The organism is Francisella sciaenopsi, from assembly GCF_045862875.1.
Taxonomy (GTDB): Bacteria; Pseudomonadota; Gammaproteobacteria; order Francisellales; family Francisellaceae; genus Francisella; species Francisella sciaenopsi.
In genome coordinates, this window is the sequence record NZ_BTHG01000001.1 from 403700 (window position 1) to 519042 (window position 115343).

The window sequence follows — 115343 nt, forward strand, 5'->3', positions numbered from 1 at the left end:
ATTCTACCTATTTATAACAATATTTTTACTGGTATTTTTCCTAAAAAATAGTTACAAACTTAACACTTCTTTAACAAATCAAACAGAGCGAATTGATATTAGCTTTTATGGGGTATTATTAATTTTCTTTATTTTTTCATTTATATTATTTTATTTGCTACAAAATCTTAATGTCTTTAGTAGCCTAAACTTGGTTATCTTACCAATATCTTTGATTTATCTGCATATTCTCACTATTTCAAATAATAAAGAAAGTGGTATAAATCTTCTAAAATATGTATATTTCAGTTTAGGTCTTCTTGCAGTGAATAAAATCTTTTATCTTAGTTTCCTTAGATATGAAAATGTCGTGAATCCAAAATATCTTAATTCACCTTTAAGCACATCATTATTTCTACTAGCTGGATATTTTATATGTATAATCATATATTTTGGATGGAGATTTAAACTAATAACTCTACGTATAGAATCAATTACAAAATCTCATCTTATAAAAACTATGTTATACATAGAAACTTTTAGAGTTTTTATTTTAATGATAGCTATTTTTACCAATAATACTCTTTTTTGCAATTTAGCTTTGATTATTGCCACAATATTAGCTTTAGTTTTAAATATTTTTATTGTCCCTATATATTTTTCACTAGGTAAAATACTTGCTGGTGGTAAAAATGAAGTTATCACAACTAGTCTACTATATCTAATATTTTCTTCTTTGATATTTGTGTCTTTCCTATATGATATTTCTATTACTTTATAAATAATTTTCTTGTAATTTTAGCTTCGCACCCCATATTTAAGAATATACAATTATGCTATAATCGTAGCTGATTAAATTTTATTCATATATAAAACATTTAAAAAAGGAGAAAAAATGAATAACTTTGAAAACAATACTCGTGTAATAGACTCCCTATCACAAGAGTCTGTACTAAGAGCTAACAGAGTTCTTAGAAATACATACTGGTTACTATCAATGACTCTACTATTTAGTGCTTTGATGGCTTTCGTTGCTATGAGTTCAGGTGCTGCGGTATTAAACCCTATACTGATGCTTGTAGTTTATATTGGTCTATTGTTTGGTATCAATGCCACTAAAAACTCTCCTATGGGAATAGTTTTAACATTTGCACTAACTGGACTATTAGGATACTCACTAGGCCCAATTCTAAATTTATATATTCATCAGTTCTCAAATGGTGCTGAGCTTATAATGATGGCTTTTGGTACTACAGGTCTAATTTTCTTAGGTCTATCTGCGGTTGCTATGAGCCCTGCTAGAAACTTTAATAGAGTAGGATCATTCTGCGCTATAGGTGCTATTGTTGCAATAGTTGCTTTAGTGCTTAATATCTTCTTACAGATACCTGCTTTAGGGTTTGTGATTTCATTAGTGTTTGCATTTATCTCTGGTGGATTTATCTTATGGCAAACAAATGCTATCGTAAGAGGTGAAGAAACTAACTATATCTTAGCAACTGTTAACATATATGTTTCTCTATTTAATATCTTCGTAACTCTATTACAAATCTTTGGTGCTGTAGCTGGCGATAGAGACTAATTTATATTATTATTTATTCTAATAATTTCTAATCTACTAAGTTTCAATGCTCAACAATCAAATATCTGCAAAAGATACTATTGTGTCTAATGCTTATGGTTCTTCTTTTAGTATCCTGTTTAACGAATATCTTAAACAAAATCGCGACTTTAATCTAATAGTTGCTGAAGACTCTCAACAAGCACATAGAGTTTATGATGAATTAAAGTATTTAAATAAAGACTCAAAAATAGAAGTATTCTATTTTCCTAACTTAGAAATACTACCTTATGATAGATTTTCTGCAGCAATAGACATTATCTCAAGAAGACAAGAAATATTGCATAAACTTACACAGAATCCTAAAAACACTCTAGTAATAACAAGTATTTCAAATACATTAAGAAAACTTCCACCTGCCAAGTTTATCAAAGAACATAGTTTCATACTTAAGACAGGCGATAGCTTAGATATAACTAAACAAAAAATATTACTAACAGAAACTGGATATACCTTAGTAAATAATGTTTTTGAAAAAGGTGAATTTAGTATTCGTGGTAGTATTATTGATATTTTCCCAGTTGGATCAAAAGTAGCTTTTAGAATTGATCTTTTTGATGATGAGGTTGATACAATCAAAGAGTTAGATACAGAAACTCAACGTTCTGGCAAAGAAATAAAATCTATAAATATTATGCCTTCACATGAGCTGATTTATAATTCACAAAATACTTCTTTAGCACTACAAAATCTTAAAACATTGTGTGGCGAGCAAGCTCAAAAGTCAACTATTGCAACATATATAAAAAATAATGAATACTTTAGTGGTATAGAGTTCTATTTACCATTATTTTATCCTGAACTTGTTAGTATATTTGACTACTTACCAAAGTCCGCAAATATCCACCTTATTGACAATATTAGCAACTCAATTGAAGCATTCTCAGAAGAAGTTAAATATAGATATAACGAGTTAAAGCATGATATTGATAGACCTGTTTTACCATATCAAGAACTTTTTTATTCACAAAAAGAAGTCAAAGATCTGTATGAAAAACATCAACATATCAAATGGTTCCAACAACCAAAATCTAAGTCTAAAACTCTAAATATAAATCATCTAGAAAAAATCTCAGCAAACTATAAATTAGCTAATCCTTTTAGGGATTTACAAAAATTAATAGATAGCTCTAATTTTGATAAAGTTATATTTTCAACTGATTCCAATGGACGTGGTGAAATACTTTTAGAGCATTTGAATAAGTTACAGTTAAATATAAGAATTGCAAAAAGTTTTGACGATGCTCTTAAAATCAAAGATAAATTTTGCTTAATTATCTCTCCATTTCAAGAAGGTGTAATAATTGATAAGAGAGTCATATTAATCACTGAATCAGACCTTTTTCCTGAGCATATTCAAAATTCTTCTAAGATATCAGAACATGATCATCACCCTACTGTTGACCTTAAAGATCTGACAGATCTAAAACCAGGAATGCATGTAGTCCATATTGATCATGGTATTGGCAGATACGAAGGCTTAGAAAGTATTGAATTAAATGGAAAAAAAGATGAGTTTATACTTCTAAGATATGCAAATGATGCAAAAATTTATGTGCCAATCACTTCATTAAATCTAATTTCTATTTATAACTCTTCTATTACTGAAAAAATAGCATTAAATAAACTTGGTTCAGATAAATGGAAAAAGCAAAAAGAAAAGACTATCAAAAAGATTATTGATGTTGCTGCTAATCTCTTAGAAATATATGCAAAAAGAGAAATGCGACAAGGATTCAGTAACTCTTTAGATGAAGAAGAATATCTACGATTCTGTGCGGACTTTCCATATGAAGAGACTCCTGATCAACTCTTAGCGATAAATGATGTCTTCAAAGACATGATATCAGCTAAGCCTATGGACAGGCTTATTTGTGGCGATGTTGGTTTTGGTAAAACAGAAATCGCCATGCGAGCAGCATTTCTAGCAACTCAAAATCAAAAGCAGGTAGCAATTCTAGTACCTACAACTATTTTAGCTCAACAACACTATAATAGTTTTAAAGACAGATTCGCTAATACTGCTGTAAATATCGAAGTTATCACTCGTTCAAAAACAGCAAAAGCACAAGAAGAGCTTTTTGATAACCTCAAAAAAGGTACTGTTGATATAATAATTGGCACACATAAGCTTATATCCTCAAAAATTGACTTTAATAACTTGGGCTTATTGATTATTGATGAAGAGCATCGTTTCGGTGTCGCGCAAAAAGAAAAATTAAAAGCCCTTAAAGCTGAAATAGATATTCTGACAATGTCAGCAACTCCTATTCCACGTAGTTTAAGCATGGCATTCTCAGCACTTCGTGATCTATCAATTATTGCATCTCCCCCTGCTAAACGTTTATCTGTAAAAACATTTGTTAAGGAATATGATAATAATATAATCCGTGAAGCTGTAAGTCGTGAAACCATTCGTGGTGGGCAAATTTTCTATCTTTATAATAAAGTTGATACTATTCAAAAGAAAAAAGAAATTCTCCAAGAACTATTCCCTCGTTTGAGAATAGCTATTGCTCATGGTCAGATGAGTGAAAAAGAAATTCAAAAGATAATGTTTGACTTTAAACATAATAAATATCATATACTACTTTGTACTACAATTATTGAAACTGGTATTGATATTCCAAATGCTAATACTTTAATTATTGAAGATGCTAATAATCTAGGTTTAGCACAACTACATCAATTAAGAGGTAGAGTTGGACGCTCCCACCATCAAGCTTACGCATATATGCTAGTTCCTAGTGAAAGTAGTATTACAAAAGATGCTACAAAAAGATTAGAGGCTATTGGTAGCACTGATTCACTTGGAGGTGGCTTTACACTAGCAAACCATGATTTAGAAATTCGTGGAGCTGGAGAGATTCTTGGACAAGAACAAAGTGGTAATATTGATGGTATAGGTCTAAATCTATATATGGATCTCTTAGATAAAACGATTGCTAATCTTAAAGCTGGCAAGGAGCTAAATATTGAAGATGTCATTAACTCAACAGTTTGTGAAGTTGAACTTAATATTCCAACACTAATTCCTGATTACTATATTAGTGATGTAAATACTAGGTTAAACATTTATAAACGAATTTCAAAAGCCGATCATAAGGAACTAGTAAATATAAAAATTGAACTTATTGATCGTTTTGGTAGGCTACCTGTTGAAGTGTTATATCTTCTAAAAGTTGCTCACATCAAAATTGATGCTATAAGTCTAGGCATTGGACAAATAAAAATGTTTGCCACATCTGGTAAGATTAATTTTGCTAACACTACTAAATTTGAGCCCCAAAAGCTGATAAAACTGATTCAAGCTCAGCCTGCTGATTTTAGAATCACGAAAGAGCAAGATCTACTCATCACAAAAAACACTAAAACTGCTGAACAAAGAATAGAGTTTATAGAGAATTTTTTGAAGAATATAGCCTAATCAAAGGATATATCTATTATAATTCCAAGTAAATTTATAAATTTTTATAGATAAATATTAGAGATGATAGTTTTATGATTTAATTACTTATTAGGACGAAGAGATCTAACTGTTTTACCAGCTTGCCATACTTCTTTTTGACTAAGTTCTTCAAGTTCTTTCTCAAGATCTTTACGGTAGTTAGCATGACTGTTTTTATCAATAGTACGTTGTGCTTCATTACCATTTTTTACTTCATTATATAACTCAGCAAACACATCTTTAGTAGCATCTCTAAATTTAGGAGCCCAATCTAAAGCACCTCTTTGAGCTGTAGTAGAACAGTTTGCAAACATCCAGTCCATACCATTTTCAGCAACTAAAGGTACTAAGCTTTGTGTTAACTCTTCAACCGTCTCATTGAAAGCTTCACTTGGAGAGTGTCCATTTGCACGTAAAACTTCATATTGAGCTTCAATAATTCCAGCAAGAGCACCCATAAGAACACCTCTCTCACCAGTTAAATCACTATAAACTTCTTTTTCAAAAGTAGTTTCAAATAAATAACCAGAACCTACACCTATACCATAAGCTAAAGTTCTTTTTTCAGCATTACCTGTAGCATCTTGATAGATTGCGTAGCTTGAGTTGATACCTTTCTTAGCTAAGAATAATCTTCTAACACTAGTACCAGAACCTTTTGGTGCTACTAAAGCAACATCAATATCTGCTGGTGGAATAATGCTAGTTTTCTCATTATAAGTCACGCCAAAACCATGAGAGAACATTAATAAATCACCTGACTTAAGGTTCTCTTTAATAGTATTCCAAGAAGCAATCTGACCAGCATCTGATAATAAGTTAACAACAATTGTACCTTTAGCAGTAGCTTCAGCAATGTTAAATAGAGATTTACCAGCAACCCAACCATCTTCGATAGCTTTGTCCCATGATTTAGAGTTTTCTCTTTGCCCGATTATTACATTAAAACCATTATCTCTTAAATTAAGAGCTTGTGCTGGTCCTTGCACTCCATAACCAATAATTGCGATAGTCTCGTCTTTTAGAGTTTCTAAAGCTTTCTCTAAAGTAAATTCTTGTTGTGTTACAACTGTCTCTTCTACACCACCAAATTTCATTTTTGCCATTTATTAATTTCTCCTAGATTTTTAAATTAAGCTGCTTTTTTTTGACTAACTGTTTTAACATTTTGAGGAATGTCACTTACGACAGCTCCTTGCATTGGTAAACAATTTGTAATATTAATATCTATTACTTCAATCACATTTGCTAGTTTTTTTACAATTTTTTCTATTTTTTCTTGTGTACCATGTACCACAAGGTTGAAATGAGAAATACCTTTATTTGCTGTTTCAAACACTGTTAACTGTTCTATATTTACACGATTACGTGAAAGAACAGAGGAAATTCTTTGTAACACACAAAGAGTATTTTCAGTATTCATTGTTATAAAATATATATTTTCACTCATAGCTCTACTCCTCTATACCTAGCTTTGTGTTACTAATCGACTCTCCGGCTGGAACCATAGGAAAAACATTTTCCTGATTTTCTACCATTACCTCAAGCAAATATGAACTGTCAGAATTAAGAAATCTTAACAGAGCATCTTTTAGATCTTTTCTTTCTCTTACTCTTTCAGATTGTATCCCATAAGCTTCTGCAACTTTCACAAAATCCGGTGATGATATTTTTGTATAAGAGTATCTACTCTCAAAAAATAATTCCTGCCATTGACGAACCATACCTAAGAATGAATTATTTAATATTAGAATTTTTACATTAATTCCTTCTTGATTAAGCACTGCTAGTTCTTGGATATTCATCTGAAAACCGCCATCACCTATTACAGCAACGACAGTCCTGTTATCTTTAACACCCATTTTTGCACCAATTGCAGCAGGCAAGGCAAATCCCATAGTTCCCAAACCACCTGAACTAATATGAGAATTAGTTTCTAGAAATTGATAATATCTTGCTGTAATCATCTGATGTTGTCCAACATCTGACACCACTATAGCACGACCATTAGTAGCTTTAGATAAAAGACTTATTACCTCTGCCATTTTAATTTCACCATCTATAGGCATAGTCTCATTATTTATAATAGCCTTTACTTCTTTATCATGCTCTGACGCAAATTCTTCATGCCACTCTTTATGCGAATTATTAGCTATGTATGGTAACAAACAATTTAGTGCTTCTTTTGCATCTGCATTAATACCAATATCCGCTTTAACATTTTTATTAATTTCAGAAGGATCAATTTCTATATGGATAATCTTTGCATTTGGCAAATAGTGATTCAAATCACCTGTTACTCTATCATCAAATCTCATACCCACAGCAATTACCACATCAGCTTCATTACAAAGAACATTTGCTGCGTAATTACCATGCATACCTAACATACCTTTGTATAACTCATGATTATAAGGAAATGCTGACAAACCTAGTAAAGTACTCACAACAGGTATATTTGCCTTCTCAGCTAACTTCAGTACCGCTTCCTCCGCGCCAGAGAGCATAACTCCATGACCTGTAATTAAAATAGGCTTTTTAGCAGTGTTGATATATTCTGATGCTTTTAGAATATCATCCATATTTATTGTTGGCTTATGTAGCCATTTTCCTAGCTTATTACCAACAGCTTCTTTGTACTCCATCATACCGACTTGAGCATCTTTTGTAATATCAATAAGCACAGCGCCTGGTCTACCATTTGATGCTATTTCAAATGCTTTTTTGAATATCTCTGGTATTTCATTAGGATCAGTTATTTGATAGTTCCATTTTGTTGCTGCTACAGACATACCAATAATATCCGCTTCTTGGAATGCATCTGTACCCAATAATGGACTAAAAACTTGACCTGTAATACAGACAAGAGGAACAGAATCAATCTGAGCATCAGCGATCCCTGTGATAAGATTTGTTGCACCCGGACCTGAAGTTGCTATTGCCACACCTACTTTTTCAGTAGCCCTAGCATAGCCTACAGCGGCATGCACAGCACCTTGTTCATGTCTAACTAAAACGTGATGAACTTTATCCCTTGACTCATACAAAGCATCGTATGTAGGCATAATAGCACCACCAGGATACCCAAATACACAATCAACACCCTGAGCTTCCAATGATTTCACGATGGCTTGAGAGCCTGTTATTTTCATACTTAAGCACTCTCCTTTATTCAATATTTTTAACACTTAACATCATTTAGAAATACTATTAATCTCCCAAATGTTAAATCATTATAGACATGGACTTGAAATTTTTAAATAGAAAAAGTATATTTAGTAGTTTTTTTTACAAATTTTTAATCTAAATCTGTAACACAACCAGTTGAAGCTGATGAAACAGTTTTTATATACTTCTTAAGAGTTCCTCTAGTTGCCTTTTGCTGAGGTGCTTGCCACTTAGCTTTTCTTTGAGTAATTTCTTGATCTGACAAGTCTACATTTATAACATTATTAATTGCATCGATAATGATTTTATCACCATTTTCTAATAATGCTAACATACCACCCTCATATGCTTCTGGAGCAATATGCCCGACAATAAAACCATGAGAACCACCAGAAAAACGTCCATCTGTAATTAAAGCAACATCTTGGCCTAAACCTGCACCCATTATAAGTGATGTTGGTTTAAGCATCTCTGGCATACCAGGACCACCCTTAGGACCTTCATAACGAATAACTATTACATCACCCTTTTTAACTTTTCCTTCTTCTACTGCAACAACCATTTCTTCTTCTGAATCAAAAACATTTGCAACTCCTTCAAAGACTTCCCCTTCTTTACCTGTAATCTTAGCTACAGATCCTTCAGGTGCGACATTACCTTTTAAAATTTGTAAATGGCCAGTTTTTTTAATAGGATTATCTAGCTTATGTATGATTGTATTATCTTCTGGAAGATCGGCAACATTCTCGAGATTTTCTGCTAGAGTCTTACCAGTTACTGTCAAACAATCACCATGCAACATACCAGCTTTTAATAGCATTTTCATCACTGCCGGAGTCCCACCTATAGCATGCAAATCAGCCATTACGTATTTACCACTGGGTTTAAAATCTGCTAGAACTGGTGTTTTATTAGCTATCTCTTGGAAATCATCAATGTTTAAATCAACATCTACTGAACTTGCCATAGCCAACAGATGAAGCACTGCATTAGTAGAACCTCCCATAACTGTGATAAGCACCATAGCATTTTCAAAAGCTTTGCGAGTCATAATATCTCTTGGCTTAATATCAAGCTCTAATAAGTTTCTAATTGTCTCTCCAGCTTTGTCACACTCTTGTACTTTCTCAACAGAAGTTGCTGGCGTTGATGAACTAAATGGCAAACTCATACCTAAAGCTTCTATAGCGCATGCCATAGTATTTGCAGTATACATACCACCACATGCTCCAGCTCCTGGACATGCTTTTTTGATAGTTTCCTGACGCTCCTGTTCTGTGATTTGCCCAGATATACAAGCACCATAACTCTGAAATGCTGTAACGATATCAATTGGCTTACCACGCATAACGCCTGCTTGGATAGTACCTCCGTAGATCACAAATCCTGTTCTATTAAGTCTACCTAAAGCCATCATACATCCTGGCATATTCTTATCACAACCAGGTATAGATACCAATCCATCATACCAGTGTGCAGACATTACAGTTTCAATTGAATCTGCAATAAGGTCTCTAGATTGTAGAGAGTAACTCATACCATCCGTACCCATAGAAATACCATCACTAACCCCGATAGTATTAAATCTCATACCTTTAAGATTTTCTTTTTCAACACTATTTTTAACAAACTGTGCAAGCTGGTTTAGATGCATATTACAAGTATTTCCCTCATACCATACACTAGCAATCCCTATTTGAGATTTATGCATATCATTATCGCTCATACCCGTGCCATACAACATTGCTTGTGATGCACCTTGAGATTTATCTTCTGTTAGTCTTTTACTATATTTATTTAATATTTTTGTCATAATTTTCACCTTTCAAAAAAATCTTATGCATACGCTATATTATACGCGTCTATAAATGCCTCAACAGAAGCTTGAATTATATCTGGAGAAACTGCTTTACCAATACTTTTAATACCTTCTTTTTCCAAGCTCATCTCTACATAAACAACAGCATCTGCACCTTGTCCACGTATTTTCACTTTATAGTCAGTTAGCTTATAGCTAATATCACTAGGACATGCCCTACATAAAGCATTTAAAACAGCATCAACAGGCCCAACACCTGAACTTGATGCAAAATATAATTGGTCTGCGACTTTGACAGTAACTTCAGCTACAGATTTTTGATCTAGTTCTACATTTACTTTAAATGACTTAACATCTAATATATCTTTACTGATAGCATCTGCCATCTCAGTAGCATCTTGGATAATATCTTGTATATCTGATACATTAATTGATTTACCCTTAACTAAGAACCTCTCAATTAGCTCTCTGACCTTAGCTAAGAAGTTCTCATCATAATTTGCTCCAAATAATTTACCAAGAGTTTTCTTAACTTCTTCAAGAGTTGGTACTTCATCAAATATCACTTCATTTTGCTCTATGAATAACATTGTCTTATTATCAAAGAAATGACTATTATAAAGTCTGTCAAAATCAGCCTCTGCTGGATATATAATTGGTGGCTGAATAGCAGATTTTAGCACTACTGCAGGATCTTTTAGACCTTCTCCAGATAGTACACATACTACTGTGCTTCCTTTTTGAAGCTTACCTTCTTCATATTTTTTGAGTAAATGTGCAATAGTTGACGCTGATGCTAACTCCACAAATAATCCTTCTTTAGTCGACAATAGATATTGTGCTTCTAACATCTTCATATCTGTGACCGCGGTAGATTCTCCACCTGTGCTATATATAGCATCTATAGCTTTATCACCATCAATAGGATACGGCACAGCTATTGCTGTTGCTATTGTATTAGCTGTTTTTAGAGGTTCGATTCTATTTTGATTCTTTTGATATGCTCTAGCTAAGGTATCTGCCTCAGTAGATTGAACACCAGTAAGCTTAGGCAAAGAATTAATAAATCCTAACTCTTTATACTCACAAAAACCTTTATAATAAGCAGTCATGTTTGTACCACAACCTATAGGTATTATAACCTCATCTGGCACTTGGAATAATAACTGATCAATAAGTTCAAATGCTGCTGTCTTTTGACCTTCGACTCTAAATGCATAATCTCCAGCCAAGAAGAAATCTTTTGATTTTGCAATATCATAAGCTAATTTTGCAGCCTCATTATAACTACCTTTAACTTGAACTATTTTACCACCATAAGACATAACCTGAGCTAATTTAGAAGCTGCTACACCTTCTGGCACAATAATAAAACAAGGCATCTTTGCAGCTGCCGCATAGCACGCACATGAAGCAGCCATATTACCTGTAGATGCTAGCACTATCCCTTTAGCACCAAGTTCTTTTGCAACTGTTATATCAACTGCAGATCCTCTATCTTTAAATGAACCTGTAGGGTTTTTACCTTCAACTTTAAAATATAGGTTAATTCCTAACTCTTTACCTATAATTTTACTCTTAAGCAATGGTGTAGCTGCCTCTCTTAAAGATACAAAGCTTGATGGATCTTTTATTGGCATAAATGGTATATATTTAGATAAACATGGTGATGCTTGAGTAAAATAATCTTTGTTGATTTTCTTACTAATTTCATCAATATTCATCTGGATTTCCCAAGGCTCATTCTCCCCAGCAAACACAAAACTATCTGTAGAAACTTCTTCTTTGGTGTAAAAGTTTAATATTTTATACATTCTTTAGAATTACCTCATATATTTATAAAAGATTTTAAATCTACTTTATACTAAAGTATTTTAACTTAGAATTGAATATTCTATATAGGCTATTTTAATTAATTATGTAACTATTGATAAACTATGTATGATACGAATATTTTGAATATTACTGATACCATACATCAAGCCTTTCTTTTAACTTATCTAAGCCCATTTTACTTAGTGAAGAAAATAACTGATATGAAATTTTATCTGTACGGATAAAAGTTTTTAAAAAACTTTCTATCATTTTATTTGCTTGCGCTCTTTCTTTATTATTAAGCTTATCTGCTTTTGTTAAAAGAATATGTAAATTTAAATCAAAAGATATCGCCATTTCAATCATCAAAGAATCAAACTCTTTTAGCTCATGTCGAGAATCTACTAAAAGCACAATTCCTTCTAGACATTTACGAGATGTCAAATAGTTCTCCATCTCACTTTGCCATTGTTTTTTGATGGCTTCAGAAACTTTTGCATAACCATAACCAGGTAAATCAACTAATCTCTTATTGTCCCCTAAATCAAATAAGTTAATTAATTGAGTTCTACCAGGAGTTTTACTTACCCTAGCAAGACCTTTTTGGTCTGTAAGAGTATTAAGCGCGCTCGATTTACCCGCATTTGAACGTCCAGCAAAGGCAACTTCTACTCCTATATCTTCAGGAAGTTGAGAAACTTTTGCTGCACCCATTATATATTTTGCTTTAGTGTAGTTCATAATTTGTACTCTAATTTTATTTTTTCGAAAAGACCATGACATGCTGTATCTATTATCAAAAAGACCTTTTCAAAATTACTTTCATAATATGGATCTGGTACATCAGTTAGTTCGATCGTAGGAGCATACTGCAACATCCTTGATACTTTTGAAAAGTTTGCCTTTGGAAACATTTCTCTCATTGTATCAATATTTTCTTGATCCATCGCAATAATATAATCATATTCTACAAAATTAGACTCTTCTAACTGCTGAGAAACTTGATCCGAAAGATCACAATCATATTTTTTAGCCATTTCTAAAGAGCGCAAATCAGCCCCATGCCCCTCATGTCCCCACATACGTGAACTTGTACCACAAGATGCAACATGGATATAATTTTCTAAGCCATTTTGTTTGACAATATCTCTAAAAACTCCATGAGCTGTTGGTGATCTACAAATATTACCTTTGCATACAAAAAGCACTTTCACTTTAGTCATTTTTATTTTGCTTCCTTCATATCTTCAGCAAGCTTACTATCTGGTTCTAATTTAAAACCTTGGAAAAACTTACTATCTGGTTTTAGCATAAATACAACTTCATTTTTACCATTAAAGCTTTCTTTATAAGAGTTCATACTCTTTAAGAATTCATATAATGGAACAGATTTTGAGTAAGCTTCTGTGAAAATTTTGGCAGCTTTCGCATCAGCTTCAGCTCTTATAATCTTAGATTCTTTCTCAGCTTCCGCCATTGTTACAGTAACTTTAGCATCTGCTGCTGCATTAATTTTTTCAGCTAACTGTTTACCTTCTGCTCTAATTGATGCAGCGACTTTCTGACGTGAAGATCTCATTCTTTGATAAATAGAGTCTGTAACAGTATCTGGTAGATCAATCTGCTTAACTCTTACATCTATGACATCAACACCAATTTGTTTAGCTTGCTTTTGTACACTATTTGTCAAAGCAATCATTAACTTATCACGATTATTATTAATTAAGCTTTGAATATCATTATTACCAACCTCAGCTCTTAAAGAAGATTCTAAAAATTGTTTCAACAGAGTTTCCGCTCGTTCTACACTTCCACTTGTACTAGTATAGAATGTTGAAATATTGTTATTACTTATCTTCCAAACCACATACGCATTAATCAAAACATCTTTCTGCTCTTTAGTCACAACACGAGCTGAATCTGCTTCTAATACTCTATTACGCATATCATAAGTTTTAACTGTATCAATAAATGGAATCTTAACATGTAAGCCAGGTTCATACTCAACTGCTTTACCATTTTTATCTTTTACTAGTTCACCTAGTCTTAAAATAACTGCTTCTGATCCTTGCTTAACAATAAATTTAGTACTTAACACTACAACAGATATAACTATTATAAGTACTAAGAATATTTTTAAAAATTTACTCATCCTAGTTACCTCCTTGAGTGTTTGGTAATAATGCTTGCTTTTGAGCATTATCTAAACCATAAAAAATATTTTTCGCGCCATCTCCATCTATTAAGAAGATCTTATTGTGCTGTAGCACATTAGAGATAGTATTAAAATACATTTGGTTCATAACTATATCAGGAGATTTTTTATATATTGGTAATAACTGTTCAAACTGAGCAACTTCACCTTGTGCTTCTAAAACAACTTTTTGCTTATAAGCATTTGCTTGATCAACAATTCTTTGGGCTTTACCTTGAGCAACTGGTACAACTCTGTTAGCATAAGCTTCGGCTTCATTTTGCTCCCTTTCACGATCTTCACGAGCTTTGATTACATCATCAAATGCACTCTTAACAGCTTCTGGAGCCTGAGCTGGCTGCATAATCACTTCACTAATATATATACCAGTATTATAAGACTGTAATAGCGCTTCCATCTCTTTACGAACTTGTTGAGTAATCACAGCTCTATTAGTAGTTAATATCTGTTCTAGTTTATTTTCACCAACAACCTGTCTAACTGCACTTTCTAGAGCTTGTTGTAATAACTGTGTTGTATTAACATTTGCAAATAAGTATTTTTCTAGATCTACGATACGGTATTGAACTGTAAAAGAGATATGAACAATATTTTCTTCTGATGTAAGCATATCACGCTTTAATGATGTAGTTTTAAGCTCTTGGACATTTTCCTTATATACCTTATCAATACCAATAGGATGCCAATGTAGACCAGGCTCTACCATTTTAGAGAATTTACCCAATCGAAGTACAGCAGCTTGTTCAGCTGGTTGCACTACATAAAAACCAAAACCAACCCAAGCTACAATCAATAGCGCTATAACTATAGATGTAATTTTAGCCACAGGAGGTTTATCAAACATTGGTTTATTTTTATTAGCATTTTTTGAATAAATACTCTCATTATCATCATCGTTCTTTTTTGACTTTTTGCCAAAGAACTTTTTAATCATTTCTTCTAAATCTGGTGGTCCTTGCTCAGAGTTTTTACTCCAAAACCACTTCTGTTTTAGCCTTTTTATCATAAGTAATTATTCCTATAATTTTTAATTCAAAATAATGTTAAATATTTTTTACCATAACTATTATATATAAATTTTCCTATATTTTTTGCACTATCTACAAATAAATGCTAAATGCATAGTAAAGCTGTATTGAATAACTATCAATATAACTCTAAAATCTATATTAGAGACACATTTCCTAGGAATATGAAAATGAAAAAAATTGCAATAAATGGTACTGGTATAGCAGGTACGACCTTAGCATGGTGGCTAAGAGAATATGGATTTCAGCCTACTCTTTTTGAAAAAGCTCCAGAATTTAGAACTGGCGGATATTTAGTAGACTTTTGGGGTCCAGCTTGTGAAATAATGAAAAAAATGGGACTTCTTGAGCAACTTAAAGCAAAGTCATATCAAATTAAAAATATTCACTGTTTTGATGAAAATGGTAGAAGATCTTCTAAAATAAACGTTTCTTCATTAATCACTGATAATTATGATGACTTCCTAAGTATCAAGCGTGGAGATATCGCAGAAACCATTTATAAAGCATGTAAAGGTATAGACGTTAGATTTGGTACATCTATCGAAAAAATAGAAGAAAAAGATAAAGTTATAACTGCTCATCTTAGTGATGGAGCTAAAGAAAATTTTGATTTAGTTATAGGTGCTGATGGCTTAAATTCTCATATACGTAGCATCGCTTTTGATAAATCAGAATATCAAGAATATGACTTAGATAAATATGTCGCGGCTCTTTCTCTCAAAGATTACAATCATTATGAGAAATATACCTATGCTCTAAGTGTGGGTGAAAAACAACAAGTAGCTAGAGTGTGTCTAGACCAAGATGAAACTTTAATTATGTTTACATTAGATGCTGACCTTGTAAAACAATTCCCAGTAACTTTAGAACAAAAAAAAGAGTTACTACAAAAATCTTTCAGTGATTTTGGCTGGGAAACTCCCGATATTCTTAATAAGTTAGATAGTGTAGAAGAGATTTATTTTGATAAAGTCAGTCAAATACGCATGGATACTTGGCATAAAGGAAGAGTCGCTCTTGTTGGAGACTCAGCTGCTTGCCCATCTATATTAATGGGGCTAGGAAGTATATTTGCAATTGTTGAAGCTTATGTCCTAGCTGGTGAACTTCATAAAGCAAAAGGTGATCATAATATCGCTTTTGATAAGTGGCAACATAGACTAAAAGATATAATAGCTAGAAAACAAAAAGTCGGGCTTACCAACTTATCTGTGGCTGCCTCAGATGAGATAGTCAAAAAATATTTATCTACTATTACGGTTAAAATATCATCAACTCCTGTTATCTCTAAATTTATTGGTGCTGGAATATTTAAGGATCCAATTGAAGTTCCTGAGTATAAATAAGATTGAAACTATTTAACAAAGAACTCTTCTAAATCTAAATCAAATTCTCTTTTAAATCTTTCAAAATCATCTTCTGAAATTTTTATTTTAAGCAGATAGTTGCCGTCTTCAGAAATATCCTCAGCATCAACAGCTCCAAGCTCATACATCATAGCTCTAACTTTTGAATATTTAGGTGGTAATTCTAAAGTTTCACTAACCCATGACTTATTAAAAAATGTAGCCAACGCATGATAAAACTCTTCAATACCATCCCCAGTCTGAGCAGACAGATACACTCTGCCAACCACACTTGAGTCTGAATCATCCATAGGAACGAATCCAGCATAAGCATTCTCAATTTTATCGATTTTATTATATACACAGATCATCTCTTTATCTGCAATACCTATTTCTTTTAGAACTTTTTCTACTTGCTCAATATAACTTTTATAATCCTCATCTGCATAATCTATCACATGAACTAGAAGGTCTGACTCTATAGCTTCTTCTAAAGTTGCATGGAATGCTTCTACTAAATCATGAGGTAAGTTCTTAATAAATCCTACTGTATCTGAAAAAATAACTTCACCTAGTTTAGGTACAATTACTTTACGCAAAGTAGGATCAAGTGTTGCAAAGAGCTGATCTTTAGCTAAAACATCTGCATTTGTTATTTTGTTAAATAGCGTTGATTTGCCAGCATTGGTATAACCAACAAATGATATTGTCGGAATATTATTTTTCTTTCGTGACGATCTACTTAAATCACGATGATGTTTTACTTTTTCCAACTTTTGGGTAATTTGTTTAATTCTTTGCCTAATTAAACGTCTATCGATCTCAAGCTGTGTTTCACCTGGTCCACCACGTACACCAATACCACCCTTTTGTCTTTCTAAATGCGTCCAACCTTTGACTAGACGTGTTGACTGATAGTTTAGTTGCGCTAGTTCAACTTGAAGTTTACCTTCATGAGTTTTTGCTCGAAGTGAGAATATTTCAAGAATTAGTCTCGTTCTATCCATAATCTTACACTCAAGAAATTTCTCAATATTTCTCTCTTGAGATGGGCTTAATGGATGATTAAACACAACGAGATCAGCTTCTAACTCATCACGTTTATTTTTGATCATCTCCATTTTACCCATACCACAAAAATATTTGATATCAGGTTCAGGGTGATTGAAATCTAAACTTTCCAACACAACTTTATCTGCTGCTAAAACTAAACCTTCAAGTTCAGTTAAATCAGCATTTAGTTCACGGCGATATTTAAAATTTATATTTACAAGCAAGCATTTACTACCTGCTTCATAAGATTCGAAAAATTCCATTTACATTACTCCGAATGGAATTATTAAAGAAAAAAGAATAGAGATTATTATTCGTTTATGTTTTCTTGATTTTCTTGAACTTCAAGCTCATCAGAATGAATATCATCTACATTCTCATCTTGATCATCGTTTGTATTTTGATGATATGGGTTAAAAGAGCTATAAACCATTCTAACACTCTTAGCTGGTACTATAGTAGAAATTGCGTGCTTATAAACCATTTGGTTTACAGTATTTCTAAGTACGATACAGAATTGGTCAAAAGCTTCTACTTGACCTTGTAGTTTGATCCCGTTTACTAGATATACAGATACGCTAACTTTTTCTTTTCTTAAAGCATTTAAGAACGGGTCTTGTAAAGATGATATTCTTGACATTGTCTCACTTCCTTTTAATTATTTTGTTATAGTTATTATTTTATCAAGTTTAACAATTAAACTTCGCGGTATATTCTAACAATATTTAGAGTTATCAGCAAATTTTATTTAATGATTACGCCCATCATCACATGCAGTACCCATACTAGCACATTCAAGAGGACTTATCTCTAGTGTAGATTCTTTAAATTCTGGAATACCCCCAATTGTAATAGTTTTATCTGAATCTAGTGCAACTAGTGTTGATATTTCTAAATTTGAAACTCCACCATCCCTGCTAGAGCTAATGCCGGAAACTTTAAAAAAATTATCTGTAATAAGTGAATTAAATAACACTTCACCTTTAAGATTACCTAAATCAACTATTGATAGGTTTTTGTAAACTAATGAATAAGCATTTTTAAAATCCTTACTAGGCTCTAAAGAGGTATAAATATACGTAGTATTAAGTTTTGGATTTTTTAATAAATCATCAACTAGCTTCTGACTTAATTGGTTAAATCTAAGCCTATAATCATGTGATCCTTTTTTAACTACTATATTCTCACTAGCATAATATTTATTTGAATTAGTTTTTTTATTAATGATCTCAATATTAAAATTATTACCATTATAGTTATCGACTTCTAAAATATTTTTCTTATAATCTATTTTTATTGTTGTTATATCTGATGTTGATTTTGACAAAATACTACAGCTTGAGATTATTAAAGACACTAAAATTACTGCTATTATCTTTTTCATTTATTTAACTTCTCTTACAATCAAAATATTCTAGAATCTGTTGTTCTTTACTCTGGCTTTCAGCCTCAACTAAATTAATCTCACCCTTCCAATTACGAATCCATGTAAGTTGGCGCTTAGCAAGTTGGCGAGTGGCTACGATTCCTTTTTTAACAAACTCCTCATAACTAATGTCTCCATCTAAATATTCCCATGCCTGACGATATCCAACACTTCTGACGGCTGTAGTTTCTTTAGTAAGCTTAGGATTTTTGCGTAAGCTTTGAACTTCATCTAGAAATCCTCGATCAAGCATCTGTTTAAATCTTAATTCAATATTATTATGCAGAATTGATCTGTCATTAGGTACCAAAGCACATAGTTTAAATTGCTCCTCTAACCCACCAACTTTAGATGTTTTAACAAGTTCAGAATATTTTTTACCAGTTATCATAATTACTTCTAAAGCACGAAATATTCTTTGCTGATCATTGGGATTAATTTTCTTAGCAGATTCTTGATCCATTTTATTTAGCTGCTGATGAAGATATTGTAAACCTTTTGCTTTTCTTTCTAATTCTAAAGTTTGTCTTATCTCTGGTTGAGATTCAGGCAAAGATGATAAACCTTCTATCAAACCTTTGAAATAAAGCATCGTTCCGCCTACGAGCAAAACCTCTTTTCCTCTACTCCAAATCTCTTTTTTAATCTTATTAACATTTGTTATAAAATCAGCAACCGAGAAACTTTCTGTCGGCTCAATTATATCTATTAAATGATGTTTAATACCACCTTGCTCATCCAAAGTTGGCTTAGCTGTACCAATATTCATGCCTTTATAGACAAGTGATGAATCAACACTAATTATTTCAGCATTAATTTTATTTGCAATAGATATTGATAGAGAAGTTTTACCAGATGCTGTTGGTCCCGCAAGACCATAGATTAGTTTATTCATTTAGATATTTTTGTAATTAACTTTAACCGGAACTTCTTGCTTAACTACTTGTAAATAGAAGTTTAACTCTTCTTCCTTAGCTGCATTTAATACCTGACCAGGTAACTTGGCATTTTTACTATTAAGAGGTTCAACCTTAATAACTTTATATATGTATATATCACCATTATCTGCTTGATAGCTATGATACTGGTTATTAGTATTAAACATTACATAACCATTAAATTCTTTACTAAATGACTTCGAGTTACTATCAACAGTTGCTTGTTTGAAACTGATACTTACTTTTTTATCACTAACCAAGTCATCAAGTAATTTTTGCGATTTTTCTATAGCTAATTGTTGAGATTTTTGTGCAACAAAAGCTTTAGATACTTTATCTTTAACATCTGCTAGTTTTTGTTGACTTGCTTGCTGAGATTTATCTACTTGATATACTAGAAGCTTATCGTCAGCTACTAGAATACTTCCATACTTATCAGTATTTACAAAAAACTGAGCATTAGTAAGCGCAGATATTGTTGATTCATCATTATTTACAATACTAGCTGTTTTAGCCTTACCTAAAGTCTTTTCTAATTCGGCAAATTTCACGCTGTCAATATTTTGAGTATAGCTATTAAACTGCTCTAAAGCTCTTCTATTTTGAATTATTTTTTGAATCGATGCTTTGGTATTATCATCAAAATCTTTGAATAATTCTCTGTGAGTTTCATAATACTCTTGTAACTCATCATTATTGATATTATTTTTACTTATAAAGTCTTCTTTATTAATTATGAAATAACTAATATTTTTCTGAGCCGGATTTATATAATCATTTTTATGAGCATTATAATAACTTTCTAGGTCTTGCTGACTTGGCTTTATTTGAGATTGAAAATCTACTGGAGATATTTTCAAATATTCTATTTTCTTATTAACCAAATAAATACTTGCTAACAGCTTCTTCTCATAGTCTGTTGTGATTACTGTGTCAGCTATAGCTTTAGGAATCATTGTTGCTTGAATATTTTGACTTAGAATCTGCTCTAGTCTATTCATACCTCCAATATATTCAACAACCTGCTTTAGTTTATCTGCAGAAAATTTACCATCTTTATCAAAGAACATTGGATTTGTAAATATAGCAGATTGTAAAGCCAACTTAGACACAACAATATTATGACGTTGTGCATCTGCAAGAATCAAATACTGATTTATCATCTGATCTAAAACAGCTCTCTTTTGTGATTCTGTTGTAGCATTTTGAGCATACTGCTGAAACTGTTGCAGACCTATCTCATTATCGCCTACTTTAGCTACATAAGATCTACTTGAGCCAACATTCGTGAAAAAAAATGTCATACCAGATATGACAAATATAAAACTTATAGAAATAATGATAATCCATGTGAATGGACCTTTGAGCCTATCATTGAAAGACTGTAACATTTTATCAACCTTAAATAATTACTGCTTTATTAAACTATAGATATTATAGATAAAAAAAAGGCATACTGTTAAGCATGCCTTTCAAAAAATTACTTTTTTTGCAATTTTTTATTATTTTACAGCGTCTTTAAGACCTTTACCTGCTTTAAAGCTTGGAACTTTAGAAGCTTCGATTTTGATCGTCTCACCAGTTTTAGGGTTTCTACCTTCTCTAGCACTTCTTTCTTTTACTTGAAAAGTTCCAAAACCTACTAGAGTAACGCTATCACCATTTTTTAAAGCTTTAGTTACAGCAGCAATAGTAGCATCTAGAGTGTTGCTAGCAACTTCTTTAGTAACATCTGCTTCTTTAGCTATAGCACTTACTAATTCACTCTTATTCATGTCTTAAACTCCTTTATTTATACATAATCGACAAGTGTCATTTAAGTTTATAACACTAAAAATGTAGTGTTTCAATGCTTTAACATCAAAAAACTCTCTCTAAAACCTCTTTTATGTTGTTTACAGGTGTAATTTCGAGTTTTTCTAGTATTTCTTTATCAACATCAGCTAAGTTTTTTACATTCTGTTTAGGAATCAAAACCTCTTTAATTCCCCCTCTTAATGCAGCTAAAAGCTTCTCTTTAAGACCTCCTATTGCTAAGACATCTCCACGTAAAGTAACCTCTCCAGTCATCGCAATATCATTTCTAACAGGCTTGTTTGTATATACAGAGACCAAAGCTGTAGTCATTGCTATACCAGCACTTGGACCATCCTTTGGTGTAGCACCCTCAGGAACGTGTATGTGTATATCTTTTTTCTCATAGAAATCATCTTCTAACTTATAGTCTTTTGATATCGAACGTACAACACTAAAAGCAGCATCAATAGATTCTTTCATAACATCACCAAGACTACCGGTATATTTGACTTTACCTTTACCAGGCATTGCCAGAGCTTCTATAGTTAATAGCTCCCCACCAACAGATGTCCATGCTAAACCCGTGACTTGACCAACCTTAGGTTTAGCATTTTTGATACCATAATCAAACTGATACACACCAAGATAATCCTCAAGATTTTTCTGAGTAATCGAGACTTTACCATGCTCAGGATCTTTGAGTAGATTTTTAACAGCCTTACGACACACTCCGTCTATTTTTTGCTGTAAATTTCTTACACCAGCTTCTCTTGTATAGTATCGAATAATATCAAGCGTTGCTTTAGGTGTGAAATTAATCTCATTTTTTGTTAAGCCATTATTTTCTAATGCTTTTGGTACTAGATATTGTTTAGCAATCGCTTGCTTTTCAATTTCCGTGTAGCCTGATAAATGGATAATTTCTAATCTATCGCGTAATGCAGGATCTATATCAAGCGAGTTTGCTGTAGCAACAAACATTACTTTAGATAAATCATAATCAATTTCTAAATAGTGATCATTAAATGTACTATTTTGTTCTGGATCAAGTACTTCTAATAACGCTGCTGATGGATCCCCTCTAAAATCTGAAGAAATCTTATCTATCTCATCAAGTAAGAAAAGAGGATTCTCAGTTTTGGATTTGATTATCTTTTGGATAATTTGACCAGGCATAGAACCGATATACGTACGACGATGACCTCTAATCTCTGATTCATCACGTACACCACCTAAAGCCATACGCACATACTCACGCCCTGTTGCTCTAGCAATAGACTGCCCGATAGATGTTTTACCAACTCCCGGAGGTCCTACTAAACAAAGAATAGGCGCTTTTGCATTAGTATCTCTTTTGATCTGAACAGCTAGATGCTCAAGTATTCTTTCTTTAACTTTCTTGATGCCATAATGATCTTTCTCTAGAACTTTTTCAGCTAAATTAATATCTTTTTTAACCTTTGCTCTTTTACCCCATGGTAATGAAAGTATAGTCTCAATATAGTTTCTAGATACAGCAGATTCAGATGAAGAAGGAGGCATTGATTTAAGCTTTTTAAGCTCTTTTAAGCACTTCTCTTTAGCTTCTTTTGACATCTTAGTAGCTTCTATTCTACTCTTAAGAGCCGTTACTTCTGACTCTTCATCAGCTTCGCCAAGTTCTTTGTAAATAGCTTTTACCTGTTCATTTAGATAATATTCACGTTGATTTTTATCTACTTGAGACTTAACTCTATCTTTAATCTTAGCCTCTAATTCAAGAATTTCTAACTCTTCATACAAACAAGATAAAAGTAATAGAGCTTTATTTTTGATATCTGTAGCTTCTAGAATCTTTTGTTTTTTGGCAATCTCAGTATTTAGAATAGTTGAGATCTCGTATATAAACTTATGAGGCTCTTCTGTATTTATAAGCGTAGCTAAAGACTCTTTTGATACTTTGCCACTGATATCAACAAATTTTTTAAGTGAATCAGTTATTGATAACAAAATCGCTTTTAGCTCTTTATCAATCTGACTTGGATCATAACTATCATCAATATGAAGACTATCTAAATTTGCATAGATACAACCATCAATACTTTCATACTTAGCTACTAACCTCTTAGCTATACCTTCAACTATGATTTTCAAACTACCATCAGGAAGTTTCATAATTTGAACAACTTTAGCTAAAGTACCAATATCATAGATATTATCTACAACATCACCAGAGCTAGAACCATTCTTTTGCGTAGCTAATAAAATATAATTATTATAACTATTAGATGCCTGCTTAACAGCTTCTATGGACTTCTTACGACCTACGTTTAGAGGCAGAGTCATCGAAGGATATATAACCACATCTCTTAAAGGAATAACAGGAACGACATTTAGGACTTCTGACATAAACTTACATTCTCCTGTAGATTTTTTAGATTATCTCTTTTAATTGTTTTTGCTGTTGTGCTTTTGTTACAAGAATTGGCTCTTCTTGCTCTAATATGACTTTATCATTGATGATTACTTTATCAATATCATCCGATGATGGCACATGGAACATCACTTCAAGAAGCACGTTTTCAAGAATTGTTCTTAAACCTCTAGCACCTGTCTTTTTAGCTATTGCTTTTTTAGCTATCTGAATAAGAGATTCATCACTAAATTCAATAGCTACATCATCAAACTTAAACAGCTTCACATATTGTTTGATTAAAGCATTTTTAGGTTCTGTAAGAATTTTGACCAAATCTTCTTCTTTAAGCTCATTAAGAACTGTAACAATCGGCAAACGTCCAATAAGCTCAGGAATAAGACCGAATCTAGTCAAATCTTCACTCTCTACTTTCTGCATTAATTTTTCAGTATCTAAACTATTCTTTTGCTGAATAACATCAGCATTAAATCCAATACTAACTTTATCCATTCTATGTTTGACAACTTTTTCGATACCAGCAAAAGCCCCACCACAAATAAATAATATATCTGAAGTATCAACCTGAATCATATCTTGATTAGGATGTTTTCTACCACCTTTAGGAGGCACAGATGACACTGTACCTTCTATAAGCTTTAGAAGTGCTTGTTGAACACCTTCACCTGATACATCACGAGTTATCGATGCACTTTCGGATTTACGTGCGATCTTATCTATCTCATCAATATAGATAATACCTTTTTGAGCTTTAGCAACATCAAAATCAGCATTTTGTAACAAGCGAACAATGATATTTTCAACATCATCACCAACATAACCAGCTTCTGTAAGAGTAGTCGCATCTGCTATAGCAAAAGGAACATTCAAAAGCTTTGCCAATGTTTGAGCAAATAATGTTTTACCAGAACCTGTAGGACCTATTAACAATACATTACTTTTCTTAAGCTCTGTATCATCATCCTTTGTAGTATTTGAAGTAATTCTTTTATAATGATTATATACAGCGACTGATAGTACTTTTTTAGCATTATCTTGACCAATAATATAATCATCTAGATATTTTTTGATTTCAATTGGCTTAGGTAACTTCTCAAATGATACATCTTCTGCAGAAGTCCCAGTCGCACTATGGATTTTATCTGCACATTTACTTACACACTCATTGCAGATATTACCGTCTCTACCAGAAATAATATTTTTGACTTCTTGTTGTGATTTACCACAAAAAGAACAGTATAGAATTTTAGCCATCTTATTAAATTAGACTTCCTTTAATTATTTAATAATTGCTTCACGAGACTCAATTACATGATCAATAAGACCATATTCTTTTGCTTCATCAGCCATCATAAAATTATCTCTATCAGTATCTCTCACGATAGTTTCTAAATCCTGCCCAGTATGATGCGCTAGGACTTTATTTAATCTATCTTTGATACGCAGAATATTTTTTGCATGAATTTCTATATCAGAAGCTTGACCTCTGAAACCACCTAGTGGCTGGTGAATCATGATTTGCGAACTTGGTAAGCTATATCTTTTACCTTTTGCGCCTCCTGCTAATAGAAGTGATCCCATACTTGCAGCCAAACCGATACAAATAGTATTCACATCTGGTTTGATAAACTGCATAGTATCGTACACACCCATACCAGCTGTAACCATACCACCTGGAGAATTGATATAGAAATATATATCTTTATCAGGATCCTCTGACTCTAAAAAAAGCAGCTGTGCAATCACTAAGTTAGCTGAATGATCATTTACCTCACCATTTAAAAAAACTATACGCTCTTTTAATAGTCTTGAATAAATATCAAAAGCTCTCTCACCACCAGCTGTTTTCTCAACGACAGTAGGAACTAAGTTATTAGTTATCATTTATAACCTCTCTTTATAAGCTAGTTTAGAAACCAGCTTGTTGAGCTTGCATATTTTCTTTAATAACTTCGAAGAAATCTTCTTGTTTTTCAGTTACTTGAGCTTGAGACAATACCCAATCAGTTAACTTATTTTCTATAACTAAAGCTTTTAAGTTAGAGATCTCTTTTTCGTTCTTTTTGATTTGCTCTTTAGTTTTTTCTGGCTCTTCATAAGCTTGAACCAACTCATCTAATAAACTCTCAACTTCAGCATCTTCAGCCTTGAATTCTTGAGACTTCATTACGCTATCAAGAACTAAACTAGTGTCAACTTTTTGCTTAGCATTAGCCTCAAATAAGTTATCAGGTAATTGGTTAACATCAAAGTTTTGACCACCACCCATTTGTCTAACTAAGTTTTGCTTAGCAGCATCAATTTCTCTTTTGATTAGAGCTTTTGGAGTTTCAAACTCAGCGATTTCTCTTAAACCTTTGAATACTTGGTCTTTTACTTTTCTTTGTAAGATGAACTTAAGCTCGCGCTGCATATTTTCTTTGATTTCATCTTCAAAAGTATCTACACCACCTTTAACACCAAACTTCTTAACAAACTCATCATCAACTTCTGGTAATTGAGCTTCTTGAATCTTCTTAACAGTGATATCAAAAGTAGCTTCTTTGCCTGCTAGATCTTTGTTTTGATACTCTTCTGGGAAAGTAACAGTGATAGTCTTTTGCTCATCCTTGTTCATACCGATGATACCATCTTCAAAACCTGGGATCATTTGACCAGAACCAATCACTAATTCTTGATCATTTGCTGAACCACCTTCGAACACTTCGCCATCTCTCTTACCAACAAAGTCAATCACTACTTTATCATCTTTTTGAACAGCTCTTTCCACTTCTGCGAATGTAGCTAACTGTTTTCTAAGATTTTCGATCATTTGCTTAACTTCTTTGTCAGTCAGCTCAACAACAGGCTTTTGAACTTCAATTTTTTCAAAACCAGTTACTTCAAACTCTGGGAAAAGTTCAAGATTAGCAACAAACTTAAGAGGCTCACCTTTTTTGTTTTCTTTTAATTCTACTTCGATACCAGCAACAGCTAATTTCTCATCTTGAATAGCTTTTGAGTATTTTTGAGGAATCAAGTCAGAGATTACTTCCATACGGATTTGCTCACCATACTTCTTCTCAACCATACCTGCAGGTACTTTACCAGGTCTGAAACCATCCATCTTGATAGTTTTTGCTGTTTTGTTAATTTCTTTTGTAACGATACTATCAACTTCATTAGCTGGTACTTCGATCAATAGTGAACAATGGATACCTTCTTTCTTCTCTACAGTAACTTGCATTATTAAGTTTTCCTTTTATTTATTTAACGATTTTCTAGTAGCAAATTTTAACTATCATCTATTAGATTGTCTATATGTTTATTATTAAATATATGACAAGCCAAAGCATTTGTTGTAAAATCTAGCTATTTTCTACAAATTTAAGCGACTTATGGTAACTGTAATTATAAGTATTTGTTTATTAATATCACCTTTTATAATAGCGTTTTTACACTCTAGTATTATATATGGTAAGCATCATGCAAATATCTATGCTAACTACTTTATTGTTTTCAATATAAGTCTATATGCTTGTATCAACAGTTTTACATATTTAGTAGATGGGGATAGTATTAGTAAATTTCAAGGATGGATTTATACTCCTGCTGTTTTTCAGATAGGAATTTTTGAATTAGCCATCTTTTTATTCTCAATTTTAGCACTATTTAAAAATAGAGAATTCAAAGCAGCTTGTTTAATATTCTTTGCTATTTATACATTATTAGATGCTCTTACGCTATTTAGTGGTCAGATTTATAGCCAATACGTTGAAGCTGTGTTCTTTATCAATATTACAACAGCTTTAATAGCCTATATTTTGTATAAAATATTAAATAGAAAAATAATATCTCTATAAAATACTTTCAATCTCATTTATTAGTTTATCTATCTCAGCAGTATTTTGTTTGATTTCATTGACTAATTCTAACGGTGATTTATGCTCAATAGCTTCAATTTTGTTAGGATTTTTAGCTGATATATCATAGTCTTTGATATCTTCTACTTTAACTATCCAGCTATTTTCTGTAAGCTTGCGAGATTGCCAAATTTCTAAAAACTCTGCAAAATGCTCAAACTGAATCGGTTTATTTTTAGTTAGTTTGTACGGTGGTGTAATTTCATAGTAGAAAATATCTGTAGTGCTACCCTCTCTATCAAAGAAAATCACATTTGTCTTAACTCCGCTATATGGTAAAAATACCCCAGCAGGTAATGAAACTATAGTATGGACATTATAGTTTTCAAGTAATTCTTTTTTGACATTTTTAAAAGCATTATTCGTCTGGAAAAGTACTCCCTCTGGCACTACCACACCACATCTACCACCAAGCTTAAGACTTTTGTAAATATGCTGTAAAAATAGTAGCTCTGTAGCATTTGATTTGATGGGAAAGTTAGTTTGAATAGTTGCTTTTTCTTTACCGCCAAATGGTGGATTAGCGAGGATAATATCATAGCGATCTTTCTCCTCAAGACTACGGATATCTTTAACAAGTGTATTAGCCTTAGTAATATTTGGTGATGTAATTCCATGTAGAATCATATTCATCATACCCATGACATACGATAAAGGCGTTTTTTCTTTACCAAAGAAAGTCTCTTCATTAAGAAACTCTAGCTGTGTCGTTGATAGCTCTTTACTATACATATGCTCATAAGCATCTATCAAAAAGCCACAAGTCCCAGCTGCTGGATCATATACTGTTTGCTCAGCTTGAGGATTAACTACATCTACGATAGCCTTAACTAATGGTCTTGGAGTATAGAACTCACCACTATTACCACCATCAGAACCCATCTCTTTAAGTAGATTTTCATAGATCTGTGATAGTTGGTATAGGTCTTCTTTTTTATTGAAGTTTAACTCATCAATTTCATTAATAACATCACGCAAAGTATGACCACTAGCTACACGGTTATCTATATACTCAAATACTGCACCTATTTTATATTTAAGAGTTTTGACATTTTCATCAATAGATTTAAAAGATTTCAGATATGGAAAAAGCTCTTTGTTGACAAACTCTAATAAGTCATCGCCTGTATCAGCATTAATAACATCAAGCTTACCATCTGCACCTTTTGGAGCTGCCCAAGTATTCCAGCGATATTTTTCATCTAAGACAAATATATAATCTTCACCTGTTAGTTCTGCCTCTAGAGATTTTTCATTCTCATAGTCATTCAAGAATTTCAAAAAAAGAATCCAGCTGACTTGCTCAGTATAGTGCATCGCTCCACTAATTCCGTCATCTCGTCTTAGTATGTCTGTTATTCTACTTATCTTTGATTGCATTTTTTGTTCTCTCTTTTTTTAAGACTACCTACTACTTAAATAAAATATATACAAAACCGTCATCCTGAACTTGTTTCAGGATCTCACTATAGACTATCATATAGATCATCTAAATCAGGGTTACTCTGTTTAATCAAATTAATTTTCCAATCTTTATGCCATCGTTTGAGCTGTTTTTCTCTTAATATAGCAAACTCAATATTTTCTGCTATTTCATAATATACTAACTTATGAGTACGGTATTTCTTAGAAAAACCTTCTACTAGCATATTTTTATGCTGATAGATTCTTTGTTTGAGGTTTGATGTAACACCTATATACAAAACTGTTTGATTTTGATTTGTTAGTATATAAACAAAACCTCTTTTATTCATTAGTACTTTACTTCCTAGATATCGATAGTCTAAATCAAATTATTTCAGCATATTACCATTTTCTCAATCCTAATGAGATCCTGAAACAAGTTCAGGATGACTATAAGGAATAAGTGCGTCATTCTATCGGCTTGTCCATGGAATCTCAGAAGTAACCTTTTAAGGTTATTTCTGCAAGCACTTATATACTTATCATATATTTTTTATTGTCATGCTGAATTTAGTTCAGTATCTCACCATATTCTCAACCCTAATGAGATCCTTAAATAAGTTCAGGATAACTGTAAGCTTGTTCTACAACTCCCCACGAAATGCCTTATCTAAAATACTGGCTTTTAATGCCTTTAAATTCTCTAATTTCTGCTCATTTAATTGCTTAATCTTATCGACCTTTGTAGCAATACTATCCAAATACTCTACGGTTTGTTGTTGGACTGGTAGAGAAATATCAGGAACTTGAAAATTTTCTATCATACTTTTTGTAATAGCTTCTCTAGTTGCTCCACCAGATGAACTAAACAATAACTCAGTTTTTTTCATAGGCGATATTAGATAGTAATATAGGAATTTAGATATAAAACTATCATGCAACCTGATTATTGATACATGCTGATTAACTCTAGCAGGTAAAACACTTTCACAGACAACACAACATCTTGCTACAGATGCTCCTGTAATATTTAGCAAGACATCACCCTTTTCAACAATTACATTTTTTAATTTATCAGCTTGACTATCATCTATAAACACTAAGCCTTTTTTAGTAAAACCCATATCATGGACATTCATACTTCTAATTAAGCTGATACCTTCTTGCTTATATGCTTTTTGTCCACCTTTAGGGGTAGCACCGCTACCTATCTTAATTGTTATATCTTTTAAGTTTTTATATGAATACTCACCCTCCAACTTTTTAAAAGTCTTATCAAGCGTGCTAGCCATTAGAGTATTAGCATTTGTGATATTTTGTTGGTGTAGCTCTATCGCCTTATCAATCTTCTCAAAAAGGTTATCTAGCTTGGCAACTATTCGCTTTTGTTCTGCTAGTGGTGGGAGGGGGATTTGAAAACTCTTAAAACTAGACTTACTAACTTCCTTAAAGGTTGTTGAGTTTGAAAGAGAAACTATATCATTTGTAAAATTACTCAAGCAATATGCTAAATAATAGTTATATAAGTCATCATTACAAATAAAGTTTGTAAACCCTTGATTTGTAGAAACTTCGATTTCATTTATTGCTATTTTTCCTATAGTAGCTCTGCTACTATAGGAAACAGTGCCTATAGGTAGTAGTTTTGCTGAACTTTTATCTAACCCTAATTTAGTTATCATATCTTTAGATGATGATACTTCTGATATTTCACCGATATTTCCTAGATCGGTAGGAGAAAGCCAAACTATATTTCCATTTTCCCAATACTCTCGTATGTTTCTTTTTGGTGTTCCACCACCAACAATAGATGAAATAGAGTCTAGTGTTTTCCACCCCCACCCTACTGGTAATTTATATAATTCGCTCATTTTTTTGATGACCATGTTTTTGTAAACAAAGTATTATTTTTATCTAATTCAATAATTTTTTTCTTTTCTAAAGTATTTTTTATAGATGTATACTTAGATGTTTCATCTAAAGCTATGAATATTTGTTTCTCGTAAGAATTATATTCTTTTATAATTTTCTCAATTCTTTCAATCTGTATATTTTTAAATATAGGTAAATCATGTACTAAAATAGGTAAATTTGTTAAATTTAAAATTGCTAAATCAAATGTTATTAAATCAACATAAGCTGTACCAGTTCCTTTATCCCAGCTTTTTTCAAAAGAATACTTATCTTCATTAATTGCAAAATTAGGACTATTATCTTTTCCATAAATTCTTTTACTAATTTCTTGCATTTGTTCATTTATGGAATCTTGAATTTTAGGACATATTTTATTTCTTTCTGCAATTAACTTTGATTTGAGATTATCAAGCTCGTCTTTTAACTCATTATCTTTGTTAAAAGTTTCATTTTGTTTTTCAAGTAAATCTTTTTCTTTTATTTTTTCTGCTAACTTTAAAAATAATGGATTATCAGCATTATCTATATCTTTTATTTTATCGTCAACATCTATGATACTTTTCTCAATGTCTAATAAAACTTGAGAAGAAGCATTAATATCTTCTTTTATATTTTTTCTTAATATTTTTGCTAGTTTTTTATGAAATGTGTCTACTCTAGCTAATTTAGACTTATTTACAGTAGGAAAATACTCTTCAATATTATCATAGGTTTTCTTACTTAATTTAAAGTCATTCGATATATTAAAATTTAATCTTTCAATATTTCTTTCTAGCTGAAATTTTTGGTTTTTTAATTTATTAAGCTCCGATATTAATAACAAATTTTCTTCACTCAACTTTTCATGTTCATTTCGTGTACTAATGCTTTGCTGAATTTCCTTGATTTGCTTCTCTAAAAGATCTATATTTTTTAAGTTTTTCTCATAACTTTTTTTCGTTAATTTCTGTGCAAAAGAAAAATTATACATATTTTTTATTGTGTCTTTTTCTGATTTTGTATTTTTTTCTTTTTCACTTAAGTGAAGTATATCTCCATATTTATCAAAAAGTTTTATGACCCTATCTACAGAGGCTTTATTAGTTTCTTTTGCGCTAGCTCTAAGTGGCTCTTTTGTATTATCTTCAGATTTGCCCCATATTCTTATAAAACACGAAACTAGATCTCTAAACGTGCTGCCTTTATATGCCATATGATATTTTTCTTGCAAAAATTTACAAAAATCATCAAGACTTATAGTTTCTTGATGCTCATACGATTCATTACATTTAGAGATTTTTTTGGAATCTAAAGTACCTCTTTTAAAAAAATACTTTTTATCAAAATAAAATGAGAAATAAAATTCATGCTCTCCTAAATTTTTAATAACATCTTTACTATGAGAAATATAGCTACTACCTCCAAAAATAAAATCTATTATTAAAAGAAGATTAGTTTTTCCAATAGAGTTAGTTGCTTGGTTATCTCCTAATACAACATTTAAGCCTTTGTGAAATTCAATCGCTTTATCCCTAAAAATATTACTTTTAATTTCTAGTAACATATTTTATATCTCCGTTATCTCCTAAATCGATCAGTTCTAAAACATACAATAAATCTAATGTAAAAATAAATTCCTCAACATTATCAAAATATTTCTTTAATTTTGTATAGAGATCAGAGACTTCTACTATTCCATTATTTTTTTCTAAAATAATTATCATTTTTGAGAAAATAGACTTCTCAATTTCAACAAATTTATTTGGAAACAGCATCAAAAACCTCACAATTTTGAATAAAAAAAGCAATAACTATTCTAATAGCTACTTCACTTTGATTAGGATTTAATGATTTTAAATGCTCCAATACTATTTGATAAATTTTTGCTTTATCATCATAATATTTTTTAGTCTTTATATATAAGATTTTGATCTGTGAAGCTATGACTGTTCCACTATCCTCAAAATCTTCCAGTACCTTTCTTACTAAATTAAAATATTGACTTACATAATTTTTAATCTCATTAATAAAAATAACTTTTTCACCCTTTAATTTACTTTCAACTTCAGAAACATCATAATTCAACTCTAGGTCATCAAGATTATTAATATTTTCAATAGTCCTCAATATCTCTCGTAGTTCATCCTCAATATTACAAGTATATAAATCTTTTACCAGCTCATGCTTTTTTATTAATTCCTTTTTTAAAGATACTAATTCCCTATACTGTTCTAATGTTTTAGGATTATCATATTTATGATGACAATTTTTACATAAATAAATCAAATTCTTCTCATCGTTTAAATTATCTGGAGATAATTTTTCTTCATTTAGTAATAGCTTTTTTTCAGTCGCAGTAGAATTAAGAGGATATATATGAGCAATATCAGCAGCTGTTCTTTTATGTTTACCATCAACTTTATCTATAAGAGGCATTCCACAAGAAGGACATTTTAAATTAACTTCATTTAATAAACTCAACTTCATATTTTCAGGAAAAGATTTTCTTTTATCACTCACCTATAAATCTCCCTTTGCAACTGCAAATAATTTTCTTGCATTTGCAAGACCCCACCAAAATAATCCTTAATCTCTGACATAGTTCCAAGCCCACTTAATTCAACTAATGATGGTAGTTTTTTTAGTTCTAACTCACCCACGCCATCTTTTTTATACTTATCCAGGACAAAAAGTAGAAACTCCCTCGCTTTAGCATTTTGTAACCTCTGTATAAACTCTGATGATTCTGCAGCAACTGCCCTTTGCTCGCGTGTTAAGATATCTTTACTAAAGACTAGATGATTTAGCACATCATAGATATCACTATCTTTGGCTTTAAATATCGCTTTGATATTGTCGATATTTTGCCCAAAGCTTAACATCTCTTCGAGCTTGTTTAGTAGTGTTTGTCGATATTGTGGATTTGCCCAAGCATTTTTAAGAGTTTGTTCATCATTTTGACAATATTTACCTAGTACACCGATTAGTTGCTCAAGATATTCTTGTGTTGCAATTGGTCGCCCATCAACTCCGACATAACTAGTCTCTATATCTAGTACTTTGAGCTTACGCCCTTTGATTGTGATATTGATTGGCTCGTGTTTTTTAGGCTCATCATCTTTTTCTTTAAGATTCTCTATCGGATCTATTTCTTTAACTTCTTTTACATCATCTTTAGATTTGCCATCAGCTTTGACATCTGTAACTACATCAGCGACACCATCCCAATCTTTATCATAGAATTTATCACTAGCTTTGACAAAATCTAGAATTGTAAAGAAATCTTTACCCTCAAAAGTTCGTGTACCTCTACCGATTATCTGTTTAAACTCAATCATTGACTCTATCGGAGCTGTTATAACGATATTGCGGACATTTTTAGCATCTACACCGGTAGTTAGCATTTTTGAAGATGTTAAAATCACAGGGATATCTTTATCATTATCTTGGAACTGCTCGAGATAATCACGCCCAATTTGTCCTTCATCAGAAGTCACCCGCACACAATAGTCAGGGTTTTTGACCTTTTTAAATCTATCTATAGCTAGCTTTAGCTCGAGAGCATGTGGCTGATTTTTACAAAATACAATAGTCTTATCCATCTTATTAATATTATCTAACACAGTTTTTGCAATTAGCTCATGGCGTTGTTGACTAGTGATAGTCTTCTCCCAATCGCTAATACCATAGACTTTATTTGGCAAATCTCCATCTACACTATCATGAGTATTAGGTCGATATTCATCAATATTTGTCGTGATACGTTTGACCTTATATGGAGTCAAGAAACCATCATTAATACCATCTTTAAGCGAGTATTCATAAATAGGCTCACCAAAATAATCATAAGTATCACCATTGACATCACGCTTAGGTGTAGCTGTCAGCCCTAGATGTACTGCACTTGAGAAATACTCAATAATCTCACGCCAAGAGCTATCATCATTGGCACTACCACGATGACACTCATCGATAATTATCAGATCAAAGAAATCTGCTGGATATTGTTTATAGTATGCTGTTAGGCTGTCATCTTCGCTATCTGTAACTAAATACTGACGATTTTTATTCTCGGCTACTGCTTGATAGATCGCAAAGAAGATATTACCACTTAATGGCACTTTACCACCATTTTTCTTGATTAGTTTACCTTGGATTCTTTTGCAATCATTCTCTATAGGGTTAAATTCATTTATCGCCTGATCGATAAGAATATTTCTATCTGCTAGGTATAAGATTCGTGGTTTTTTATTACCTATATCATTCTTTCGCCATCTTGATTCAAGCACTCTATATGCTATCTGAAACGCTATATATGTCTTACCAGTCCCTGTTGCTAATGTTAGTAAGATTCTATCGTGCCCACTACTAAGAGCATCTATAGTTTTTTGTACTGCTATCTTTTGATAATAGCGAGGTGTCTTTGTACCATCTGAGAAAAACTCTTGTGTAACTACATTTTGTCTAATTTTGTTGATATTTGGATATTTACGCTCAAAGAGTTCTCTAGGAGTTGGAAACTCATCTATATCTTGGCTTTGACCTGTTGGGATATGATATTCGAGGATATTATGTCCATTTGTAGAGTAGACATATTCAACATCTAACGCTCTACCATAAGCTATAACTTGTTGTAGACCCTGCTTATAGTTTACATCTTCTTTTTTTGCCTCAACTATGGCTAGGTTTATATCTTGATAACGTAATAAATAATCTACAAACTTTTTCTCACCTCTAGCCCCACCAGCTTGTTTACGCCCATCTGTAAAATAATATTTCTCTCTAGTAATATATCTCTCATCCCAACCACTATCACGTAGTTTTGGAGTTATAAGCTTAGCTTTGGTATCTGCTTCTGAATATGACATTTAGGAGATTTTTAATCACATATATTTTATATAATATGATTAATAATAAGATTTTTCTATAAGAAAGAAGAATTACAATGAACAAGATTGAGTTTGACAATATCTAGACTTAATGGCTTCAATAGCTTCAGCATAAGTAGCATCCATCTCTTCTCTAGAGCCTACACCACCACCAATTTCAAATAATTTACCATCACTTACACCATAGATAGCTGCATGAATAGTGAATTTCAAACCTTTTGCCCAAGCATTCTTAACAACTGTAGTTTTACAAAGATTTAAAGCTTGGTGAATTGCGTTTAACTCACACATCATATCAACTTTTTTCTTCATATATTCTTCTTCATTACCTTTATAGCAAGCTAGAGCTTCTTCAATAAATTCTTTATTCTGTTCTTTAACTTCATGGATAGATGTTAACCAGTTATCAATCAAACCATAGCTCTTATCTTTGACAACAGTCTCAACACCACCACAAGCATAGTGACCACATACTATGATTTTTTTGACTTTTAGAACCTCAACCGCGTACTGCAATACAGATAAACAATTTAAATCCGTAAGTGAAACAACATTTGCAACATTACGATGTACAAAAACATCACCAGAAACCAAACCACAAACTTGGTTAGCAGGTACACGACTATCAGAACAACCTATCCAAAAATATTCTGGAGATTGACCTTTTGATAGAGTTTCAAAAAACTCAGGATTAGTTTTTTTGATTTGCTCAGCCCATGCTCTGTTGCCTTTTATTAATTCAGAAATATTGCTCATTATTAGTCCCCTTATTTATAAGTGAATTTTTTTTCATGTATTAATATACTATATTAACATTATGAAATAAACAAGTTTTTATGAACGCTATAACAATGTTACTTCGCCATGCAAAGAAGTATCAAAAACTCTCTTGATCTCTTGTAGAGAAATATTAGACTGACCTAACAAATAAAAAAGCTTAGCAAACGCCGCTTCATCAGTCATATCATGACCTGAAATCACACCAACGTCAATCAATCCTCTTGCGACTTTGTATGTAGCCATTTTGACACTACCATACAAGCATTGCGTACAGTTAACTATGACAACACCCCTATCACTAGCCTTCTTGAGAGTCGTATAAATTTCTGGATCATTCATCATATTGCCCGAGCCATAAGTCTTGAGAATTAATCCCTGTAATGGTTGCTCAACAATAGCAGATAGCATATCACTATTCATACCAGGATAAACTTGTAATATTGCAACTTTAGGGATTGTAAATGTATCTAAATTTGGTATATTAAATGACTTTTGTCTTTGCCATAATCTTTTCTGTTTGACTACAATATCTATACCAACTTTTGCTAGAGTAGGATAATTCGGGGATCCAAAAGCATCAAAATCTGTCGCTGATATTTTCGTAGTTCTATTACCACGCATTAACTTTTGATTAAAATAGACACAAACTTCTTTGATATCATCATTACATGCAAAAATTAGACTATTAAGGATATTTGATATAGCATCTGACCTGATTTTAGATATTGGTATTTGCGAGCCTGTAACAATAACTGGCTTATTAATTTCACTCAACATAAAAGACAACACCGATGCCGTATAAGCAAGAGTGTCTGTACCATGCAAAATCACAAAACCATCATAATTAGCATAATTACTCAATATATCTTGTGCTAACGAAATCCATCTTTTTGGATCAATGTTTGATGAATCGATAAGATCGCCATACTCTTTAATCTCAAACTCTGGCATATCATAATGATAAAAATCTCTAATTCCAGCGATGGTTTTTGTTAGATAGCCCGGTTCAACATCATAGCCTTGCTCAGTACTAATCATCCCGATAGTACCACCAGTATATAAAACTAGAATTTTTTTATTAGAGTAATTATTCATATCTATTTTCCTGTCAATTCAGCGATTGCTTTATTTGCCAACTCATCAGCCTTTTCATTACCTTGATTACCACTATGACCCTTTACCCAGCTCCAAGTCACATTGTGCTTGATTGTCAAACTATCTAACTCTTGCCAAAGATCTTTATTTTTGACTTCTTTTTTAGCTGCTGTCTTCCAACCATTAGCCTTCCAATTTGCTAACCATTGATTAATGCCATTTTGGAGATATTTAGAATCTGTATAGATCGTTATATCGCATTTTCTTTTTAGCGCTTGTAGAGTTTTGATTGCTGCCATTAGCTCCATTCGATTATTCGTTGTATCTTTTTCGGCACCATAAATCTCTTTATCAACACCGTTATAACTCAAGATAGCTCCCCATCCACCTATACCTGGATTGCCCTTACATGCTCCATCTGTATAAGCAATTACATTATTTTTCTTTGTGAAAATTCCCATATACTTCCTTAGCACAACCACCACTGTATATTTTAGCCACTTCTGACTTTGCAGGTTCTTTGATTAGCTCTCCGACACTAAGCGGATCAACAGAGAAATAATTATCCTTTTTAAAAACCACTACAAAATATTTACTAAAAATTCTTTTGAACATATTTACTATAAAGTTACTAGTATAGTTTATTAATCTAACTCTCTTGCTAATAAAACCATTTGAGATAAATCTAGATAATAAACCATATAGGCTAATATTGCCTGAACAAGCGACAATAACCTCACCATCATCTGCTAGACAGAAATGAAGCTGATTGAATATTGCTTTCATTAAAGCAGGACAATTTATAAAACTCTCATCTAATATGATAAGATCAAAAAACTTATGCTCAAAAGGCCAAGCCTCTACATCAAATACACACCCTAGCGGAGGTTCATTTTTTAGATAGCCCGAACAAGCAACGAGCTTTAGAACATTTATCTTATAAAAATAGTTTTGCTCCTTAGGTGTGATAATAAGAGCCTTCTTATACCATCTTTGACTTAAGTATCTGGTGATAATACGCTCTTTATCTGTCATCACGAACCTACTAAGCTTCTCATTCTATCAAAATAGTCAGGGCATGTTTTGCTAACCGCCCCTGCATTATTTATCACAACACCATCATATCTTAATCCTAACAATGCTAACGACATAGCGATACGATGATCATTATGACTATCAACTTCAGCTGGTTTAAATTTGCTTCTTACCGGAGATATTAAGATACTATCTTGAGCTGTCTCAACATAGATGCCAAGTTTTGTAAGTCCTTCTGCTATAGCATCAACACGATCTGACTCCTGTCCTCTAGTATGACTAAGTCCTGAAATATGAGTATCAGAATTTGCGAAGCATGCAATGGCAGCAAGTGTCATAAAGGTATCAGAAAAATTACGCATATTAACTTCTATACCACTTAAACTATCTGTACCTACAACTTCTATACCATCATCAAAGTAATTAACCTGACATCCTATTTTCTCTAGCACTTCTAAAAATTTAATATCGCCTTGCTTAGATTTTTGGGTTACATTCATAACCTTAATAGCTGAACCTGTAATAGCAGCAAACGCCCAAAAATACGATGCAGTCGAAACATCAGGCTCAACAACATATTTATCTGGAGATACATAACTAGAGTTATTTACACTATAAATACATTCATCAATATTTACATTTATACCAAACTCAGCCATTACTTTAGCTGTCATCTCTAAATATGGTTGCTTATGATCTGTGACAGAGTTTAGTTGCAAGCCATTAGTCATAAATGGAGCTGCCATAAGCAAACCTGATGCAAACTGAGAACTCTTAGCACCATCTACTTCGATATTACCACCATTTAATGACTTCGCCTCAATTGTAAGAGGCATAGCATGCTCTTTTTGATGATAGAATGCTGACATACCTAGCTTTTCAAGTGGTCTTAACTGATCTGCTAAAGGTCTATCCATCATTCTTTGCTTTGCGTATACATAGTACTGACCTGTAGCTTGTACTGCTAACATAGGGATTATAAACCTTGTTAAAGTACCTGACTCATTACAAAATATTTTTGCATTTGAGTTTACAAATTTTCCACTGCATCCTTGTATAACCAAAGTTTTAGATTCTTGATTATGCTCTAGTTGACAGCCTAGCTCTTTTAATGCGCCAACACATGCTAGCACATCAGCACTATTAGGTAGATTTGTAAATGTTGTTTGACCTTGTGCCATAGCGGCAATTATCAAAGATCTGTTAGATATACTCTTTGAACCATCTAAATAAACTGAGGATTTTATTTTTGATTTTACCTTAGGTATAAAATCTTTCATTAATCAAATAAATAAAAACTATATTGATGATTATATTAACATAAGTGCTACTATTTTTTTGAATAATTGATAGTCAAAAAAACTAAAAATCTAAGACCTATTTTTAATAGCTTTTTTAAGCTTAGTGAGTGCTTCTTCTTCGATTTGACGTACTCTTTCAGCAGAAATATTGTACTTAGCAGCTAGATCTTGTAGAGTTGCTTTTGTATCTAATAAGTAACGAGACATTATAATATCTTTTGTACGTGTATCAAAACCACTTATCACATCTTTTACTATTGCTTTAAAATTATCATAATAATCTTGTTGAACTATTTGATGTTCTATATCTGAAGATTTATCTTCTAAATACAAGCTTTGTTGATTAGACTGTCCACCTTCATCATCAGTATATGGTAAATCAAGACTTGCATCTCCTTGACACATTCTCTTTTCCATCTCGATAACCGTTTCTTCTTTGACGCCTAACTCTTCTGCTAATTGCTTGATGTCTTCTGAGCTTAACCAACCAATCTTATCTTTACTACTTCTAAGATTAAAAAATAACTTACGCTGAGCTTTTGTAGTAGCCACTTTAACAATTTTCCAGTTTTTAAGGACATAATCATGCATTTCTGCTTTGATCCAATGTACTGCAAATGATACCAATCTAACACCTTGATCTGGATCAAACTTACTCACAGCCTTCATTAGACCAATATTACCCTCTTGGATAAGGTCTGCTATCGATAAGCCATAACCTGAGAAATTACGCGCAATTTTGGTAACAAAACGAAGATGCGATAAAACAAGTTGCTGAGCTGCATCTAAATCTTTTTGATATTTATAGCGCCTAGCAAGTTCCTGCTCTTCTTCGACAGAAAGTATAGGTAGTGAATTTACAAAGTTAAGATAAGAACTAAGGTTATTATCAGATACAACTGGTAATGATTTGCCTTTTGTAACTGGTAATAATTTTTTTGTGGTCATATAGCTCCCATAAGACAAGAATATACTATCGGTAGTAATATGCCTGCTTCAACTGATTAATTTGGGCTTGCTGTTGCTCTATGATTTTAGCAAACTCTTGCTGTTGTTGAGTCATCATCGCATATAATTGAGCAATTTTTTGATCTTGAATAACCATATATTCCTCTAATCTTTTAACTGCATTTTTCTTCTGCATTATTTTAGCAACCTTTTGTTGAGCTTGTTTTAACTGCTCTAAACTAATCCATCCAATATCTCCATTGTCTTTATTAACAACTTCACACCAGTTATTTTGCTTACAGTAAAAAATATTATAGTTATCTTGATTATTTAAACCAATTTGTCCTTTAACTTCAGAAGACTGATCGTCTTTAGCATATATATCTACAAGCTTTTCTGACTGCTGTGAAACTTCCGCAGTTTTTGGAGTTTCTGCAGGTTCACTCTTTGACATTGCAAAGCCTGATGATAGTCCTAAAGATATAGCTAATGAAGCTAAAACTATTTTTTTCATTTATCAATCCTTTTTTAAATTTATCTCTTAAATTATACACTATTTAGCTATATAACTAACATTAATAAATATTAAAGTATTGGCATATCTTCTTTTGATACTTGCTTAGGAAGTAAAGATTCTCTATTTAACCCTAACGCCACAGCCACAACACCCGCAACATATATAGATGAGTATGTACCAACTACAATACCCAATATTAAAGCTAATGAGAAGTTATGCACTGAGCTACCACCAAATAGATAAAGCACAACCACAACCAACATAGTTAACCCTGAAGTTAAAATTGTTCTAGACAAGGTATCATTAATACTTTTATTAACTACTTCAACTACATTAGCATTACGCATTTTTCTAAAGTTTTCACGTACTCTATCATATATCACAACAGTATCATTTAGTGAGTAACCGATCACTGCTAATATTGCTGCTAACACAGTCAAATCAAACTCTAATTGAAATGCTGCAAATATACCTAGGATCACAATTGGGTCATGTATCAACGCAACACATGCACTAATACCGAACTTCATCTCAAATCTAGCACTGATGTATATCAAAATACATACCATTGCAATTATGATAGCCAAAACACCATTGCTAGCTAACTCTTTACCCACTTGTGGACCTATATAATTGACACTCAAAACTTTAGCATCAAGAGAGTTCTCAACTTGTTGTTTAAGATACTGCTGGGCACTATCTAAACTACTAGTTTTTGAATTAACCTCATCTGGTGTAAATTTAATAAGATAGTTATTATTTTCGCCAAAAGTTGTAACTGTAGTATGTTCAAAACCAACTTTTGCCAACTTTTCAGATATTGTTACTGAGTTTTGTACACTAGTTGCTTGAATTTGTACCTGATAACCACCTGTAAAATCTAAACCAAGATTTAGTCCTTTTGTGAATATGAAAAATAATGACACAACAATCATTAGAACAGAGAAAGCTGTTGTATATTTTTTTATTCCTAAGAAGTCTATATTTGTTTTTTGTTTAAAAAATTCCATTATAAATCCAACCTAAAATTATATACCTATAGAAATTTTTTCTAATTTCTTTCTCTTACCATACACAAGGTTTGTCATTGCTCTAGAGACAGTTACTGATGTAAACATAGATGTTACAATACCAATCATTAGAGTTATAGCAAAACCTTTGACTGCACCACTACCTATGAAGAATAAAATAACAGCAACAATCAAAGTTGTAATATTTGAATCTACAATAGTTGTAAATGCTTTTTCGTAGCCAATATGAATCGCGCTTTGGCGTGGCATACCAGCTCTAATTTCTTCTCTGATTCTCTCAAATATAAGTACGTTACCGTCTATTGACATACCCAAGTTTAGTACTATACCTGCTATACCAGGTAATGTAAGTGTAGCACCTGGTATGATTGACATCACAGCAACAATCAATACTAAGTTCATTACAAGAGCTATATTAGCTATGACACCAAAAACTCTATAATAAACTAATATAAAAACTATAACTGCAATCAAAGCTACCACAATAGATAACATACCTTTTTCGATATTATCTTTACCTAAACTTGGACCAATTTGTGTTTCTTGTACTATATGTACTGGCACTTGTAGCGCACCTGATTTAATCATCAGCGCAAGATTATTTGCTTCTTTTTGATTTAGTCCTGTAATTTGGAACTGAGAGCCAAGAGCAGACTGAATTGTAGCAACGTTGATTAGTTTTTCAGTCTTATTTACTACATTTCTCTCTTTACCATCTTTATCTTTAACTTTTTCATAAGTTGTATTAACAAGCATTACACCCATTGGATTGCCAACATTTTTGCCTGTTATTTGTCTAAAGTTGCTTGCTGCACTTCTATCGAGTTCAACCATAACAATCGGAGTACCTGTCTGATGATCGATAGAAGGACTTGCGCCAATAATATCAGCTCCTCCAGCTACAGGAGCTCCTCTTAAACTATAGTAACTTTGATAGCCTCTACCATTATCTAAAGCATAAACCTTATAACCCTGCTCTTCTGCAGCTAACCTATCCGTAACAGGACTAACCAAATAAAAACTAGCTGTGGATGTACCACCTAGAATTTGCTTAGCTTGAGTTGCATCTTGCATACCTGGTATTTCAATTACTACACGATTATCACCAGCCTGAGCCACAGATGCTTCTGCAACACCTAAAGCATTAATACGATTACGCATAACTGTCACAACTTGTGATATAGCATCTTGTCTAAGTTGTAAAATTTTTGCACTATTATAAGATATAAATATTGTATTATCTTTTACACTATAGATTATGTTAGGATCTTGAGTTTTTCTAAATTCATTATTCAAATATTGTTTTAGCTGATCAACGCCTGCTGAGTTTGCTAAAGTAACAGAAATAAAACCATTATCTATATAGTCTTGTGGAACTTTTACTATTGATTTCTCTTCAGCTTTTGTAGAGCCAACAATATTTATATTATTATCTTTCGCAGCACTAAGAATTGTATTTAAAGAATTATCTAACTGAGCATTAATCGCAGTATTTGTATCAGCTTCTAACATCAAATACATACCACCACGTAAATCTAATCCTAAATTCATAGGGTTAGCGCCTAGCGCAGATAACCAACTTGGAGAATTCGAAAGCATATTCATCGCTATAATATACTGATCTCCTAGACTTTCTTTGAGAGCTTTTTTAGCTTTTAGCTGCTCTTCTACGTCTTTGAAGATAATTGCAACGTTACTTTTATCATCCGATAGTTCAACTCTTTGATATACAATTTTGTCAGTATTAAGAGTATCTTCGATACTTTTGATAAGTTGTGTACTTACATTACCATCTTTCTGAGAAATCTGTAAAGCTGGACTTTTACCAAACACATTTGGTAAGGCATAGAAAAGTGCTAGAGCTAATACAATCACTATCAAAAGATTCTTCCATAAAGGAAATTGATTTATAGGTAGGCTTCTGTTATTACTCATTGAAAATTCCTTTACTAAAAAGAAAAAAATTAAAAGACTTTATAGAAATTTAGCTTATTAAGCTTTAGTAGCACCTTTAGGTAGAATATTAGCTACTGCGTTTCTTTGAATTTTAACAACAACATTTTCTGCAATTTCTAAATCTACAGAAGACTCATCAATTTTAGCAATTTTCCCTATCATACCACCATTTGTGACAACTTCATCGCCTTTTGAAAGCTCAGATAACATTTTACGTAATTCTTTATTTTTTTTCTGTTGTGGTCTAATTAATAAGAACCAGAATATCGCAAAAAATACTACAAGCATTAAAATTGAACTTAGTGGACTACCAGCTGCTTGCTCAGCGCCTTCTGCAAATGAAGTTGATGCAAATAATACAATTGCAGATAATGATAATAATAACTTTCTCATTTTTTCTCCCGAAAATTTTTAATTTTTAAACGTAGGAATTTTACATTAGTAGTAGTACTTAATCAATTAAAGACTAATAATAAGATTAGAATTAGTGTTTTATTAGAAAGTCGGATATTCGAATTTGTGGTTTTATACAATATTATAATTACTAAACTTTTTAAGCGCTGTTGCTAATGAAGCTTTAGCCCAATTAAGTGGCGTAATCGGAGATGGTAAGTAATACCTTTGCTTATCAAAAACAATAACATTTATACTTTCAGGTAATAGCTCCGCATTAACTAGCTGACCATCTGCTGATATATAATCACAAGCTGTCATCTGTGCTAGAGCTCTTTTTAAATGCCAGGCAATTTTGTTAAAATATTTATCCTTATCAAATTTTTGTGAATATTTATCATATAGATTCATCATTGCTAAAGCTAACATACTATCAAAAAACCATTGCGCTTCAGAATCTTTAAATCTTCCTTTAGCTCTTTTTGCAAATTCTTCTACGCTGGAGGCATCATCTGTTAAGCTTTCTTTTGCTGTACTATCATCTTCAAACCAAAAATTACCAGATTGATAACTATCACCTTTGTAACGTATCACTCCATAATCACGCACAAGATCTTCTACTAAAGCTAAACTTTTTTGATACTCAGCAAACTCTAGACCATCACTAAAATATGGAGTGAAAATATGCAACATTGCAGCATCACTCTCACGGTAACAAATATCATCAGAATTATAAAGTGGTGACTCTCCACCACTAGCTATCTGAGTTTTAACTTTATTTATACCTAAGTTACTTAATTGTTGTAAATCTATCGATAGTTTAAGGTTTTTATTATCTAAAGTACTTTTCCATTGCTTAGCAGCATTCGCTACCAAAGAAATACTACTTGTATTTACCCTATCAATTTCCTCCCAAGCACCTGCATCAGCATATTCGTAATATTTTATTGATTCTAAGAAACCAAAGAATCGTTCTAAAAACAGCAATAATTCCGAATCATTAACATTGAATATCTGTTTTTGATAAGCATCATTTAGAGCTAACAAAAAAAGTCCATGGGCATCTATCTGTTTATGGTTCCACACTTGTGGTTTACCATTTATCATCACATCATCATAACTCTTGCTAGAGCTATCAAAACGAATATGAGGAACAGCCATTTTATCTGCTGCTAACTTTGGATTTATGATAATCTCTTCAAATCGCTTCTGTTGCGCAGAAGAATCATAATATTCAAAAAGCTTATTAATTAGAGTTTTAGCGGCATTTTCTTTGAATTCACTAAAGTAATAATATACCCAAATTGCATCACGTACCCATACAGCATCATAGTTTGTAGCATCATTATTTGTATCTCTTTCTGCTGCTTTAGGAAAGCCTGTTTTAGTTAGACCTATATCAAAAGCATTATCGTACCTATCCAGTATGATTTTTGCTTGGGCAGATGTAAGCCTATCTTTAAGAAAAGGCTTTAGATCTTCATTCATATAGCTGACACTACCGCCTTCTGGGATTTGTATATCTTTGTATATATTTTTTGAGCTTTCAACAAACCTTTTTATATCATCTATATTAGACATAAAGGTCCTCCTCTATTTGACAACTTTTAAATTATGTACAATCACTACCAAAGTGACCAACACCAATAACATTACAGGTCCGACCAACATTGCTGGCTCACGCCCCAATAAATTACCAAGCATACCAGATAAGGATGTTCCTAGAGGAATACCTATTGCACCGACGGTTACCAAAAACGATGTTGCCCCACTTGATACATACGGAAGCTTATCCATTGCATAGCCTAGAACTGATGGATATATACATGAGTCACTAAGTCCCAATATAGCCATCAAAATTACAACAAACATAAATGATTTTGTATATATGAAAATAAATATAGCTATAGCAAATATTAATCCTGAAACTACAAGATAGCGCTCAATCCTAACTTTAGGCAATAAAAACTTACCAAAAAAGATTCTACCCAAAAGTTGAGAGCCTGTATAAATAGCAACTAACAACCCTACATCTTTCATATTAAAACCCAAATCAAAATGTAGATGTGGTTGGTTATAGTAGTTCATTATCTGCTCTGTATAAACTATACAAAATAGTGCAATAGCCATTAGAATAATAGGTTTAGACAAAAATATAAATCTAGACTGTGATGCATTTTCTGCTTTAGTAATTACCCCCTGTTCAATTTTCTCATTAATTCTAAGAGACAACAAAAACAATATAAATATGGTAAATAAGACCATAACCACTACAAAAACTGCCTGCCAACTAGTATAGAAAAGAATATTCCCTACTATAAAAGCACTAGATAAAAATCCTAGACTGAAAAACACATTTAAAAGACTAAGCTTGCCTTCGGATTCACCTTGTTTCTCTACGGTTCCCATTACAATATAGTTGCATGATACTAGCACATAGCCAACAGCCATATTACATATAAAAGTCATCGCAGTATAAATATAAATATCTGGAGCAAATATTGATAAAATTGATCCTATAATCATAAATAATGCGGCAATTATTAAAGTATTTTTACCTTTAATTTTTTTGATAAGAATGCCGCCAGTCGCCATTGCTAAAATCTGCCCCCATAAACCGAAACCATCAAAAAATATAATAGTATTAGAGTCAATATTGAAATGCTGTGAAATCGGTACTGTCAACATACCATAAATAGCACATTGAAAACCGGTAAATAAAAATGCTACAAACGTAAGAAGTATCGCCTTTTTACGATCGATATCTTTATCAAACAAACTTTTTTTAATATCCGGAGATATATCTATAGATGCCATAACAATTCCTCAGCTAAATTAATACCCATATAAATTAATAATTTTATCAACTAAATACTATATAGCTAAATGAAGATAACAGAAAGATTTATTAGATTAATTGAGTAGTTTTTATTCTGAAATAGCTTTAAAAATTTTATGGATACAATTATCTATAATCGTCAACTTTCAAATTTGTTGAATATCTAGACATTTTTGAACCTTGCTTAAAAGTGTTAACTTTTTCAACATTTTGATTATTATAGTAAGCCTGAAGATATAACAAATTCTCAGTATCATTGAACGAATACGAAAAGCTGAATAACGAAAACGAGATCATCGCCCCAACAAAGAAAGAAGTTATTTTATTCATATTATTTACTCTCTATATGCAATACAGTGTATTATATCATGGTACAGCAAAAAAGGGAGTGAGTTTAATCACCAAAACACTCTCCCTTTAACAAATTATCTACGCATACAATTTTAGCAATTTTATTTAGATTTGACAAACTTGCTTCATGCGTTTCTTGGCTACTAGCGTTACAAGCATCTGCCACAACTATGACACTATAGTCACGATCATGTAACTCTCTGACTGTAGACTCTATCACATAACTAGTCGATACTCCACAAATAATAACATCTTGAACATCATTTGCTCGCAAAATAACTTCAAGATTAGTTCCATATAGTGCACTGACACGATGTTTTGTTATTATGATATCATGCTCTTGAACATCCATACTTGGGTGAAAGTCTGTTGCCCAAGTATCTAGCTGCAAAACACCATAATCCGGAGCTTGTTTAAACATAGGAGAAACTTTTGAACACTCTTTATAATCTTTACTAAAACCAACCTTAACATGAGCAATCATAATATTATTTTCTCTTGCCCATTTAATTAATTGATTTGCCTTTTCCATAGTTTTATCATCTTTAACTCTCTGAGCATTATGAGCCCCAAAAACACCTTTTTCATCAACTATCTCGTTAATAAAGTCTGCGACTATTACTAATTTATTTCCCATATATATTTCCTCTTACGTTTTTTTAATTACTGATAGTATGCTTGAGATACATATCATCATAATTCCTATTATTTCTATCAAACCAATAGCTCTTTTATAAAAGACAATATCAAACATTGCTGCAACTATTACTGAAAAATACATAGCTGGAGCTATTAATGATGGATCTTTAGTATGCTTAAAAGCTTTTACTCTAAAAATTTGTGAGCTAATACCAAATATAATTATAGCTATTGATACCCAGATTACTAAAGGTTTCATAGATAACTCACTTAGGCTAGGTATAGTAGACATATTAAACGGCAATAATAACAATAAAAATATTCCTATAAATGTATATATCCAAAGATTTATAATAAACACATCTTCTTTTTTGCTTGCATTATACAAAACCACTTGAGATGCTGCATTTAGCACTCCGGCAAAAAGAGCACAAAAAACATACATATTAACATTACTCTTACTGACACCTAATATAAGATAGATCCCCAAAAAACCAATAACAATGCATACAAAGTTAAAATAGCTAATACTCTGCTTATAAAACAAAAACCTAATAACTGGAATAAATAATGGACTAGTATTAAATAGTAAAATGGTAATCAATAATGAGCCATTACTTAAACTTATAAAGAAAAATAATTGTGCAAATAAACTAAACACCACCCTAATAAATATTGAACGCCAAGCGAAAGGAGCAACTCTTAAAAAGGAAGAAATACTTACAACCCACCACATAAGTATGCCTCCACCAACAAATGAAACTAACATGGTTAAGTAGATTCCATCTATTTGTATCAGATACTTACGTGCAAATGAGCCAAGAGCTATAAGAGCTGCAGAAACCATCATAAACCACAAACTTATAAAGTTATTAATTCGGGTCATTTTTCTTTACTCCATGAATTTAAGATATAAGAATAATATAACTCTTGCACCAATCTGTAAAACGCTTTATTCTTACATTATAAGTAAGTTTTTCTTACATAATATGATTAAAAAAAATGACCTACCTCCTTTAAATTCATTACCAGTGTTTATAGCTGTAATGAAAACACAGAGCTACACTAAAGCTGCAGAACAGCTATTTATGACTCACTCTGCTGTGAGCCAATCTATAAAAAAATTAGAAAACCACCTTAATAAAAAACTATTTATCACGGATAAACGAAATCTAGTTATTACTGACTTAGCTAAAGAATATTACACAATGATAGACCCTCTAATATCAGAAATTCACAATACAACAGAAGTTCTGAAAAAACAACGAGCTAAAAAATTATCAATAAATTGTATGACTACACTTTGTGCAAATTGGCTAATCCCTAAACTAGATGATTTAATAGATTCACTAGTAAATACAGAGATACAACTCATTAGTCTAGGCAGAAAAGTAAATTTTGATTATGATGATATAGATATCAGCATAGAGTATGGTATCGACAGTGATTTTAGCAATAAAAACAAATTCAAACTAGCAGATGGTGAGTTAATACTAGTTTGCAATAATAAGCACTCAGGTAGAAGCCTCTCAGAAATAATATCAGAACAAAAGCTAATCTATGTTGATGATAAAATTCGCATTGATGATTATCAACTCTGGGCACAGCATAACAATATCTCAAAAAAGTCTAATAAAAATATCTTCTTTAAAAACTCTCTTCAAGCGATTCAGGCTTGCTTTTCAGGTATTGGTTTTTTTGTTACAGATAGACTTTTAATTCAAGAGCACATCAAAAATGGTTTCCTGTATGTGCCACCTCAGCAAGAATACACAACCGGAAAGTCATATTATCTTTTAGCAAAAGATTTAGAAACAGATAATTTTAATATTATCAAAAAATTATTATCCTCATACTTTTGATTATACTTTCAGCAATCTTATATTCAGAACATTCTTTAATATTTAGCCTTTATAATTCTCTAAAAACTCTTTCCTAAATTCCTCAAACCTACCCTCTTCTAGAGCTTGGCGAATATTTTTCATCAGGTTTTGATAATAAGTTAAATTGTGGATTGTGTTTAATCTTGACCCAAGAATCTCTTGAGTTTTATCCAGGTGATGCAAATAGCTACGACTAAAATTTTGACAAGTATAACAATCACAGTTTGGATCTAATGGAGACACATCATCCTTGTGTTTGGCATTTCTAATTCTGACAACACCTTCTGATGTAAACATATGACCATTGCGAGCGTTTCGTGACGGCATTACACAATCAAACATATCAATACCACGATAAACAGCTTCTACTAAATCCTTTGGCGTACCAACACCCATCAAATATCTTGGCTTATCTTCAGGCATCTGATGAGCAGTATGATCAAGTATCCTAATCATATCTTCTTTAGGCTCACCCACAGATAATCCACCTATTGCAAAACCATCGAAATCTATTTCTTTTAAAGCTTTTAGAGACTCATCACGTAAATGCTCATACATTCCACCCTGAATAATTCCAAATAATGCAGATGGGTTATCTCCATGAGCATCTTTTGATCTTTGTGCCCAACGCATAGATAGTTCCATAGAATCTTTTGCTTCTTTTTCAGTAGCTGGATATGGTGTGCACTCATCAAAACACATTACAATATCAGAGCCAAGATCTCTTTGGACTTGCATTGATATCTCAGGAGATAAAAAAACTTTTGAACCGTTTATCGGTGATTTAAATGTAACACCTTCTTCTGTAAGCTTACGCATTTTACCCAAACTAAAGACTTGAAATCCCCCAGAGTCTGTAAGTATAGGTTTATCCCAACCGTTGAAATCATGTAAAGTACCATGTTTTTTGATAATTTCAGTACCCGGACGTAACCATAAATGAAATGTATTACCCAAGATAATATCAGCGCCCATTTCTTTTAACTCAACTGGAGATAGTGATTTAACAGCTCCATAAGTCCCTACTGGCATAAATGCGGGAGTCTGAATATCTCCCCTTGGGAAGCTTATTTTTCCTCTCCTAGCCTTGCCTTCTTTTTTGATCAAGTCGAACTTCATTACAGTCATAAAATTTAACCTTTTGAAACAGAAATTAATGAATAAGTTTTTTAAGCTACCAATCCTATAACAAAGTTATAAAAATAGCTAGCGAAGATATTGCCTAGATAGTATTATCTCTTATAATAACTCAAATAGTTTTAAAATCATCAAGGAAAACAATGAACTTTTTAAATTTTAGCATACTAGTGTTTGCTTATCTTTTGGGATCAATTAATAGTGCAATTATTGTCTGTTATATATTTAGATTACCCTCTCCAAGAAGCGTTGGCTCTGGCAACCCAGGAACTACAAATGTTCTAAGAATAGGTGGCAAAGTTCCAGCGATAATCACTCTTGCTTTTGATATACTAAAAGGTTTAGTTCCTGTAGTTTTAGCTAAAGTATTAACTGGTAATGAATTTATAACTGCTTGTACTGCACTATATGCAATTCTTGGTCATATATTCCCGATATTTTTTGGCTTTAAAGGTGGCAAAGGTGTTGCAACTTTGATAGGTACACTATTTGGATTTAGCTGGATTTTAGGATTAATATTTGTCATTACTTGGCTATGTGTTGCTGTAATTACTCGTTATTCATCTTTATCAGCATTAGTAGCTACTGTTATAGCAAGTTTTTCAGTAATATTTACCTCAGATTTACAAGTGGCAACGCCATTTTTAATAATTGCAATAATCATACTTATTAAACACAGAGGAAATATTCAAAGATTAATCAGTGGTCAAGAAAGTAAAATTGGTGATAAAGCAAAGGCGAAAAATGATTCAAATTAAAAACTTAAAAAAAGAGTACAGATCAAATAATACTAGCAATCTCGTGCTTGACAATATAAACCTTGACATTAAGCAAGGCGAGATATTTGGTATAATTGGTCATAGTGGCGCTGGTAAAAGCTCTCTTTTGAGATGCTTAAACCTTCTAGAGCAACCTACTGATGGTTCAATATTCATTGCTGATGAGAATATTACAAAGAAGAATCCTAAGCAACTCAGAGAGTTTCGCAAAAAAGTTTCAATGATATTTCAGCACTTCAATCTTCTATCTTCTCGGAATGTTTTTGAGAATATTGCCCTTCCACTTGAAATTCAAGGAATACCAAAAGCTGAAATCAAAAAAAGAGTTTTTGAGCTTTTAGAGCTAGTAGAGCTTCCAAATAAAGCAAATGCATACCCTCAAGAGCTTAGCGGTGGTCAAAAGCAAAAAGTAGCAATTGCTCGAGCTTTAGCTTTAGATCCCTTAGTTTTATTATCTGATGAAGCAACATCTGCACTAGATCCGACCTCTACAAAACAGATTTTGGCGCTTCTAAAAAGATTAAATAAAGAACTTGGCTTAACAATAGTTTTAATTACACATGAAATGGATGTTGTCAGAAAAATCTGTGATCGTGTAGCAATTATTGACAAAGGTCGTATTGCAGAAATGGGCAAGACCTTAGACATATTTTTAGACCCCCAAGCCCCTGTAACAAAATCTTTTGTTGAGACAAGCATACATACAAAAATCCCAGATTTTATTGCTAAAAGACTTTATGATAACCCTTATAGCTATGATGATACATACCCTGTAGTACAACTAACATTCTATGGAGACAAAGGTAAAATGCCTATCATTGCTGAAATTTCTCGTCAGTTTAATGCTACGGCAAGTATTATCCAAGCAAATATAGAAACAATCCAAGAGCAGATAGTTGGGATTGCCATTTGTCATATCACAGGTGAGCGTCAAGACTGGGAAAATGCATTAAGATTTCTTTCAAACCAAGATGTTAATTTAAAGGTGTTAGGTTATGCAACAGCAGACAATATTTAGTTTACATGAGCTTAGCCTAATAGCTCAATCAACTTGGGAAACCATTTTCATGGTTTTCATAGCCACTTTGGTAGCTGTCATAGGTGGAATATTATTAGGTATATTACTGTATATCACACAAGATAGTAAAAACGTTGCTGTTAAAGGATTTAACAAGACTTTTAGTATTATTATAAACATAACAAGAAGTATCCCATACATCATACTACTAATACTTCTATACCCTCTAACAAGGCTTATAGTTGGTACAACAATAGGGACTACTGCTTCGATAGTACCTCTAGCTATTGCTGCTCTGCCATTTTACGCTCGACTAACTGAATCAGCTTTGCGTGAAGTTGATAACGGACTTATTGAAGCAGCAAAATCAATGGGAGCAACTAAGAGACAGATTATTTTTAAAGTATTACTTCCTGAATCAAAAAATTTATTAATTGATGCTGCTACTTTAACATGTATTTCACTAATCGGTTTCTCAGCTATGGCTGGTATCGTTGGTGGCGGTGGTCTAGGTGATTTGACTTATTTCAAAGGTTACAATTACGGTAATTACACGTTACTACTTGGTGGTGTAATAATGTTAGTTATCCTTGTTCAAATTACCCAATCATTTGGTAATTATCTAGTCACAGCTAAGAAGTTAACGTCACTATGGATCATTACTGCCATTCTATTGGGTGCAAGTGGCACACAGCTGTATATAAATGCCGCAGCTACTACTAATACAAATGAAATAACTGTTGGGTATATTACCAGCCCTCCTCAAGATAAAATCATGCAGCTAAGTAAAAAAATAGCCAAAGAAAAATATAATCTTGACGTAAATCTAGTAACATTTGGTGATTACAATATACCTAATAGAGCACTTAATGATGGTGAGTTGCAGGCAAATGTGTTCCAACACATTCCATTCTTAGAAAATCAAATCAAACAGTTTGGTTATAAACTTACTTACATTGGCAAAACTTTCTTATACCCAATGGGAATGTTTTCTAAAAAGTATAAAAATATCCAAGATATTCCAAATGGCGCCACGGTAGCAATCCCTAATGATCCTACTAACCAAGGTAGGGCATTAATGATTCTTCAAGATGCTGGGTTAATCAAACTTAAAGATGGTATAACTTGGAAAGCGACTACAGATAGTATAGCCAGCAATCCCAAAAATCTAAAAATCATAGCTCTACAAGCAGATCAAATCCCTAATAACCTAGGTGATGTAGATCTTGGTATTGTAAATAACGACTATATCCCTAAAGCAGGATTAAGTCTAAAAGATGCTCTTTTTGTAGAGCCTAAAGACTCTCCATTTGCAAATGTTATTGCTGTTAAAGAATCACAAAAAGATAATCCTAAACTTAAAGAGTATGTACAAGCATTTAATACAGATGAAGTTAAACAATTAGCTGAAAAACTTTATCCAAATGGTGCAGCAATACCTGCTTGGTAATTATTTCTTTCATTTATTAATTTATAATCACAATTTTATATGTTTTAATGTACTCAAACAGTAAAACTTACTATTCTAAAAATTGACAAGTATAAATAAGCAAATTGGTAGTATTTTCTTAATTATAGGTACCTCTTTGGGTGGAGGCATCTTAGCTATTCCGATGATTCTTTCAAGCTTTGGAGTTATTATTGGTTGCATCATAATGTTTTTGATGTGGCTCTTAATGACATATTCAACATTAGCTGTTGCAGAGGCGTGCCTACATTTTGAAAGTGGTATTAGTTACCTAGGTCTTGCTCATAAGCTCTTTAAAAAACCTGGTGTCATTCTGGTTTATATATGTGCATTTGGAATACTATATGGAATGCTCGCAGCATATATCTCTGCTATAGGCTCATCTTTTGAAAGTCTACTAGATATAAACTATATTATTATAGAGATTGGCTTTGTTATACTTTTTGGTGGATTTATATTAAAAGGTACAGGACCTGCTGAATGGCTTAATAGAGTTTTTCTTACCGTAAAACTTATTATCATATTATTTACAATATTATTACTTTTCAAGTCTATAAGTATCTCTAAGCTAGATAGCTATAGTTTTGGTACTCTAAAAGAGGTTATAGTCACTTTACCAATACTTGCCACAACATTCTCAGCTCATATAATTGTTCCTAGCGTTGTCAACTATGTAGGACCACACCCAAAAGATATTAGAAGAATTATTATAGTTGCATCTCTAATAATATTAGTAATATATGTATGCTGGATAGTATCAATATTTGGCAATATAGCTATTTATGGTGATAAAAATAGCTTTGCAGAAGTCTTAAAATCTCTTAGCTCCGAAGATAGTGTCACTCAACTTATTTATATTCTTAAAGCTAATATTCAGTCTTCTGAAGTTATAACTTTAATTTATACCTTTATTACAATTTCTGTGACAACTGCTTTTATAACTCTATCATTAGCATTAAAAGATCTAATACTTGATAGATTTAAAATGAACAACCTATCAACACTAAGCAAAAACATTCTTCTAAGCTTTCTGCTTTTCATGTTACCGATATTTCTAAACTATTATTTTAAAAAGCTTTTCTTAATCGCTCTCTCTGTTGTAGGTCTATTTTCTCTAATTATGCTTGTTTCATGTCCACTAAATATGGTTAGAATACTTCGTAACCGTAATTTTGAAATAATTTACAAATCAATGAAAAATAGCAAGCTTAACAACTTTGCTCTAGCTATTGCTATCATCATCATCATATTCCAAGTCATTGATTATATTCTTTAAATATTCTCTTTAAGCAAATAAAAATATAAAATATAAATAGTTATTTAATTACAAAACTATAAGGTATAGATATGCAACACACATCAGGTTTTTTAGATTTAGTAAACGATGCAAAAAGTAGAATACAAGAATGTACAGTTGATGATATCAACAAAATGAATGAAACAGAAACTCTTGATGGTTTACTTATTGATACACGTGAAGAGTCAGAGTTTGCAAATGGATACATTCCTAATGCTATTCATATTAGTAAAGGAATTATTGAAAGTGCTATCGAGTCAGCAGTTCCTAACAAAAATCAAAAAATGTATTTTTATTGTGGTGGTGGTTTTAGATCTGCTATCGTAGCTGATAAATTACGTGAAATGGGTTATAAAAATGTAATTTCTGTTGATGGTGGTTGGAGAGCATGGAATGCTAAAGGCTATCCTACTAAATCACCTAGTCAAGTTAGACCTCATGAATTTTTAAAGCTTGTTAATAATGCTAAATCTAATATTAAAGAATGCTCTGTAGCGGACTTATACGATAAGATGAACTCTAATGAACTAGATGGCGTGATTTTTGATGTTAGAGAAGATTCTGAGTTCAATAGATTCCATATCCAAGGCGCCACCCATCTTAGCAAAGGACAAATAGAAGTTAAAATTGAAAATCTTATACCTAATAAAGGCCAAAAAATATATTTATACTGTGGTAGTGGCTTCAGATCTGCATTAGCAGCTAAAAGCATACAAAGTATGGGCTATACAAATATTATATCTGTAGAAGGTGGAATCAATGCATGGTTAAATAATAACTTCCCTGTAACACAAGATTAGGATTTATATAATGTCATTTCGTATAGGTCATGGTTATGATGTGCATAAGTTCACATCTTCAAAGAAAAATATTATTATTGGTGGAGTCGAGATTCCATATGAAATGGGACTAGAAGCTCACTCTGATGGTGATGTATTAATTCATGCTCTTTGTGATGCTATTTTAGGCGCATTAGGTCTTGGAGATATAGGTAAACATTTTCCAGATACTGATATAGAGTATAAAAATACTGATAGTAAATTTTTCTTAGCTGAAATAAAAAAAATGCTTGATGATAAAGAATACTCTATAAGTAATATTGATTGTACTATCATTGCACAAGCACCTAAAATGCTTCCTCATATAGAAAAAATGAAAGCTTGCTTGGCAAGTGTACTTGAAATACAAATTAATCAAATAAACATAAAGGCAACGACTACTGAACAGTTAGGATTTATAGGTAGGAAAGAAGGCATCGCAACACATGTTGTTTGCCTACTAAATAGATAGTTATTTACCAGCTAAATTTTCAAGGTACTTTGCAACCTCTTCTAACTCTGCCTGACAACAAAAAATACCAATATCATTATCTTCAAGCATATCTAATATATATTTAACTCCTATTAGCTCTCCATGTGAAATATAAGTTTTTGAGATATCAAAACCTTTTTTTTCTAAATCATCACGGATTAGCGTAGGCAACTCAAGAGGTTTAGCTCCTCTAAGATACTTCTCAGTTTCTTTGATAACTACAAAATCTATACCATGTTCGAGTATAATGTCATTAATACCAGAGATTAAATATTTACGATCTCCAGTAGTTCCTATCATTAGATACTTTTTACCACCCTTATCGTAAGCTTTTATCATATTTAATAAAGCTTCCATACCAGCCTCGTTGTGAGCGTAGTCAAGAACAGCAACTTTATTATCAAATTCAAAAATATTTGCACGACCTCTGTTAACTTTAGGATCGCTCTTGAAGCTTTTAAGAGCAGATCTAATATCATCTAAGCTAATACCTAATTTAAATGATAAAGCTATAGCAATCATAGCATTTTCAATATTATGCTTAGCAAAACCTTTAACTGTTAAGGGAGCATCTACTACTGGAAGAATTTGCTTTTTAGAAGTTTTATCAATCCATGTAAAAGTATCATTCTCTACTACACAAGCATAGTCCGCCTTTGATAAATAGTAATCCATATCGTGTTGATCAGGATTCTGCGTAACAACTATTTTAGCGCAACTTAATCTATCAAATTGCTGCTTCATATATGAATTATCTAAGTTAATTACAGCATGAGAATCTTTACCCATTGTTCGAAATACAATAGCTTTTGCTTCTGCTAGTTCTGCAACTGTTTCAATCCCATCTTCACCTAGATGATCTGCAGAAACATTCGTAACTGCTGCTGCATTTACATAAGTCTCTATCAAGCCTCTCTTTAGAAGACCTCCACGAGCAGACTCAAGCAAAGCAACTTCTACCTTTTTGTTTGTCAAAACAAATTGATGACCTGTTGGACCAGAATAGTCTCCCTCATCTATCAACTCATCATTAACTTTAACCCAATCTGTAGATGTGTAACCAGTAAGCTTACCTGCCATACGACAAATATAATCAGTCAATCTAACTGTGGTAGTCTTACCATTAGTACCTGTTACAATTACAGCTGGAATATCATAAACTTTTGACCAATCAACATCTTCAATTTTATCGTTGTCTAAATCAAACTCATAACAACCAGTACCAGAACCAACAAAAGCTTTATTTTTATCTCTAAAAGCATTAAAGCCTTTGGATTTAGCTAAATCATAAAGCTTCCTGTATGTAAGATTCTTATCTTCATCTATCAAAGGCATGAGTTTTTGTTTTGCTTCTTCAAGAGTTTTAAAAGAGTCATTTTCAAACCCTTCTCTTACAGAAAGCCAAATAAAGTCGATAACATCACATGCTGGCATAGTAATATCTACAGGTGCAATCATCGCATATCGAACACCATTATTAAAAAATTTGTGTGTTAATTTTATATGCTCCCAACCAAGAGCTGGAAGTATCCTTTCTGCCTCTTGGTAGAAAAGTTTTGTTAATTCATCACGATGATCAATAAGTGGCACATCTAGAACTGTTCCTGTTTCTTTAAAAAACAGATTAGGTCCAACAAGTCTACGTGAATAACCTTCAGGAATCATACAAAGGCTCCATTAAATAATAAAAACCAAACAATTAGTCATTATCTTCTTCATCGAAAATAACTCTAACACCACTTTCATCAGCTATAACACCAGCTTTAATAACCTCAGAAATCTCTAACGATAAACTAGGATCTTGAGCTATTACTGAAGCAGAAAACATCTCCTTCTTCTCTTCCTTATGCTCTTTGTTATCATCTGTATTATCTTTATTAAAATAAATAATCTGTTTCCACGTTCTCTTAAGCTTATCAGCAAATATAACAACTAGATCTCCGTCTTGTGCCATACCAAGAGCATGATCTACAGCTTTTTGCTCACTTTGAATAGTTTCAATTCTAGAAGCATCAACACCTGCCTTAATCAATCCATCTCTAAGCATTCTAGGAATTTCACCATCTGCTCTTCCACGAGTATCATCATCACCTTTACATATAAAATAATCATAATAAGGCGCAGCTGTTTTTGCTATCTCATAAACATCTTGATCTCGTCTGTCACCAGGTGATGCTAACACGCATATTTTTTTACCAGAAAATTCCATGTTATCAATCATTTGACTCACAAGTTTGATTGCTGCTGGGTTATGTCCATAATCCATTAATACTTTAAATGGATGTTCTTCAAACCAGTTCATACGCCCAGGTGCTTGATAGAATGATGTAACAAATGTTCTTAGACCATCTCTAATATCGTCTAGACTCATACCCATACTATAGGATATAGCTATTGCAAACATAGCATTTTGAACATTATGAACCGCTTTACCTTCCATAGTAGCAGGAATTAAGTGCGTCCATAAAACAGGCATATGAACATGATTATCAAAAATCGTAATCATATCTCCATTTACACCCTTTTCAATAATACAAGCCTTACCACCAGCACGTATGTGTTGCTTAACTAAAGCATGCTCTGGATTCATCGTCACATATAGAATATATTTTGCAGTTACTTTAGCTGACATCTTAAGTACATTCGGATCATCAGCATTTAACACCGCCACATCTTTCGCAGCTTGAGGGACTATACTCTTAACTTTAGCCAAGTCCTCTAACGTATTAACTCCTTTAAGACCTAAATGATCAGAAGCAATATTCAAACATGCCCCTACATTACAGTAGTCATACCCCATACCACTTCTTAATAATCCACCTCGAGCTGTCTCTAAGATTGCCATTTCTACTGATGGATCTTTTAAAACCATCTGTGCAGAAGTTGGACCTGTAGTATCCCCAGCAACTGTCAATTTACCATTGATATATACACCATCAGTAGTTGTTAAACCTACAATTTTACCTGCGTTTTTCCACATATGTGCAACCATACGCGAAGTTGTTGTCTTACCATTTGTTCCTGTAATAGCAGCAATTGGAATTCTAGCATTGCCATACTCTTTAGGAATTAGCATATCAATAACTGCTCCAGCCACATCTCTTGGTTTACCTTCACTCGGAGCTACGTGCATTCTAAATCCTGGAGCCGCATTACACTCACAAATAGCACCACCAATATCATGATATGATTGAGAAATATCATCTATCAAGAAATCAACTCCCCCAACATCAAGTCCTATAGCTTTTATAGCTCTTTCAGCCATATCTTTATTATCTGGATGAACAATATCTGTTACATCAATAGCTGTTCCACCTGTTGAAAGATTAGCTGTAGACCTTAAATAGAATATCTCTCCTTCTTTAAGGACAGTGCTTTCATCATATCCAGCTGCCTTCAATAAAGTCTTAGCTTGATAGTCTAATTCTAATTTTGTTAAAACCTTCTCATGCCCAACACCTCTACGTGGATCTTCGTTGACAATATCAACTAATTCTTTGATGTTGTGCTTTCCATCCCCCACAACATGTCCAGGTACTCTTTTTGCAACCGCAACAAGCTTACCATCAACCACCAACATTCTATGGTCAAAACCTGTAGCAAACTGCTCTACTAAAACATATCTAGATACTTTACTCGCTTCAACAAAAGCTTCTTTAATCTCTTGCATTGTTTTTAAATTGATCGATATGCCACGACCATGATTACCATCTAGAGGCTTAACAACTAATGGAAAACCTAGAATTTTTGCAGCTCTTAAAGCACCTTCTTCTGTAGTTACCATCCTTTGCTTAGGCATTGGAAGCCCTAAACCTTCCAATATCGTATTAGTCTGATTTTTATCACATGATAAATCAACTGCAATACTCGTTGTTTTACCTGTTATTGTCGCTCGAATTCTTTGCTGATATTTACCATAACCAAATTGCACCAATGATTGATCATTTAGTCTAAGATATGGAATATCTCTTTTTTTAGCAGCTTCAATCAATGATGCTGTACTTGGACCAAACTCTTTGCTTTGAGCAAATTTAATAAATCTAACCTTTTCATACTCAAAATCAAAGTCTTCATTTTTATGCTCTACTTGCTTTTTAAGCTCTTCTGGCAATAAAGATACTAATAAATCTCTAGCTAATTCCATAGCTCTTAAACCAACATCTTTCTGCTTGTATTCATAGACCATATTATAGTGACCTGCCTCACCCGTCGATCTTGTACGACCATAAGTTACATCACTACCAGCCATATCTTGAAGCTCAAGTATTGCATGCTCCCAAATATGCCCCATCCACGTTCCATCATCCTCTCTTAACCTACGGATAAAGCCGCCTTTTTCTCTATAAGAACAACCATGCTCTTCTAATCCTGGTAAACTATCCACAAGTCGATTTATAAAATCCTCACCAATCTTTGCAGATGGCCAGTTTTCAAGCACGCCCAAATCAATCTCATGCTTTATAACAGGAAAGTTTGCATAGATGTTAGGTCCCACATAAACATTAGTAGATAGTATTTTCATTTAAGACTCCTTAGATATTCAATCTTGTATATAGATAATATATACTTCACAAATCATGATACATAAAAATCATGTTCAAGAATAGCGGATTTTAATAAATCAATAAAAAATCATAAGGAAGAATATGATATATGACTTTGGCTTTATAGCTATTGGTGATGAGATTGTTGATGGCGATATAGTTAACACAAACTCAAGTAACTTTGCTAAATACCTAGTAAATAATGGATTTGAAATAGGATTTCATATCAGTTGCAAAGATAGTTATGAAGATATTATTTCTAGCATTGATTTTCTAAGATCTAATCATAAGAATATTATTACCATCGGTGGTTTAGGACCAACTGAAGATGATTTAACCACAGAATCTATAGCTAAATACTTCAAAAAAGATATGTTCTTAGATGACTCATCATGGCATAAATTAGAAAAAAGAATGCTTACAAGATATGGTAAAGTCACTTTAGGAACCCAAAAACAGGCGATGTTTCCTGATGATGCACAGGTTATAATAAATCAAAATGGCACAGCTAATGGATTTAGATTAAAATTCGATTCTGATAGATTTATATTTGCTTTCCCAGGACCTCCTAAAGAATGTATACCAATGCTCGAAGCTTTAAATCTGACAAATAAATCAAAAAATAGAAAAATAATTCGTAAACGATGGAATATTTATAGTATAGGTGAAAGTTTGCTCGCTGAAAAACTCGAAACTATAAAAGAAAAATATTCATTTGTTACTTTCAAATATAGAATTGCTGAAGGATTTATAGAGCTAAAATATTTTTATCCTGAAGGCTGTCCTTATAGTGAAGATATTATCATAAATGTGGAGCACCTTTTAAAAGAGCATTTAAATACTAAGAATTAACTGTTCTTTCTTATCAATAAATATAGTATCAATCTGCCATTCAAGTAATTGTTTAATTTCATCATCCGTATAAACAGAATAAACAAAAACTCTGCCAAACTTATGTTTCAAATATTTAACTCTTGAATGGGTTAAGCAACTATAATTTATTATGATTGCTATATATTTGTTTTTAACAAAACCTTTATAAAGATCACTATCAATATATTCAAAATCCCTAACCCAGTTAGTGGTATAAAAAAGTTTACCTTGAGTAAAATCTTTATGTCTTCTTAACTCTCTCATCACCACTTTTGAGAAACTCGACAATAGAATTTTTGATTTCATAGTTGGATAATGCTCAAGAAGTTCAATAACCTTAGCGACTAAAGTCTTTTGGTAGTTTATATTTTCATTACTTACTTTAATTTCTAGATTCAAAAAAACATTATTATGCTCTGCCCACTCTAGATACTCTTTCAAAGCCAATACCTTTGCCTTTGATTTGACTACAGGATGAATAAGTTCTATAGCGTTTAGTTCAGACCATGACATATTTGTGACATTTTCAGAAATACTAGAAAATCTTTGTGGAGTATCATCATGAAATAAAAATAATTCTCCATCAGAACTCATTTGCACATCTGTTTCAAACCATTTAAAACCTGCATTCTTGGCAATTTGAAAAGCTTCCATTGTATTCTCAACAGCATCACTATTAGCACCTCTATGAGAAATATATTTATCTATATGCATATATTAAAAAAAGATTATTAGACTTCGATTCGAATTATACATTAAAAAGCATTATTAAAATAATTCCTTTTTATTAATTTATATTAAATATTTTGTTTTTTAATAATTATCTTAATCATGATATAATTTTTGTTAATTTTGTGATTTATTTTAGTATAAATGATTGACAGTCCGTATATTAATAAGAAGCTGGCTTCTTTATTACTACACCGAAAACTTATAACAAGACAACAGCTTGAAGAAATAAGCTTAGATAAGTCACTTGCTAAACAAGACTTTTTAGATTATTTAATAGATCACGAACTGATTGATAGCAGATCATTTATGATTGAGTCAGCAACTTTATTGCGCTTACAATACATTGACTTAACTGCTATAAACATAAAATTTTTACCTCAAGATTATTTTGATACTGACTTTTGTAATCAGAACAAATGCTTACCTCTATTTAAAAGAAAAAAAAGCGTCTATGTAGCGATTGCAAACCCTATTGATAGTCAAAAAATATTAAAAAAACTTCGTAATAAATATGATTACTCCTTTACTCTAGTAGTTGGAGAAATAAACCTCATTCGAGAGAAAATTGAAGAATATGATCAATATCTAAAAGATGAAGGACAAGTTGAAAGCGAATCAAAACTTGAAGAACAAATAAATGCTGGAGCTGAGCTTGATATTGATTTTGTTGATGAGGGTGAGCGTGAAGGTGATTCCATAATAGGAAGTGGCGAAGATGAAGAAGCTCCTATTATTAGATTTATTAATAATACTATTGTTGATGCTATACAGAAAGGTGCTTCAGATATACACTTTGAACCATACGAAAAAAACTTTCGCATAAGATATAGAATAGACGGTTTACTAATAGAAACTTTTAATACTAAAAAAAATCTTGGTCCAAAAATCATCTCAAGATTAAAGATTATGTCTAGTTTAGATATTGCCGAGAAAAGGATTCCTCAGGATGGTAAGTTTAAAATCTCTCTTTCACGAGAAAAAGCCATCGATTTTCGTGTTAGTACATGTCCCATTAGTTTTGGTGAAAAAGTTGTTCTTCGTATTCTTGACTCTAGCTCAACTCAAATACCAATCGAACAACTAGGTTTTTCAGAAGCTCAAAAAGAGACATATCTGAAATATATTAAACAACCACAAGGCATGGTGCTAGTTACAGGTCCAACAGGTTCTGGTAAAACAGTTACTTTGTACACAGGTATTAACATTCTTAATAAACCTGAAAAAAACATTTCTACAGCCGAAGATCCGGTTGAGCTTTTTGTAAAAGGTATTAACCAAGTTAATGTCAATAATAAACAAGGATTAACATTTGCTGCAGCTCTTAAATCATTCTTACGTCAAGATCCGGATATAATCATGGTTGGTGAGATTAGGGATATTGAAACAGGATCTATTGCAATTAAGGCGTCGCAAACAGGTCACTTAGTTATGTCAACTCTGCATACTAATAGTGCTCCGGAAACACTGAATAGATTAGTAGATATGGGATTACCTAGATATAATATTGCCACTTCTGTGACATTAATTATTGCTCAACGTCTAACAAGAAAGCTTTGTCCAAAATGTAAACTAGAAGATACAGAAACTGAATTTAAATTACTTGTTGAGGATAGCGGTCTTAACGATGAAATTTTGATGAAAACTTTTGCCACCACTCTTGAAAAAGTAAAAAATTCAAATATATATAAGCCTAATCCCAAAGGTTGTCCAAGATGCTTTAAAGGATATAAAGGAAGGCTTGGTTTGTATGAAGTCATGCCAGTTTCTAGAGAAATTGCTAGAATGATATTAGAAGATAAAAATACTATGGATCTAGCAGCACAAGCACAAAAAGAAGGTATTGCTACAGTAAGACAATCCGCACTTGTAAGAGTTTCAGAAGGATTAACATCTATGGAAGAAGCTTACAGAGTAAGTTAAAGGAATAAATATGCTATTTGGAAATAAAAACAAGAATAAAATAACTATTATATCTTGGAGTTACAAAGCGAAACTGAAAAATGGTAAAGCAATAAAAGGAATTATTGATGCTGATACCAAGGAAAAAGCAGAAATTCAAATAAGACAGAAAGGTTATTCAGATATAAAAGTAAAAAAACAGCCTAAAGACTTATTTCCTAAAAAGATATCTTATAGAGATATTACAGAAATGACTCGTCAATTAGCTACCATGACTAAAGCTGGTATACCAATCATTAAATCTTTTGAAGTATTCATAATGGGTATTCGCAAACACCCACGCTTAAAAATACTTGCTATTCAGATTAAACAAGCAATTGAAGGTGGTGAGTCATTTTCAAAAGCATTAAGTAATTTCCCAAAAATATTTGATAAGTTATATATAGGACTTATAACTGCTGGTGAAGAGTCTGGTAACTTAGATCTTATGCTTAACAAAATTGCAGATCAACGTGAAGCATTAGAAAGTATAAAAAAGAAAGTTAAAAAAGCTTTATCATACCCTATTGTTGTATGTGTTATTGCAGCAGGTGTAACAGGAATACTTTTGACTTTCGCCGTCCCAGCATTCTCAGCTATGTTTATAAACTCAGGTAAACCACTCCCTGCTATCACTCAAATTACGGTAGATGCTTCTAATTTTATGCAAGATTCATGGTGGAAAATTATTCTTGCAATATTTATATCAATATCAATATTTAAATCTTTAAAATTTAGATTTCCAAAGATACAAATTGCCCAAGATCATTTTATGCTTAAAGTACCAATAATTGGCGAAGTTATTTTTAAATCTGCACTAGCAAGATTTTCTAGTACCTTAGAAATCACCGTCCAATCTGGTATGAGTTTAACAAGAGCATTAGATATGGTTTCATTAGCTACTGGTAATGCAAAATATGACCAAGCAGCTATAGATATCAAGAAAAGTATTAGCGAAGGAGCATCATTTAAAGAAGCTATAGTTGAAACTGGAAGCTTCCCATTCTTAGTAGAGCAGATGATAGCAGTTGGTGAAGAATCTGGTGCATTAGAAACTATGCTTGGAAATTTAAATAGAGTATACCAAGAAGAAGTTGATACCCTTGTAGGAAGCTTAAGCTCTATGTTAGAGCCACTGATTATGATTGTGTTGGGTGGTGTTGTTGGTTTCCTTGTAGTGAGTATGTATATGCCAATGTTCCAAATGGGCGATGCGATTTAGTATGGAGCCTTAGGATGTATCTCATTTATACTGATGAAAGTGGTACAGATATAAATAGTAAATTTCTACTATATGGTGGTATCTTTGTACATGAGAGAAAAGCTAACTCTTTAGAAAATAAGATAGCTAAAATTTTTAGTGATACTTTTGGCAATGATATTCCAGAAATTCATTTTAGTGATGTATACAATTATGTTTTTCTTAAAAGAGAACCATCTAGTAAAAACAAAAAATCAGCGTTTCAAGAACATGTAAAACCTTATCTTGAAAAGATAACAAAGGATGATATTTATTCTTTTATAGATGAATTATCTGAATGCTTGTGGTCAAATGGTATTCAATTAATCTTTTCAATTTGTCCAAAAGAAAAGTTTAAAAAAATACATAAACACTATAAAGAATATTTAATACTAGGATACAAAAGCTTTTTATATTCGTCTAATGTATTTTTGTCATCAAAAAATGAAAATGGCATATTAATATCTGATATTGCAGACAAAAATCAGAATCAACTATTTGAAAAAATATTGCGCAATGTATCTAACTGGAAGAAGCTATTTAACAGCAAAGATACTGAAATTGAAGAAATAATGAATTCAATATCGAAGACTGATATCTATAATGACCATATTATTGAGAATATTTGCTTTGTCGATTCAAAAACATCGAAACTTAACCAAGTAGCAGATATTCTTCTATACATTTTTAAAAAAATAATAGAAATCAAAAACTCTACAAAAAATACCTCTAAATTAGAAGAGATTTTGTCAAATCTAGAAGGAAGCGTAAAATCGCTTTGGTTGGCAAATACAAATTTTTGTGAAATAGATAAAAATAAAAATAACAAGTATGAATTCATGTTTGTAAAACAGATATACAGCGAAAAAATAAGTAATCACTTTGTATTTTGATTAGGTTACTTACGTCATATAGCTGACTGGTATCATAAGCTGAACCAAGTAACCTTAGATCATTATCACATACCATCAATGACAATTCAATAGAAACAAAATTTATTATAGGCAACAAATACTATTAACTAACGAATATTATCTTCGTAGAAGACCATCAAAATGTATGTCTAGCCTATCAAACTACACTAAGAAAATGGTCTGCAAAAGTTACATAAAAAATAGAAGTTCTTGTTTATATGAAAAAAAGAAAGAACCTGTATGAATATTAAGCTTCTTCTTTTAAAGGAGCTGAAACACTAGCTTGTACACGTTGGTTACGAGCATCTGATTTATGAATACCTTCTAGAGTATTTTCATAACCAAACCCTTTAGTGATGATTTTATCATTATCTAAACCTAATTGCTTCATGTAATCAGCAACGGCTTCTGCTCTTCTCTCAGAAAGCTTTTGATTATAGATCTCGAATTCACTTCCAGTTGTTCCCTGAGAAGCATAACCTTTAACTGTTACAGTTTTAATATCACTATTTCTCACAAAATTAACAAATGATGCTATTGCTTCTTTACCCTTAGAATTTAAATTAGCGCTATCATAAGCAAACTTAGTATCTAAATAAACTGTTACATCATCACCATTTACAGTATAGCAAGCAACACCATCTCTAGTTAAATTAAAATTACCTTCGCACTGCTTAATTCCTTGAGGTAGAATATATTTAGTCTCATCAATTGTTGGCATAGCAGTAGTTTCTGCTGCTGTAGTAGCACCATTATCTTGAATATTACCAGTGTCATTGGTAGTATCATCTTTACCACCAAAGAACCAAGTGATACCACCACCAATCATGTTAGTACCTGCTCTACCTTGAGCACCAGACATACCACTTGGAGCCATTGTCTGAATATATCTATAATCAGCACTTACTTGAACATCTCTAGAAAGCTCAAACTTAAGACCTCCACCAACATCCCATGCACCAGTAGCTTGACCAGCTAAGTTAGCCCAACCAGCACCACCTGCAGCATAAGGAGTGATCATAGTACTATTACTGAAATTTATAACACCTTCACCCAAGCCCGCAAACACTCTACCAACTAATTGGTTATATTGAACCGCAAAGTATTTATTGATGTTATAACCAACTATCATATTTGCACCAGCTCCTGAAGGAGAGTTAGGTGTGCCAGCAAGACCATTAGCATCAACACCAAAATACCACTGACCAGTTCTATCTTGTGGACCCCAAGTATTGTTCTTATTAGTCAAAGAGCTATAAGTGTTAGCAAAAGGAGCAATAAAAGAATTAGTCGAACTACTCTGAGTTGCAGTTGCATTTGTATCTGCTGACATATCCATATTGTCAGAACCTGCAGCAAATGAAAACGTAGCTGTACCAAACAGTACTGATGTAGCGATAACAATGTTCTTTAATTTCATCAAAAGCTCCTTTAAAAACTCTTTGTTTTATTGAATAGTAAATTATAAGACTGAAGCATTATACAAAATTAGAATACAGTTTCCAAGTTTTTTTTAACTTTTATGAAGTTAATATTTTATATTTTGCCAATAATTGTTGCTGAGTTTCGACATGATTTGGATCCGTAATTATACACCTTATTGGGCATACCTTTGTACATTGAGATTCTTCAAAGTGTCCTACACACTCTGTACATTTATCTGGATTAATTTCATAATATTCTTCGCCCTGCGATATTGCCTCATTAGGACACTCTGGTTCACATATATCACAATTTATACAATCATCAGTAATTAATAGTGCCATACTAATCCTTCGAATATTTTAATTTTATTCTATTAAATACACACTCAGGAACAAACTCACCTACTCTTTGATAATTATGAATAGCAACCGCTCTAACTAAAGTAGATGATATACAAGAAAACTTCTCACTAGGAGTTAGAAATATAGTTTGAATATCACTATTAAGCTTATTGTTCATACTCGACATTTGAAACTCATAATCAAAGTCAGAAACTGCTCTTAATCCTCTTACAATCGCACAAGCACTATGTTTTACAGCTGTATCAACCAAAAGGCCTTCAAAGCTAACGACTTTGACTCTATTATTATCTTTAAAAACTTCTTTAATCATTAACTCTCTTGTATGTAAATCAAAAAGAGTTTTTTTACCATATGCTGTAGATACTGCAACCACTATCTCATCAAAGATATTCAACGCTCTATCAACTAAATCAACATGACCATTTGTTATAGGATCAAATGTCCCAGGATAAATTGCTATTTTTGCCATAATTTACTTAAAATAATCCTAGCTCTAGTTTAGCTTCCTCTGTCATCAGCTCTGAGTTCCATGGTGGATCAAAAACCATAACAACATCAACCCTATCAACATTTGGTAGCATTGCCACACGTTTTTCAACATCAGTCATTAATACAGGACCCATACCACAACCAGGAGCTGTAAGAGTCATATCTATGATCACATGAAAATTACCATTCTCTAACTTTCGAGTAACAACATTGTAAATCAAGCCTAAATCAACAATATTCACAGGGATCTCCGGATCATAAACTGTTCTCATCTGATCCCAAACAGCATCCATATTTATAGGATCACCTGGTTTTATATCGTAATTATCTACTGGATATTTAACTATCTGTTTACCAATTGCATCAGCATCTTTACCATCTAAATGAAGTAAATTACCGTTAACATTTAATGTAAAACTACCACCCTTATCTTGAGTTACCAAAACTTCTTGACCAGGCATAAGCTCAATTTCATTACCAAATGGTACTGCTACAGCTTTTACCTGCCTTCTAACTATAGTTACATCTGTTGTTTTCATTATGTATATTCCCTAAACTGTAAAACTTTCGCCACAACCACAGCGAGCTGATTCATTTGGATTGGTATATTCTAACTTATATAATCCAAAATCATGCTTAACATAATCAATTTTTAAACCATTTAAAAAATTTATAGACTTATTAGATACAAAAAATTTCAAACCCTGCTGATCTACTACTATTGTATCCGTCGGTTGCTGTACAACAAAATCAATATCATAAGCTAAACCAGAACACCCCATTAACTTTGTGCCAATATATATTCCTATATTATTAGAATCCTTAGCTAAGTGCTTCTCAAAATGTTTAGCTGCGGCTTGTGTAATTTCTAAAATATTACTATTAGGATCAAAAACTTCAACCATACCAACATAATCCTTTTAATTATTTGACTATTTTAATTGAGATATTACTTTTTTCAATGCTTTAATAAATAAGTCTACTTCATCAGTAGTATTATACATACCAAATGACATACGCACTGTTGATGTAGCACCCATTCTGTATAGTAGAGGATGCGCACAGTGTTTACCAGTCCTTACACACATCCCTTTGATAGCTAATAGTTCACCAATATCGCCAGCATTACAACCATCAACTACAAATGTTATAACACCAGCCTTATTTGGTGCTTCGCCTATTATTTTTAAACCATCGATTTTCTTTAATTCTTCTGTCGCATATTCTAATAGTTGTTTTTCAAAGCTTGCGATATTTTCCATACCAATTGAATTAACATAATCTATGGCTTCTCCAAAACCTATAGAGCCTACTATATCTGGTGTTCCTGCTTCGAACTTATATGGAGGTAGTGCAAATGTTGTTTTATTGATTGTTACATCATTAACCATATCTCCACCATAGTTATAGGGAGGTAATTTCTCTAGCAATTCGTATTTACCATACAATACTCCTACTCCAGTTGGGCCATATAATTTATGACTAGAGAATACAAAGAAATCACAATTTAAGTCTTGAACATCAACCTTTGAGTGTATTACTGCTTGCGCTCCATCAATAATTATCAATGTCTTTGGATTAATTTTTTTGACTTCTTGTATTATTTTTTTGACAGGATTAATAGTTCCTAATACATTTGAACATAATGTCAGTGCTATAACCTTAGTTTTGTTTGTAACTAAAGATAAAAGATTCTGTATATCAAGCTCACCATTATCTTCGACCTTTGCAACTTTAAAAACCAACTCTTTCTCTTCACAAAGCATTTGCCATGGTACAAAATTAGCATGATGTTCCATTTCAGTAACAATAATTTCATCTCCAATAGAAACCATAGACTTACCGATAGAGCTCGCAAGTAAATTGATTGATTCAGTGGTTCCTTTAGTTAGTACAATTTCATCTGCCGATTTAGCATTTATAAAATGTTGAACTTTCACACGTACATTTTCATACTTATCACTTGCTTTTTGACTTAGTTCATAAACCCCTCTATGGACATTTGCATAATTAAACTTATATGCATCTGCCACAGCATCAATAACTACTTGTGGCTTCTGTGCTGAAGCTCCAGTATCAAAGAAAACAACAGGTTTATCGTTAATAGTTTGACGAAGAAATGGAAAATCTTCTCGAATTTTTTTCACATCATACATTGTGTGTTTGCCCAATTAAATATATAAATCACCTAAATTATACTAAATCAGTATAACTTTGTCAGTAAATGATATTTTTGATCTAAGAAAAATAGTTAAAATTAATTAACATACAGGAACATTTGTAGCTAAACCGCCTAAAGATGTTTCTTTATATTTACTACACATATCCAAACCAGTTTCATACATTACTTTGATAACATAATCTAATCCAACAAAGCGCTTTTCACCTGTATCTAGATGAGCAAGTTTCGCTGCATTTATAGCTTGAACAGCACCCATTGCATTACGTTCTATACATGGTATCTGGACTAATCCACCAATAGGATCACAAGTTAATCCTAAATTATGTTCCATTCCTATTTCAGCTGCCGACTCAATTGACTCAATATCTCCACCAAGTAATGCACAATAACCAGCAGCAGCCATCGAACAAGCAACTCCAACTTCACCTTGACAGCCAACTTCTGCAGCTGATATTGATGCTCCAGATTTATATAAGATACCGATAGCAGCACATACAAGTAAATATTTATTAACTACTTTTCTAAGCTCTTGCTGATTAATAATCTCATGAGTCTGCAAATAATATTTTAATACAGCAGGAATCACACCAGCAGCTCCATTAGTTGGTGCGGTAACCACCCTTTCACCACAAGCATTTTGCTCATTCACAGCAATTGCAAAAGCATTCAAGTAGTTAAAATCTGTATTAACAATATTTTGCTCTTTAAGTTTTTTTATCATACTTGGTGCTCTTTTTCTAACTTTAAGACCTCCTGGAAGTACTGCTTCTGGACAAGTTAAACCTTTCTCTATAGATGTATCCATAACCTGCCAAATCTCAGCCAATTTATTCAGTGAATATTCTTCTCCATAAGCTGTTTTTTCATTCTCAAACATTATCTCATCAATAGACATATTCTTTTTATGACAAATACCTTTTAGTTCCGCCATACTTGCAAATCTATAAGGTTTATTACATTCTATTTCTGTAGGAACCTCATCTTTTCTTATTTGCTTTTTATCAACAATAAAACCACCTCCTATAGAAAAGTATTCCTTTTCACAAAGAAGATCCTCATTATTGAATAATGAAAAACGCATCCCATTAGAATGTTCTGGAAGAAATTCATTATAGTGAAATATTAAATCTTTATCATAATCAAAGTTAATTTCAAACTTTTGAGCTAGATTAAGTTTTTTTTGCTCTAAGCAGGTTTCATAAAATTTTTTTGCCAATTCAATATTAACTGATTCAGGTAAAAAACCCATAATTCCTAAAACAACTGCATAATCTGTTTTGTGACCTTTACCAGTAAGAGCAAGTGAACCAAATAAATCAATCTTCACCCTAGTAGTTTCAGGTAATTTATCTCTATACAAATCAATAAAATTACACCCAGCTCTCATAGGCCCTATAGTGTGAGACGAAGATGGTCCAACTCCAATTGAAAAAAGCTCAAAAGTACTTTCCATAAAACTCCTCCAGAAAGCTGAAATAAAATAATAAAATCTCTTAAATTATATCTTATTTTAATCTTTTTTCTCTAAGTTTCCAATCAGACATATAGCATGAAATATAGTTGTAAAATTCTTTTGAATGATTGGGATGTGTTAAATGAGCTATTTCATGTAATACCACATATTCTATAGCTTCCATATCTCTTAAAACAAGGTTGAAATTTAGATTAATTGTTTTTTTGATATAGTTACATGACCCCCAACGAGTCTTTGTTTTCTTAATAGTTACTCTGTTAATTTCTTGATTTGTAATTTTTAGATACTTTGCCACTAGATTATTAAGAATAACATCTGCCTGATCTCTATAAAACTCTTCTAGCAGTTGTAATTTAAACTCTCTATTATTGATAACGCTTGGATTTAATAGAAATTCAATATAATCATCACAATAGTTAACTACATTATGCTTTGATTGAGTAACTCGGATAGGGTACTCTCTACCTAAAAAGTAAATCAGATCACCATCATTCAAACTATAATTACTATAGTCAAATTTTTGATTATTCTGTAATCTTTGAGTTTGTTTATCTATCCATGCTTTTTTTGTTTGTAATAACTCTAAAATCTCTTTTCTTGCTATACCTTTCGGTGAAACTACAGTAATTAAACCATCTTTACTCAAAGAAATTTTAAGAGTTCTAACATTTTTATAAACTATATCAACTTTATATGACATTGATTACTCTACTATTATGTTTTGCCATCCTTGAGCAATATCCGCACTATTTTTCAACCAATAATCAGCTATCATATCTCTTATCGTAATATTACTGTCTTTATAATTTTTAATATTATCAAATACAAAACCATCACCACCAGTAGTTAAAAAATCAATCGTTGCAAGCTTATATGTTTGCTTTTCATTTAATGGTTCATCATCTATTAAGACATTTTTTATATTACCAGCACTATCTAATGAAACGTTCAATCCTGCAAGCACTCCTACTTGTTTATCTCCAAGTGGCTGCAGACTATGCTCAATAAGCTTTAGCAAATCACTACCTTTGATATCTAATGTAATAACCATATTATCAAAAGGCATTGTTTCATAGATCATCCCATAAGTAATATTACCTTGAGGTAGAGATCTTCTGACACCATGTGAGTTAACGAGCGCTAAGTCAGAGGCTGTTTGACCCTTGATAATATTTGCCAGTGTATATGTTAATGGAATATTATAGTAACCATTTTGAGCTTCATCTGACAACTCTTTAGGGGCTTTAGTTATGACCTTATCAAGTTCTGCTTTGACAGAATTATTATACTTAGCTAGTATATTGTTAACATCTTTATTCGGTTTAAGATTTCTTGTTGCTTGTGCTAGATTAATAACCTCTGGAGTTACCTTGCATACATCTGATGTGTGGCAATCATAGTGCAAGACACTTATATCCTTACCTTGACTCTCTCCTTGCTCTACTACAACGCCATTTTTAATACCATTAACAAATTTATGGCTATGTCCAGTTAATACCGCTGAAATACCATCAACACCATTTACTACCGCATATATCTCTGACTCATCGCCTAAATCAGCCCTCTTTGTGAAAAAGACTTCAGAGTTTTGTTGATCAGTAGGAATATGTGTAAGTAAAACTATCGTATCCGGTTTTGGAAGATTATATCTATTATAGTTATTTATATATTTAACCCATTTGTTAGCACTTGTAACAGGATCTGTGAATTTAAGATTAGAAATATTTTTCTCTGCTGTAGTTTCAGGCGTTTCTAAAGTCGCTAGCCCTATAAAGTATATTGTTTTACCACTAGGCAATGTTTCATAACCAAATGGCTTAATATAAGCTAAAGAATCCTGACTTGTATATTTTCTATAAAAGTAATCAAATAACGAGTCATCTTTATAACTAATATTTACCGCTAAAAATCTGATACCATTTTTTTCATACCAATGCTTAAACCACTTTTGACCATAATCAAAATCATGATTACCTACAGCAGAATACTTAACTCCGATATAATCAAAGAAATCATTAACAACATCGCCGTGTGAAATATTTGATATACCCGTACCTTGATAATTATCTCCTGCTGCCACAACTACTAAGTTCGGATGTGTTTTTCTATAGTCATCAATAAAACTAGCTATCTTTGCTGCTCCAACCATGTCTTTATTTGGTTCAACCTGACCATGAAAGTCATTTAAAGACAAAACCGTTATATCATCTTGAGCATATCCAAAAACAACACTAAAAAAAATTATTATAAAACTAAAGATTCTTTTCATAATTATTTCCATTAATTATAATGATAACTCTTGTATGAACCTAAAACTTTTAAGAAAGTACTCTTCTTAAGTACTTCTAATAAAGCTTTTTGAACATTTTCATCATCCTCAGATCCTTCAAAATCAATGAAAAATAAATAATTCCAAGCTCTATTTCTTGATGGTCTAGATTCTATTTTTGTAAGATTAATATTATTTTTCCCAAATACATTCAAAGTATTTACAAGCGCATTTGACTTATCTTCAACAGAAAAAATCAATGTTGTTTTATATTTATTGTTTTTTGAGTCAAGCTGAATATCATCATATCCCATTAATAAGAAACGTGTATAATTAAAGTGTTCGTCTTCAAACTCATCTTGAAAAATCTTTAATCCGTATGTTTTTGCAGCAAGTTCTCCAGCTATTGCTAAATGATCTTTTATATTTTTTTCAAAAATATACTTTGCTGCTCCTGCCGTATCAACAAATGCTTCTGGAATAAGCTTTAATTTATTAAGACTTTTTGAGCATTGTGATAGTGCTTGCGGATGAGATATTACACTTTTGATATCAGAAAATTGAACCCCTTCTAATCCCATTAAGCAATGCTTAATTTTTAATACTACTTCAGCTTTTACTTTTAAATTACTTTTGATTAACTCATCATAAGCAGGTACAACAGATCCTGCTAATGAATTCTCAACAGGAATCATTACAAAATTTGACTTACCAGTTATCGTGTGCTCAATAGCTTCAGAAAATGAGAAACACGGAACAGTCTGAAAATCTTTGATATTTTGTTGATTTAAGAAATTAGTTATTGCCTGCTCAGAATAAGCCCCATGCTCACCCTGAAAAGATACTTTAATCATAATATGTTATTAATAAGCTCGTCTAAGCAATATAATACATTATGAAATAATAAGATAGAAATATTTATTTAGATATAATTGTCATCACTGATAGCTTTTTTGATTCCTTCTTGCATATCTTCCGCTGGTAAGCATAGATTTTTTGCAATAGTAACAACAATAAAACTAATCACAAGAATTATTGCTGAACTCCAATATAAATCAAGATCTCCAGTTCCCCCAAATGAACTAAAATATGAAACTAATGTTACTAAAACTATATATACCCAGAACCATATAGATTCTCTAAGATTCCAATGAATTTCTTCTGACCTATCCTTTCTAAAAGTTCTATAAACACCAAGCATGACCAAGGCAATAATTAAAGCAATACCTGCCTTTGAAACTATTGCCCAACCACTCCATAAAAATACTAAAGTAGCTGCAAACATACCTAAAGTTGATAACAAATAAGCGCCTTTAAGCCTAAAAGGTCTGTGCATATCTGGTAAGTGATGTCTAAGTGCCATGGTGGATGTTGGACCAGTAATATATGTAAGAGCTATCAAAGATGTTAAGAAAGTAGCCATTTCTTTCCATCCAGGAAACGGTGCAAACATAACTAAAGCTATCAAGAAATTAAGACCAATAGCATAAATTGGTTTTTGCATAATCGGACTTAACTTTCCTAAAATACTTGGTAGATAACCATTATGTACCATCGCACCTAATGATTTCATTGCGATACTAAAGTAAATTAAACCAGCCATAAGTGGAAAAACTATAGCCCCGAAGTACAATGGATACATAACCCACTTAACTCCAAAACTCTGAGCCATTATCGCAAATGGTCCGAAACTAGATGACGTAGCTCCTGGCATGACAACACCATGCCAATCATTATTATGCACAAATTTTGACATAACCAGCAAATATGCAGCTTGCAAAAATAGAAAAATAACTAAACAAATCAAAACCGCACCAACTGTTGCTACTGGAATTGATTTCTTAGGATTTTTTGTACTACCTGCTAATTCTACAATAGTCTTAAATCCTGTAAAAGCATAAGCGATACCACCAACTGAAACTGCAGCCAATACACCATTAAAGCCAAATGGCATAAATGATAACTCTTCAGCCTTTATATCCTTTAAAGCAGGTAATGTAAAACAAAAAATAATAAATACTATAGATATGAATATTGGTACAGCAACCTTAAATAAGGTAACAATATTATTAATTTTTGCTAGCCATTTAAGTGAATAAAAATTAATAATACAGAATCCCAAAAGGAAGATTATCGCTAAAGGTAATCCAGCCATCGACAAAGCACCATCTCTACTGGCATCGATAAGCGAAGGATAGAATACTGCTAAATATTGAATAACGGCTTGAACTTCGATTGGTGCTAAAACCAAGTATGATATCCAAGTGATCCATGCAAACATATAACTTGTCATAGTTCCATGTGTGATATGAGGAATACGTGATGTAGATCCCTCAACAGGCACAATTGTACAAACCTCAGCAAACACTAAAGCTATGAAGACCATTAAAATAGCACCAACTATCCAAGAAATAATAGATCCTGGCCCAGCCTCTTGAGAAGTATACTGAGCTGCAAACATCCATCCTGATCCCATAATAGCACCAACACCCATAGCTACTAAGCTAAGGGTGGAAAGACTTTTCTTTTCCATCTTATCCCTTAATTAAAAATTATTAATGTAATTATGAGTTTACTGTGAATGACCTTCCTTGTAAATACTTTAGCTATTATATAACCTCTCTTATAATTCTATCATTTAGTGTACTCATGATGTCATACTCAATAGTATTGACTTGTTTAGCCATTAAAAAAGCACTGTTCCTATTGCGTGGAATATCAGATATTAACTCTACAACATCTCCAACTTTAACATTATGCTCATTATGACCTAATGAAACTGTCAAGCCGTCCATACTCATTCTACCAGCCATTGGATACATTACATTATCAATATTTACAACCCCCCTATCACCAAGTTCTCTTGGAAATCCATCACCATAACCAATTGGTATCACTGCGACTTTTTCGCCATCGAAACCTCTGTATATCATAGAGTAGCCCACCCCATCACCCTCTTCTAATTCAATTATCTTAACTACTTTTGATAATAACCTTGCGATAGGTTTTATTTCTCTAATTGATCTTTCAACATAAAACTCTGGAAGAAAACCATAAATGAGGATTCCAGGTCTAACCATATCGTAACAAATTTCTTTGTCACCAAGGAAACCATAAGAATTTGATAGATGACAAATTATATCTTGAGATAACTCTTTAGCATAATCAACAATTTCTGAAAATCTTTTTTTCTGCTTAACATTAGTTGGATGATCTCTATTATCAGCACATGCCAAATGACTATATACACCCTCAAGTATAATCCATTTAGAATCATAAACTCTCTTTATAGTCCTACAAACATCATTGTAACAAACACCCATACGGTTCATGCCGGTATTTACATTAACATGAACATATATCTTTTTATTAAGCTCTTTGGCTATTTGCTCTAGCTTTTCAATATCATCATAATCCTGAATACTAACTCTAATATTTTCAGAGACCATTTTTTCAAGATACTCATAGTATATTACTCCAAATACTAGCACGGGCTTTTTAGTGATAGCAGTAACTCTAAAAGCCTCTAAAGAGTTAGCCACTGCAAAAAAATCAACTAAATCATGCGTATTTTCTACTATCTCTTCAATACCATGTCCATAAGCATTTGCCTTAACAGGAAAACATATCTTAGCGTTGCCAACATACTCTCGAATAATCTTAATGTTATTTCTCAAAGTTTGTTTACTAATTTTTAGAATATTCATAAATTTCCCACACTATTTATAAATTACATTATTAATTTTATTTTTTAAAACTAGAAGTGAACAAGCTGCAACTATAGTAACTATAGCTATCCACATAAACAAATTTTCATATCCCAAATAGCTATTAATTTTAGCTTGACCAACTAGTAGAGAGCTTTTAGAATTAGCTAAATCTTTACTAGCATAAAGCGAAGCCACGTATGCACCAAGCTTGATCCCAACAGCCCAAGTTAAGAACCACATTCCCATACAAAAGCCTCTTACCTTAGTAGGAACAAGTTGAGTTATCAAAGATAAACCAACAGCTGTTGCCATAATCTCAGCCCATGAAAAAAATACTCCAACTGCTACTACTTCCCACCAAAATGAAACTTTTGAAGAAGGATCATTAAATACGCAAACAAAATACAAAAACGCATAACATATACCAGCAAATAATAAACATAAAGCAAACTTGCTAGTTGATCTTAATCTATCGCCCATTTTGTTAAAATACATAGCAAGAATTGGAGAGAAAATTAAAATCCCTGAAGTATTTAATAGTCCTGGTACAGTTTGTGAATTCAATTTTATACCCAAAACATTTAAATCTACATGATGAACATTAAATAAGAAAAATGACGTTGTTTTTTGAGCATAGGTCATAAAAAATATTGTTGCGTAAAATATAAACACTAATAAAAGTAGCATTTTCAAACGATACTCTTTATCTTGCTGAAAAGTAATATTTATAAAATAACCAACAATAATAACTACTGCTAAAGCTAGCACTATAATAATTAGACTACTAAAGTAAAGTAATCCCGTAACTACTGAGATAAAAAATACTATACCCACCACAGCTAAAACTAACTGTTGAAAACTAAGTGTTTTTTTACCAACTGGCGCAGCTATTGTCGAAAATAATTTCTTATTCATAAATATATTGCCAAGAGCTAATAACACTCCACAAGCACACACTCCTAAAGCAATTCCATAATGTCTATTTTCTAAACCGTATGAATCTGCACTACTTAAATAAGGTATTAAAATAGCACCTGATAACGCCCCAATATTGTTAGCCATATTAAAATACGCATATATAGAATCTAGCTTTGCTGGATCTCCTGCATATAATCTAGATACACTATTTAAAGTCATCGGCACAAATAAACATGCTCCAACGATAATCATTGCCAACCCAATATAAATCGAAAAATTCATTAGCATATCACTAGTTGCTAATAATGAATAGCCTAATAGTAAACAGATACCACCAGCTATTAAGGTTCTTCTAACACCTAAAGCTTTATCAGAAATAAAGCCCCCTAATGAGCTTAAAACATAACAAAGAGCAGTAAAAGAACCTGCAAATGTTGAAGCATACGATTCTGTAAGATTTAACTTATTTATGCAAAAGAATATTAAGATATAAAAGAAACCAAAAAAACTAAACCTTTCAAATAATTGCAATAAAAACAGTGAAATAAAATATTTCGTTCTTTGTTTTGCTTCTATATGCTGCACTTACATATCCTCCTCATATTAGCGGCAAGCCGTTTTAAAGCTATTTAAACTAGTCAAACAGCAAATCGTGTTAAATTATTACTCTTTAAAGTACTACTTACTTAGTAGAAAAGTAGGCGAGTAGATTAAAAATCAAGCTCAAATGATTCTTGCATATTTTTAATAAAATTATCAAGTTTAAGACTAACCAAAAAGTTCTGCAATCTTCGCCCACAACTGCCGTCAGCAATATTAATTAAAAAGCTAAACACCACCAAGTCTACTAATGATAGCTTAGAATTGAAGAAATACTCTTTTTCACCTAAATAATCTGCTAGAGCCTTTAAATCACGCTCAGCTTTTGAATAAATTTCATTATTGGTTAGGTTTGTAACACCAGCAGCCTTTAATTGGCGCAGAATATTTCTCTTTGCAACAGGATAAACTATACTCGCCATGGCCTTTGGTAGTTTAGTGGATTCTAGAAAATCCTTCTTCCATGTATAATTATCTTTATCAGCCCAACGACTATATACTCCAACCCAGTACAAGCTATCCTCACATAGCCTTATAAATGCTGTAGATATGGCTTTTTGCTCAGAATTTAGATGCTCATCCAAATTATTATGATTTTGCTTATCTAACATTTCGATAATGAGATTGCTATCAGCAAATTTCTTCCCCATAGTCTCTATATATGGCATCTTACCTGTTGGAGACTTATTAAACTCCAAACTAAAATGATTCTGATAACTTAAATCAGTAGCTTTTAGATATAGTTCAAGCTTAAGACAAAAAGGACTACAACTATAATTTCTGCCTTTTAACTTTGGTAACTGGTGTAAATGAATAATCATAATTTTCCTTCTTCATCAAAATTTATAATATTATGTACTGATGATCGTGATTGAGAATCCTCAAATTGTTCAGATACTATATTTTCTCGAACAACATCAGCCTTCTCAAATTCTGATATAACAATATCATCAAGCCTACCGTTTCTAATTACTATATATCCTCTAAATCTTTCATCAGATGATGAACTGTTATAATCGAATGAATATACTCTATAAAAAACTAAACGCCTATTCTCAAGCTTAACATCTATTTTGCGTAAACAAACAGTTTCATCTAGCAACTCCAAGTCATATTTTGCTGTTGAACGTTGCGCAACATCTACAGCATATTCCTTATTTTTCATAAAATTACGCCATAAAAAGAAACATAATCCTAAAAAAATAATCGTATACAAAGCTAACGACATATAACTACCTTGAAAATATCTTGTAAAATATCATTATATGTTAAAATCTACTCGTTAAAAACATACTTTTTGATCGCTTTGAAAATTTTAAAATACTTCTATGGTTCTTTCTTTGTAACTCTTATGGGTATCGGTATTGCTATATTTATTTATCCAACTGCTCCATTAGAAACAATATACTCAGTATTAATTCTGGCTATACTTGAAATTTCTCTTAGTTTTGACAATGCCGTCATCAATGCAAAAATTCTTGGACAGATGTCACAAAAATGGCAAAAAATCTTTATTTACTTAGGTTTACCGATCGCAGTTTTTGGTATGCGTTTATTATTCCCAATTTTATTGGTAAGTGTCACAAGTAATATTAACTTTGCTAACGTAATTACACTTGCTCTAAACGATCCTCAACAGTATCAAAATATATTAGAGCATTCGATGCCTTATATCTGTAGCTTTGGTGGTAGTTTCTTACTTATGGTTTTCCTAAACTTTTTTCTCAGTGAAAATGAAGGTCATCATTGGATACCTATAATTGAGAACAATAGGATTACAAGAAAAATTCGTGATTATAATGGTGGGTATATTCTATTTGCAATCTTTATTGGTTTAATAATCATCTATGATGCAGAACCTGATTATCAAGGCAGTTTAGCAATTGCTTACTTTTTGGGTATAGTGGTACATGAGAGCATTGGTATGCTTAACTCTATATTTGATACATCACATATAGATAGCTCGACAGTTGCTCGCAACGGTATAATGGGATTTATTTACCTTGAAATAATAGATGCATCATTTAGTTTTGACGGTGTAATTGGTGCATTCGCTATTACAGCAAATATTATCATAATTATGATTGGTCTCGGTATTGGTGCAATGTTTGTAAGATCACTGACCATACTATTTGTAGAAAAGAAAACTCTGGCAAAATATATATATTTAGAACATGGTGCTCACTACGCTATTGGTTTTTTAGCAGCTGTGCTATTACTAAAGATATTCGTTCATATTCCAGAATGGTTTAGTGGCTCTATAGGTATAATAATCCTATGTATAGCATTTGTGCACTCGTCACTAAATAACAAGAAATAGACTAGTCAGTTATTTTCTCTTTAGGAATACTACATTGCAGAGCATTGTAATTGAATTTCAACATAAAATTTGGAAAATAATCACATACAACCATTTTATCATTAATCTCTGCTTGCCAAACATAGACGCCAACACCTCCAGGGTCATTTGAAATAATCTTATCGAGCTTTACTTGATTTGGATTTACTTCGTAGTTTTTTGCTGTGAGCTTGATCATATCTTGTCTAGATTTTGCGCAAGATGCCAATAATAAAATACAAAATGTAATTATAACAACTTTCTTAAACACTTAAATTAAACCTTCTAGCTCTATGATGTTATTCGCAATAAATTCTGCTTTTGAAATAACATTTTGACGACTTACATGCTCTACATACGCGATAAATTTATTAGCATAACCACTTTCATATAGCTGATAATCTGTATAACCATCGCCAACAACTATAATTTCGCCATTTATCAAATCTTTGACTTTATCAAAAGCGCTTAACTTTGAATCACATGCTCCATTAGAGTTATCAAGAGTCTTAAAGCTTCCATCGTCATTCCAAACAATATCTACTGCAAATATATTATCTCGTGGAATATGCAAATAATTTGCAAATGGCTCGATACTCTCAGTTAATCCACCACTAAAAATCCATATTTGATAACCTTTATTTCTAAGTGTTTCCATTATTTTTTTGATACCACTTGTCAATAAGTCAGGACAATACTTATCTGCAAAATCTTTGATACTTTGCTTTGTTGGACTTGCAATAGCTAATCTTTTTTCAAGAGATTCTCTAAAACAAATATCTCCTTGCATACCTAAATTGGTAATATGCTCGATCTCTTTCAGCTTTGAAGGAGATTGTTTTAATAATGGCTCTAAGATCAACTCTAGTGATTCTTTTTTAATCAATGTTGAATCAAAATCAAAAATTATATTTTTCATAAAATACTACTTTAAATAAACTCCATGCAGAGCTGGAGGAATTAGAATTGGTAAATATGCTTTATATACTAAACTTAAATCAGTTGCATTTAAATAGACAATATAACTAAGTTTCTTATCTGTATCGATAACATTTACAAATATAAGACCAGCATCTTCAGTTTGAGCTTGTGGATTAGCTATAAATATAGGTTCTGAGACAAAATCATTTCCAAAACAATATTCAACCACATCATTATTTGATAAATCTATTTTTATTATGCTATTAAAAAATTCTGCTTGAGTTGTACGCTTAGCTAGATAAACATAACGATAGTTTTTTACTAGAAATTTCTCATTAATCCTTGGAAACTCTACATTAAGAGTAGAAACAGTTTTTCTGTCTATAGAATTACAATTAACATCAACAATAATTCGTGTAAATTGCGTCTTTAATTTACAATCACCCTCTTCAATATTTTTAAAATAGAATTTCTTATATGGTTCAAGATTATCGATATACTCAATAAAATCTAGATATATCTTATTATTTTGTTCAAAAGCATTAACACTATGAAGGAAGACCATACTTGAAATATCCAATATGCTCACTTTATGTGTTTTTCGATTGATAAGCACTAATTTACACTTTGCATTTGGATCATAGGAGATCACCTCTGAAACAGGCTTAGTCAAAAAATCAAGTGGATTTGCTCTTAATGGACCTAAATATAAAACAACATAGCTCTCTGTAAGAAATAGCGTATGATTATATATAAATTGATTATCATAGAACTCATATATTTTTGTTCTTTGTGAAGAGTTTTTCGCAATTTTATAAATAGTATATTTACAACTTTTTGATATATCGACGACAAAGTTAAACTGCTCTTTTGTGATAGGATCAAACTGAGGATGCGCACAGCTAAACTGCCCTTTGATTTTATCACCAAATCTAAATTCGTTTAATGTATGTAGATCATCTTTATCAAACTCAATCATAGTAGTTACTTCACTAGTTGCCAATAAACTATCTTTCACTTTTAGGATATTTACATTACAACTTGGTTTTTCTACCTTAACTCCTAATATAGTTTTGATTAATGATCTTATTCTAGCAAATTTATAAGGCACAATTGTACCAAACTCATCGAACTTTATACGTCCTTTAGTAGCAGCTAGATATTGCTCAGATTGTAAGTATTTATTTGAAAAACAAATACCTTTATTGCTATTAGTAAAGCTATATAGCATAGCCAAACCATCAAACCAATGATTTAGCTTAATATTTCCATATTCAAACTTAGCTGGCCCGACTCTCAAAACCGTTCCATCAAACCAATCAGGTAAATTTGATACTTCAGGTTTCAATATATATTTAGTAAATTCTTCATCTACATTAACAAAAACCGATGATAATTTATCCATATTTAACTACCAAACATAATACCACTATTTACATTATACTTATTATTGTTAGTTAGTTTAACAAAACGATAAAGATACAATAATATAAATAATAGTTATTAATTCTAATATTTACTTTTTTTCTATATAAAAATTGCTTATTATTAAGAATCTTAATTAATTTATATAGAACTAAAGATGCAAAAATCTTCAAAAAAACCTTTGGTTTCTATAAAGAACCTTTCAAAACAGTTTGATGATGGTCATTTAGCTGTTGACTCTGTTAATCTTGATGTTTATCCAAAAGAGTTTTTTTCTTTGCTAGGTGGCTCAGGAAGTGGTAAAAGTACTCTTCTTAGAATGCTAGCGGGCTTTGAAAGACCTACTGATGGCAAGATAATTATTGATGGTGTAGATATGTCTAATACTCCACCATACAAAAGACCTGTTAATATGATGTTTCAATCATATGCTCTTTTTCCGCACATGAATGTTAAACAAAATATTATGTTTGGTTTAAAGCAAGAGAAATCTCTAAAAAAAGAAGAAATAGAAAAAGCTACTGATGCTGCTCTAAAAATCATAAAAATGGATCATCTTGCTAAAAGAAAACCACATCAATTATCTGGTGGACAGCGTCAGCGTGTAGCTCTAGCAAGATGTTTAGCAAAAAGGCCTAAATTGATTCTCCTAGATGAACCGTTATCAGCGCTAGATAAAAACTTGCGTGATCAGATGCAATTTGAACTTGTAGATATTCAAGAACAGACAGGTAGTACATTTATAATGGTAACTCATGATCAAGAAGAAGCTATGACCATGTCTACTCGAATAGGTATCATGACTGACGGCTGGTTAGAACAAGTAAGCACTCCTTCTGAAATTTATGAATTCCCTAAGAGTCGATTTGTAGCTAATTTTATTGGTAAAAGTACAATTTTTGAAGGTCGCGTAGAAGCAGTAAGTAGAACTCGAAGTATTATAACTTCAGAGCAAGCTGGTACTAATTTTGTATTAAGAAGAAATATAGAAGCTATTGAAGATCAAGAAATCTGGGTTGGATTACGTCCTGAAAAAATAGTTATCAGTAAAGACAAACCAGAAGATTATAACCCTAACAAACCTGTGAATTGTATTAAAGGTATTGTTGAAGATATCGCTTATATGGGAGGTTTATCTACTTACCATGTTAGGACTGCTAATGGCAATATAATTAAGTCTACTGACTTCAATATTGAGAGAAATGCAGATCATCCTTCTTGGGATGATGAAGTATATCTCACTTGGGAATCAGAAAATATTATGGTGTTATATTCATAATGCAAAACTTAGAAAAAAGCTTTAGACATACTTTAGTGTACTTAGTTCCTTTTGTATGGTTTATGGTATTTTTACTTATACCATTCTTATTTGTTATAGGTATCAGTTTTACTTTACCAGCAGATGGTACTCCACCAGTTACTTCTTTGATGCAATTCAAAGACTCAACTGTAAACTTTACCCTATATCTGAGTAATTATATTGAATTAATTCATTACAATCTTATATTTATATCATTACTTAAATCTTTTAAGGTTGCCTTCATAACCACTGCCTTGTGTATCTTAATTGGTTACCCTATGGCTTTAGCGCTATCTAGAGCTAAAAAAAACACTCAAATCTTCTTCTTAGTCTTAATTATTATTCCATACTGGACTTCATTTTTACTTAGAACTTACGCTTGGGTAACGTTACTAGGCAATCATACTCTTAACCAATTCTTAATGGATCTAGGTCTGCCAAGTATGGCTTTGTTATATAATGATTTTTCAATGTATCTAGGTATGGTTTATTGTTATTTACCATTTTTGATATTACCACTTTATAGCACATTGATAAAAATTGATCCTAGTATATATGATGCAGCGGAAGACCTAGGTTCTAAACCAATAAACTCATTCTTTAAGATAACTCTGCCATTATCTATGCCTGGCCTGATTGCCGGTAGCTTGTTAATATTTATTCCAGCTATTGGTGAAGTAGTAGTACCACAGATCATGGGTGGAATGAATTCGTTAATGATAGGAAATGTTATTTGGGAAGAGTTCTTTACATCTAACAACTGGGGTATGTCTGCTGCAATATCTGTAGTACTAATAGTCGTACTAGTATTACCCATTCTGTGGATGCAACGTATACAAGCTAAGAGAACTTTTGTTTAGGAGGTATAAGCAATGAAAAAAATTTCATTTAGTAGCATAATGCTTGTATTTGGCTTGGTATTTTTATATATACCTCTAGTAATCCTAGTAGTTTTCTCATTTAGCGACTCTCAGATTATAAACTTATGGGGTGGCTTTACTTTTGACTGGTATCATGAAGTAATTAATGATGAAGATATTATAAATGCTACTTTTACTAGCTTAAAGATAGCGACTATAACATCAGTTATTGCTACAGTCCTTGGAACTATAGTAGCCTACGCTATGACTAGATTTAAATTTTTTAGATCAAGAAGTTTTTTATATGGTCTTGTAGCTACTCCTCTTGTTTTACCTGATATCATTCTTGGTGTAGCTTTATTACTAATGTTCTCGACATTACAACATCTTATCGGCTGGCCTCATGAGAGAGGAACTACTACGGTAGTTATAGCCCATGTAACAATGTGTACAGCTTATGTTGCCATAGTAATGCAATCACGTATAGCTAGTGTAGATATATCACTAGAAGAAGCTGCTCTAGATCTAGGTGCTGGCCCTATAGAGACTTTCTTTAAAATAACTTTACCTCAACTTATACCTGCATTGATTACATCAGCATTACTTACATTTACATTATCTATTGATGATTTAGTTGTCACAGAATTTGTAGCTGGTAGTGACAACCCTACTCTGCCAATGTATATTTACTCAACTGTCAAAAATGGTCCCACTCCTGAAATAAATGCCCTAGCAACAATTATGATAGCAATTATTATAATAGGCGTATTACTTGGTATGTTTATTTCTGCTAAATTCCAAAAAAGACAAGGCTAAAGCACTTACTCAAAAATCATAAGTACAATTGAAAGTATAAGTAATAACCCTAAAATTAAGTTAAATACCCTTAAATGATTTTCATTATTTAAAATTCTTTTGACTGAGCTACCTCCAAATAACCAAAACCCTGTACATAGAAATGAAACTATCATATAAATAACTGTTATAATAATTACCTGAAGCAACAAGCTCATATCAGTACTAACAATCGTATAAGTAGATACAACTCCAATTGCCATAATCCAAGCTTTAGGATTTATCCACTGAAATAATGCTGCTTGAATAAAACTTAACGGCTCACTGCTTTTTTCATCATCAAAATTAGATGATAGAATTATCTTAAATGCCAACCACAACATATAAACACCCCCTACAACTTTTATTACTGTATGTAGTGTTGGATGATTTATAAAAATTGACTCTAAGCCAAGCCCTATAATTAAAACCATAAAAGGAAAGCCAAGACAAACTCCTAAATAATGAGATAGAGTCTTTCTCACGCCAAATCTAATTGATGATATCAAAAGCATAAGATTATTTGGTCCAGGTGTAATAGTCGATGATATGCAAAATAAGAACAAAGGTATGTAGAAACTCATATAATTAACTTTAAGTTTTAAAGTAAAGATTATATCTAGAAAATAATTAATTATGATATCTTTTTCAGCAAATAACCACTATGAAATTATAATATTCTCAAAAAGATAGATAGATAGATATAGATAGATTATTCGTCGATTGAAACGAACTTACGATTTAAAGCACCACCAACATGAAACTTAACAGTACCATCTTTAAGAGCAAATAAAGTGTGATCTTTACCACAACCAACATTTACACCAGGATGAGTCTTAGTACCTCTTTGACGCAGAATAATTGTACCTGCTTTAACAAACTCACCACCATATCTTTTAACACCTAAATACTTAGGGTTTGAATCTCTTCCATTTCTAGTACTACCACCAGCTTTCTTATGAGCCATTTGTATACTCCTTAAATATTCTTAATAAAATTATAAACTAATAGATGAAACTTTTACCGCTGTAAAATACTGACGGTGACCTTGTTGCTTCATGCTGTGCTTACGACGACGGAACTTCATGATCTTAACTTTTTTGTTACGACCTTGTTCTACAACTTCGCCTACAACTTTAGCACCTTCTACAATAGGAGCGCCTATTTTAACTTCGCCTTCTGCTGTTTGACCCATCAAAACTGTATCAAATTCAACTTTCTCGCCAATTCCAAGATCGAATTTCTCAAGTTTAACAACTTCGCCTTCTTTAACCTTGTATTGCTTACCGCCATTTTTAATTATCGCGTACATTTATTACTCCATTTATTAGATTTTAAATCCTCAGAACTGCCTACAATCAATAGACTTCTGACTTTTTGTTATTATTCTATAGTATCTAGTTACAAAACTAGACACCATATTATAACAAAAAACCCAAAAATCACAAGCCTGATTCCGATGCTGCTATTATTTTTATATATAAATCTCATGCCATAGAATTATCTTATTTTCACCATCATACTTTAACCAAAGCATTACATCAAAGATATCAATAGTTTCATCTAGACGAGTAACTTCTGCAATCATAGGTAAATACTACTGATTTATTATCTACAATAATATCAATAACTTTATAATCGATTTTTGCGATAGTTTCTTTGAACCCACATAGAAGATCAAAATATATTTCATGATCAACATTGAGATAATTTCGACCATTCGCAAAAACATCGAATCTCTCAGCAACTACTTCTGATATTTTATCGATTGTTAAATCACTATCACATATTAAATATTCTCCGTTCCAATCAAGTAATTTATGAACTAAGTCTTTCATTGAAATTTTATAAATGTATTTCTATATATCTCTAGTATAACACCAGCAATTAACTAAATGATCATTGACTAGCCCAGCTGCCTGCATATAAGCATAAATAATAGTTGGACCGACAAAACTCATTCCTCTTTTTTTGAGGTCTTTTGAAATTTTCTCACTAATAGTAGTTGATGTCGGAACTTGACTATGAGATCTCCAGCTATTCTTAATCTGCTCAAAATTAACAAAATTCCATAGATAATCACTAAAGCTAACAAACTCCTTTTGAATTTTAAGAAATACTTGAGCATTTTTTCTAACAGAATAGATTTTCAATTTATTACGGATAATATTTGGATTATCTCGAAGAGCTTCAAGTTCAGAATCTGACATACTTGAAACTTTGATAGGATCAAAATTATAAAAAGCATCACGATAACCTTGACGCTTTTTTAGAATAGTTTCCCAATTAAGACCTGCTTGAGCTCCTTCTAATATCAAAAGCTCAAAAAGCTCCCTATCATCATATTTAGGAACACTCCATTCATTATCATGATAACTTGCATAGAGTTCTTGATTAGGTTTATTACCAAAGCAACGATTTTTAGAAGTCATAAGAAAGCCCCACATTAATTATTATGATCATTTTTGAAATACTTGTGAGAAAAATAATTTATTGAGTTATCGTTAAATTAAGAAGAATAATTACTCAACCTTACCATGACATTGTTTATATTTCTTACCCGAACCGCAAGGACATGGATCATTTCTTTTTATTTTTGGACCTTCTCTCTTAACCTGCTGAACTTTCGGTGCTTCTTCTTGCTCTTTATCATCTTCTGATTGGTTATTGTCAATAACACTTTCATGCTCAGCTTTGATTTCACTCATAGACTCTTTCCACTCTTCTTGAGCTCTTTGAGTTTCTTCCTCTGTAGCAATTCTTATCTTAGCAAGTGAAGATATAACCTCATACTTAAAGTTATCTAGCATAGTTGAAAACAACTCAAAAGCTTCTTTCTTATACTCATTTTTTGGATCTTTTTGAGCATAACCACGTAAATTTATACTATTACGTAGATGATCAATTGAGCTTAAATGCTCACGCCAGTGACTATCTAATGACTGTAGTAATGAGAACTTCTCAAATTGTCTAACTGCACCAACTTCTAAGTTTTTAGTTTTCTCAGCAAACTCAAACTCTATAGCCTCTCTTACAAGCTTCTTAAGATCTTCTTCTCCTAGATTATCATCTTCTTCATAAAGCTTTTGTAAGTCAATCTCTATCATAAAATCAGATTTAAGTGCTTTTTCTAGACCCTCAAGATCCCATAGTTCATGCATAGAGCCCGCAGGCACATAGTCATGAAATAACTGTTCCGCTACATCTATACGAATATCGGCAAGAATTTCACTAACATCATCAGAATCTAAAAATGCTTGTCTTTGCTCATAAATAACTTTACGCTGAGTATTCACAACATTATCATACTCTAGTAAGTTTTTACGGATATCAAAATGATAACTTTCAACTTTACCTTGAGCTTTTGATATAACTTTTGACATAAAACCAAAAGCTAATGATTCACCACCTTTAAGACCTTTCTTAACTCTTTCAGCCATACTTTGAGAAGCAAAAATCCTCAAAAGATTATCATCCATTGATAGATAGAATTTACTCTCACCTGGATCACCTTGTCGAGCAGCACGGCCTCTTAACTGATTATCAATCCTACGTGAATCATGTCTTTCTGAACCAATAATGCATAATCCACCAGCATTTTTGACAACCTCGTTACGCTTAACCCATTCTGCCTTAATTTGGGCAACCTCCTCTGGTGTAGGATCCTCAAGCTGTGCAATTTCAACTTCCAAATTACCACCTAAGATAATATCGGTACCACGACCTGCCATATTCGTTGCGATCGTTACATTACCTGGATAACCTGCCATGGCGATAATACTAGCTTCTTTCTCATGCTGTTTAGCATTTAATACATTGTGTCTAATTTTCTTTTTCTTCAGTAAAGTTGATAGAACTTCAGATGCTTCAATAGACGCAGTACCAACCAACACTGGTTGACCTTTAGATATTCTTTGTTTGATGTCCTCAACTATAGCATCGAACTTCTCTCTTACACTACCATAGATTTCATCATGATGATCTTTTCTAATTAATGGTTTATTAGTAGGAATAATTATTACTTCTAATCCATAAATAGAATGAAGCTCAAAAGCTTCGGTATCTGCCGTACCAGTCATACCTGCAATTTTGTTATATAACTTGAAGAAATTTTGGAATGTAATAGATGCCATTGTTTGGTTTTCAGCATTGATTTTGACACCCTCTTTAGCTTCTATCGCTTGATGCAAACCATCTGACCATCTACGCCCTGGCATCGCTCTACCAGTGCTTTCATCGATAATAACAATTTCTTGATCACGCACAATATAATCAATATTAAGCTGATACAACGAATGAGCTCTCAAACATGCATTTAAATAGTGCATTTTTGTAATATTATGCGGACTATACAAATTATCATCTTCTTCAAGGATGCCTTCTTTTTTAAGCATACTTTCAATTTTTGCATAACCTTTTTCAGTTAAGTATGCATTTTTAGATTTCTCATCAACATAAAAATCTTTTTGCTCTTGATCCTCTTCTAACTCTTCCTTTTCTTGCTTTTCTAAAAATGGAACTAATCTATTGAAAAGATTATACATCTCAGAACTATCATCAGATGCCCCAGATATAATAAGTGGTGTCCTAGCTTCATCAATTAAGATTGAATCAACCTCATCTATAATTACATAGTTACGACTTCTTTGGACTTGCTGTTCTTTATCATAAGCCATGTTATCTCTAAGATAGTCAAAACCAAACTCATTGTTTGTTCCATATGTGATATCGCAAGCATAAGATTCTCTTCGTTGCTCAGGATTTAGATCAGCTACTATCACACCTACTGATAATCCTAGGAATTCATAAATATCACTCATTAATTCCGCATCACGCTTTGCAAGGTAATCATTAACTGTAATCACATGCACCCCATTACCAGTCAAAGCGTTTAGATATGCTGGCAATGTCGCAACTAAAGTTTTACCTTCACCTGTTCTCATCTCAGCTACTTTGCCTTGGTGAAGTACTATACCGCCAATAAGCTGCACATCGTAATGGCGCATATTCTTGGTACGCTTACCAGCTTCTCTAACTGTAGCAAACGCCTCTGGAAGAAGATCATCTAATGCTTCACCTTTTGCTACTCTATCTTTATATTCTTGAGTTTTTGCTTTTAACTCTTGATCGCTAAGTTTCTCAAACTCAGGCTCTAAAGAGTTAATTTTTTGGACTGTTTTAGAAACTTTCTTGATGAATCTATCGTTGCGACTACCTATAATTTTCTGTACTAAATTTAACATTGTTAACTAACCAAATACTTAATAGTTTTAAATAAAAATAATAACCTAAATGTACATTATATAGAGTTTATAAGAAATTTAAATTAAGATAGATACATTAATTGTACGAATTTAGACCATATACCTGTCATAATGAGATATTTTAAGCTAAAGCTGTCAATGTTAGTAACACTAAGTCTATTAACATCTTGTTGCTCCACAAATACTCAAAAACAATATGATATTAGAGCAAACACTGATATCCAACAGGTGCAAAAGACTAGCTATAAGCCATCTAAAATAGAAGATACAAATATAGAATCCATTCCACAATGGTTTATAGCAAATCAAGCAAACACAGATAAATTTTTATATGGTTTTGGTTCAGGAAAAACCTCAAATCAAGCAACTCAAAATGCTCTAGCAGATATGATCCAAAGACTTCAGGTGACTGTGTCAACAACAACTAGTTTCACTAATATTTCTAACAACAATAAGGTATCTCAAAAACTTATCCAAGAGGTTACGACTTCTTCTGCAGATGTTACAATTCCGAATTATCAATTAATAAATCAATCACAAACAAATAATACATCCTATATAGAGATTCAAATAAATAAATCTCAGACTATAAATGACTTAAAAGATTTAATTAGTAGTAATATCAAACAAACAAGTCAACTACTCTCCACTACATATAACAAAAGCTCTATTTATAGATTTAATATTACGCAACAAGCAGATAAAAATATCAAAATAATAAAATCAAGCCTAAGAGCACTAGTAGTATTATCTCCTAGTATTGATATCAATGACTACATGGAAGCTCTAAATCATATAGATAATGAACTTTTAAATGTTAAACGAACTATACAAATATATATTGATAAACAAAATAGTGGCTTCTTTTATAGCTCTTTAGAAAAATATCTACAAGTAAATAACTATATGATCACAGATAATAAAAATTCTGCAAATATCAGTATATCTCTAAAATTAAAAGACTATGATAACCAATTAATTAACAATTGTTACTGTATCAATACAACTATTGAGCTACATATAACTGATAATTTATCTCTCCAATTAGCTCCTAAACAATATGTAATAAAGTCTTGCTCAAATAAAGGAAGAGAATCCGCTATAGACAATGCTACTGAAATATTCTATTCTCAACTGAGTAATGCTACAAAAATATACTAGATTATTATGAGCATAAAAATTATTCCAGAAAAAATTGCTAATATAGATTCACACAGAACTAGAAAAAAAATTACTGAATCAACTTATGCTAGCAAAGATTTAATAGCAAAAGCTGTTAATCTAAATACCACTATAGAAGTAGCAAATAGACAATTGCATAAACTAAACCTACCGTACCTAAAGGATACTCAGCTAGTCTTCTACTCTCCAACTAAGATAATAGTACAAAGCGATAAAGAAATACTGAAATCAAAAATAAAAGAATTACATAGCCAGTTTATCACAAAATTAAACCAAACAACTCTGTTTTCAAGGGTTGAGAAAATAGAGCTTATTGTAGACTATTCAAACTATCAAACAAAAAAAGCTAACAGAAACCCACCTAATGAAAAAGCAAAGAAAGCATTAGAAAAAATAAAACTAGAAATTAATAAACCAAAAGAATAAATATACTATTTTTCAGTAATAGTACCTAAAGCAACTTCCATCATATTAGTGAAAGATTGCTCTCTTTGTTGAGCAGTAGTTGATTCACCTGTTATAAAGCTGTCAGATATCGTTACAACTGCAGATGCATTTTTACCCAACTCATTTGCTGTTGCAAATAAAGCAGCGGTCTCCATTTCAACTAAATCACAATCATACTTTTTGATAATCTTTTTGTAATCATCAGAATTCTTTCTATAAAAAACGTCTGTACAATGTGCTTTTGCTTTTTTAAGTTCTATATTTTGTCTTTTTGCTGACTCTTCAATATCCTTATTAAGCTCTTCTGAAGACTTAACATCGCGTGCCTTATCACCTGTTACAATTTCAACAAAATCAGATTCACAGTAACTTTCTTCAACAAGCACAACATCATAGACATTTAACTCTTCTTTATATGAACCAGCTGAGCCAACTCTAATGATATTATCAACATCATAATATTTAAAAAGCTCATAAGCATAAATGCCCATGCTCGCCATACCCATACCAGAACCCATAACACTTACTTTTTTACCTTTGTAAGTACCTGTGTAACCAAACATATTTCTGACAGCATTAACTCTTGTAACATTTTCTAAATAGTTATCTGCGATATATTTAGCTCTTAGCGGATCGCCTGGCATAATTACAGTTTTTGCAAATTCTTCCTTTCTTAATGTTTCTATATGAGGAGTAGGTAATGACATATCTGTTCCTTTTATCTTAATTATCGCTGAAGATATATTAGCATAAATTCCACAAAAATCTTAATTTTATAGCTTTTAATATCATTAACTTTAATTATATAAGTATTAACTTTAGAATTATTATTAATAGATATTAGATTTTGCCATGAATATTTTTAGAATTAAAATACGAGTTTTAGAAAAAATCTTAAGTCTCTATATTTAAAGATCATTTTTAGGATTAGCTTCATCAGAAGTATCAGGAGCATCCTCATCTGGTACAGTAGGAGCTATGACCTTTACAGCTTCGGCATTTGGTTTGTAACTATCTCCGTACTCACCTGGCTCACGTACCTCACGGCGCGCCATTAAATCATCTACCTGCAATGCGTCTATAGTTTCATATTTCATAAGAGCATCTGCCATAGCGTGAAGTATATCAACATTATCTTCTAATAACTTCTTAGCCTTATTATAGCTCTTATCAATCAACTTGCGTACTTCTGTATCTACCTCACGGATAGTAGAATCTGACATCTTGACAGATTTACCACCACTTCCACCAAAAGGTCCTTCATCTTCAACATCATATAAGACTGTTCCCATAGTGTCTGATAAGCCCCAACGTGCTACATAGTTACGCGCAATATCAGTAGCAACTTGAATATCATTAGACGCTCCTGTAGTAACATGGTCATAACCAAATATAAGCTCTTCAGCGATTCTACCACCAAATATACTACATAAACGTCCATGTAGAATAAGCCTACTTTGACTAACAGTATCACCCTCTGGCATATACATAGTCACACCAAGAGCTCTGCCTCTAGGTATAATACTTACCTTGTATACTGGATCATGCTCAGGCATCAGCTTACCAATGATAGCATGGCCTGCCTCATGATATGCAGTAAGCTTCTTCTCTTTCTCAGTCATAGCCATACTTCTTCTTTCTGAGCCCATCAAGATTTTATCTTTAGCCTTTTCAAAATCTGCCATGCTAATCTTATCTTTAGACTCTCTTGCAGCAAATAGTGCTGCTTCGTTTACAAGGTTAGCAAGCTCAGCACCAGAAAATCCAGGTGTACCACGCGCTATCCAGTCAGCTCTAACATCATCGCCTAGAGCTACTTTTTTCATATGAACTTTAAGTATAGCTTCACGGCCTTTAACCGTTGGCAAACCTACATTTACTTGTCTATCAAACCTACCAGGTCTTAATAATGCCTTATCTAAAACATCCGGTCTGTTAGTAGCAGCAATAACTATAACGCCTTCATTATCAGCAAAACCATCCATTTCAACAAGCATTTGGTTTAAAGTCTGTTCACGCTCATCATTGCCACCACCCATACCCGAGCCACGATGACGTCCTACAGCATCTATCTCATCAATAAATACTAGACAAGGTGCTTTTTTCTTAGCTTGATCAAACATATCGCGTACACGAGATGCACCGACACCAACAAACATCTCTACAAAGTCAGAGCCCGAAATCGAGAAAAATGGTACTTTAGCTTCACCAGCTATAGCTCTTGCTAGAAGTGTCTTACCCGTTCCAGGAGGTCCAACCATTAAGACACCTTTTGGAATTTTACCACCAATTTTTTCATATTTTTTTGGTTCACGTAAGAAATCAACAATCTCAGCTACTTCTTCTTTAGCCTCATCGACACCAGCCACATCTTCCAAAGTTACTTTTATTTCATCTTCGCCTAAAAGTTTAGCTTTACTCTTACCTACAGAGAAAGGACCACCTTTACTACCACCACCAGCTTTCATCATCATGTAGATGAAGAAACCAAAGATTAATAGCATAGGCAACCAATTCAGTAAGAATGCTAAAAATATATTTGGCTTCTCAGGTGCTTTTGCTTTAATAACAGCTTTGCTATCCTCTAACTTGTTGACTAAACTACCATCAAGCAGCGGAGCATAAGTCACAAAGCTTTCGCCATCTTCTGTCTTACCAGTGATAGTTCTACCGTCCACGTCTACTACGCTAATCTTATTATCTTTAAGCTTTGTTACAAACGAGGAGTAGTTAATACTTTTAGATGAGCTATTCGTATCATTAATACCATTGAAAAGCAGTAGCATCCCACCAATGATTAAAATCCAAAAAATAATATTTTTAAGCATATTATTTTTATTATCATTATTTTGTGCCATATATTTATTTTACCTTTTTCTTCCTTATGAAGTTTTAATACTAAAATCCACCTAATACTATAGTAAAAAATTCGATTATTAGCTAGTCGTTTTGCCAAATAATTGTTATAAATATCAGTATGATATTGAGCAATATAAATATATACTAATCTATTCATGATACTTAATTGTTGTCAAAACGAAAGCAATTCTTAAAATTATAATGGATAGAAATAAAATAATAGCCTATACAATTGGTATAGTTTTTCTCATAGAGTTAATTGATGGTTCTGCACTTAATACTGCTCTACCTCAAATAGCAAATGATTTTCAAGTAAATGCGTTAACTCTTAAGGTAGCTGTAACTGTTTATCTGTTAGCTCTGGGGCTATTTATCCCTGCATCTGGTTGGATCTCAGATAAAATAGGCTGCAAAAAGCTTCTAATCATCTCTTTAATAGGATTTATTATTTCTTCTGTAGCTTGTGGACTATCAACAAACATTATTAGCTTAGTAATATTTAGAGCCTTTCAAGGAGCCTTTGGAGCATTTACTGCGCCAGTTGCTCGTTTGGCTATGGTTAGAATATTCAAAAATGATCGACTGACAGCGATGTCAATAGTAGCAGTTATTGCCACATTAGGACCTGTTATTGGACCTTTATTTGGAGGTGCGATGACAACTTATATTGGCTGGAGAATGATATTCTTTATTAATTTTCCTATTGTGCTAATTTGTATAATACTAATAAGCATCTACTTACCTAATATTTCAGTAGCAAAAATTAGAAAGTTTGATTTTAAAGGTTTTCTAATCCTTGGAGTATCAATAGCTTTATTAATGTTCTTTATCGATCTTATGATTGATGCAAGCATACTTCCAAATATTAAATGGTTAATACTTTTATCATCTATAATTTTATTTGTAGTATATCTTCGACATGCAATACGATTAAGTGATAATGCCGTTATTAATCTAAACATTTTCAAAAACAACTGCTTTAAATATCTTACTATTATAAGCTCTACGACTCGCTTACTGATAATGGGTATGTCTTTCCTTCTACCATTATATTTACAGACAAAGCAACACTTTTCTGCTTTTGAATCAGGCCTAGCATTAATGTTTTTTATAATGCCCGCATGGTATGTTAAAAAAGTAGTAAAAAAAGTACTAATAAGCTTACATTTTTATAAGTTTTTTATAATAACTCTTACAACAATGGCTTTTACATATTTGAGCTTAGGAATAGTCTTTATTGATTTTAACTTTTTTGCATTCTCAGTTTTACTTATAATAATCGGTATTTGTTTTGGAATGTTTACTATAGTTTGTAATGCAGGAATTTATAACTCTATTGAAAATGATGAGCACATGAGTCCTGCGACAATTGTTAATAGTTCAATAATTCAATTAACAAATGCATTTGCCATATCATGGGCAAGTGTAGTTTTAGCAATGCTTTCTGGGATTAAAAATATAAGCTTTGATTCTATTATATCTTCTTCTGCTTTTGCATGGATTCAGGTTATATATTTTTTAGGTTTATTAGCTATCTTAGCTTATGTGATCCTTTGCAAACCTAATAACTTAAATAAAGTTTCAACATCTTAATCAAAGTAAATTATTCAAATACTTCCCTGTATAAGATTTTTTGCATTTAACAATATCCTCAGGCGTTCCTTCAAATATTATCCGACCTCCTTTATTCCCTCCTTCGGGACCTAAGTCTACTATCCAGTCAGCCATTTTGATAACATCAAGATTATGCTCGATTATTACTACTGTATTACCTCTATCACGTAAGTCCATAATTACTTTTAGAAGTTGATGAATATCATAGAAATGTAGCCCTGTTGTTGGTTCATCTAAAATATATAAAGTCTTTCCTGTTGAGCGTTTTGAGAGCTCTTTAGCTAACTTAACTCTTTGAGCTTCTCCACCAGATAAAGTAGTCGCACTTTGACCTAACTTAATATAAGATAATCCCACGTTCATCAAAGCTTCTAATTTAGTTTTGATACTCGGAACAGCATCATAAAACTCTAGAGCCTCCTCTACAGTCATTTCTAATACTTCGTATATATTTTTTCCTTTATACTGTACAGCAAGAGTTTCACGATTATATCTCTTTCCTTCGCAAACATCACAAGCTACGTATACATCAGCTAAAAAGTGCATTTCAACTTTTATAACTCCATCACCTTGGCAAGCTTCGCATCTACCACCACGTACATTAAAACTAAATCTGCCAGCACTATACCCCCGTGATCTTGATTCCGCAGTAGCTGCGAATAACTCTCTTATAGGAGTAAAAACACCTGTATATGTAGCTGGATTAGAACGAGGAGTACGCCCTATTGGTGACTGATCGATATCAATAACCTTGTCTAAATGGTTAAAACCTTTATGCGATTTATATTCCATAGGTACAAGCGTACTTCTGTTTAGCAATCTAGATGCCAAAGGATATAGCGTCCTATTTATCAAAGTTGATTTACCAGAACCAGATACCCCTGTTACACAAGTCAAAACACCTACTGGAATTTTTAAATTATCGCCTTGTAAATTATTTCCAACAGCGCCATTTATTTCAATATAACGATTTTTACTAGCTTTTAGTCTAGTTTTTGGAACTTCTATCTTCTTGCGACCACTCAAATAATCAGCAGTCAAAGATTTTTTACTTTTAATAATTGTCTGATAGTTCCCAGATGCTACTACTTCACCACCATGAACACCAGCCATTGGCCCCATATCAATAATATAATCTGCTTGTTTAATTGCGTCTTCATCATGTTCAACAACGATAACTGTATTACCTAAATCCTTGAGATTATGTAACGCGTCTAAAAGACGCTGATTATCTCTTTGATGAAGTCCAATAGATGGCTCATCTAATATATACATTACTCCTACTAGACCAGCACCAATCTGACTAGCAAGTCTAATGCGTTGTGCTTCACCACCTGAAAGAGTATCTGCCTGTCTTGCTAAATTTAAATATTCTAAACCAACATTTGCTAAAAACTCGACTCTCAATCTAATCTCTTTAAGTAAATTTTCTGCAATAATTTTTTGCTGACCAACAAACTCTAATTCATCAAGCCATTTTAATAAATCATCTATAGACAAAGCACATACATCTGCTATATTTTTATCATCTATAAATATATTTCTAGCATATTTATTAATTCTAGCACCATTACAAGACTTACATTTAAGATTACTCATTAGCTCATACAGGTCTTTTTTGACCATATCAGAATCAGACTCATAGTATCTACGCTCAAAGTGAGGTATAACTCCCTCAAATGGCTTAACTCTAGTTTGCCTACCGCCTCTAATTGAGTCAACAGTCATCTTAATAGCCTCATCACCTGAACCATATAAAATTACTTCTTGAATCTTTTTAGATAATTTTTCAAAAGGTTCATCTAATGAGAACTTGTAATGTTCAGCTAAGGATTCTAATTGTGAGTAGTAATACTGATTTGTCTTATTCCACTTGACAATTGCTCCATGTTTAAGTGAAATTGCAGGATCTATTATTACTTTTTTTTCATCAAAGAATTCTTTGACTCCTAGACCATCACAACTACTACAAGCTCCTAATGGACTATTGAATGAAAAAATTCTTGGTGATAACTCTTTGAGAGCATAATCACACAACGGACAGGCATGCTTAGATGAGAATAAAATATCATCAGCATTTTCGTTAGTCATATCTGCTAACTTGACAATACCATTACCAAGATCCAATGCAGTTTCTATAGATTCTGCAATTCGTTGCTCATTATCTTTTTTAGGCTTAAACCTATCAACCACAACATCTATGTTATGTTTCTTATAGCGATCTAACTCTGGATAATCTTCATCTAAATTAAAAAACTCTCCATTTATACGTACACGAATATACCCCTGTGCTAATATCTTATCTAACAGAGTATGATGAGTACCTTTCTTTTGAGAAATAATCGGAGCTAATATCATTAAGCGTGTATTTTCATCAAACTCTAAGATTTTATCAACCATCTGACTGATTGTCTGAGCTTTAAGCTCTATTTGATGAACTGGGCATTTAGCCGTTCCTGCTCTAGCAAAAAATACCCGTAGATAATCATATATTTCAGTAACTGTACCGACCGTAGATCTCGGATTATGAGATGTTGTTTTTTGATCAATTGAAATAGCAGGAGATAGACCTTCTATATGCTCAACATCTGGTTTATCCATCATCGATAAAAACTGTCTAGCATAGGAAGATAACGACTCAACATAACGTCTTTGTCCTTCTGCATACAGAGTATCAAATGCTAGTGATGATTTACCAGAACCACTTAATCCTGTAATAACAGTAAGCTTATCTCTAGGTATTTCAACATCGATATTTTTTAGATTATGGGTTTTTGCACCCTTGATGATAATTTTTTTCATAAAGAATTTTTTAGAGGGATATCCATTGGGTTTAAGATTATTTATATTCCACTTCTACAATTTCGTATGTAACTTTACCTTTAGGAGTATCTAAGATAATCTCATCACCAACTTCTTTTTTAATTAAAGCACGAGCTAATGGCGCTACCACAGATATCTTATGATTATCTATATCAGCCTCATCTTCACCTACTATCTGGTATGTTGTTTCTTCTTCGGAGTCAACATTCATAACTGTAACAGTAGCTCCAAAAATGACCATACCATTAGCCTGAATCTTTGTTACATCAATAACTTGAGCATTAGATAACTTTGATTCTATATCTTTGATTCTACCTTCAATGATACCTTGTCTCTCTCTAGCAGCATGATACTCAGCATTCTCTTTTAGATCCCCATGATCACGAGCTTCTGCTATAGCTTCAATAATTGCAGGTCTTTCAGTTTTTTTTAATCTATTTAACTCTGCTCTTAATGCTTGTTCTCCTGCTGGAGTCATAGGCACTCTACCATTTGTCATTATTTATTTTCTCCTTTTAATAACACACAAGTTAAATTATTCACAAGTATACGCGCCACCGCCCTCTCTTGTAGGACTATCAGTATAAACTACTCTGCCCACTAAGTTAATAACTAATGCTGCTTGGTATTTATTATTTCTATCACAATATGTGACGTTACCATTACCCGTAGCCATAAATCCATTAGATGATATCCTTATAAAACTAGATTTATTTGCTAAATTGATATATATATGTTCACCATGACCTCTTGGTAAATTCGCTATTATATCATCCTCAGCACTATATATTTCTGTGCCATCAACACTCTCAAAGGCGACTACTGGGTTATCATTCCATTGATCAGAATTATCTCCTCTTAGACAACTAAAAGTATTACGATCAAGCTTGCCATCATCATTAAAACTCACTTCAGCATCAGCTGCACAAACAATAACAGTTCTGCTATCAGAGCGAGCCCTAATAACACTATACTCAATTAACTTTTGTAAATTAGTTAATCTAGTTTCAGCAAATGTTTTATAGTAAAAAGAAAAGGAACTAATTGCTGCCATCATCAATATAGTCATAATAGCAATAACAACCATTGTCTCAACTAAAGAAAAACCTTTTTTCTTACTAATAATCATTATTTATTTTTTACCTTCGCTATGAGCCACTTAGTTGACTCATCTAAGTTTTGATACTCTATTGAAGAGTTATCGCTCATTGCCTTTAAAATATTTTTACCAAGTTTTTTGCCAAGCTCAACACCCCATTGATCATAACTATTGATATCCCATAATACTCCTTGAACAAATATCTTGTGTTCATATAGGGCTATAAGTGCTCCGAGGGTATATGGACTCAACTCATCTAATAAAATTGTCGTACTTGGTCTATTTCCTGGAATCACTTTGTGAGGTGCTAACTGTTTTGCTTGAACTTCACTCAAACCAGAATTTAAGAGCTCATTATAAACCATATCATAAGATTGTCCAAACATTAGCGCTTGTGACTGAGCAAAACAATTAGCCAGTAAAGCCTGTTGATGATTATCATAACTATGATGACTTGTCGCTACAGCAATAAAATCAACCGGAATAAAAACATTACCTTGATGTAGAAGCTGATGAAAAGCATGTTGTCCATTTGTGCCAACACCACCCCAAAGGACAACACCTGTTTGATAATCAACACTATTACCTGCAATATTTACTGATTTACCATTACTTTCCATATCAGCCTGTTGAAGATAGTCAACAAAATAACAAAGTCTCTCATCATAAGGAAGTAAAGCTTGTGATTGACTGTGATAAGCACAAGAGTAATAGCTCGCTAATAGTCCCATAATAACAGGGATATTTTTATCAAACTCGGTTTCTTTAAAATGCTTATCTATAGAATAGGCACCTGCTAAAAGTTTCTCAAAATTATCATAACCAATTGCAAAAGCTATCGACATACCAATAGATGACCATAATGAATAGCGACCACCTACCCAATCCCACATTTTATAGCAGTGTTCAAGATTTATACCAAACTCTTCTACTTTATCTAATTTACTCGATATAGCTACAAAATGATTAGCCACAGCTTTTTCATCTTCATAATGATCAAGTAACCACTCTCTAGCTGAAATAGAGTTTAGCAGAGTCTCTTCTGTTGAAAATGATTTAGAAGCCACAATAAATAAGGTTGTCTCAGGATCAATAACATGCAAAGCTTGTAGTAATGAATCAGCATCTACATTTGAAACAAAATGTACTCTTAATCCTGTACAATGATAAGGTTGTAATGCTCTGACAACCATCTTAGGCCCCAGATCTGAACCACCAATCCCAATATTCACAATATCTGTAATTCTTTTACCTGAAAAACCTTTCCACTCTCCTGAGGTTACTTTCTCAACAAGAGCTTTTACTCGCAGTTTCTCTTCATTCACCTCTTTACGAATATCTTGTCCATCTATAACTAGTGGAGAATTAGACAAATCGCGTAACGCTGTATGCAAAACAGCTCTATTCTCAGTTGAGTTGATTTTTTCTCCAGCAAACATTTGCTGGATTTTATTTTTAAGATTAGATTTACTAACTGACTCTAAAAGAGTTTTCAATATACTGTCATTTATAAGATTTTTTGAATAATCAAAATATATACTCTCAAACTTTAAAGATAATTTCTCAACTCTGTGATTATCTGTAGCAAACTCATGTGATAAGCTTACTTTCTGTTCTTTTAGCTTTTTATTAGAATCATTACAAAATAGCATTTAATCTATCCTTATATTTTGCATGCGATATAAACAATAAAATATCTCCACGTGAATAAGATATCTCAACCTTATCCTCCGTAGCATAATTTCTTGCACCTGTACCAGTATCTATACTCAAGCTTGCTCCGCTTAAAGGATACCTAAGACCATTATAATATATATTTTCTGCATATCCAAAAGGCATAACTGAAAACATCTTACCCAATACACCACTGACAGTATATTTTTTAGGTATAAAGAAGTATCTAGAATATATATCTATAAACTCAATCTCTATCTTTTGTATATAGTTTTTAGCAATAGTAATATTACATAAGAAATGATCCATTTCTCCTTCTGATGCACCAAATACATAGATTTTTGAAACACCTAGAGATATTATATATTCTAGTGATTTTTCAAAATCAGTAGAGTATTGATCCTTATCAATAAGAAATAGCTCGTCATTTAAAACAGCAAATGAATCAAAATCTCCTATAACTTTTTTAACTTTTGAATTTAAATAATTAGATTTATTGATCTTTTCGTAAGCACCATCTGCACAAAATATATCAAGATCATTAAAACTGCTCTGAATATACTTTTCACAAAAAAATAAATCAATACTACCATTTAAGAACAATATAGCTTGTGACATTGTTTTTATATTTAGAAAATAATAGTAAATTATAACTTATTGTGACAATAATCAAGAAATTTTAAGACTGATAATTAGGTGGCTCTTTTGTAATTGTTACATCATGGACATGTGATTCTTTCAAACCCGCTCCAGTAATCTGAACAAATGTAGGTTCTGTACGCATTGTTTGAATATCTTTTGAACCAGTATATCCCATACTAGATCTTAAACCACCTATTAACTGATGAATAACTGCAGCTAGATGGCCCTTGTAAGGCACCCTACCTTCGACACCTTCCGGAACGAACTTCTTAGCATCAGTATTACCTTGGAAATATCTATCAGAAGAACCCTGCTCCATAGCCCCAAGCGATCCCATACCACGATATGACTTATAAGAACGCCCCTGAAAAAGTTCGACTTCACCTGGTGACTCTTCAGTACCACCGAAAAGACCACCAATCATAACTACTGATGCTCCAGCAACTATAGCCTTTGCTATATCTCCAGAGAATTTGATACCTCCATCAGCAATAACAGGGACTCCTGTACCTTCTAAAGCCTCAGTAACATTTGATATCGCTGTAATCTGTGGCACGCCCACACCTGCAACTATTCTTGTAGTGCATATTGAACCAGGACCTATACCTACTTTCACAGCATCTGCACCAGCCTTAATAAGATCTTTTGCAGCTTCTGCTGTAGCAATATTCCCACCTACAACCTCAATATTTGGATAATTATCCTTGACCCATCTAACCATATCAAGCACGCCTTGAGAATGACCATGCGCTGTATCAACCACAATTATATCAACCCCTTCAGCAGCTAATGCAGCAACACGCTCTTTTGTATCTGCAGCAGTACCAACAGCAGCACCAACTCTTAGACGACCAAGCGAGTCTTTGCAAGCATTAGGCTTATTTTGTGATCTTTCGATATCTTTTGTTGTTATCAAACCAACTAGCTCACCTTGTTCATTAACTACGAGCAATTTCTCTATTTTATGTTCATGAAGTTTTTTCTTGATTGCACCTTGAGAAGCATCCTCTACTACTGTCACTAACTGATCTCTAGGCGTCATTATAGAGCTTACTGGCTCGTCAAGATCTTTAGCAAATCTAAAATCACGCTTAGTAACAATACCAATAATCATATTATTATCATCAACAACCGGAAAACCAGAAAAATTATGTTCTTTCGCAAGCTGCATAACCTCTTTGATTGAGCTTTCTTGCTTTATAGTAATTGGATCAATTACCATTCCGTTTTCAAATCTTTTTACTTTTTTAACTTCTTGAGCTTGAGCTTGTATAGACATATTTTTATGAATAATACCAATGCCACCTTCTTGAGCTATAGCTATAGCAAGACGAGATTCAGTAACAGTATCCATAGCTGCAGAAACTAAAGGAATATTCAATTGAATATTTCTAGTAATATTTGTCTTCAAATCTACTTGATGTGGAAGTACGTTTGAATATCTAGGCGAAAGCAACACATCATCAAAAGTGATTGCTTGTTGAGTAATTCTTAACATTTTTAATCTCCGTAATTAAAATCTAAAAGAGGTGATATTTAATTACAGAAATATTCTATCATATTAGAAAAAATATACTAGAGATAGATAAGCTAATAATCTACTATTTAGCCTGAGATAAAAGATAATGTACTAGTAATGGCACTGGTCTACCTGTTGCTTTACAGCTAGCAAAATCTCCCATTGCAGACCCTGCGATATCAAGATGAGCCCATTCATAGTCTTCTGTGAATTTTGATAAGAATAATCCAGCAACTATAGATCCAGCTGATCTATCACGACCACAATTATCCATATCAGCAACTTTACTTTCTAATTTCTTAAGATATGGTTTATGCAAAGGTAGTCTCCACACCAAATCATTAGAAGCATCTGCTGCTTGTTGGAGGCTGTTAGCTAGTTTATCACTATTAGCAAACAATCCAGAAAAAGCATCGCCTAAAGATATAATCATAGCCCCTGTTAGAGTTGCCATATTAACAACTGCTTTTGGATTGTATTTGCCGATATAAGTTAACGTATCACAAAGAACCAAACGACCTTCAGCATCTGTGTTGCTTACCTCTACTGTTATACCCTTCATACTCTTAAGTACATCACCTGGTCTATAAGATCTAGCATCTACAGCATTTTCTGCTAATCCCATAACCCCAACTACATTTATAGGAATGTTTAGCATTGCTAGAGCTTTCATTGTACCCATAACAGCTGCAGCACCACCCATATCCATTTTCATAGAGTCCATACCAGCTGCTGGCTTAATACAAATACCTCCATTATCAAAGACTAAACCTTTACCAACCAGTACTATCGGCGCCTCATCTTCGTCTCCTCCATTATACTCCATACAAACAGTATAATTAGACATATCGGATCCACGACCTACAGCTAGAGCACAACCCATACCAAGCTCTGCCATTGCATCTTGATCTAGATAGTTAAGATTAAATGTTTCATATTTAGATGTTAAATCTCTGGCCTCATTTAACATATAGTCAGTATTACAGATATTAGCAGGAAGGTTTTGTAAATCTTTAGCATAATTTTGACCACATGCAATTGCCGAACCAATCTTAGCAGCCTCTTCAAGATCTTGATTACCTGAATACACTAACTCAATCGCTTCTAATGAGAAATTTTCCTTTTTAGATTTTAGCTGATCGAAAACATAAGTTTCAGAAATAAATGCTCTAACAGTGTCTAATGCAAATTGCTTCACGCTAGCATTATCAAATATATAATCGATGTTTACAGAAACTTCTTTTATATTGAGCTTTTTAAGTTGCTCAGCCGCCTTAGCAATAACCTTATCATATTCTGATGCTATAAAATCTTGTCTAAGACCAAGACCTAAAAGAATCACAACCTTATCACCATGTAGCAAAGGAAGAACCTCACCAGACTCTGCTTTAAAAACTTTTTTATCTAATAAAGATTTAGAATTCGGGCATTTTGTTTCGGCAATTAATTTCTTGAGATTTTCTTCAGCGACGATTAATACCTCAGCAGACAAAGTCGACTGACTATTTACAACAATTTTCATTAGACATCCTATATTATTTGTAACACAATTTTATAAACATAATATCAAAAAAGAATATTTATCGCATTAAAATTAAAAGCTAGTTATTCTTATCTACTGACTTTTGCTTATAAAAAATATAGAATTGCAGTTAGCATAATTATTATATATACATAGTGACATACATTGATTCTTGAAAAATATTATAATAAAGACATAGTTAATACCTTTACATCGATTACGTTATTCATAATATCTATTGTATCGGCTAACTTACTTATTCGACTTTTTCAACAAGCATACTCACAAGGTTTAGGCATTGACTCAATTATAAAGTTTGTGATATTGACAATACCAGGAAACGTAAGTCTTGTAGCTCCTATTGCAATATTTCTCGCTATTGTGATTTGTTTTGGTAAGTACTTTGCGAATAATGAAATGTTTGTAACTCTAGCAGGTGGAGTTACATGGATGCAAATAGTTAAAAATACCATGAAACCCGTATATGCTCTGACAATCATCACATTTTTGACAGTAATGTATATTAACCCATTATCCAAGCAAACCCAGGATATTTATCAAGCTTCACTAACAGCAAAAGCTCTTTTGTCCTCAATAACAGATGACAAAATAATTAAAACTACTGACGGAAAAGTCATATATATAAAAAGCAAATCAGGGAATACTCTTAAAGATGTTTTTTTATATATGGCTACAAATAATAGTGATGAATACAAAGTAGTAACAGCACCTGTTGCACAAGTTATAACAGATAAAGGGGTTGCCTATGTAGACTTTCATAATGCTCACATATACACAAAAGAGCCCAAAACATCTGAGTATACTTATGACACAGCTAAAAATGCTATCTACACTATCTTTGACACTTCTGATCGTGATTATAATCATGATAAAGTTGATAGACTATATATGCACACTCTTATAGAAAACTTTACTGACAAAGATGATGGTACTGTCTCTCGTGGAGAATTCTTTGGACGTATTAACAACTCTATTTCTGTTATAGTAGCATCACTACTAGCACTTGCGCTTTGTCGACTAAGACCAAGACAGAACAAATATGCTAAACTACTACCCTCTGTTGTTATTCTAGCCATATATTTATGTAGCAACATGTTTGTAAACACTCTTATGACTGGCGGTAAATTACCCGTTTGGATAGGACTTTGGCTTCCTCATATCTTTTTTATAATTTATGCTATTAGAACAATAAAAAAAGATAATGGATCTTCTAAGAAGGAAAAATAAATGTTTTTAAACCGTATTGATCGCTACATATTCAAAACAGTATTTAGTAGCTTTCTTATTGTAAGTTTAATTTTCTGTATCTTGTTTTTTATTTTTACTTATCTAGCACAGGTAAGTAACAATGATACAGGTGCAAGCAATATAGAACTTATTATAATAACCATATACCAATTGCCAGGAATTTTATACACACTACTTCCAGCTTGCGCCATGGTTGGTGCTCTAATGGGACTTAGCTTGCTTGCAAACAACTCCGAGATTATAGTATTGAGGTCTTTTGGTCGCTCTACAGCTCAAATCGCAAAAGGGGTTGTACTGGTTGGTATCATAGGATCAATAACTACCTTAGTTTTTGGTGGATATATCGCTCCAGCTTTACAAAAACTTGCTGATTCGAATACTGTAGCTTATAACACTCATGATTTATGGCTAAAAACTCCTGATGGCTTCATGAATATCTCAAATATCGATCCAAATGAAGGAAAAGCATACGGCATAAGAAAGTTTATAACTAAAGATAACCAAGTACAGGAAGTTAGGTATGCTGAAAAAGCTGAATATGTGAATGATGCCACAGCAAATGTATTTGATGTGAGTGTCGTTACATTTCCTAACAAAGATGCTAAACATATTAGTATTAAGGAAGATGTTTATAAAGCTATCTGGTCCAATCCCATACCAATATCTGTAGCTAAAGTTATCACTATCAATGACAATGATTATCTAAACTTCACTCAGTTGACTAGATATATGTTATCCAATAGCCAAGCCAAAGATTCAATATCACTAAAATTTTGGCAAGAGATTTTTCAACCATTAGCATTAATGGTGTTAATATTACTTTCTGTACCATTAAGTATCGGATCAACAAGATCCTCAACACTGATACTTAAACTACTCTTAGGTGCATTTTTTGGTTTTGCATTTTTTATTATTAACCAAATATTTGGTCCAATTGCATTAATTTTACACCTACCAACTATACTTGGTGCCGCAGGTCCTACAGTTATTGCATTGATATTACTAATTTATCTATTTATAAAATCTAAAGAAACATAAGAAACTTATATGAGCATCGATAAATACTCCCTTGATAATGGTCTTAATATATATATAAAAAAAGACTCGAGAGCACCTGTTGCTCTCGCTCAAATTTGGTATAAAGTAGGGTCAACATACGAGCCTACAAAACTAACCGGTATATCTCACATGCTTGAACACATGATGTTCAAAGGTACTGATAAATACACTAAAGATGAGCTAAACAATATAGTTGAAAATAATGGTGGCGTGCAAAATGCATTCACAGGATTTGACTATACTGCTTATTATCAGTTTTGGCATAAAAAAAATCTAGAACTAAGCCTATCTATTGAATCATCAAGAATGTCAAACTTACTATTTGATGAAAATGAATTTATTCCAGAGAGAAAGGTTGTACTTGAAGAAAGAAATCTACGCGTAGATGATAAAGCATTTAGTTATGCTTTTGAACAATTTATGAAACTTGCGTATCAAAATAACTCTCGACATACTCCAATAATTGGCTGGCGTGAAGATATTGAAAATTATACACTTAATGATTTAAAAAAATGGTATCAACAAAACTATGCTCCAAACAATGCTAGTATTGTTCTTGTAGGTGATATTGATAAATTATCTGCTATACCTATGATAAAGGACTATTTTGATGGTATTCCCAAATCTAAATTGATCAATATAGAAAAAGAGCCAAGCTTAATAAATATTGGCTATAGACATTCAAAAGTACAGAAATCACCAAATGATACAGATGCTGCGATATTAGGTTACATAACTCCCTCGCTAACAACTGATTATCATGATAATGATCCTTTTGCTTTAATGATCCTAAATAATATTATTGGTAGTGCTGATGCATCAATATTACAACAGCAATTAGTCAGAGATGAAAATCTTTGTTGCCACATAGATAGTGAATACTCGCCTTTTACAAAAGGTGAAGATATTTTTACTATTACAGCCATAGCGAACCATGATCAAAATTTAGATAAGATTCAGGATAAAATAGAAAACTGTATTGATAAACTCAAAAATAATGGCGTAACTCAAGAACAATTAAATAGAGCAAAAGTAACCATAAAAGCTGATAAAGTGTTTGCTATGGATTCACTTGAAACTCAAGCAAATTTGATAGGATCTCTTGCTAGTATAAATCTAGATGTTGACTACTATAAGTATCTTGAGAAACTCTATGATGTCTCAATTAACGACGTTAATCGTGTACTTAATAGATATTTTGATAAAAATAACCTTACATCTCTTCACTTATTAAAGGATTAGAAACTATGATCCATAAATTTGATATAGATAATACAACAGTATATTTCCAAGAATCTCCTAGCCTACCAATGGTTGATATTCAGCTTAACTTTAGAGCTGGATCAGCATTTGATAGCGATCTAAATGGCTTGGCTGATTTAGCAGTAGGAATGTTCGCTACAAAAACTCAAAAATCTAGTGAACAAGAACTTATAAATAAAATAACAGATAATGGAATATCTATACATTCAGAAACTACTAAAGAGTTTTTTAATATAAAAATTCGTCTTTTAAACGATCGCAGTATTATTAATAATACTATTAAGATACTACAAGAAATTTTCACTATTCCTGACTTTGATGCTGATATATTAGAAAGAGAAAAAGTTCAAACTCTTACTCATATTGATTATTTATATCAGCAGCCTAACTACTTAGCTTCACTTGAGTTTTCAAAGCATATTTTTGCAAATAATCCTTACAGCAAACCAACAATTGGCTACAAAGAAACTATTAAAAAAATATCAAAAAAAGATATCAAAAACTTTTTTAGCGAAAATATTTGTGCAAAAAATGCCAATATATGCATAGTTGGTGCTATTGATAAAATACAGGCTGAAAATATTTCTCAAAAAATAATTAGCTTTTTACCGAAAGGTAAAAAAAATACGCAAAAATTTGCTCAACAAAAAAATAATTCTCAAATAGTTAAAAATAAGTTCTCAAGTAAACAAACAGCTATACTAACAGGTCATCAATTGTTACTTGATATTAATGACCCATTATATTTCCCACTAAAACTAGGAAATGAAATACTTGGCGGTGGTGGTTTAAACTCTCTGCTTTTCAATAAAGTTCGTGAAGAGCTTGGATTAGTTTATAATATCTCAAGCACAGCTAACATTAATCCTGATTATGGTAGCTTTGTGGTATCTGCTCAAACAAGTAATCCAAACCTTGCTTTAGAAACTATAAATAGTGTCTACAGTAATTTCATCAATTCTACTATAGATGAACAAACTCTAACAAACTCTAAAAAGCATATTGAAGGCACGCATCTACTAAGTAGTGTAAAAAATAGCTCTAAGCTAAATATGTTATCTTCAATTGCAAATAAAAATCTGCCTTTAGATTTTTTTGATACCTATGTTGAGCATATTAATAATGTTACTGCTACACAAATTCACAATGCTTACCAAGCTATACAAGAAAATAACATAATCACAGTAATGGTTGGAGATATCGAATAAGTGAAGACAAATACTATTCGTATAATATCTGGAAAATACAAAAATCGAAGACTAAAATTCCCCAATGTGAATGGCTTACGTCCAACTTCTGATCAGCTTAAAGAAACTATCTTTAATTGGTTAGCTCCATATATACATGATAGTATTTGCATAGATGCTTTTGCTGGCAGTGGTAGCCTAGGTATAGAAAGCATATCAAGAGGCGCTTCACAAGCTATATTTTATGAACTTAATTTTAAAGCTTTGCAGCAAATCAAAGAAAATATTAATACATTAGAAATACAGAATTATCAAATATATAAAACCGATAGTATAAAAGCCCTTGCAAATTTTAACTCCAACAATTCTAGGCTAATTATATTTTTAGACCCTCCATTTAATAAAAATATTATTCCCAAAGCTCTAGAGTCGATATTAAAAAATCAAAATATCCCTAATGAAACATTAGTATATGTAGAAACTGAAAAAACTGCTGAATATAACCTTGATGGTTTCGATATATTAAAAGAAAAAACAACTTCAAATATTTCTGCAAAACTAATAATAAAAAATGATTTAAATTCTAAAAATAATCTCTAAAATATAGCCAACTCTAGCTTTTGGAAATAATTATGTA

The 115343-nt window shown here is 32.3% G+C and carries 107 protein-coding genes and 1 pseudogene (2 of these 108 running past the window's edge); 29 read left to right on the forward strand and 79 right to left on the reverse strand.

Annotated elements, in window-relative coordinates; all coding sequences use genetic code 11:
• From ACKTR7_RS02030 to mfd, 3 genes are all read left to right on the forward strand, one after another.
• Positions 1-760, forward strand: the 3' portion of a protein-coding gene (locus tag ACKTR7_RS02030) for a hypothetical protein (protein ID WP_407876799.1). The gene continues 500 nt to the left of window position 1, outside the view; 760 of the gene's 1260 nt are visible here — the last part of the coding sequence; its start codon lies beyond the left edge, outside the window; it ends in the stop codon at positions 758-760.
• 114 nt (positions 761-874) lie between these two features.
• Positions 875-1561, forward strand: coding sequence for a Bax inhibitor-1/YccA family protein (locus tag ACKTR7_RS02035; protein ID WP_407876800.1), 687 nt, complete (start codon positions 875-877; stop codon positions 1559-1561).
• A 46-nt stretch (positions 1562-1607) separates the two neighbouring features.
• The gene (gene mfd, locus ACKTR7_RS02040; protein ID WP_407876801.1) at positions 1608-5027 is read left to right on the forward strand and encodes a transcription-repair coupling factor; all 3420 of its coding nucleotides are present in this window, start codon (positions 1608-1610) and stop codon (positions 5025-5027) included.
• A gap of 83 nt (positions 5028-5110) precedes the next feature.
• On the opposite strand, the gene ilvC is transcribed toward mfd, so the two are convergent.
• From ilvC to hflK, 10 genes and pseudogenes are all read right to left on the reverse strand, one after another.
• Complete coding sequence (ilvC, locus tag ACKTR7_RS02045; protein WP_407876802.1) at positions 5111-6154, reverse strand: ketol-acid reductoisomerase; 1044 nt, start codon at positions 6152-6154, stop codon at positions 5111-5113.
• Positions 6155-6180: 26 nt separating this feature from the next.
• Positions 6181-6498, reverse strand: coding sequence for an acetolactate synthase small subunit (locus ACKTR7_RS02050; protein ID WP_407876803.1), 318 nt, complete (start codon positions 6496-6498; stop codon positions 6181-6183).
• A gap of 4 nt (positions 6499-6502) precedes the next feature.
• Complete coding sequence (gene ilvB / locus ACKTR7_RS02055; RefSeq protein ID WP_407876804.1) at positions 6503-8200, reverse strand: biosynthetic-type acetolactate synthase large subunit; 1698 nt, start codon at positions 8198-8200, stop codon at positions 6503-6505.
• A gap of 146 nt (positions 8201-8346) precedes the next feature.
• On the reverse strand, positions 8347-10029 hold the full coding sequence (ilvD, locus tag ACKTR7_RS02060) for a dihydroxy-acid dehydratase (protein WP_407876805.1): 1683 nt from the start codon (positions 10027-10029) through the stop codon (positions 8347-8349).
• A 23-nt stretch (positions 10030-10052) separates the two neighbouring features.
• Positions 10053-10625 carry an alpha-isopropylmalate synthase regulatory domain-containing protein gene (locus ACKTR7_RS02065; RefSeq protein ID WP_407876891.1) on the reverse strand — a complete coding sequence of 191 codons (573 nt, stop codon included), beginning with the start codon at positions 10623-10625 and terminating at the stop codon, positions 10053-10055.
• A gap of 159 nt (positions 10626-10784) precedes the next feature.
• Positions 10785-11849: pseudogene (gene thrC, locus ACKTR7_RS02070) on the reverse strand (threonine synthase); the annotation flags it as partial.
• A gap of 148 nt (positions 11850-11997) precedes the next feature.
• A complete protein-coding gene (gene yihA, locus ACKTR7_RS02075) occupies positions 11998-12591 on the reverse strand; it encodes a ribosome biogenesis GTP-binding protein YihA/YsxC (RefSeq protein ID WP_407876806.1) in 594 nt (197 codons plus the stop codon).
• Entirely contained in the window at positions 12588-13073 is a 486-nt protein-coding gene (locus ACKTR7_RS02080) for a low molecular weight protein-tyrosine-phosphatase (protein WP_044525975.1), read from the reverse strand. Before ACKTR7_RS02080 ends, yihA begins: the two co-directional genes overlap by 4 nt.
• Before the next feature lie 2 nt (positions 13074-13075).
• Positions 13076-14002 carry a protease modulator HflC gene (gene hflC / locus ACKTR7_RS02085; protein WP_044525974.1) on the reverse strand — a complete coding sequence of 309 codons (927 nt, stop codon included), beginning with the start codon at positions 14000-14002 and terminating at the stop codon, positions 13076-13078.
• 1 nt (position 14003) lies between these two features.
• A complete protein-coding gene (gene hflK, locus ACKTR7_RS02090; protein WP_407876807.1) occupies positions 14004-15071 on the reverse strand; it encodes an FtsH protease activity modulator HflK in 1068 nt (355 codons plus the stop codon).
• 192 nt (positions 15072-15263) lie between these two features.
• Here hflK and ACKTR7_RS02095 point away from each other — a divergent pair, with 192 nt between their 5' ends.
• Positions 15264-16442: an FAD-binding domain gene (locus ACKTR7_RS02095; protein ID WP_407876808.1), complete on the forward strand. Its 1179-nt coding sequence runs from the start codon at positions 15264-15266 to the stop codon at positions 16440-16442.
• Positions 16443-16450: 8 nt separating this feature from the next.
• On the opposite strand, the gene hflX is transcribed toward ACKTR7_RS02095, so the two are convergent.
• From hflX to tig, 10 genes are all read right to left on the reverse strand, one after another.
• Positions 16451-17758, reverse strand: a complete 1308-nt coding sequence (gene hflX / locus ACKTR7_RS02100) for a ribosome rescue GTPase HflX (protein WP_159184284.1) — start codon at positions 17756-17758, stop codon at positions 16451-16453.
• A gap of 47 nt (positions 17759-17805) precedes the next feature.
• Positions 17806-18135: an RNA chaperone Hfq gene (hfq, locus tag ACKTR7_RS02105; protein WP_407876809.1), complete on the reverse strand. Its 330-nt coding sequence runs from the start codon at positions 18133-18135 to the stop codon at positions 17806-17808.
• A gap of 108 nt (positions 18136-18243) precedes the next feature.
• Positions 18244-18879, reverse strand: coding sequence for a hypothetical protein (locus tag ACKTR7_RS02110; RefSeq protein WP_407876810.1), 636 nt, complete (start codon positions 18877-18879; stop codon positions 18244-18246).
• Positions 18880-18883: 4 nt separating this feature from the next.
• Positions 18884-19816 (reverse strand): tRNA (adenosine(37)-N6)-dimethylallyltransferase MiaA, encoded by a 933-nt coding sequence (gene miaA, locus ACKTR7_RS02115; protein ID WP_407876811.1) that lies wholly within the window; start codon positions 19814-19816, stop codon positions 18884-18886.
• Positions 19817-21250: a peptidylprolyl isomerase gene (locus ACKTR7_RS02120; protein ID WP_407876812.1), complete on the reverse strand. Its 1434-nt coding sequence runs from the start codon at positions 21248-21250 to the stop codon at positions 19817-19819.
• Between the two features lie 111 nt (positions 21251-21361).
• Positions 21362-21634: an HU family DNA-binding protein gene (locus tag ACKTR7_RS02125; protein ID WP_407876813.1), complete on the reverse strand. Its 273-nt coding sequence runs from the start codon at positions 21632-21634 to the stop codon at positions 21362-21364.
• A gap of 85 nt (positions 21635-21719) precedes the next feature.
• Positions 21720-24044, reverse strand: coding sequence for an endopeptidase La (gene lon / locus ACKTR7_RS02130; protein ID WP_407876814.1), 2325 nt, complete (start codon positions 24042-24044; stop codon positions 21720-21722).
• 25 nt (positions 24045-24069) lie between these two features.
• Positions 24070-25323 carry an ATP-dependent Clp protease ATP-binding subunit ClpX gene (gene clpX, locus ACKTR7_RS02135; RefSeq protein WP_407876815.1) on the reverse strand — a complete coding sequence of 418 codons (1254 nt, stop codon included), beginning with the start codon at positions 25321-25323 and terminating at the stop codon, positions 24070-24072.
• A gap of 24 nt (positions 25324-25347) precedes the next feature.
• A complete protein-coding gene (gene clpP, locus ACKTR7_RS02140; protein WP_222830759.1) occupies positions 25348-25953 on the reverse strand; it encodes an ATP-dependent Clp endopeptidase proteolytic subunit ClpP in 606 nt (201 codons plus the stop codon).
• Positions 25954-25978: 25 nt separating this feature from the next.
• Positions 25979-27295 (reverse strand): trigger factor, encoded by a 1317-nt coding sequence (tig, locus tag ACKTR7_RS02145; protein ID WP_407876816.1) that lies wholly within the window; start codon positions 27293-27295, stop codon positions 25979-25981.
• Between the two features lie 151 nt (positions 27296-27446).
• Here tig and ACKTR7_RS02150 point away from each other — a divergent pair, with 151 nt between their 5' ends.
• Positions 27447-27911 (forward strand): DUF6790 family protein, encoded by a 465-nt coding sequence (locus tag ACKTR7_RS02150; protein ID WP_200147770.1) that lies wholly within the window; start codon positions 27447-27449, stop codon positions 27909-27911.
• Here ACKTR7_RS02150 and ACKTR7_RS02155 read toward each other — a convergent pair.
• The 22 genes from ACKTR7_RS02155 to ACKTR7_RS02260 form a co-directional block, all read right to left on the reverse strand.
• Positions 27906-29351, reverse strand: a complete 1446-nt coding sequence (locus ACKTR7_RS02155; protein ID WP_407876817.1) for a class I SAM-dependent DNA methyltransferase — start codon at positions 29349-29351, stop codon at positions 27906-27908. The genes ACKTR7_RS02150 and ACKTR7_RS02155 overlap by 6 nt on opposite strands.
• 86 nt (positions 29352-29437) lie before the next feature.
• A complete protein-coding gene (locus ACKTR7_RS02160) occupies positions 29438-29725 on the reverse strand; it encodes a GIY-YIG nuclease family protein (protein ID WP_407876818.1) in 288 nt (95 codons plus the stop codon).
• A 294-nt stretch (positions 29726-30019) separates the two neighbouring features.
• Positions 30020-31246, reverse strand: coding sequence for a restriction endonuclease subunit S (locus tag ACKTR7_RS02165; RefSeq protein WP_407876819.1), 1227 nt, complete (start codon positions 31244-31246; stop codon positions 30020-30022).
• Entirely contained in the window at positions 31243-32499 is a 1257-nt protein-coding gene (locus tag ACKTR7_RS02170; RefSeq protein ID WP_407876820.1) for a DUF2326 domain-containing protein, read from the reverse strand. The genes ACKTR7_RS02165 and ACKTR7_RS02170 overlap by 4 nt, the downstream gene beginning before the upstream one ends.
• 316 nt (positions 32500-32815) lie before the next feature.
• Positions 32816-33043, reverse strand: coding sequence for an ABC-three component system middle component 7 (locus ACKTR7_RS02175; protein WP_044525962.1), 228 nt, complete (start codon positions 33041-33043; stop codon positions 32816-32818).
• Entirely contained in the window at positions 33027-33788 is a 762-nt protein-coding gene (locus ACKTR7_RS02180; protein WP_407876821.1) for an ABC-three component system protein, read from the reverse strand. Before ACKTR7_RS02180 ends, ACKTR7_RS02175 begins: the two co-directional genes overlap by 17 nt.
• Positions 33785-36136 (reverse strand): EcoAI/FtnUII family type I restriction enzme subunit R, encoded by a 2352-nt coding sequence (gene hsdR, locus ACKTR7_RS02185; protein WP_407876822.1) that lies wholly within the window; start codon positions 36134-36136, stop codon positions 33785-33787. Before hsdR ends, ACKTR7_RS02180 begins: the two co-directional genes overlap by 4 nt.
• Positions 36137-36208: 72 nt before the next feature.
• Positions 36209-36913 (reverse strand): carbonic anhydrase, encoded by a 705-nt coding sequence (locus ACKTR7_RS02190; RefSeq protein WP_044525959.1) that lies wholly within the window; start codon positions 36911-36913, stop codon positions 36209-36211.
• Positions 36914-37000: 87 nt separating this feature from the next.
• Positions 37001-38032, reverse strand: coding sequence for an asparaginase (ansA, locus tag ACKTR7_RS02195; RefSeq protein ID WP_407876823.1), 1032 nt, complete (start codon positions 38030-38032; stop codon positions 37001-37003).
• A 2-nt stretch (positions 38033-38034) separates the two neighbouring features.
• Positions 38035-38493 (reverse strand): ribonuclease HI, encoded by a 459-nt coding sequence (rnhA, locus tag ACKTR7_RS02200; RefSeq protein ID WP_044525957.1) that lies wholly within the window; start codon positions 38491-38493, stop codon positions 38035-38037.
• Complete coding sequence (locus ACKTR7_RS02205) at positions 38468-39067, reverse strand: class I SAM-dependent methyltransferase (protein ID WP_407876824.1); 600 nt, start codon at positions 39065-39067, stop codon at positions 38468-38470. Before ACKTR7_RS02205 ends, rnhA begins: the two co-directional genes overlap by 26 nt.
• Positions 39067-40347: a 3-phosphoshikimate 1-carboxyvinyltransferase gene (gene aroA, locus ACKTR7_RS02210; RefSeq protein ID WP_407876825.1), complete on the reverse strand. Its 1281-nt coding sequence runs from the start codon at positions 40345-40347 to the stop codon at positions 39067-39069. Before aroA ends, ACKTR7_RS02205 begins: the two co-directional genes overlap by 1 nt.
• 90 nt (positions 40348-40437) lie before the next feature.
• Positions 40438-41316, reverse strand: coding sequence for an RNA polymerase sigma factor RpoH (gene rpoH / locus ACKTR7_RS02215; RefSeq protein ID WP_407876826.1), 879 nt, complete (start codon positions 41314-41316; stop codon positions 40438-40440).
• A gap of 25 nt (positions 41317-41341) precedes the next feature.
• Positions 41342-41830 (reverse strand): hypothetical protein, encoded by a 489-nt coding sequence (locus tag ACKTR7_RS02220; RefSeq protein WP_407876827.1) that lies wholly within the window; start codon positions 41828-41830, stop codon positions 41342-41344.
• Positions 41831-41901: 71 nt separating this feature from the next.
• The gene (secF, locus tag ACKTR7_RS02225) at positions 41902-42843 is read right to left on the reverse strand and encodes a protein translocase subunit SecF (RefSeq protein ID WP_407876828.1); all 942 of its coding nucleotides are present in this window, start codon (positions 42841-42843) and stop codon (positions 41902-41904) included.
• Positions 42844-42861: 18 nt separating this feature from the next.
• On the reverse strand, positions 42862-44799 hold the full coding sequence (secD, locus tag ACKTR7_RS02230) for a protein translocase subunit SecD (protein WP_407876829.1): 1938 nt from the start codon (positions 44797-44799) through the stop codon (positions 42862-42864).
• 57 nt (positions 44800-44856) lie between these two features.
• Positions 44857-45213: a preprotein translocase subunit YajC gene (gene yajC, locus ACKTR7_RS02235; protein WP_407876830.1), complete on the reverse strand. Its 357-nt coding sequence runs from the start codon at positions 45211-45213 to the stop codon at positions 44857-44859.
• Between the two features lie 132 nt (positions 45214-45345).
• A complete protein-coding gene (locus ACKTR7_RS02240; protein WP_407876831.1) occupies positions 45346-46794 on the reverse strand; it encodes a hypothetical protein in 1449 nt (482 codons plus the stop codon).
• Positions 46795-46806: 12 nt separating this feature from the next.
• Positions 46807-48030 carry an MFS transporter gene (locus ACKTR7_RS02245; protein ID WP_407876832.1) on the reverse strand — a complete coding sequence of 408 codons (1224 nt, stop codon included), beginning with the start codon at positions 48028-48030 and terminating at the stop codon, positions 46807-46809.
• Between the two features lie 148 nt (positions 48031-48178).
• Complete coding sequence (locus tag ACKTR7_RS02250; RefSeq protein WP_407876833.1) at positions 48179-48382, reverse strand: hypothetical protein; 204 nt, start codon at positions 48380-48382, stop codon at positions 48179-48181.
• A 64-nt stretch (positions 48383-48446) separates the two neighbouring features.
• Complete coding sequence (locus ACKTR7_RS02255) at positions 48447-49040, reverse strand: cysteine hydrolase family protein (protein WP_407876834.1); 594 nt, start codon at positions 49038-49040, stop codon at positions 48447-48449.
• A gap of 12 nt (positions 49041-49052) precedes the next feature.
• Entirely contained in the window at positions 49053-49928 is an 876-nt protein-coding gene (locus tag ACKTR7_RS02260) for a DMT family transporter (RefSeq protein WP_407876835.1), read from the reverse strand.
• Between the two features lie 103 nt (positions 49929-50031).
• Here ACKTR7_RS02260 and ACKTR7_RS02265 point away from each other — a divergent pair, with 103 nt between their 5' ends.
• Positions 50032-50904, forward strand: a complete 873-nt coding sequence (locus tag ACKTR7_RS02265; protein ID WP_407876836.1) for a LysR family transcriptional regulator — start codon at positions 50032-50034, stop codon at positions 50902-50904.
• A gap of 42 nt (positions 50905-50946) precedes the next feature.
• On the opposite strand, the gene tgt is transcribed toward ACKTR7_RS02265, so the two are convergent.
• Entirely contained in the window at positions 50947-52053 is a 1107-nt protein-coding gene (gene tgt / locus ACKTR7_RS02270) for a tRNA guanosine(34) transglycosylase Tgt (RefSeq protein WP_407876837.1), read from the reverse strand.
• Between the two features lie 152 nt (positions 52054-52205).
• Here tgt and plsY point away from each other — a divergent pair, with 152 nt between their 5' ends.
• From plsY to ispF, 6 genes are all read left to right on the forward strand, one after another.
• Positions 52206-52820 carry a glycerol-3-phosphate 1-O-acyltransferase PlsY gene (gene plsY / locus ACKTR7_RS02275; protein ID WP_044525943.1) on the forward strand — a complete coding sequence of 205 codons (615 nt, stop codon included), beginning with the start codon at positions 52206-52208 and terminating at the stop codon, positions 52818-52820.
• Positions 52807-53859 (forward strand): methionine ABC transporter ATP-binding protein, encoded by a 1053-nt coding sequence (locus ACKTR7_RS02280; RefSeq protein ID WP_044525942.1) that lies wholly within the window; start codon positions 52807-52809, stop codon positions 53857-53859. The genes plsY and ACKTR7_RS02280 overlap by 14 nt, the downstream gene beginning before the upstream one ends.
• Positions 53837-55309 carry a MetQ/NlpA family ABC transporter substrate-binding protein gene (locus ACKTR7_RS02285; protein ID WP_407876838.1) on the forward strand — a complete coding sequence of 491 codons (1473 nt, stop codon included), beginning with the start codon at positions 53837-53839 and terminating at the stop codon, positions 55307-55309. Before ACKTR7_RS02280 ends, ACKTR7_RS02285 begins: the two co-directional genes overlap by 23 nt.
• An 82-nt stretch (positions 55310-55391) precedes the next feature.
• A complete protein-coding gene (locus tag ACKTR7_RS02290; protein WP_407876839.1) occupies positions 55392-56603 on the forward strand; it encodes an amino acid permease in 1212 nt (403 codons plus the stop codon).
• 71 nt (positions 56604-56674) lie between these two features.
• Positions 56675-57424, forward strand: a complete 750-nt coding sequence (locus ACKTR7_RS02295) for a rhodanese-like domain-containing protein (protein ID WP_044525939.1) — start codon at positions 56675-56677, stop codon at positions 57422-57424.
• 10 nt (positions 57425-57434) lie between these two features.
• Positions 57435-57914, forward strand: coding sequence for a 2-C-methyl-D-erythritol 2,4-cyclodiphosphate synthase (ispF, locus tag ACKTR7_RS02300; protein ID WP_407876840.1), 480 nt, complete (start codon positions 57435-57437; stop codon positions 57912-57914).
• Here ispF and ACKTR7_RS02305 read toward each other — a convergent pair whose 3' ends face one another.
• On the reverse strand, positions 57915-59600 hold the full coding sequence (locus ACKTR7_RS02305) for a Mur ligase family protein (RefSeq protein WP_407876841.1): 1686 nt from the start codon (positions 59598-59600) through the stop codon (positions 57915-57917).
• A gap of 34 nt (positions 59601-59634) precedes the next feature.
• Positions 59635-62457, reverse strand: a complete 2823-nt coding sequence (gene cphA / locus ACKTR7_RS02310) for a cyanophycin synthetase (protein WP_407876842.1) — start codon at positions 62455-62457, stop codon at positions 59635-59637.
• 124 nt (positions 62458-62581) lie between these two features.
• On the opposite strand from cphA, the gene ACKTR7_RS02315 reads away from it, so the two are divergent.
• Positions 62582-63331, forward strand: a complete 750-nt coding sequence (locus tag ACKTR7_RS02315; protein WP_407876843.1) for a competence/damage-inducible protein A — start codon at positions 62582-62584, stop codon at positions 63329-63331.
• Here ACKTR7_RS02315 and ACKTR7_RS02320 read toward each other — a convergent pair.
• Positions 63314-64066, reverse strand: coding sequence for a glycerophosphodiester phosphodiesterase family protein (locus ACKTR7_RS02320; RefSeq protein ID WP_407876844.1), 753 nt, complete (start codon positions 64064-64066; stop codon positions 63314-63316). The two genes, ACKTR7_RS02315 and ACKTR7_RS02320, sit on opposite strands and share 18 nt — an antisense overlap.
• A gap of 159 nt (positions 64067-64225) precedes the next feature.
• On the opposite strand from ACKTR7_RS02320, the gene pilB reads away from it, so the two are divergent.
• The 3 genes from pilB to ACKTR7_RS02335 are packed head-to-tail and all read left to right on the forward strand — an operon-like array spanning position 64226 to position 68155.
• Complete coding sequence (gene pilB / locus ACKTR7_RS02325; RefSeq protein ID WP_407876845.1) at positions 64226-66004, forward strand: type IV-A pilus assembly ATPase PilB; 1779 nt, start codon at positions 64226-64228, stop codon at positions 66002-66004.
• 10 nt (positions 66005-66014) lie between these two features.
• Positions 66015-67244, forward strand: coding sequence for a type II secretion system F family protein (locus ACKTR7_RS02330; RefSeq protein WP_407876846.1), 1230 nt, complete (start codon positions 66015-66017; stop codon positions 67242-67244).
• Between the two features lie 14 nt (positions 67245-67258).
• Positions 67259-68155, forward strand: coding sequence for a DUF3800 domain-containing protein (locus tag ACKTR7_RS02335; RefSeq protein WP_407876847.1), 897 nt, complete (start codon positions 67259-67261; stop codon positions 68153-68155).
• Between the two features lie 268 nt (positions 68156-68423).
• On the opposite strand, the gene ACKTR7_RS02340 is transcribed toward ACKTR7_RS02335, so the two are convergent.
• The 15 genes from ACKTR7_RS02340 to ACKTR7_RS02410 form a co-directional block, all read right to left on the reverse strand.
• The gene (locus ACKTR7_RS02340; RefSeq protein ID WP_407876848.1) at positions 68424-69596 is read right to left on the reverse strand and encodes an OmpA family protein; all 1173 of its coding nucleotides are present in this window, start codon (positions 69594-69596) and stop codon (positions 68424-68426) included.
• A gap of 100 nt (positions 69597-69696) precedes the next feature.
• On the reverse strand, positions 69697-69942 hold the full coding sequence (locus ACKTR7_RS02345) for a YfhL family 4Fe-4S dicluster ferredoxin (RefSeq protein WP_407876849.1): 246 nt from the start codon (positions 69940-69942) through the stop codon (positions 69697-69699).
• A 1-nt stretch (position 69943) separates the two neighbouring features.
• Positions 69944-70432 (reverse strand): pantetheine-phosphate adenylyltransferase, encoded by a 489-nt coding sequence (coaD, locus tag ACKTR7_RS02350; protein ID WP_044525929.1) that lies wholly within the window; start codon positions 70430-70432, stop codon positions 69944-69946.
• A 7-nt stretch (positions 70433-70439) separates the two neighbouring features.
• Entirely contained in the window at positions 70440-70991 is a 552-nt protein-coding gene (gene sufT / locus ACKTR7_RS02355; protein ID WP_407876850.1) for a putative Fe-S cluster assembly protein SufT, read from the reverse strand.
• Between the two features lie 12 nt (positions 70992-71003).
• On the reverse strand, positions 71004-71357 hold the full coding sequence (locus ACKTR7_RS02360) for a HesB/IscA family protein (protein WP_407876851.1): 354 nt from the start codon (positions 71355-71357) through the stop codon (positions 71004-71006).
• A gap of 27 nt (positions 71358-71384) precedes the next feature.
• On the reverse strand, positions 71385-72608 hold the full coding sequence (locus ACKTR7_RS02365; RefSeq protein ID WP_407876852.1) for an aminotransferase class V-fold PLP-dependent enzyme: 1224 nt from the start codon (positions 72606-72608) through the stop codon (positions 71385-71387).
• Between the two features lie 105 nt (positions 72609-72713).
• Entirely contained in the window at positions 72714-74087 is a 1374-nt protein-coding gene (locus tag ACKTR7_RS02370; RefSeq protein ID WP_407876853.1) for an L-serine ammonia-lyase, read from the reverse strand.
• 52 nt (positions 74088-74139) lie between these two features.
• A complete protein-coding gene (locus ACKTR7_RS02375; RefSeq protein WP_407876854.1) occupies positions 74140-74808 on the reverse strand; it encodes a M48 family metallopeptidase in 669 nt (222 codons plus the stop codon).
• A 3-nt stretch (positions 74809-74811) separates the two neighbouring features.
• Positions 74812-76377 (reverse strand): bifunctional metallophosphatase/5'-nucleotidase, encoded by a 1566-nt coding sequence (locus ACKTR7_RS02380; RefSeq protein WP_407876855.1) that lies wholly within the window; start codon positions 76375-76377, stop codon positions 74812-74814.
• Between the two features lie 11 nt (positions 76378-76388).
• Positions 76389-77231: a prephenate dehydratase gene (pheA, locus tag ACKTR7_RS02385; RefSeq protein WP_407876856.1), complete on the reverse strand. Its 843-nt coding sequence runs from the start codon at positions 77229-77231 to the stop codon at positions 76389-76391.
• 68 nt (positions 77232-77299) lie between these two features.
• Positions 77300-78910 carry an APC family permease gene (locus ACKTR7_RS02390; RefSeq protein ID WP_407876857.1) on the reverse strand — a complete coding sequence of 537 codons (1611 nt, stop codon included), beginning with the start codon at positions 78908-78910 and terminating at the stop codon, positions 77300-77302.
• 76 nt (positions 78911-78986) lie between these two features.
• Positions 78987-80084, reverse strand: a complete 1098-nt coding sequence (gene alr / locus ACKTR7_RS02395; RefSeq protein ID WP_407876858.1) for an alanine racemase — start codon at positions 80082-80084, stop codon at positions 78987-78989.
• 12 nt (positions 80085-80096) lie between these two features.
• Complete coding sequence (locus ACKTR7_RS02400) at positions 80097-81590, reverse strand: peptide MFS transporter (protein ID WP_407876859.1); 1494 nt, start codon at positions 81588-81590, stop codon at positions 80097-80099.
• Between the two features lie 125 nt (positions 81591-81715).
• Entirely contained in the window at positions 81716-82423 is a 708-nt protein-coding gene (locus ACKTR7_RS02405; protein ID WP_407876892.1) for a glutathione S-transferase family protein, read from the reverse strand.
• Entirely contained in the window at positions 82423-82833 is a 411-nt protein-coding gene (locus ACKTR7_RS02410) for a DUF3301 domain-containing protein (protein ID WP_407876860.1), read from the reverse strand. The genes ACKTR7_RS02405 and ACKTR7_RS02410 overlap by 1 nt, the downstream gene beginning before the upstream one ends.
• A gap of 78 nt (positions 82834-82911) precedes the next feature.
• Between ACKTR7_RS02410 and ACKTR7_RS02415 the strand changes: the two genes are divergently transcribed.
• Positions 82912-83925: a DUF475 domain-containing protein gene (locus ACKTR7_RS02415; protein ID WP_407876861.1), complete on the forward strand. Its 1014-nt coding sequence runs from the start codon at positions 82912-82914 to the stop codon at positions 83923-83925.
• A gap of 1 nt (position 83926) precedes the next feature.
• Here the strand turns inward: ACKTR7_RS02415 and ACKTR7_RS02420 are convergent, their stop codons facing one another.
• The 3 genes from ACKTR7_RS02420 to ACKTR7_RS02430 are packed head-to-tail and all read right to left on the reverse strand — an operon-like array spanning position 83927 to position 86269.
• Positions 83927-84214 carry a hypothetical protein gene (locus tag ACKTR7_RS02420; protein ID WP_407876862.1) on the reverse strand — a complete coding sequence of 96 codons (288 nt, stop codon included), beginning with the start codon at positions 84212-84214 and terminating at the stop codon, positions 83927-83929.
• The gene (locus ACKTR7_RS02425; RefSeq protein WP_407876863.1) at positions 84215-84862 is read right to left on the reverse strand and encodes an HAD-IB family phosphatase; all 648 of its coding nucleotides are present in this window, start codon (positions 84860-84862) and stop codon (positions 84215-84217) included.
• 6 nt (positions 84863-84868) lie between these two features.
• Positions 84869-86269, reverse strand: coding sequence for a carotenoid oxygenase family protein (locus ACKTR7_RS02430; RefSeq protein WP_407876864.1), 1401 nt, complete (start codon positions 86267-86269; stop codon positions 84869-84871).
• Positions 86270-86446: 177 nt separating this feature from the next.
• Between ACKTR7_RS02430 and ACKTR7_RS02435 the strand changes: the two genes are divergently transcribed.
• From ACKTR7_RS02435 to ACKTR7_RS02445, 3 genes are read left to right on the forward strand one after another with little or no spacing between them, the layout of a single operon-like run.
• Positions 86447-87568: an ABC transporter ATP-binding protein gene (locus ACKTR7_RS02435; protein ID WP_003015139.1), complete on the forward strand. Its 1122-nt coding sequence runs from the start codon at positions 86447-86449 to the stop codon at positions 87566-87568.
• A complete protein-coding gene (locus tag ACKTR7_RS02440) occupies positions 87568-88449 on the forward strand; it encodes an ABC transporter permease (RefSeq protein WP_044525914.1) in 882 nt (293 codons plus the stop codon). The genes ACKTR7_RS02435 and ACKTR7_RS02440 overlap by 1 nt, the downstream gene beginning before the upstream one ends.
• Before the next feature lie 12 nt (positions 88450-88461).
• Positions 88462-89265: an ABC transporter permease gene (locus ACKTR7_RS02445; protein ID WP_044525913.1), complete on the forward strand. Its 804-nt coding sequence runs from the start codon at positions 88462-88464 to the stop codon at positions 89263-89265.
• Between the two features lie 5 nt (positions 89266-89270).
• On the opposite strand, the gene ACKTR7_RS02450 is transcribed toward ACKTR7_RS02445, so the two are convergent.
• The 6 genes from ACKTR7_RS02450 to secA all read right to left on the reverse strand — a co-directional run bounded on the left by ACKTR7_RS02450 (position 89271) and on the right by secA (position 94526).
• On the reverse strand, positions 89271-89867 hold the full coding sequence (locus ACKTR7_RS02450) for a LysE family translocator (RefSeq protein ID WP_407876865.1): 597 nt from the start codon (positions 89865-89867) through the stop codon (positions 89271-89273).
• A 128-nt stretch (positions 89868-89995) separates the two neighbouring features.
• On the reverse strand, positions 89996-90250 hold the full coding sequence (gene rpmA, locus ACKTR7_RS02455; protein WP_004288034.1) for a 50S ribosomal protein L27: 255 nt from the start codon (positions 90248-90250) through the stop codon (positions 89996-89998).
• A gap of 30 nt (positions 90251-90280) precedes the next feature.
• The gene (rplU, locus tag ACKTR7_RS02460; RefSeq protein WP_004288036.1) at positions 90281-90595 is read right to left on the reverse strand and encodes a 50S ribosomal protein L21; all 315 of its coding nucleotides are present in this window, start codon (positions 90593-90595) and stop codon (positions 90281-90283) included.
• Positions 90596-90842: 247 nt separating this feature from the next.
• Entirely contained in the window at positions 90843-91121 is a 279-nt protein-coding gene (locus tag ACKTR7_RS02465; protein WP_407876866.1) for a hypothetical protein, read from the reverse strand.
• Positions 91122-91142: 21 nt separating this feature from the next.
• Entirely contained in the window at positions 91143-91715 is a 573-nt protein-coding gene (locus ACKTR7_RS02470) for a DNA-3-methyladenine glycosylase I (protein WP_407876867.1), read from the reverse strand.
• Between the two features lie 90 nt (positions 91716-91805).
• Positions 91806-94526, reverse strand: a complete 2721-nt coding sequence (secA, locus tag ACKTR7_RS02475) for a preprotein translocase subunit SecA (protein WP_407876868.1) — start codon at positions 94524-94526, stop codon at positions 91806-91808.
• Positions 94527-94658: 132 nt separating this feature from the next.
• Between secA and ACKTR7_RS02480 the strand changes: the two genes are divergently transcribed.
• The gene (locus ACKTR7_RS02480) at positions 94659-95708 is read left to right on the forward strand and encodes an LPP20 family lipoprotein (protein WP_407876869.1); all 1050 of its coding nucleotides are present in this window, start codon (positions 94659-94661) and stop codon (positions 95706-95708) included.
• Positions 95709-95714: 6 nt separating this feature from the next.
• Positions 95715-96155, forward strand: a complete 441-nt coding sequence (locus ACKTR7_RS02485) for a hypothetical protein (protein ID WP_407876870.1) — start codon at positions 95715-95717, stop codon at positions 96153-96155.
• 5 nt (positions 96156-96160) lie between these two features.
• Here ACKTR7_RS02485 and deoD read toward each other — a convergent pair whose 3' ends face one another.
• Positions 96161-96883, reverse strand: coding sequence for a purine-nucleoside phosphorylase (deoD, locus tag ACKTR7_RS02490; RefSeq protein WP_407876871.1), 723 nt, complete (start codon positions 96881-96883; stop codon positions 96161-96163).
• Positions 96884-97084: 201 nt separating this feature from the next.
• Positions 97085-99034 (reverse strand): ATP-dependent zinc metalloprotease FtsH, encoded by a 1950-nt coding sequence (gene ftsH / locus ACKTR7_RS02495; protein WP_407876872.1) that lies wholly within the window; start codon positions 99032-99034, stop codon positions 97085-97087.
• A 202-nt stretch (positions 99035-99236) separates the two neighbouring features.
• Between ftsH and ACKTR7_RS02500 the strand changes: the two genes are divergently transcribed.
• Positions 99237-100628, forward strand: a complete 1392-nt coding sequence (locus tag ACKTR7_RS02500) for an MFS transporter (protein ID WP_407876873.1) — start codon at positions 99237-99239, stop codon at positions 100626-100628.
• Here ACKTR7_RS02500 and uvrA read toward each other — a convergent pair whose 3' ends face one another.
• The 7 genes from uvrA to ACKTR7_RS02535 all read right to left on the reverse strand — a co-directional run bounded on the left by uvrA (position 100629) and on the right by ACKTR7_RS02535 (position 109928).
• Positions 100629-103451, reverse strand: a complete 2823-nt coding sequence (gene uvrA, locus ACKTR7_RS02505) for an excinuclease ABC subunit UvrA (RefSeq protein ID WP_407876874.1) — start codon at positions 103449-103451, stop codon at positions 100629-100631.
• Positions 103452-103488: 37 nt separating this feature from the next.
• A complete protein-coding gene (greA, locus tag ACKTR7_RS02510; RefSeq protein ID WP_407876875.1) occupies positions 103489-103971 on the reverse strand; it encodes a transcription elongation factor GreA in 483 nt (160 codons plus the stop codon).
• Between the two features lie 36 nt (positions 103972-104007).
• The gene (locus tag ACKTR7_RS02515; RefSeq protein WP_407876876.1) at positions 104008-104601 is read right to left on the reverse strand and encodes a pilus assembly FimT family protein; all 594 of its coding nucleotides are present in this window, start codon (positions 104599-104601) and stop codon (positions 104008-104010) included.
• The gene (gene pgi, locus ACKTR7_RS02520) at positions 104601-106223 is read right to left on the reverse strand and encodes a glucose-6-phosphate isomerase (RefSeq protein ID WP_407876877.1); all 1623 of its coding nucleotides are present in this window, start codon (positions 106221-106223) and stop codon (positions 104601-104603) included. The genes ACKTR7_RS02515 and pgi overlap by 1 nt, the downstream gene beginning before the upstream one ends.
• On the reverse strand, positions 106210-106863 hold the full coding sequence (locus ACKTR7_RS02525) for a thiamine diphosphokinase (RefSeq protein WP_407876878.1): 654 nt from the start codon (positions 106861-106863) through the stop codon (positions 106210-106212). Before ACKTR7_RS02525 ends, pgi begins: the two co-directional genes overlap by 14 nt.
• A gap of 61 nt (positions 106864-106924) precedes the next feature.
• Entirely contained in the window at positions 106925-108385 is a 1461-nt protein-coding gene (gene guaB, locus ACKTR7_RS02530) for an IMP dehydrogenase (protein ID WP_369851425.1), read from the reverse strand.
• A gap of 103 nt (positions 108386-108488) precedes the next feature.
• Positions 108489-109928 carry a leucyl aminopeptidase gene (locus tag ACKTR7_RS02535; RefSeq protein WP_407876879.1) on the reverse strand — a complete coding sequence of 480 codons (1440 nt, stop codon included), beginning with the start codon at positions 109926-109928 and terminating at the stop codon, positions 108489-108491.
• Between the two features lie 165 nt (positions 109929-110093).
• Here ACKTR7_RS02535 and lptF point away from each other — a divergent pair, with 165 nt between their 5' ends.
• The 6 genes in view from lptF to ACKTR7_RS02565 are tightly spaced (at most 32 nt apart) and all read left to right on the forward strand, a layout consistent with a single transcriptional unit that may run on beyond the window.
• Positions 110094-111176, forward strand: coding sequence for an LPS export ABC transporter permease LptF (gene lptF, locus ACKTR7_RS02540; protein WP_407876880.1), 1083 nt, complete (start codon positions 110094-110096; stop codon positions 111174-111176).
• A complete protein-coding gene (gene lptG, locus ACKTR7_RS02545; protein ID WP_407876881.1) occupies positions 111177-112235 on the forward strand; it encodes an LPS export ABC transporter permease LptG in 1059 nt (352 codons plus the stop codon).
• 9 nt (positions 112236-112244) lie between these two features.
• The gene (locus ACKTR7_RS02550; protein WP_407876882.1) at positions 112245-113498 is read left to right on the forward strand and encodes a M16 family metallopeptidase; all 1254 of its coding nucleotides are present in this window, start codon (positions 112245-112247) and stop codon (positions 113496-113498) included.
• A 5-nt stretch (positions 113499-113503) separates the two neighbouring features.
• Positions 113504-114727, forward strand: a complete 1224-nt coding sequence (locus tag ACKTR7_RS02555; RefSeq protein ID WP_407876883.1) for a M16 family metallopeptidase — start codon at positions 113504-113506, stop codon at positions 114725-114727.
• The gene (gene rsmD, locus ACKTR7_RS02560; RefSeq protein ID WP_159183834.1) at positions 114728-115306 is read left to right on the forward strand and encodes a 16S rRNA (guanine(966)-N(2))-methyltransferase RsmD; all 579 of its coding nucleotides are present in this window, start codon (positions 114728-114730) and stop codon (positions 115304-115306) included.
• A 32-nt stretch (positions 115307-115338) separates the two neighbouring features.
• Positions 115339-115343, forward strand: partial view of a trimeric intracellular cation channel family protein gene (locus tag ACKTR7_RS02565; protein WP_004288058.1) — the 5' portion only. The gene runs 646 nt beyond the window's last position; the window shows 5 of its 651 coding nt (coding positions 1-5); the start codon lies at positions 115339-115341; its stop codon lies beyond the right edge, outside the window.

Excerpts from the sequence above, each read along its gene's own strand:
- ACKTR7_RS02035 (WP_407876800.1), top strand. The coding sequence starts at position 875 with ATGAATAACTTTGAAAACAATACTCGTGTAATAGACTCCCTATCACAA.
- mfd (WP_407876801.1), top strand. The coding sequence starts at position 1,608 with ATGCTCAACAATCAAATATCTGCAAAAGATACTATTGTGTCTAATGCT.
- ilvC (WP_407876802.1), bottom strand. The coding sequence starts at position 6,154 with ATGGCAAAAATGAAATTTGGTGGTGTAGAAGAGACAGTTGTAACACAA.
- ACKTR7_RS02050 (WP_407876803.1), bottom strand. The coding sequence starts at position 6,498 with ATGAGTGAAAATATATATTTTATAACAATGAATACTGAAAATACTCTT.
- ilvB (WP_407876804.1), bottom strand. The coding sequence starts at position 8,200 with ATGAAAATAACAGGCTCTCAAGCCATCGTGAAATCATTGGAAGCTCAG.
- ilvD (WP_407876805.1), bottom strand. The coding sequence starts at position 10,029 with ATGACAAAAATATTAAATAAATATAGTAAAAGACTAACAGAAGATAAA.
- ACKTR7_RS02065 (WP_407876891.1), bottom strand. The coding sequence starts at position 10,625 with ATGTTATTCATAGAGCAAAATGAAGTGATATTTGATGAAGTACCAACT.
- yihA (WP_407876806.1), bottom strand. The coding sequence starts at position 12,591 with ATGAACTACACTAAAGCAAAATATATAATGGGTGCAGCAAAAGTTTCT.
- ACKTR7_RS02080 (WP_044525975.1), bottom strand. The coding sequence starts at position 13,073 with ATGACTAAAGTGAAAGTGCTTTTTGTATGCAAAGGTAATATTTGTAGA.
- hflC (WP_044525974.1), bottom strand. The coding sequence starts at position 14,002 with ATGAGTAAATTTTTAAAAATATTCTTAGTACTTATAATAGTTATATCT.
- hflK (WP_407876807.1), bottom strand. The coding sequence starts at position 15,071 with ATGATAAAAAGGCTAAAACAGAAGTGGTTTTGGAGTAAAAACTCTGAG.
- ACKTR7_RS02095 (WP_407876808.1), top strand. The coding sequence starts at position 15,264 with ATGAAAAAAATTGCAATAAATGGTACTGGTATAGCAGGTACGACCTTA.
- hflX (WP_159184284.1), bottom strand. The coding sequence starts at position 17,758 with ATGGAATTTTTCGAATCTTATGAAGCAGGTAGTAAATGCTTGCTTGTA.
- hfq (WP_407876809.1), bottom strand. The coding sequence starts at position 18,135 with ATGTCAAGAATATCATCTTTACAAGACCCGTTCTTAAATGCTTTAAGA.
- ACKTR7_RS02110 (WP_407876810.1), bottom strand. The coding sequence starts at position 18,879 with ATGAAAAAGATAATAGCAGTAATTTTAGTGTCTTTAATAATCTCAAGC.
- miaA (WP_407876811.1), bottom strand. The coding sequence starts at position 19,816 with ATGAATAAACTAATCTATGGTCTTGCGGGACCAACAGCATCTGGTAAA.
- ACKTR7_RS02120 (WP_407876812.1), bottom strand. The coding sequence starts at position 21,250 with ATGTTACAGTCTTTCAATGATAGGCTCAAAGGTCCATTCACATGGATT.
- ACKTR7_RS02125 (WP_407876813.1), bottom strand. The coding sequence starts at position 21,634 with ATGAATAAGAGTGAATTAGTAAGTGCTATAGCTAAAGAAGCAGATGTT.
- lon (WP_407876814.1), bottom strand. The coding sequence starts at position 24,044 with ATGTCAGAAGTCCTAAATGTCGTTCCTGTTATTCCTTTAAGAGATGTG.
- clpX (WP_407876815.1), bottom strand. The coding sequence starts at position 25,323 with ATGGCTAAAATTCTATACTGTTCTTTTTGTGGTAAATCACAACAAGAA.
- clpP (WP_222830759.1), bottom strand. The coding sequence starts at position 25,953 with ATGATAACTAATAACTTAGTTCCTACTGTCGTTGAGAAAACAGCTGGT.
- tig (WP_407876816.1), bottom strand. The coding sequence starts at position 27,295 with ATGCAAGTTACTGTAGAGAAGAAAGAAGGTATCCATTGTTCACTATTG.
- ACKTR7_RS02150 (WP_200147770.1), top strand. The coding sequence starts at position 27,447 with ATGGTAACTGTAATTATAAGTATTTGTTTATTAATATCACCTTTTATA.
- ACKTR7_RS02155 (WP_407876817.1), bottom strand. The coding sequence starts at position 29,351 with ATGCAATCAAAGATAAGTAGAATAACAGACATACTAAGACGAGATGAC.
- ACKTR7_RS02160 (WP_407876818.1), bottom strand. The coding sequence starts at position 29,725 with ATGAATAAAAGAGGTTTTGTTTATATACTAACAAATCAAAATCAAACA.
- ACKTR7_RS02165 (WP_407876819.1), bottom strand. The coding sequence starts at position 31,246 with ATGAGCGAATTATATAAATTACCAGTAGGGTGGGGGTGGAAAACACTA.
- ACKTR7_RS02175 (WP_044525962.1), bottom strand. The coding sequence starts at position 33,043 with ATGCTGTTTCCAAATAAATTTGTTGAAATTGAGAAGTCTATTTTCTCA.
- hsdR (WP_407876822.1), bottom strand. The coding sequence starts at position 36,136 with ATGTCATATTCAGAAGCAGATACCAAAGCTAAGCTTATAACTCCAAAA.
- ACKTR7_RS02190 (WP_044525959.1), bottom strand. The coding sequence starts at position 36,913 with ATGAGCAATATTTCTGAATTAATAAAAGGCAACAGAGCATGGGCTGAG.
- ansA (WP_407876823.1), bottom strand. The coding sequence starts at position 38,032 with ATGAATAATTACTCTAATAAAAAAATTCTAGTTTTATATACTGGTGGT.
- rnhA (WP_044525957.1), bottom strand. The coding sequence starts at position 38,493 with ATGGGAATTTTCACAAAGAAAAATAATGTAATTGCTTATACAGATGGA.
- ACKTR7_RS02205 (WP_407876824.1), bottom strand. The coding sequence starts at position 39,067 with ATGACAGATAAAGAGCGTATTATCACCAGATACTTAAGTCAAAGATGG.
- aroA (WP_407876825.1), bottom strand. The coding sequence starts at position 40,347 with ATGAAAGATTTTATACCTAAGGTAAAATCAAAAATAAAATCCTCAGTT.
- rpoH (WP_407876826.1), bottom strand. The coding sequence starts at position 41,316 with ATGACCACAAAAAAATTATTACCAGTTACAAAAGGCAAATCATTACCA.
- ACKTR7_RS02220 (WP_407876827.1), bottom strand. The coding sequence starts at position 41,830 with ATGAAAAAAATAGTTTTAGCTTCATTAGCTATATCTTTAGGACTATCA.
- secF (WP_407876828.1), bottom strand. The coding sequence starts at position 42,843 with ATGGAATTTTTTAAACAAAAAACAAATATAGACTTCTTAGGAATAAAA.
- secD (WP_407876829.1), bottom strand. The coding sequence starts at position 44,799 with ATGAGTAATAACAGAAGCCTACCTATAAATCAATTTCCTTTATGGAAG.
- yajC (WP_407876830.1), bottom strand. The coding sequence starts at position 45,213 with ATGAGAAAGTTATTATTATCATTATCTGCAATTGTATTATTTGCATCA.
- ACKTR7_RS02240 (WP_407876831.1), bottom strand. The coding sequence starts at position 46,794 with ATGTCTAATATAGATGATATAAAAAGGTTTGTTGAAAGCTCAAAAAAT.
- ACKTR7_RS02245 (WP_407876832.1), bottom strand. The coding sequence starts at position 48,030 with ATGGCATCTATAGATATATCTCCGGATATTAAAAAAAGTTTGTTTGAT.
- ACKTR7_RS02250 (WP_407876833.1), bottom strand. The coding sequence starts at position 48,382 with ATGAATAAAATAACTTCTTTCTTTGTTGGGGCGATGATCTCGTTTTCG.
- ACKTR7_RS02255 (WP_407876834.1), bottom strand. The coding sequence starts at position 49,040 with ATGGGAAATAAATTAGTAATAGTCGCAGACTTTATTAACGAGATAGTT.
- ACKTR7_RS02260 (WP_407876835.1), bottom strand. The coding sequence starts at position 49,928 with ATGACCCGAATTAATAACTTTATAAGTTTGTGGTTTATGATGGTTTCT.
- ACKTR7_RS02265 (WP_407876836.1), top strand. The coding sequence starts at position 50,032 with ATGATTAAAAAAAATGACCTACCTCCTTTAAATTCATTACCAGTGTTT.
- tgt (WP_407876837.1), bottom strand. The coding sequence starts at position 52,053 with ATGACTGTAATGAAGTTCGACTTGATCAAAAAAGAAGGCAAGGCTAGG.
- plsY (WP_044525943.1), top strand. The coding sequence starts at position 52,206 with ATGAACTTTTTAAATTTTAGCATACTAGTGTTTGCTTATCTTTTGGGA.
- ACKTR7_RS02280 (WP_044525942.1), top strand. The coding sequence starts at position 52,807 with ATGATTCAAATTAAAAACTTAAAAAAAGAGTACAGATCAAATAATACT.
- ACKTR7_RS02285 (WP_407876838.1), top strand. The coding sequence starts at position 53,837 with ATGCAACAGCAGACAATATTTAGTTTACATGAGCTTAGCCTAATAGCT.
- ACKTR7_RS02295 (WP_044525939.1), top strand. The coding sequence starts at position 56,675 with ATGCAACACACATCAGGTTTTTTAGATTTAGTAAACGATGCAAAAAGT.
- ispF (WP_407876840.1), top strand. The coding sequence starts at position 57,435 with ATGTCATTTCGTATAGGTCATGGTTATGATGTGCATAAGTTCACATCT.
- ACKTR7_RS02305 (WP_407876841.1), bottom strand. The coding sequence starts at position 59,600 with ATGATTCCTGAAGGTTATTCACGTAGACTTGTTGGACCTAATCTGTTT.
- cphA (WP_407876842.1), bottom strand. The coding sequence starts at position 62,457 with ATGAAAATACTATCTACTAATGTTTATGTGGGACCTAACATCTATGCA.
- ACKTR7_RS02315 (WP_407876843.1), top strand. The coding sequence starts at position 62,582 with ATGATATATGACTTTGGCTTTATAGCTATTGGTGATGAGATTGTTGAT.
- ACKTR7_RS02320 (WP_407876844.1), bottom strand. The coding sequence starts at position 64,066 with ATGCATATAGATAAATATATTTCTCATAGAGGTGCTAATAGTGATGCT.
- pilB (WP_407876845.1), top strand. The coding sequence starts at position 64,226 with ATGATTGACAGTCCGTATATTAATAAGAAGCTGGCTTCTTTATTACTA.
- ACKTR7_RS02330 (WP_407876846.1), top strand. The coding sequence starts at position 66,015 with ATGCTATTTGGAAATAAAAACAAGAATAAAATAACTATTATATCTTGG.
- ACKTR7_RS02335 (WP_407876847.1), top strand. The coding sequence starts at position 67,259 with ATGTATCTCATTTATACTGATGAAAGTGGTACAGATATAAATAGTAAA.
- ACKTR7_RS02340 (WP_407876848.1), bottom strand. The coding sequence starts at position 69,596 with ATGAAATTAAAGAACATTGTTATCGCTACATCAGTACTGTTTGGTACA.
- ACKTR7_RS02345 (WP_407876849.1), bottom strand. The coding sequence starts at position 69,942 with ATGGCACTATTAATTACTGATGATTGTATAAATTGTGATATATGTGAA.
- coaD (WP_044525929.1), bottom strand. The coding sequence starts at position 70,432 with ATGGCAAAAATAGCAATTTATCCTGGGACATTTGATCCTATAACAAAT.
- sufT (WP_407876850.1), bottom strand. The coding sequence starts at position 70,991 with ATGAAAACAACAGATGTAACTATAGTTAGAAGGCAGGTAAAAGCTGTA.
- ACKTR7_RS02360 (WP_407876851.1), bottom strand. The coding sequence starts at position 71,357 with ATGGTTGAAGTTTTTGATCCTAATAGTAATATTTTAGAAATTACACAA.
- ACKTR7_RS02365 (WP_407876852.1), bottom strand. The coding sequence starts at position 72,608 with ATGTATGATGTGAAAAAAATTCGAGAAGATTTTCCATTTCTTCGTCAA.
- ACKTR7_RS02370 (WP_407876853.1), bottom strand. The coding sequence starts at position 74,087 with ATGGAAAGTACTTTTGAGCTTTTTTCAATTGGAGTTGGACCATCTTCG.
- ACKTR7_RS02375 (WP_407876854.1), bottom strand. The coding sequence starts at position 74,808 with ATGTCATATAAAGTTGATATAGTTTATAAAAATGTTAGAACTCTTAAA.
- ACKTR7_RS02380 (WP_407876855.1), bottom strand. The coding sequence starts at position 76,377 with ATGAAAAGAATCTTTAGTTTTATAATAATTTTTTTTAGTGTTGTTTTT.
- pheA (WP_407876856.1), bottom strand. The coding sequence starts at position 77,231 with ATGATTAAAGTATCTTTTCAGGGTGAGCATGGGGCTTATTCTGAGCAG.
- ACKTR7_RS02390 (WP_407876857.1), bottom strand. The coding sequence starts at position 78,910 with ATGGAAAAGAAAAGTCTTTCCACCCTTAGCTTAGTAGCTATGGGTGTT.
- alr (WP_407876858.1), bottom strand. The coding sequence starts at position 80,084 with ATGAATATTCTAAAAATTAGTAAACAAACTTTGAGAAATAACATTAAG.
- ACKTR7_RS02410 (WP_407876860.1), bottom strand. The coding sequence starts at position 82,833 with ATGTCGTTAGCTTTGTATACGATTATTTTTTTAGGATTATGTTTCTTT.
- ACKTR7_RS02425 (WP_407876863.1), bottom strand. The coding sequence starts at position 84,862 with ATGAAAAATATAATTTTTGATTTTGATTCAACATTGATTAAAAAAGAA.
- ACKTR7_RS02430 (WP_407876864.1), bottom strand. The coding sequence starts at position 86,269 with ATGGATAAATTATCATCGGTTTTTGTTAATGTAGATGAAGAATTTACT.
- ACKTR7_RS02435 (WP_003015139.1), top strand. The coding sequence starts at position 86,447 with ATGCAAAAATCTTCAAAAAAACCTTTGGTTTCTATAAAGAACCTTTCA.
- ACKTR7_RS02440 (WP_044525914.1), top strand. The coding sequence starts at position 87,568 with ATGCAAAACTTAGAAAAAAGCTTTAGACATACTTTAGTGTACTTAGTT.
- ACKTR7_RS02445 (WP_044525913.1), top strand. The coding sequence starts at position 88,462 with ATGAAAAAAATTTCATTTAGTAGCATAATGCTTGTATTTGGCTTGGTA.
- ACKTR7_RS02450 (WP_407876865.1), bottom strand. The coding sequence starts at position 89,867 with ATGAGTTTCTACATACCTTTGTTCTTATTTTGCATATCATCGACTATT.
- rpmA (WP_004288034.1), bottom strand. The coding sequence starts at position 90,250 with ATGGCTCATAAGAAAGCTGGTGGTAGTACTAGAAATGGAAGAGATTCA.
- rplU (WP_004288036.1), bottom strand. The coding sequence starts at position 90,595 with ATGTACGCGATAATTAAAAATGGCGGTAAGCAATACAAGGTTAAAGAA.
- ACKTR7_RS02465 (WP_407876866.1), bottom strand. The coding sequence starts at position 91,121 with ATGAAAGACTTAGTTCATAAATTACTTGATTGGAACGGAGAATATTTA.
- ACKTR7_RS02470 (WP_407876867.1), bottom strand. The coding sequence starts at position 91,715 with ATGACTTCTAAAAATCGTTGCTTTGGTAATAAACCTAATCAAGAACTC.
- secA (WP_407876868.1), bottom strand. The coding sequence starts at position 94,526 with ATGTTAAATTTAGTACAGAAAATTATAGGTAGTCGCAACGATAGATTC.
- ACKTR7_RS02480 (WP_407876869.1), top strand. The coding sequence starts at position 94,659 with ATGAGATATTTTAAGCTAAAGCTGTCAATGTTAGTAACACTAAGTCTA.
- ACKTR7_RS02485 (WP_407876870.1), top strand. The coding sequence starts at position 95,715 with ATGAGCATAAAAATTATTCCAGAAAAAATTGCTAATATAGATTCACAC.
- deoD (WP_407876871.1), bottom strand. The coding sequence starts at position 96,883 with ATGTCATTACCTACTCCTCATATAGAAACATTAAGAAAGGAAGAATTT.
- ftsH (WP_407876872.1), bottom strand. The coding sequence starts at position 99,034 with ATGGCACAAAATAATGATAATAAAAATAATATGCTTAAAAATATTATT.
- ACKTR7_RS02500 (WP_407876873.1), top strand. The coding sequence starts at position 99,237 with ATGGATAGAAATAAAATAATAGCCTATACAATTGGTATAGTTTTTCTC.
- uvrA (WP_407876874.1), bottom strand. The coding sequence starts at position 103,451 with ATGAAAAAAATTATCATCAAGGGTGCAAAAACCCATAATCTAAAAAAT.
- greA (WP_407876875.1), bottom strand. The coding sequence starts at position 103,971 with ATGACAAATGGTAGAGTGCCTATGACTCCAGCAGGAGAACAAGCATTA.
- ACKTR7_RS02515 (WP_407876876.1), bottom strand. The coding sequence starts at position 104,601 with ATGATTATTAGTAAGAAAAAAGGTTTTTCTTTAGTTGAGACAATGGTT.
- pgi (WP_407876877.1), bottom strand. The coding sequence starts at position 106,223 with ATGCTATTTTGTAATGATTCTAATAAAAAGCTAAAAGAACAGAAAGTA.
- ACKTR7_RS02525 (WP_407876878.1), bottom strand. The coding sequence starts at position 106,863 with ATGTCACAAGCTATATTGTTCTTAAATGGTAGTATTGATTTATTTTTT.
- guaB (WP_369851425.1), bottom strand. The coding sequence starts at position 108,385 with ATGTTAAGAATTACTCAACAAGCAATCACTTTTGATGATGTGTTGCTT.
- ACKTR7_RS02535 (WP_407876879.1), bottom strand. The coding sequence starts at position 109,928 with ATGAAAATTGTTGTAAATAGTCAGTCGACTTTGTCTGCTGAGGTATTA.
- lptG (WP_407876881.1), top strand. The coding sequence starts at position 111,177 with ATGTTTTTAAACCGTATTGATCGCTACATATTCAAAACAGTATTTAGT.
- ACKTR7_RS02550 (WP_407876882.1), top strand. The coding sequence starts at position 112,245 with ATGAGCATCGATAAATACTCCCTTGATAATGGTCTTAATATATATATA.
- ACKTR7_RS02555 (WP_407876883.1), top strand. The coding sequence starts at position 113,504 with ATGATCCATAAATTTGATATAGATAATACAACAGTATATTTCCAAGAA.